A 115,343-nucleotide genomic window follows, 5' to 3' on the forward strand; every position below is an offset into this window, starting at 1 on the left:
TACCATACACAGAAAGCCGCCCGCGAAGACGGCCTGAAATTAATTCATTCCATCGAACGTCATATAGGAAAAACGGCAAGTGAATTATACATTTTAAATGACACTGTTGACCCGGCTTGCAGCCAGCAAGATAAACTCACTCTACGTGGCCATGTTTTCCATTCCACTTTCATTAAAGAGGTGGGGATATACCAAGATGGTTATGTCGTTTGTACCAGCAATGAAGGCAACGTTCATATCCCCTTGCCGAGTAGTATTACGCAACGAATTCAACATTCTCAGAACCACATAACCATTGAACTTGATCGTTCAAACAGCGAACAAACGACATTTTTTATCTATGCTTCGATTAAGAATAACTACGGACTAAACGCGCTCTTCCCTCCACAAAGATTACTGAATCTAATGGAGCGCTCGCTGAAACCGAAGCAATACCAATATCACCTCAGTATATTGGGAAGAGATCTCAATGGAGAGCCACTCGCTGGCAAGCCGGTAAAAGAACAATTTGTTTTTGATTCGACCATTTATCCTTTGCAACTCACATTGAGCCCAACGGTAGGTACCTATCAGTTCCATTACTTTAGTCATATATGGCAAACGATATTGGTCGCGTCTCTGTTTTCCATCGTGTATTTGATCGCTGGCTATCAACTCTTGGCCAAACGCTCAATTGAGTTCAATTTATTAAATGCCATTGAAGATGATCACATTGAGTTGTATCTACAGCCCATCGTCGATATCAACACCAATAGCATGGTTGGAAGTGAAGCATTAGTGCGCTGGAATCATCCTAAACAAGGGCAAATCTCACCGGAGATCTTCATTCCTTTGGCAGAAAAGCTTCTTGTCATTGATCTGCTGACCAAGAAAATACTCGACTCAGTGGCTAAATTTCTTAATGAGAATCCACACTATCAAACAGATAAATATATTAGCGTTAATCTCAGCCGTGTCTGTTTAATCGATGACAAATTCGTTGATTACTTACAAATATTTGCCAATCGTCAACCACATTTAGTGAATCGAATATTGCTCGAAGTCACCGAAAACTTGGATTTTGATCAATCGCAATTACAAAGGGCGTTACGTCATCTTGATAGTATTCAAAGGATGGGATTCGAATTAGCGGTTGATGATTTTGGGACGGGTTATTCTGGACTTAATTTTATCCGTCAGCATCGTTTCCATGTGATGAAAATTGATCAGGTCTTTATTAAGAGCCTGCATAGTGATTCAAGCATTATGCCGGTACTGGTTTCCATGCTGCAATTGGCTCGAGAGCTCAATATGAAGGTGATTGCCGAGGGCGTAGAAAACGAACAGCAAATGACCATACTCAAAGAGCTGGGCGTCAGCTATATTCAAGGGTTTTATTACTCTCCCCCCATTAAGCCTGAAGAGCTCCTTGCACTCGGCAATGATCGATACTTTGAACAATTAAATAAACAACCCACATAACAAAAAAAACCAACCGAAATCGGTTGGTTTTTTGCTATAACCTTGGCGTCAATTAAGCTACACCATGCCCTTTAGAAGCTACCCAAACACGGTACCACTGCTCGCGCGTTAACTCGAATGCTAGAGAAGCCACCGCACTTTCAACGCGCTCAATTTTACCTGAACCGATAATAGCTAATGGATTTGACGGTAATCGACGAACCCAAGCGTAAATCACCTGATCGATCGTTGCTGCACCAATTTCATCACGAATCGCTTCTAATTCAGCACGAACGCGTTTGGCTTGATCGGTTTGCCCTGCAAATATTTCACCACCAGCCAGACATGACCATGCCATTGGGCGAATACGCTTCATTTGCAAATGATCCAGTGTTCCATCATGCGCCACCTCAAAGTTAAGTGGGTTAATCTCAACTTGGTTCGTCACCAACGGTTTATGTACCCGTGATTGCAGTAACTCAAACTGACTCGGCGTAAAATTCGACACGCCAAAATGCTTCACCTTGCCAACCTTATGCAGATCGGCAAACACTTCTGCCACTTCATCAGCATCCATCAACAAATCAGGGCGATGAATCAACAACAGATCAATTTGATCAACACCAAGACGTGACAATGAATTATTCACTGATTCGATAATATGAGCAGAACTGGTGTCATAGTGGTTCACTTTGCGCTGTGGATTTTTTTCACCACACAAGTTGATGTCGCACTTGGTCACAATTTCAATCTGTTCACGCACTGAAGGATCAAGCTTTAGCGCTTCACCAAACAATTGCTCACATTCATACTGACCGTAGATATCAGCGTGGTCTACCGTTGTGATCCCTAAATCAATATGTTGCTTCAAAAACGAAAGGCGCTGCTGAGGCGTCATGCCCCATTCGGCTAATCGCCAATATCCCTGAACAAGCTCTGACAGCTCTGGACCTTGCGGACCAATTGCTACTTTAGACACCATGTGTAATCTCCTACTAAATTTGTTCTTAGGCTAAGCTGCTTTACTCAATTGCTCAATGTGAACTCACGCGCTCCACCCGCTATTTGCTATTTTTGGGCCAACCACCACATTTCTTTACTCAGTATTTCGTACCAAACCACTGAACATGATAAGCACACAAAAGTGGCTACGTAATAAGAGTCGAAGACTCATACGAACGCGCATAAAAAAAGCTCCTATTAAATAGAAGCTTTTAGCTCAGAGTAAATGATTACACGCTACGGCGTTGCTGTACCGCTTGCGCTAACTGGCGCAGTGTTGTTTCGGTATCGGCCCAATTGATGCAACCATCGGTAATAGATTGACCGTAAGTCGGTGCTTTACCATCCACCAAATCTTGGCGTCCTTCGACGAGGTGAGATTCGATCATCACACCAAAAATAGCGTCTTCGCCTGCCGCCAGTTGAGCGGCAACATCTTCTGCCACCACCATTTGGCGCTTATACTCTTTAGAGCTATTCGCGTGACTAAAATCAATCATCACTTTCTGTGGAAGACCCGATGCTTCGAGTTCTTGTTTAATCGCACCAACATGTTCGGCGCTGTAGTTTGGCTCTTTGCCGCCACGTAGAATGATATGGCAATCAGGATTACCCGCCGTCTCAATGATGGCAGAATGGCCGTACTTCGTCACAGACAGAAAATGGTGAGAAGCGCCCGCTGAGCGAATGGCGTCTGATGCGATTTTAATGTTGCCATCAGTACCATTTTTGAAGCCGACAGGGCAAGACAAACCAGAAGACAGTTCACGGTGTACTTGAGATTCTGTCGTACGAGCACCAATGGCGCCCCAGCTGATCAAATCACCGACATACTGAGGCGTGATCATATCAAGAAACTCACTGGCCGTAGGCACGCCCATATCGGTTAAATCAAGCAGGAGTTTGCGACCAATACGCAAACCATCATTGATTCTAAACGTGTCATTGAGGTAAGGGTCATTAATCAGTCCCTTCCAGCCAACCGTAGTACGCGGTTTTTCAAAGTAAACACGCATCACCACTTCGAGATCTTCGCTTAATTCATCACGCAATACTTTCAGTTTTTTGCCGTATTCTAAAGCGGCTTCTGTATCGTGAATCGAACAAGGCCCCACAATCACGAGTAAGCGATCGTCTTTACCGTTTAGAATGTTCGAAATCGACTCTCTCGAGCGAAATGTCGTGGAAGAAGCGGTTTCTGTCGCCGGAAATTTTTCTAACACGGCAACGGGTGGCAACAACTCTTTTACTTTACTAATTCGTACATCATCTGTCTGAAACATTACTACTTCTTCCTATTTATTGGGTTGAGCACTTTAAGCAAACGCTAATGGTTGCGGCTCCCCTTTTTACGTTCCTGTCCTTGTAACTTATCTATCAAAAACCGAGCTTGCAACCATTTTTTTATTTAAAAGGCAATAAAGTGGGGTTTTTATATCTTTACGACAGGTGTAAATAATTATATACACTCATTATCCTTACTCAAAAGAATGGCAAAGAAAACAAGAATAAGAACTAAAAATCAGAAGGTTAAATACGAAATCAAACAGAAAAAATCATGACGTGCCAACATTGAAGTAAACGGCTGAATTCATTTTTAGACAGGATGGTGGCGAAAACAGCGCTCAAATATCCGTATTCTCGCAACAATATTATTCAGCGGATAGCCGGAGTGACCTTAAAGACGTCTAAAGACCAAATACAATCGATAGACCGCACTACCAAATAAGATGCCGCAAATATTGATCAGTAAGTCTTCCCACGAGAATTGACGTAATGGGCTAAAATTCTGCATAACTTCGTCAGCGCTGACTAAAATCAGCATCAAAATCAGAAGAGGCGGTAATCGAAAGAAGGCGTTGCGATAGTAATATTTAGGCGTGGCCCAACTGGCTAGAAAACCAAGCCCGGTAGCAATAATCGCATGCAAGGCCCAATCGCCACCCAGCATATTTTCAATTTGAACGACCCAATGCCCATTCAGGTTAAACGTCTTCGCCATGGAAGCTAAGCCACCGACCAACACAATGCTAATCAGCAGTATCACTCGTGTGTTTAAGTATAAAGAACGTTTATTCATGATGGGATCTAGAGATAAAATCGGATTAAAGAACAACCAGCATACGTTAACCCTCATCCAGAATAAAGTGGTGCTTTTGGGTTTTTCGTCAAATAATCCGTCGTTTACGCGACTTTTCTGCCGTTAAGTAACATGACCAAACGACATCTTCTATACCTGCCCTACTTGACGTTGTTTGGGTATCGTCTTTAAATCCAAAATTGAATTCTTGAATCGAAATCGAAATCTACGTAGCCAACTTATGCAATGTAGTGATCCGCTAAAATGATCAAAAACAGCAGCATCAAGTGATAAATTGAAAACTTAAAAGTCTCCATCGCGGTCTTTTCATTGGCGTTGTACTTTAGTTTCCATGCATAACCGATAAAACCGAGGCTCAGTATGGTTGACCCTACCCAGTACACAACCCCACTCATTCCCACCAATACCGGAAGTAAACACACCAATGCGAGTAAAATGGTATAGAGTAAAATCGATGTTTTTGTATATTCAATGCCATGTGTCACGGGCAACATCGGAATATCTGCCTTGGCGTAGTCGTCACGACGATGGATCGCCAACGCCCAAAAATGAGGCGGTGTCCAAATAAAAATGATCATCACCAGCAGCCAAGCATGGCTATGTAACTCCCCCGTCACCGCAGTCCAACCAAGTAATGGCGGCATCGCGCCAGCAATCCCCGCAATCACAATATTTTGTGGCGTTGCCCGCTTTAAATACAAGGTATACACCACCGCGTAACCCAACAAACTCGCCAGTGTTAACCACGCGGTTAATGCGTTCACGCCAATAAAAAGAAGACTAAAACCGCTCACCCCAAGACAAAATGCAAATACCGCGACACGCCAAGGCACAATATCACCAGAAGGAAGAGGCCTGCGATGCGTCCGAGCCATAATCGCATCAATGCGGCGGTCAATGAGATGATTAAACGCCGCAGCCGATGAAGCCATCAAACCAATGCCAACCATACCCAAGATTGAATGTTGTACGGGAAGCGCCCCCGGAACGGCCAAGCACATGCCGACTAATGCGGTCAGCAACATCAGTGCCACCACTTTCGGTTTTGTTAAAGTCAGATAATGGCGCCATACCGATCTCGTTTGATCGCTTTCATAGCTGATGGATTTACTCATACTTTTACTCCTAACCTCACTCAAGCTACCGTATCAAACGGCGCATGGCATAGTGATTGGGGCTCAATCGCCACACAAGATGATTCACATAGAGAACGTTTAACAGAAGTAACGCCGCCCCTAAGTTGTGTGCGACCGCAATAACAAGCGGCAGGCTAAAAACGACATTGCTGATCCCCAGTAGAACCTGAACCACCAGCAAAAAACCGAGCCGAACGGCTTGTTGTCGATAGCGATATTGATTTTGTTTTAACAGTTGCCAAATCAATGCGAGAACCAGAACACTCACCACCATGGCCCCAAAACGATGCACGATATGGATCGTCATTCTGGCGCCGTAATCTAACGTACCAAACTCGTAGCTTGGTTGCGGAGCTTGCACCCACTGAAAGGCGGTTTGAAAATCCAGATAGTCACGCCACTGCCCTTCACAAATAGGCAATTCGGTACACATCAAAGCGGCATAATTAGACGAGGTCCATCCGCCAAGAGCGATTTGAACAATCACCGCAACGAAGGCAAACACCGCGGTCAATTTAAGCCCAGTAGTCGGCATGTCTGCGGTATGGATAGAGGCGCGTGTCGTTAAACGCCAATACATCAGTGCCAGTAAGCTAAAGAGAGTAAATCCCCCTAATAGATGGCCCATGACAACTAAAGGCATTAACTTCAAGGTCACCGTCCACATCCCCAATAAGGCTTGAAAGACCACTACGATGACAATCAACGAAGAGAGACTCCGTTCGGATTTAGTGATAAAAGCCACCACAGAAATCGCCAACACCAACACCCCTAAACTGCCAGCAAAATAACGGTGGATCATTTCTAACCACGCTTTGCCTTGCTCGATCTCCATGCCCGGAAACAACCTTTGAGCACTGGCCAATTCAGTATGATCACTCGGTACACTCAGTTGCCCATAACACCCCGGCCAGTCCGGACATCCTAATCCGGCGTCCGCCAAACGGGTATAAGCGCCCAACAAGATAACCAAAAAGGTCAAAACCAAACTCAATTTCAGCATTTGTTTTAAGACCATAAAGACTCCTTATCCAACACGCGATAATTTGAGTAACTTTCTAAGGTCTCCCAACACATCTTTGCTCTGAGCAACCAATTTATCTTCCGACTGGACATTGGGGTAACGCATGACCAGCTGACCAAGCGGGTCAACAATCACATATTCAGATCGGTCAACGACTTGTGAAAATGCCTCGTTTACTGAGATAACATCAAAAGAGAGCCCCTCGATGGCCGCCAGATCACTGTCTTCGCGTACAAACACAACAGGAGCGACTCGTTGCTGATATTTGCCTAATGCGATATGGCTTTGTTTGAGTAAGTGTAAGTGCTGCTGACAAATAGCATCACACTTTGCCGGGACGACATAACCTAGTTGCCATTGTTCGCCAAAATAGGGGTTCTTGATGCCAAGCGCTTCAAAATTTGCGCTCGGATCAATCAATTGGCCTTTGTTGGTGACGCCGGAATTATACCAATGCTGGCTTAACACCAATTTGGCGATCAATGCAGGCAAAGCGAACACAAAAATAAGGGCTAATAATGTAACTCGACTGCGCGTTATGGAAGGGGTCATAAGCTCTCCTTAGCTCAAGATCAATGCTTGTTGTATTCGTGTTCTATCCGTCTACTTGTCATCGTTTGACTATCTCGCCGTGATTGACTGAGACGCATCTTATCGGCATTCGTTTAAGGTTTTGGACCGTCTGTTCCCTATGTTTTGTCCTGCTTTTTAAGCGCAAGATAAAACCAAATAAAAGCCAATACCCCAAGAGCAAATGCCATACAAAACCATTGAACGGCGTAACCAATATGCTTGTTCGCCTTCATTGGAATCGGCTGCCAAGGTTGTACGTAGGGCCAAATTTCGCCCACTTTTTGAGGTTGAATAACAAACGCTTCAATGTTGATTTGCCAAAGGTCACTCAACTCATCAATGTTTAAATTTTGCACTCTCATCGGTTGCGTGTTTTCATGCATTAATTGCTGACTTAATGGATTAATTGAACGGAAATACACACGCCCCTCTCCGTTATATGCTTGGTTCAACCAATCGATGCTTGGCAAGATCGCGCGATTTTTGTCGCCTTCCACAAAGCCTCTTTCAAGCAACACAAAATGACCGCTCAACGTTTGCATCAACTGCAAGGCTAAATACCCCACTTTGCCATCCACAATCTGATTATCCAGTAACAAATACCTTCCTTTAACCGGCATTGAATGAAAATAAACGGGCCGTCCAGTCAATCCTTTATCCACCCCATTGGGGCTTTGCCTTACCGACTCAATAACGCTCGACAAAGCTATGGCCGTTTGGGTTTGATTGCGCTGTAAGAGATCCTGAATCGCTTGCTTTTGCTCAGCGCGACTTAACTGCCAAAAACCCAAGTTGACCAATATCGATATCGCAGCCACAGTTATGAAGAATCCCAACCAAAATGATGGTTGTTTAAGTAACCGGTTAAAGGACAACACCATGGTCTTTATCTTCAAATTACTGCTGATCTTGCTACTGCTTTTTATCATTGCCAACCTCGCCAAAGCACTCATCGAAATGGTTAAGTCACCTGATGAAGACGACGAAGAATCCGAACAACCTTCAATGAGCCACTACCTCGGAAAACGCGTTGTTCTTTCTGCGCTTGCCGTCATTTTGCTGATTTTGGCGCTGCTAACTGGGTTTATAGAGCCGAATATACGGCCTTATTAAATTCATCGCTTACAGCACGTAGACGAAAACAAATAGACACAACCAAACCACATCAACAAAGTGCCAGTACCAACTGCCCGCCTGAAAAGCAAAATGATCTTTTGGGGTAAAATGGTCTTTCGCCACCCGGGCTAACAAAATGATAAGAAAAATCGTCCCCATACAGACATGTAAACCATGGAAACCCGTCAATAGGAAGAATGTGTTGCCGTAAATCCCTGCATCTAAAGTCAGTCCCAGCTCTTCATAAGCGTGGATGTATTCCGCGGCCTGAAAATAAAGAAAGAAGAACGCCAGCACGATGGTAATTTCCAACCACACGATCAAAGCCATGCGCTTGTTTTTTTCCAAGCTGACATGCGCCATATGTAACGTGACCGAAGAGAGCAGCAAGATAATGGTATTTTTAAGGGGTATCCCACTCCAAGCCATCGCCATGGTTGAAGTGCCATCAGGGGTGGTTGTTAATGGCCAAATCGCTTCAAATGCCGGCCATAGAACCTCATGCGTCATGGCGTTATTGCTTGCCCCACCCAACCAAGGTACCGAGATCATTCGTGCATAAAATAGCGCGCCAAAAAATGCGCCAAAAAACATGAATTCCGAAAAGATAAACCAGCTCATGCCCTGTCGAAAAGATCGCGATAATTGTGGCGAGTAATAGCCGCTCATCGACTCCGTGATGACATTGCTAAACCAGCCAGACAACACGTAAAGTAAAAATAAGAAACCAAAACCCAGCACGATTTTAGAAAAGACACTCGCACTGCCCCCCTCCGCCATTGTCTGCACTGTTAACCCTGCGCCCACAGCAATTAGAAAGAGCGCGATCGCCGCGACAATCGGCCAACTACTTTGTGCGGGCACATAATAAGATTGAGGTTTGGAACTCATTGTATCGCTCCTTTTTGGCCAACATCTTCCAGCAAGGTCATTGACGGTGAGATCTGGGCGGTATCCTCTGGCCCATGATTACCTTCAGTGCCTTCTGGATCTTTTGGCGTAATGTCGTAAAGTGTGTAAGACAGCGTTAAGGTGTGAATGGAGGAAGGAATGTCTCGCTCGATGTAAAAAATCAGTGGCATGTCCACCGCGCTTTTGGCATCAAGTGGTTGCTTGTTAAAACAAAAACATTCCACTTTATTAAAGTAGCTCGCCCCCATTCCCGGCGACACCGAAGGGACGGCTTGCCCTATAACGGTCTTGTTCGCGCGGTTAAACGCATAGTATGAAGTTTGGATAACTTCCCCGGGATGCACATCCATACTCGTGACCTTGGGCTTAAACTCCCAGGGCATCGCTGGATTTGGATGAGCGATAAACTCCACTCGTACCGTGCGGGACGTGTCAGGACTTAAAGCCAAAGGCTGAGCCACGGCCTCACGATTGGTCTTACCGTTGATCCCTAGCGCATCGCACATAATGTCGTACAGCGGAACAAGAGCAAAACCAAACCCAAACATCGCTAGCGTCGCGATAAGCAATTTCGTCGTTAGAACCTTATTCGCCTTGCGCTGTGTACTCTTATCTCCACGCTTATGATCATCCATTGTTATGGCCTCAATCGATTTTCGGTGGTGTTGAGAAGGTGTGATGTGGTGCAGGGCTTGGCACCGTCCATTCCAATCCTTCCGCTCTTTCCCACGGCTTTGCGGGGGCTTTCTCTCCACCGCGTATGCACTTAATCACGACCCATAAGAACAGCAATTGCGATAAACCAAACGCAAAACCACCTATCGAAACAATCTGGTTCACATCCGCAAACTGAATCGCGTAGTCAGGGATCCGTCTTGGCATACCCGCAAGGCCAAGAAAATGCATTGGGAAAAACAGCACATTGACGGAAATAATGGAGGTCCAGAAATGCCATAAGCTCAGTCTTTGGTCATACATGTGCCCTGTCCACTTCGGCAGCCAGTAGTAAGCGGCCGCCATAATGGAGAATACGGCACCCGAGACCAAGACATAATGGAAATGCGCCACCACAAAATAGGTGTCATGGTATTGGAAATCAGCAGGCACTATCGCCAACATTAAGCCCGATAATCCCCCAATGGTGAATAACACAATGAAGGCGATGGCAAACAACATCGGCGTTTCAAATGTCATGGCTCCACGCCACATCGTCGCCACCCAGTTAAAGACTTTCACCCCTGTCGGCACCGCAATCAACATGGTGCAATACATAAAGAAGAGTTCGGCAAATACGGGCATCCCTGTTGTGAACATGTGATGGGCCCAAACCAAAAACGACAAGAGAGCGATACTGCACGTGGCGTACACCATCGAATGATAACCAAAGAGTTTTTTACCGCTAAATGCAGGGATAATCGCCGAAATGATACCAAATGACGGCAAAATCATAATGTACACTTCTGGGTGTCCGAAGAACCAGAAAATATGCTGGAACATCACGGGATCACCGCCCCCAGCCGCATCAAAAAATGACGTCCCAAAATACTTATCCGTCAACACCATTGTCACGGCACCCGCTAACACTGGCATTACTGCAATCAATAAGAATGCGGTGATAAGCCATGTCCATACAAACAATGGCATTTTGAACCAAGTCATTCCCGGCGCGCGCATGTTAACGATGGTCACAATGACATTGATCGCCCCCATGATGGAGCTGATCCCCATGATATGGACAGAAAAGACGAACAATGCGGTACTATCCGGTCCATAGGTTGTCGAAAGTGGCGCATAGAACGTCCAGCCAAAATCAGGACCACCGCCCGCCGTAAAGAGAGAACCAATCAAGATGGCGAAGGCAAAAGGAAGAATCCAAAAACTGAGGTTATTCATGCGGGGCAGCGCCATATCTGGCGCACCGATCATCAGCGGTATCATCCAGTTAGCTAATCCGGTAAAGGCTGGCATCACGGCCCCAAATACCATGATCAGCCCATGAACGGTCGTCATTTGGTTAAAAAACTGTGGTTCGACAAGCTGCAATCCCGGTTGAAAAAGCTCAGCGCGAATAATCATCGCCATGGCGCCACCGGTGAAGAACATGATCAAACTAAACCACAAATACAGGGTGCCAATATCTTTGTGGTTGGTAGAGTAAACCCAACGAGCGAAACCTTTTGGCGTATGATGATCGTCATGATCCAACGTCGCCGTCGAATTGGCACGACTCAGATCGGCATCGGCGACGGGGGAAGATTTAGTCGGATGAGGAGTCTTGGTTTTCATTCGGCCTCCTTGCCTTCAGCTTGTTTCTTAAAGGCATTGATATCTGCCGCTTGAACGACATCGCCCGTATTATTATCAAATCCATTGCGTTGATAGGTGAGCACGGCAGCAATCTCTTGCTCGGTCAATTGGTTGCTGAATGATTGCATCGCCGAACCGGCAACACCGTTCACAATGGTGCTAATGTGAATATCGAGATCGCCCGTTGCAACCGGGCTGCCTTTAATCGCAGGAAATGCGCCCGGAATACCTTCACCGTTGGCTTGATGGCACACTGCGCAACGTTCTACATAGATTTTTTCACCCATCGGCATCAGTTCTTCCAGTGTTAATGCACTGCCCAATGCCGCTGCGGCTTCTTCTTTGGCTTGCGCGATCTGTATTTTTTGTTCCGCTAACCAATTGTCGTAGTCGTCCTCTTCCATTGCATGTACAACGATGGGCATGAAGCCATGGGCACGACCACACAATTCTGCACATTGGCCACGATACACCCCAGGCTTGTCAATGCGCGTCCACGCCTCATTAATAAAGCCGGGGATGGTGTCTTTCTTAACCGCAAAATCGGGCACCCACCAAGAATGGATGACATCATCAGAAGTCATTAAAAAGCGGATCTTACGGTTGATGGGCAGCACGAGAGGGTTATCGACTTCCAATAGATAATGTGCGCCTTTTGCTTCAAGACCATCAATTTGTTTTTGACTGGTGGCAAGCAAACTAAAGAACTCGACCTCTTCACCAAAGTAGCTGTAATGCCACTTCCATTGGGAACCGGTAATTTTGACGGTCAGATCAGATTGGCTGGTGTCTTCCATTGCCACCAAGGTTTTGGTCGCCGGTATTGCCATGGCGATCAAGATAATGATCGGTATCACAGTCCAAATAATTTCTACTTTGGTACTTTCGTGAAAATGTGCGGCAACGGCACCCTTCGACTTACGATGCCTAAAAATCGAGTAGAACATGGCGCCAAACACCACCAAGGCGATCGCACAACAGATGTAGAAAATCAGCATATGCAGCTCATAAACCTGCCCACTGATTTGTGTCACACCCTGTGTCATATTGAGTGCTTGTTCTTCAGCGACGACTGAAGATGTCCAAACCATCGCACCCATTTTCATAGTCAGCGACAGCCATGCTGGTATTCTCTTCAAAAGAGCTCTCCTCTGCTTCTGCTCAGTTAAGCGCGAAGGCGAAAGGTTCAATCACTTTTACGTAGAACATCAGAAGATCTGCTCAACGTCCATTTGCGCTTTTTCTTGCTTTCCATGCGTGCTACTTAGACTTCCCCTACCAATAAACGAAGAAAATTTATTCGCTGGAATTCACCTAAAACCGACGCAATTTGTTATATTTATGTTAACCAATGCTAGTTATCGATTTATAAATGTGCAAGAAAGTGCAATAACAAAGTGATTTAGCGATTGCGCTCTCGCAAATGATAAGCAATATCACCTAAGATAAATTTAACGTCTCAAATAGGTAATCACGATGACAGAAAAAATGACGCAGTGGCTGGCGCTCGATCCAGACCCAAAAACACGTGAAGAATTGCAACGTTTAATCGCTGAAAATCAGCAAAACGAATTAGAAGATAGGTTTCGCAGCCGATTAGAATTTGGAACCGCGGGGCTGCGTGGAAAAGTCGGATGCGGCCCTAACAGAATGAATCGTCTCGTGATTCAGCAAACCGCTTGTGGACTGGGACACTACTTACAAAGCCAATTTAGCGATGCCAATGAGCGTGGTGTCGTGATTGGCTATGATGGCCGAACGGATTCCAAACAATTTGCTCATGATACGGCGGCAGTGTTAGCGCAATTGGGCATCAAGGTTTATTTAACCTATGATGTCGCCGCGACACCGATCGTCGCGTTTGGGGTGAATTACCTCAATACCGTCGCCGCTGTTGTCGTAACCGCAAGCCATAACCCACCGGAATATAACGGCTTTAAGGTGTACTGGGAAAATGGCGCACAAATTATTCCGCCTCATGATTCAGGTATCGCCGCTTGCATCGACGCCGTCGCTAGCCAACCCATTTCGTTGCTTTCGCTTGAAGATGCACAGCAACAAGGCAAACTAGAGTGGCTTAACGATGATTACTATCAAACTTATCGCCAAACCATGAACAGCAACACTTTGCTTACCAATCACACCCAGCCGGACGCCATTGGCATTGCTTATACCGCCATGCACGGCGTAGGGGCTCGAATGGCCGAAACACTGCTTGCTGATGCCGGATTTAGCAAAGTTTACAGTGTAAAAGAACAACGCGAACCCGATGGTTCATTCCCTACCGTCCATTTCCCTAACCCAGAAGAGGCAGGCGCAATGGATATGGTGATCGCGCTTGCCAAGCAACATAATGCTCAATTGGCGTGTGCCAATGATCCAGATGCCGATCGCTTTGCGGTCGCAGTACAAAAACCCGATGGCGAGTATCAAATGCTCACCGGAGATCAAGTGGGATCATTGTTTGGCCATTATCTACTCAGTAAAACGGATGCCGCTAAGCAATTAGTCGGTAACACCATCGTTTCCTCAAGCCTATTAAGCAAAATTGCGGCAGCACATGGCGCGGAATATTTCCAAACGCTGACTGGTTTTAAGTGGCTAACCAACATCGCAATGGAAAGGCAGTCCGAAGATCATCAATTCTTGTTCGCTTATGAAGAAGCGTTGGGCTATACCGTCGGCAGTAAAGTTTGGGATAAAGATGGTTTATCGGCACTCGTCGCTTTTGCTCAACTGAGTGCCGAGCTCTACAGCCAAGGAAAAACGATTTGGGATCAATTAGAAAGTCTCTATCGCCAACATGGCATTGTCGTCAATGCACAGCGAAGTATTGCGCTTGCACCCAATTCCCCACCTGTCGGAGATAAACTACGTTCATTGCCTCCAACGGCGATCGCTGGGCAAACAGTTGAGATCATTGAAGATCTTAAGAGCCAACGTCGTTACTTTACCGATGGTCGTATTGAAGAAATCAATTTACCCCGCAGCGACGTGTTGATTTACCACCTCTCTGCAGGCGCGCGGGTGATCGTCAGACCATCAGGCACTGAGCCAAAATTGAAATGTTACTATGAAGTCGTTGAGCCTTTTTCAGCGAGTGATGATTATGCTGTATCACTTGAAAAAGCCCAATTATCGATGGATATGCTCATTGCAGAGCATCAACATATGATTTAAATGAACGACAATGTCGTCAAAAAAAGCAGAAAAGCATGAACTTTGTGCCTTTCTGCTTTTTTGTTTGTTGCCCACAACAGACTAAGCTTGGAAAAAGCTTTTCAGCATCCATAAAGCCAGCACTAGAAAGATCCCGCCCATAAATTTATGTTGGTACGTTCTAAATTTTGCATTTTCAAGCAAGCCTTTACCCATTGTGCCAACTAAAGCCACCAGCAACAGATTAAAGATCAATCCCAGCACAGTCAGCACTAAGCCTAACGCCAGCATCTGTTCGCCAGAAGTCGCCGTAACTTTGGTGGAGACAAACTGAGGTAAAAACATGACAAAAAACACCAATGCTTTTGGATTGAGTAGGTTACTCACCAATGCTCGTTGGTAGAATTTGCTCGCCATTTTGTTTTGGATATCAAGCTCTGGTGCATCGACGCCTTGAGAGCGGATACAGTCCCAACCCATTTTGAGAAGGTACGCACCACCTAGCAGGTGCAGTGCTTTCAAAGCCATTGGACTCATCGCAATCAACGCCGAGACACCCAGTGCTGCAAGCATCGTTAAGATAATCCCCGATGTGGCATTACCCAAGCTGGCGAAAATCCCCACTCGGCGACCATAACTCATACTGGAACTGGCAATAAGTAACATATCTGGCCCAGGAAGAAGTAAAAGGGCTAAGACTGCGGTCAGATAAACCGGCAGAATAGAGATATCAATCATGATTATTAGTTGTAGTTCAACAAAAGGTCGTGGATTTTATATTGCTTCAAAATCAATATCTAGACTTTATCGCTGAAATAAAGAACATTTTAAGAAGGAACCACATCCAAAACCCACAACATCAATAACCTAGAGTTTAAGTGACTAAAAATTGCACTGATCGTATAGTGGATAACGAACAAATTTGCACAGCATTGTTGTTAGCGATCCTCTAGGCTAGCAACCACTCATACAGCAAGGAGCGCTGTTTGCCATGGCAGATGACCATTTTAAAGAGAGCGATAAGTGTCGAGTGGCCCAAGAGCGCGTTGGCTTAGAATCGACCAAGGCGCAATCGCGAAAAGCCAAGCTAAGCCAAGCCAAGCCAAGCCAAGCCAATAAGGATGTATGACATGGACGAACCTAACCACGGCCAAAACGAAAATAGTAAGTCAGACAGTAAAACAACCAATAACAGCGATACGCCCAATAACGTACTCGATCCGGGCTCATCAAATGAGCCATTAAACAATCGACAACGGTTTCTACAAGGATGCTTAGCCATGGTGCCACTCAGTGTCGCCGTGATTCCTTGGGGGCTATTGGCAGGATCGTACGCCATTGAGTCGGGACTCAACCCAATCGAGAGCCAAGCGTTATCCGCTATTTTATTCGCAGGATCCGCGCAGCTTGTTGCGACTGGAATGATCAAAGCGGGCGCCGGTATTACGACACTCTTGCTTACCACCCTATTTATCACCTCGAGACACTTTCTGTATAGCGTCTCAATGCGTGGCACCATCGGTAAACTGCCGCTGCGCTGGCGTCTATCATTAGGTTTTCTGCTCACCGATGAGCTATTCGCCATTTGCGGTAATCAGTCAGAAAAACGCTTTGAACCTTGGTATGCACTCGGCGCAGGGCTGAGCTTTTACCTTTGTTGGAATTTGGCGACCTTAATAGGCATTGTAGCCGGCAGCTATATCCCCGCGCTGAACGAGCTTGGGTTAGAGTTTGCCGTCGCAGCAACGTTTATTGCCTTAGTTGTACCTAATGTGAAAAATTCGCCAACCTTAGCAGCCGTAACAATGGCATTGCTGCTCTCTATCACACTGAATCTTTTCCAGGTTGAAGGGGCATTAATGCTCGCCAGCCTTGGGGGGATGTTAACTGGCTATTTGGTAGAAACTTTACGAGGAGAACCAGCATGATATTACTAGCCATTTTTGCTATGGCTGGATTGGTATTTTTCAGCCGTTATGTGTTTCTCGAACCTAAGTTACCGTTGCGTCTCGCGCCACAAGTGCAGCGTATTCTTAGCTATTCGGGTCCGGCCGTGCTAACCGCCATTCTTGCACCGATCGTGTTTTTACCTGAAGGTGAGTTGTGGCTAGCCCCAACGAATCCATACTTACTTTGTGCCGTGTTAGCAGCGATACTGATCTATAAAACCGCCAATGTGCTACTGACGACCGTTGTCAGCATGGTGGTTTTTTTACTGCTGAATAATCTGATTTTTTGACCGATGTGACTTAAAAGGTCACTTCACCTGTGAGCAACCAAAACAACGACAGCAGCATAAGCAGAAAAACATATCGCCAGCAAAAGCTGGCGATATGTTTTCAATTAAAACGGTACGGTTAGTTTGCCTGCCACTCGATTTCGATCAGTGTTTTCCCCGCATGGTTCAAGCGGCCAAGGAACACATCTCCTGCCTGCACTTCGCCAACCCCTTGTGGTGTACCGGTCATAATGACATCGCCATCACATAAGGTGGTGTAGCTTTTCAATTCAGACATTATCGTCAATGGCGAATAAATCATCTGCTTCACACTACCGCGCTGTACGCGCACACAGTTAATAAACAGCTCAATCTCAAGTTCATCGAGTGACAAACCCGCTAAAGGAATGAATCGGCTGAATACCGCAGAGCCATCAAACGCTTTCGCTCGCTCCCACGGTAAGCCTTTTTGTTTGAGTTCCGATTGAAGCTGACGCTTAGTCAAATCAAGACCAATCCCCACCGCAGACAACTGCCCTTTCTGCACGACGAAACAAATTTCACCTTCGTAGTGCAACGTTTCTTGGTGGTATGCATTGAGTTGAGTTGCAATCGCGGTTGACGGTTTGTTGAAGACCACCATTTGCTGAGGAATGACATTATTCAATTCTTTAATATGATCTAAGTAGTTTCGGCCAACACATAACACCTTCGTCGGTGATAGTGTCTTTCCGTCAACAATAATTGAGTGCATGCCTTCTTCCCTAAACCAATAGTGAGGGCATAGTTTAGCTAAACTAAATAAGTGGAAAACAAAATTTGCTTTTCATAATAAAAAACTCAGAGCTTGCGCCCATTATGAGGCAAACTCTGAGTCATTTTTATACTGCTAATTCAAGTTTTGCGGTCTTAGAAGAAGTAACGCACACCTGCAGTGTAGAAATCTTCTTCTTTAATATCCAGGTCATTACCTAGGTCGAACTGGTAGCCAGCGAATACCATCAAACCCGACGCAACCGTATATTCGGCTTGCAAAGCACTTTGGCTGTACTGTGTCTTGCTGTCCTTATCATCTTCTACCGATTCGTAGTTCACACTAAGGTTCAAACCATTAGCAAGACCAAATGCTAAGAGCGCTTCATATTGATAAGATTCTGCAAGCAGTTCTTTGTTCGCGTTCGTGAAAAAGTGTTCATTTTTACCCATAACACCCGCGAGGTATAGGCCTTTACCGTATGAACCGTAGTTGACAGAAACAAGGTGTGATTCCGCTTTACCGCTGTCGACATCACCACCATTGTACGTATAGCCAACACCAACACCGGCAAAATCACCACTTACCGCAATCTGGCCTCGCGTATCGTAGTTATTTTTTTGTTTACCCTGCCAACCCAAACCAATATTCAACGAAATATCGCTACTCACAACCAATGTATTTCTGTAGCTCACCATTTTTTCTGCACGAGCTGAACCTAAGTTATATTGGTCGGAATATAAAAAATCGTTGGCAAATGCAATCGGTAAATCGGCAACACCACCTACATCATAGTATGGTGACCACTGAGTACCAACAACCGCACGCCCCGCTTTTTCATGCGTGACGCCAATATAGCCGAGTCGAGTCGCAAACGAGTTATCACCACCATCTAAATAGTTGAGTGACCATTCACCTTTTGCATCGACAGTTACGCCATCGCCGATCTCTTTTTTGCCTTCCACATTCAAACGAGGTGAAACCTGATGAACTTGAGTTTCAGGATCATCACCATAAGAACCATACTTACCGACACCCACATCAACGTAACCACCGACGGCGAGTGAAGTTCCATCGCCGCTGTACACTTGCGCGGCAAAAGCACTGGTTGAAGCGATAAAGGTTGATGCCACTGCAATGGCTAAGCTTTTTATTTTCATCATTATGTCCCTATCTATGTGATAGTTGTTTTTATTCACGTATTGAATGCAACACGCAGCTACCCAATAAAAACTAGTAATAAAAATGCAACTTTCAAATAGACGAAATGAGCTTATTTTGCGAAGCGCAAGAATAAATAAGGATTGAGGGCATAGACACATTATTTAAGTCTATAAATTAAAAGGGAAAAATATTTACGATGAATTCAATGGGGGACTAAACAAGCAAACGAATGATTTTTGTTCTTCATTTCAATTACGTGACAGCTCGCACACAATGCTTAACCCAAATACTCGTTCATCCGCATGATTAACACTTCAATATGACGGTCATCCAACACCTAATGACCGTCCTTTAGATTTATTGCTCTCTTACATAAATTGAACGATAAACAGCGCTTGAAACTGGCCTTTTTTTCAGCAAAAAATTTGCTTAATACAAAGCTATTACTAAACTTAGAACGGAGTTGTGATGATGGCTTACTGACGAGTCAAATTCCTCTCCCTCAATTAATGAGAGCTATTAATGCAATACACAAGTACAGTTTTATCACAGTCACCTTTCGAACTTCTTCGTTTAAGCCCTGCGACAACTCTACCTTGATAAATCATCTAATAGCTTAAATTCACGCTTAGTTTTATATTATTGATAATGAACTCGAGGTATACATGTCTGGAAAAGTGACTGGTTCCGTAAAGTGGTTTAACGAAACAAAAGGTTTTGGTTTCATCTCTCAAGATGATGGTGGTGCCGATGTTTTTGTTCACTTCAGAGAGATTGTGTCAGATGGTTTCAAAACGCTGACGGAAGGACAAAAAGTGTCTTTTAACGTAGAGCAAGGTCCAAAGGGCCCTCAAGCGACACAAGTAACCCCAATTTGATGATTTCAATAGCGCGATGAAACCGTCGCGCTATTATTCTTTTTTGGAATGCGATCCCCCCACTCCCTGATTTTCATTCCATGATCACGACTTAAGCATGCTCCCTACGCAAGTATGAGCGCTACCTATGGATGATCGCTACCTAAGCATCCGTACTCCCCACGATCACAGCCTAAGAATGATCGTTACCTAAGTAAGCATTCAATGATCTGCTTTGTTGGCTCAGCATGATGGTAATCAATCGGTAATTCAGTGATCTCGCCTTGTCGTTCAAGAAACAGCGAAGGAAAACTGTTCCCTCCAATCATTCTGGCTTGATGAATTTCATCGAGTAATTGTTGGTTCAGCTGATCTGATTCCATGTCCGCTTTAAATTGGTCATGATCCAAATGCAGTTCTTTTGCCAACTGCAATAATATCGAAGTATCGCTGGGATTGAGTGCTCGTAAGTAATATGCCTGTTGAATCGCAGAAATCATTGTGCGCTCGGCGTTTTGATTTCGTGCCGCAATCACCGCTCGGCACGCCGGATAAGTCGACCGTCTCGGAATGTTCTCTCGCCAAAAGTCATAATTAAACGGCGTTTTTAATTCCTGTTCAATTTTATGCCAATACGATGCAATAACCCGCTGCTGCTCGAGTGGCATCGGCTCATCGCTGTCTGCAGCCAATCCACCAACAAGATAGCGAATGGTCAATTGTGTTGGCCACTGCTGCGCAAGCATTTGCTGCAATTGTTGCCATACCGGCTGATAACCCCAGCACCATGAGCACATGGGATCGTGCACATAATAGAGTGTACTTTGATTCATCCTCTCTCCTTATTGCCACTGCTTACGGTAAGCGATAGGCATTTTATCGGGATGCGGTGATTGCGAGGCGTCGGCAGAACAGAAAACCTCTATAACGAACAGACAGAACGCAATAGAGACTTCCTTAAAGGCATTGCCATCACAGCGCTAAATGTCGATTATCTCGAGTAAAGAAATCAATCCCTTCGTCGCGCGCAATGTGCATTTCACCTGCATTGATGCCCATTTGATATCCTTCATCCAAAATCGATTGATTCATGGTTAAACGCTTCACCGAAAACTCTTCTGGCGGTGCAATGATATGAATAGTGGCATCTTCTGGCGGGTTCCGAATAAACGCCAAGGATTGATTGTAGTTTTCTGCGCGAACAAGCATCGATTCGGCAATACGTGGGTATTGCGCGAGTAGACGCTTCATCAGCCAAGCTGCACGCATCGGTTTCATCTCGAAACTTAATGGATGGGACAAAACAACCGTGATCTCGCGCGCGCCACGTCGGTAGGCTTCTTTCACTGGGATTGAATCTGCGACCCCACCATCGGTGTAACAACCTCCCGAAAAACACGGCGGCGTTCGATAAGCAATGGGAAGAGCGGTGGTGGCTTCAATCACCGATTCGAGATTACAAGGCGTTAATTGAAAATAATCGGCGTGGCCGGTGTCCACATTGGTCGCGGCAGCAATCATTGGCGTTTGAAATAGCCGTGCGTGATCTAATGGATAGAGGCGATTTGACTCTTCTATTAGCCATTTTACGTCGACTAAATCTCCGCCACGGGCAAAACGTGAGCGGTTAAAAAATTGCTTATCGGTCGCCAGCTGTGTGATGACGTTATAACTGCGGCCCGGCGCGTGTGATAAATACCCTAACAAGTTAGAGGCGCCGGCAGAGACACCAATCGCAAAATCATACGGTTTGAATTCTTGCGCCATAAATGCATCTAAAACACCACATGCGAAGATACCTCGCATCGCCCCACCTTCCACCACTAAAGCTGTTTTACTCATCTTTTATCTCAATTGTCTCTATTGGGGATAGAATACTTGACTATGTGCAGCCACTCTAATCGCTTATTTTTATCAGTTTAATGCGTTAAATCTATCGTCTCTATAATCATAAGCCTATTTCGATAAAAAAATACCCGCACAAAGCGGGTATTAATATTTTACTAAACAGGTTTTCTAGCAGATTTGACCTGCGCCGATCGCGATATCTTGCGGGTTATCAATCGTCGCTTGAGCCACCAAACGTAATCCTTCGGCAATCACATCCAAAGACATGGTAGCTTGATTGCCTAGCGTATCCTGCTCTGGCAACAATGGAATGTGAACAAAACCATGGCCGATGTTCTTATCACGAAGATAGTGTTGTACGCCGTAGAACAAGTGGTTACATACAAACGTACCCGCTGTGTTTGAAACTTGACAAGGAATGCCATTCTCTTGCAACGTACGCGTAATCGCTTTAATTGGCAAGGTCGTAAAGTACGCATCTGGGCCATCAATAACGACTGGCTCATCAATCGGTTGATTACCACCATTATCCGGGATGCGGAAATCATCGATATTGATCGCGACTCGCTCGGGCGTGATCGCCGCTCGGCCACCAGCCTGGCCAACCGTAATAACATAATCCGGTTGATGTTTTTCAATTGCTGCAATGACGGTATCGACCGCTTCATAGCGGGTAACAGGCACATCACAGATAACAATTTCACCACCATTTAAGGTCGCATTTTCCAGTTTTTTTACGGCTTCCAACGCAGGGTTAATCGCTGCGCCGCCAAAAGGTTCAAAACCTGTAATTAGTACTTTTTTCATAAATGCTCTCAGAATGCGAAGGTGTACATAACAAAGATGTTAAAGGCTAGAATTGCTAAGCCCGGTACAATTTGAATTAGGATGACGTGGTGCTTGTTTTTAAGCTCAAGTAGCGCGGCAGGCACTATGTTGAAGTTTGCCGCCATTGGTGTCATCAGAGTACCACAGTAGCCCGACAACATACCCAACACACCGATGATCGCCGCATTACCGCCATTTTCTAAAATCAGCAGCGGGATACCAATACCCGTGGTGATTACCGCAAACGCTGCAAAGGCATTGCCCATCACAACCGTAAACAACATCATACCCACACAGTAAGCAATCACTTTCACTAACAGCATGTTCTCAGGAATCAGCATCTTAACCAATCCCGCGACGGTTTCGCCGACGCCTGCTTGGTTAAATAGGTAACCTAATGCCGCTAAGAATTGCGAAAGAATTGCCGCCCAGCCGATAGAGTCAATCAAACGACGACCTTCGCTTAAGCTGTGCATTGGGCGACTCTTAGTCACAATAAGCGCAACAACAATAGCGGCAATCGAGCTAACCCCTAAACCGACCAACGCACCTAATGACGTCAATTGACTGATCGCAACAGTACCGACAGGCACCACGATCGCTGGGAAAAACAGCCTATTTTTCAGTACTGATGCGCTTTCACGGCGCTCTTCATCTGATGTTGTGCCGTAGTTGCCAAGCCCCATAAAGCCACCTGCCGCCAAGCCGGTTAGCATCAGAACCATCACGCCGGTAATCCAATGCGGAATCATCGCACCAAAAATGAACGTCACGCCATAAATAAGCCAAAACAGACCACTACCAATACGTTTTGGATTCTGTTTATCTAAAAAAGTTTGTAGCGAGAATGCCAACAGTAAAAGACCGGTGGCTTGATATACATACTCAAGCATGTTTATTTCCCTTCTTTTGCTGGTTGTGAATCTGAATGCGTTCCAATATCGGATGCACTTGTTTTTTGGTTCAAACGCGTGCTGATAAACTTGGTATAAATCGCGAAGACGATAAACGACATAATGGCCGTTGGCAGTGCCCACAATGCCATAGTCTCGAGTTTTACCTCTAATTGGTTATCACCCATAACGCCTTTGATAAGGAGTAAACTACCCGTACCGATGAACAAGTTCTGGCTAAAGAAGTTACCGAAGTTTTCACTTGCCGCAGAAAGCGCTCGAATCGTTTGGCGTTTTTCATCGCTAAATTCTGGGGTAGATTTTTCTGCCGCCGCTTCTGACATTGGCGCAATAAGAGGACGAATCATCGCTGGATGGCCACCAATATTCAGCCCCATACCGTTGGTCAGTTTTCGCAGCGCTAAATAAGTCAGTAGGATTTTGCTGACGGATGCTTTTTTCATCGAGCCAATCAATGCTTCAGCACGTTGACGTAAGCCGTAACGCTCTAGCACACCAATCATTGGTAATACTAAAATGAACAAAGACATGTAGCGGTTTTGAGTAAAAGATTGACCAAGAGTCGATAGAATGTCCTTCACCGCGAGATCTGCTACCAAGCCAGTCGTCACACCAGCCACCAAAATCACTAATAGCGTATTTTGTTTTAACGCCAACCCCACTGTTATTATTACAATGCCAATCAATGGCCATAAATCGATCATATCGTTATCTCTTCTTCCTGTAATAGTTATACCCAAATGTCTAAAAGAGACGCAATTGTGATTTTTCTGCCTATTCCCACACCTGGCTAGCAATATAACGCCGCCGATTGGCACTCATGTACAAAGCAAAGGAATACACCAATGTCTGGCCCACAAAGAACGAATTTGTTGGCTCTTAAGATCATCGCTAAGTACAGGCAGTTATTTCATCGAATTTGGCCTCTAAAAGAACTTGGCGATCGTCTTCTCAACACGGTTTTAAACCTATATTGACAACTTGAGTATAAGGAACGAAAAAGCCGTGCTTCAATCAAAGTTTTTTGTGATTTCCACCACTTTTTGTTGTGGTAATGCGCAGTAAATGACCTCCAAACCAAGATTTGGAGACAAAATAGACAAAAAATTGCATTAACAGCAAATTGTCGAACAATAATTACACTGAGTGACAGTCTGCATGAATGATGGGATCGAAAATTGGGTGTGGAAAATACGCCTTTATCGCTAAAATTTTCTCGAATTAATAAAAAATCTCTATAAATTCCAAAGAAAAATTCGATTCATTGCGTATTTCAGGCGGTTGATATACCCAAACAACTTGAAGATGTTGATAGGCGACAAGCGAATAAAGCCTCTGAGCTTAGATACGCGATGCAATGCGGTTTGAGAGCGCCAATCGACACCTGTAACCCTCCCCAATAACCGCCTCCTTTAATATTGGCAACGTAATGCCGTGCTTTCTAGTTTGGGGGTAGAGATTCGCCCAAAAACCAAGCTGCATTGTTCATCTATATAAAACACTGAGACGTGTCGAATAGGGGTAAAGACTCCATTGCCACTTGAGATGTATTTGTTAGCGTCAATAATTTCGAATACATATTTAAAGTTTAAAGTGCCTGATCTGGAATCAGACATCGCGGCCAAACTTGCAAAATGATTTTGTGTTTCAATCAGATTACTTCGCTGTGTCGAGTGTGTTGTCCATGTGTGCCCGAGCGCTTCAATTGTGCCCACATATCTCGATTCAGCAAAATACTGCACGAGAAACATCATTGCGTTGAAGGCAATAATGCCGAATAGAATCGACATCTTACAACTTGATGCGATGCACTTCATTATCATGTTGTTCATTTAAATATTGTTTCCACGCATAAGATAGCGGCTTCTATACCCAAACAACTTGAAGATGCTGGTAGGCGACGCGAACAAAGCCTCTGAGCATAGATGCGATGAGGTTTGAGAGTGCCAGTCAACACCGCCGCAACTTCAAGTAAGACCGGTATAGGCTTATTAATACTGAATGATGAAAATACATCACGCATACAAAACGAATGATCTTAGTTTCGTTCAACAAAATGCGTTGATTTCGTACAATGCATAAAATATTTTTCTTTCTCATATACACATCGATACCCATCAATCGTGACGACGGATTTTCCATCATCTCGAGTTTCAATGTGGGGGTAAGGCGTTGAGTTAATCATCTGGTGGAAGGTGACTTTGTAGTAAAGCGCTTCAACCGCCCCCCATGTATTAAATAGCGTGAATACTGACGCTATCGCCAAAATAGTTAGCCATAAGATACTTCTCTTTGATTGAGGGACTACCGGTGATTCGGTGAGTTGTAATGGCGTCGAATCTAAATCATCACCAAGTGATAAAGTAAAATTTAGGTGGTAACCAACGCCCGGTTCATTCACTAAAATTTTTTTATCATCATCGCCAATCACTTGGCGAGTGCGGTTGATCAACTGAGGTAAACTTTCAGTTGATGTCGGCCTTGACTCCCACACATAATCAATGATTTGTTCTTTTTGTATGACTCTAGGATGCGCGTCGTATAAGCATCTAAGCAGGCGAAATTGCTTTGGCGTCAATAGTCGCAATTGAGCATTTTTAACGTTGAGATCAGGCAAAGTTGGCTTTAGATTTCGGCTGTCAACTTCCCATGCGAAAGTGCCGATAATTATAGATGTTTGAGTCGTTTCCATGGAAATAAAATCTAGAGTCAATGTATCGAGCGATCTTATACTATTGCATTAAAATTGTGAATTACATCTCGTTTTAATATTTCCATTTATGCATGTCATTAGATAGACATACGCCACTGACGATCAACTTTAGATGATGTCATACTTCAGCGGTTTGACGATCTCATCTAAGCCTTCCACTTTCAAGGCTAGGCATAACTGCATCAACGCGCCCAACTCACCTTCTGGGTAACCTTTTTTATCAAACCAAAGTAAATATTCTTCCGGTAGGTCGATCAACGCTCGACCCGCATACTTACCAAATGGCATTTGTTTGCGCGCCAACTTAATCAAATTTTCTTTATCCAACATAATCACGATAACCCGTAGCATAACGTAAACGTAAGATTACCAGAGAAGGCCACCACACCGCAGATAAATATCGAGATACCACGCTGCAAATTCACCCCCTCCTTACGCTCTTCCTTTGCCATATTAGTTTCATAAAAAGCCCATCGTAGATTCACATAAGCATCATATATTCACGTCATTAATGGTCTACCCCGCTTTATTCACATTCATCTCGTTTAACGTCATGATTGAACGAAGAGGGATTGACTGAATGGATACTTACTGACGCAACAAGGAACGGACATGACAACGCCATTAAAGGCTTTCAGTACTCTCGCACTTTCGACGCTTGCTATTGCATGCTCTAGCCAAAGCCATGCTCAAACCTTCACAACCCAATGCCAACCGCAGCCAGAGCCCATCGTTGGAAAGGCAAGCATTAGCGGACTCACTTATGTGGGTAGCGCGATCGCCGATGCCCCCTTTGATACCTCCGCCGCTGAAATCGTCAACTATGACCCTTGCACCGATAAGCTCTACGTCATCAACGCGCAAGCAAAACAGGTCGATGTGCTGAGCTTTAATGAACAAGGGCAACCGGCAAAAAGTGCCACAATCAATTTAGACAGTGCCGCAAAGCGAGCAAAGATGGCAATAGGCGCCGCGAACAGTGTGGCGATTCACAATGGTCTTGTCGCCGTGGCGATTGAAAATGCAAACAAGCAAGAAAATGGACTCATCGCGCTATACCAATCGCACGATCTTTCGTTGGTCACCACCTACCCTGCAGGTGCGTTGCCCGATATGGTGAGTTTTTCTAAGGATGGCCGCTACATTGCCAGTGCCAATGAAGGCGAACCCAGCGCTGACTATCGCGTTGACCCCAACGGCAGTGTCACCTTAATTGATCTTAAAGAAGGCCCACTCAATGCCACCGTCACACAAATTCAGTTTACTGACTTTGACAATGAACGACGCAGTGAATTCGATGACAAGGTCAGAATCTCTGGCCCTAATTCAACGGTTGCGCAAGATCTAGAACCTGAATACCTCACCTTTGCAGACAACGGGAAAATCTACGTTGCATTGCAAGAGAACAATGCAATGGCCATCATTGATGTCTCAACAGCGCGTGTCGATAAAGTCGTTGGATTGGGTGAAAAATCATGGGCAACCTCTAAACTCGATGCCTCAAACAAAGATGACATGGCTGGCCATTTCCAACACTACACACAACTGGTCGGGCTTTATATGCCTGATAGCATTGATAGCTATAGTGTTGATGGACAAACCTACCTTATTTCCGCTAACGAAGGTGATGGGCGCGAATATGGATTTGATACGACACAGGAACGTTGTGACCAGGCAGGCTTTACATGGGATGAAGACGATTACCGTGCGGACGATAAATACACCACGAAACAAGGTTTTTGTATCAGCCATACCGATGAAGTGAGAGGGAAAAAACTCAACGTGTCAGATCAACACCCTTTAGCTGAAGCCCTCAAAGATAAGAAGCAGCTCGGACGCTTAAAGGTGGTTAAGTCATCAACTAAGCTGGCCGCGCATGAGAATGTGCAAGCCTTTGGTGCGCGTTCATTTTCTATCTGGAACGAAAACGGCAAGTTGGTATTCGACAGTGGCGATCAAATCGCTCATATTGCCGCCCTGAGTGAGAAGCAACATTTTAATAGTTCAAATGACAGCAATCAAAGTGGCGACGACCGTAGTGATGATAAAGGCGCAGAGCCAGAAGCGATCGAAGTGGCTAACATTAATGGCCGCGACTATGCCTTTGTCGGTTTAGAGCGCCAAGGCGGTATTATGGTGTTTGACATTAGCCAACCCACCCAAGCTGAATTTCTGCATTATGTTAACCGCCGAGACTACACACAACCGGTATGCAGTGAGGTAGAAGACGGAGAGTGCGCGAATGGTGTCTACAATCCTTTAGCCGGTGATCTTGGCCCAGAGTCGATTCATTACTTTCATCGACATGGCCAACACTTTATTGCCGTTGGAAATGAGGTCAGTGGCACAACATCGATATTCCGCATCGAACTGTAGCCAACGTTCCCATGACTCAATAGTGGATTGCAACGCCCTCATCATGGGGGCGTGAATGCATCACTTATCCGCAATCACTTATCCGAAATCGATGCCGCTTGCATTGTCACACCTAAGCGGTCAACCCAATAATCCATCGCATCTTTCGCGTCATCCAATGAATCAATCATCGTGGAAAAGTCTTTGTTACCCGTTTGGCGATCAATCGCAGCAAAGAGTGGTTTGTTGTTCTTCGCATCACTGACTAATAACTCCACGCTCGCGCTTCCTACATTGGTATGTTCACCCGTCGTCACTTTAGACAATGTCGATATCGCTAAGCCAAAAGGGAGCACACTGCTGGTTACAGCAAGGATCGGGTTGGGCGTTTCAACATTACTTAGGGCGATACTAAGACGCAAAGATTGCCCTGTAGGCTGATCAACAACCGGTTTATAAGGTTTAACTTTCTGGGTAATTTGCGACACAAAGTAATCGGCGAGTTCTTGAGTCTCTGCTTTGCTCAAACGATCTTCTTCAGATAACACCACGATTTGATCAATCACAACAGAATCATACTGCGCGAGCTTCTTGTGCAATCGATCCGCATCTCGCAAACCTATTTTCGCCCAAACTAAATCAACGCCGCCCTCAGGCCCCTGGCTAAAATCCTCATAAGAGGTAAACGTTGTCGCACGAGTTAATGGACCTGACGCACATCCACTCAGAAATGCTAATACGGTAAAGATTAGGAAACATTGCTTTAGCGGCATGGCATTAGGCTCTCAGATTAATAATGGTACACCATACCATATATCCGAGTATTTTGTCGCCACCTCACCATGCTTTTACTGACGATCCGACTCTCACTTAATCGACTAACTATTGTTCAATCGACCAACTGTTGCTCAATCTACTACTGATGTCGACACAGGCCGCTCGTTAAGCGGGTTTGAATACCGTATGTAAGTATTCAACCACGACTTGATTACCTTCAATATAAGCGCGCTTAATTTCACCATCGACGGTCATGCGGCTCTCTAAGTAGACTTCTTTTATGTTTGGCTGAGTTCGCAATGAAGGCACAACGCGGTGAGATTCTAAGTTCAACAAATTACAAAAACGCGAAACAAAAGCCATAGACAACGGTCTTTCACCGCGAAGGATGCTAGAAAATTCCAATTGATTCATACCAAGTTTCTTGGCAAATTCCATCTGAGTTAAGCGCATTTTTGATTTTTGCGACATCCATACGTTATACAACGCGGTGCTGTCTTCTACATTAAATTCCATCATTCATTCCTACACTGCCTGAGTCCCATATTGGGATCGTCTATTTGCCGAGTATTTTGGCGTTTACAAAGGAAATAATGTCAGTGTCAGGTAAGCGCAGCTTAAGGATTTCGGTAAATCGACCAGAAAGTACTGCGAGTCGATGAAAAGAGAGCAAGTGCGAGGCATGCTTGATCAAAAAAACGAGCCATTCAGCTCGTTTTTCATTATCAAATTAATCGCGTTTCAGCGAAATTCTTACTAGAACCAGCTAGTGACTAAACGCTTCAGCCAATCGAAAATACGCTTAACAAACCCGCCCTCTTCGACTGGTTGCAGGGCCACTAAATCGGCACTCGCGACATCTTTATCACCAATGCTGTAAATAACGGTTCCGACCACTTGGTCACTTTGAATCGGAGCGACTAAATCGCCATCGTAAACCAATTCCGCTTTTACCTTACCCGACTCGGATTTTGGCAACGTAATAAACACATCATCTAAAACGCCAACACTGACCTCGTCTTGTTCACCCATCCAAAGACGAGCTTTAGCGATTTCTTTGCCTGCTTCCCCTGCCGAGACAGTATCAAAGAAGCGGAAACCATAGCTCAGCAATTGTTTGCTTTCAGATTCACGACTTCTCACGCTCTTAGAGCCCATCACGACGGAAATCAAACGCATCTCACCGCTTGTTGCCGACGTCGCCAAGCTATAACCCGCCCCGCTGGTGTAGCCGGTTTTCATACCATCAACATTTAGACTGCGGTCACGCAATAGGCCATTGCGGTTATACTGAGTAATGCCGTTGTACTCAAAATCCAATTCACTATAAAGCGGATAAATCGTCGGTAAATCACGAATGATGCCTTGGCTCAATAACGCAATATCATAAGGTGTTGAATATAATCCGTCACTGTCGAGCCCATGAGGGTTGGTATAAGCGGTATTGTTAAGGTTCAGTTTATCGGCCCAGCTGTTCATCAAACTAACAAAGGCGTCTTCGCTGCCTGCCACATGCTCCGCAATCGCGACACTGGCATCATTCCCTGACTGAACCACTAAACCACGATAAAGATCCATCATGGATACACTCGTGCCAACTTCGATGAACATTTTTGAAGAATCCGGAAAATTCTTCGCCCAGGCTTTTCGGCTAATCGTCACTTGATCATCTAAATTGATATTACCAGCGCTGACTTCTTGTCCGGCGACGTAGGCGGTCATCAACTTAGTTAAACTGGCAGGATTGAGTCGGTCATGGGCATTATGCTCCACCAGCACCTGACCAGTGTTGTAATCCATTAAAATATACCCTTTCGCGCCCAATACTGGCGGATCTGGGGTAATTGAAGGCGCAGCTATCGCTGACATTGAACTTAAGACACTGACAATAAAAACCGTTTTTACAAGACGTTTTGGGTTCATGGCACTCTACCAATTAGTAAACTTCATTCAGTATATTCAAAGCTTAGGCGGTTTCAGCCTAACTGTTACTCTTCGTTACGGTTATATAAGGTTTGAGGCAAATTAATGTGATTTTGCTTGGAAGCTACAAAAAAGCCAGCATTAAAGCTGGCTTTCTATACAAATAACGATGGGTTACGCAGTTTGTAGCGCCGCCTGTTTCACCAATCTTGCATCACGGTAACTAAACCACAGGTAAGTGACCACGATTGAGAAAAACAAATACGATAAGGCAAAGATCAGCGGCGAGGTAATCAGTTCTGCCGACATCCCTAAGCTGACGCCCACAACAGTCACGGTTAATTTGGCTAACATGCCACACATTAATAAGAATAAACCAAGCTGAGGAAATCGCGTTGAACGAAACGCAAGCCAGTAGCAACTGCCGACGGCGAGAGCGGCAATAGACAAGCCAAGCATAAATGAATGGAAATGATCAGCAGACGCTACGCCAGCTGAAAGTGATGCCATTAGAATTAGAACCAGTTTCATAGGATTAACCCCATCGATAAGTGATTAAAAGCATCCTTCCATAAATGCAAACTCATTTTTTGCCTATTTTCTCAGCAATTTTTTTTATTTCAAGCGACTTTTTGACTCGTTTTTAATGACACATCGCCTTTATTTGCATATGTAAAACAATGGTTAAAAACACAAAAACTCAAAACTGTTTGATTCAAGTAAGTTACGAATTAAACACGCACAACACCCATGAAAACAAACAATAATTTAACATTTTATTTATTTGTACTTATCGTTAAATTTGTGACCTTACAACCAGTCGCCACACCACCCTGCCATTTTATATCGGTTTCTGACCCGCGGCTGCCACTCATTCCATAGCAAATTACACGCGTATGAGCGACCAGTTAACACCATAAATGTGACACTAATACGATTGTAAATTTGACGAATAAATCTGAGCTAAAATGATGATATTTAGTTCAAAACATTGGTCAATGTCACTGGAAATGCGGTTGACTTCAATCGGTTAAACCTTAGACTACTTAGAGCTAGAAAACGGTTCTTGGCTAGATCGCCGTTACGTTAGATTGCTGGAATGTCTACCGTCACGTCGAGCGAAATAGCACTCTCCTTTTCCACGCTATCCGTGCCACTAAGGCTTAATAAAGAAAGACTAAGGAAAGACACATGTCAGATACAGTGACTGGTAAAGTAAAATGGTTCAACGAAACTAAAGGTTTCGGTTTCATCCAACAAGAAAATGGCCCAGACGTTTTCGCACACTTCAGCGCGATCACTGGTGACGGTTTCCGCACCCTAGCTGAAGGCCAGCCAGTTGAGTTCACTATCTCTCAAGGTCAAAAAGGTCCACAAGCTGAGAACATCAAAGTTCTTTAATTTGTTGCCAAAATAGATTTTAATAGCCAGCTCTTTTAGCTGGCTTTTTTATTTTTGGCGAACCACTACTCATGGCTCTAAAACCCACCATTTACAAGTTTCGTATTTCTCTTTCTGATACCAACCGTGATTATTACGATTCTCTTTCTTGCACCATCGCTCTGCATCCATCAGAAACGACCTCTCGTATGATGGCACGTGTGCTTGCTTACTGCCTCAATGCCAGCCCTGAATTACAATTCACTAAAGGTTTATCCTCGATTGAAGAACCCGATCTTTGGCAAAAAGAATTGGATGATACAATCCAACAATGGATTGAAGTGGGTGAGCCTGCATTTGACCGCGTAAAGAAAGCAACGCGCCTTGCCAAGCATGTACAAATTTATGCGTTCAACAGTAAAGCCGATGTTTGGTGGAAACAGTCGCAAGGCAAGCTACGTACACTTCCTGCAACCATCCACTGTTTTGATAGCGACGCCATTGACGCGCTGGCAGCTAATGTTGAACGTGGCATGGAACTTTCAGTGATGATCACCGGAAATAGCCTGTTTATTGATGGTAAAACCTCACACGAAGTGACTTGGGAAACCCTGCAGAATAATGAGTAACTTAACTCAAGTAGCGATTGAAATTGGCATCGAGAATCTCGATGTCTTTGATATTCACTCGCCACAATGGCAAACATTTTGTGATTCCAATGACGCATTATTCGAACGAGTCATCACGGCTAAACCGGATAAAGCGCACACTCACCATCTTCTGGGTGTACTGACCAAAGCGCATATTGAAGCGCTTAGCCGAGTGGAAAAACATCATGATGCCGTACAGGCCATGCATCAAGCATTAGAGCAAAACGTCGGATCGCACCATCAGAATAATTTTCACTATCAAGATGGTGAACAATTGGCTTTTGTGACCCACGCCTGGCTCTACGTACAAGGCTACTTGGGAATGGATTTTAGCCTAGCGAATGACCATGCGAACAGCAGTGCTCAAGCGCTTAAAGTCAATCAAGAAGTCGATGCACAAGCGCTACGTAGCCAGTTTATGGCCAGCTTCTATCAAGGAAAAGAGCAAGGTAACGCGCACTTAAGCCACAAAAAATCAAGCCATCCTATTCTTGAATGGTTTAAAAAACGATTTCATTAAACGCCTATCGTCTGGCGCAATCATGTCATCGTCATCAAATACTAAAAAAGCGCCTAAGGCGCTTTTTAGTATTGTTCGTCTATTCAAGCAACAGAATCGCCACTCACTTATAGGTAGCGATGCGGCCCAAAGACTTCGTAGTGAATCTGGTCTCGCGACACATTCAATGATTCAAGTTGTTGCACCGCATGCTCCATAAAGACCACAGGGCCACATAAATAGAATTCACCCTCTGCCACGGGCAGCGTATCCACGAGCGACGTCAAATCCATCACACCATGTTGATCGCGATACCATACCTGTTGTTGCCATTGATTCGCTTCAATCAGTGCAGCACTTTCACGGTTGAATGTGTGCTGCGCAACGCTGTCACACGCGTAGTAATAGCTCACATTTCGCTTACTGACTTCAGCTAAGGTCTGCGCCATCGCTTGAATTGGTGTCACGCCGACGCCAGCCGCAATCAATACCACCGGTTTTTCTGTCGCTTGGTAGAAAAAATCCCCCGCGGGTGGATACAAAATCACGGAATCGCCGACCTGAACCTCATCATGCAAATAATGAGAAACCACGCCTTTATGGGCATCACCTTCACGTTTAACGGAAATACGGTAACACTCGCCGTTTGAAGCTTGTGATAAAGAATATTGGCGAATTTCAGTATAAGCACTCTCACTGGGGGTCACTTCAATGCCTAAATATTGGCCCGCTTGATAGCTCATCACCGGTTTACCATCCGCAGGGCGAAGTACAAAGCTGGTCACTCGTTCAGATTCGACCGTTTTCATATCAATCACAAACTCGCGCCCTTCTCGCCAGCCGCCCGTGCCTTGGGCGTTTAACTGGTAGATCTGCTCTTCACGTTCAATAAAAACATTCGCTAAAAATAGATAGGCTTGTGTCCACGCTTGTTCGACTTCAGGCGTAAAAGCGTCTGGTGCTAATTCACGGAGCGTTTCGATAAGATGGTGACCGACAATTTGGTAGTGGTGTGGCTGGATATTAAAACTGGTGTGCTTTTGAGCGATTCGTTCCACCGCTTGCGTTAACGCCGCGAGATTATCAATATTTTTCGCATACGCAGCGATGGCTTCAAACAATGCCACGCTTTGATGCCCCGTACGCTGATGCGTCATATTAAAAATATCATTCAATTCAGGGTTATGGCGAAACATACGTTGATAGAAATATTGCGTTAACGCAGGGCCTGCATCTTCGAGTAGCGGAATGCTGCTTTTTACAACGGTGATATGGTGATCATTGAGCATGGGTGTTTCTCCTAATCATTTTTAAACATTTCGCATGTTTTTATATTGGTATATTGGTTTAGGAGCACGAACCATGCCAACCCCCACATCCCTTTAATTACTTGATTTTATTCCAATCTTAGCCCAAAAAATAAGTCATAATGACACGCTTGCATTGAGTCATATAGACACTAAACTAGTGTAAACACTCTTTTAAGGTTCATTGCATGCAAGAAATTTCCATGTCGACGTTATTGGATATGGCCGCAGGGCTTGCTAACGCACATCATACTCAAGACCGATTCAATCGCTTGCTCGACGCCGTAAGGCGAGTTATTCAATGTGATTGTGTTGCACTACTTGGCCTAAATGGGGACACGCTCACACCATTAGCGATCCAAGGTGTCACCAGAGACACACTTGGCCGCCGCTTCAAAGTGAGTGACCACCCACGTTTTTCGCAAATCTGCCAAGCACAAAGCGCGGTAAAGTTTGACGCCGATTCTCCCTTACCAGACCCTTTTGATGGTCTATTACTCGATTATGAGGGGGATTTGCCAATGCATGCTTGCATGGGGCTCCCTCTCTACTATAGCGACCAATTGTTGGGCATTCTCACCTTTGATAGCTTAACGCCAAATGTTTTTGATGACATACCGCAACGAAACTTGGAAGCATTGTCTGCGATTGTCGCGTCTCACTTAAAAGTGGCATTAACGGTTTCTCAACTAGAAAACCAAGCCAAAAAGACGCAGCAAAAATTAGAAGAGTTGAACCTTGAAGCATGGGAGCGTGATGGCGGCGAGATCATTGGGGAAAGCGCTCTGATTAATGGCCTAAAAGCGGACATATCCGTTGTTGCGCCCTCCGATTTTACCATTTTAATACACGGTGAAACGGGAGTTGGTAAAGAGTTGGTTGCACGCAGCTTGCATCACCAATCCAATCGCCGTCAGCAACCGCTTATCTACGTAAACTGTGCCGCGATTCCGGAAACCTTGTTAGAGAGTGAACTTTTTGGCCACGTCAAAGGGGCTTTTACTGGCGCCGATAAATCACGTTTGGGGAAATTTGCTTTAGCCGATGGAGGGACCCTCTTTCTCGATGAAATTGGCGAACTCAGCCTAAGCGCGCAAAGCAAACTACTGCGAGCACTGCAAAACAATGAGATTCAACCGGTTGGACAAGATCGCGTACACAGTATTGATGTTCGCGTGTTAGCCGCCACCAACCGAGAGCTTAAACACGAGGTTGAACAAGGTCGCTTTCGTGCCGATTTATATCATAGACTGAGCGTGTACCCGATCACCGTTCCTCCTCTGCGTCAAAGAGAAAAAGACGTCGAATTGCTGGCCGGTTTCTTTCTTGAACATGCCCGCAAGAAGCTCGGCATCGTCCAATTAAAACTCAATCAAGAAGCCCTCTCTCATCTCTCTCGTTATGAATGGCCAGGTAACGTTCGTGAATTAGAGCACGTCATCAACCGAGCAGCACTCAAAGCACGCGCAAAATCGAGCCAAGAGAAAACCGTCAGTGTCTCCTCCGCCGATCTCGCTTTAACCGATGTGGCTGCATCCTCGCTTATCAACTCTGACGAACAGGACGCAATGCCGACTCCCCGCATTGACGTTCCCCAAGGACTGCGCCAAGCGACGGATCAATATCAAACTCAATTGATTATTCAAGCATTAACCCAAACGAATTTTAATTGGGCAGAAGCGGCTCGCCAATTACAGATTGATCGGGCCAATTTGGTGCGACTCGCGAAGCGTCTGGGCATTAAGGTCACCAAACAGCACAAAATAGAGGTTTAACGCTTGTTGAGTATGGCTAAGTCGTTACAATAAAGACGCAATTTAGTTAAGTAAGGGTTACTATGAAGGTTATTCGTTGGCTGCTAGGCCGTCTCATATTGGTAGGTAATGCCGTGTTTTCGCCTCGTGGGGTTAAACGTTCTACTGAGCAACAACAGCAAGTCAATGACAAGGCGTCAAAACTCGCTTTGTATCAATTTGAAGCCTGTCCATTTTGTGTCAAAGTCCGCCGTGCAATGAAGCGTCAATCGGTTCAAATTGAGCTGCGCGATGCCAAAAACAACTCGCAACATAGACAAGAATTAGAAGCCGGGGGTGGCCGAGTAAAAGTCCCTTGCTTACGCATTGAAACCCCTGAAGGCGTGCAATGGATGTATGAATCATCCGATATTGTCGCTTATTTAGAAAAAGAATACGCTTAATGAACATCGCCCTTCATCAAACTGAAGGGCGATGTATTTTGGAGTAGGATTATGGATAATCGCCCTATCATTCCTTTTGAACCAAAACAATTACGCGCCATCGTGTTTGATTTAGACAATACGCTGGTCAGTTCAAAAATGGATTTTGAATGGTTAAGAACACAAATAGGCTGTCCTCCATCGCTTGATGTTCTTCACTACAGCAACACCATTGCATGCCCAACACAGCGGGCGTCAATACAGCAAAAAATCCTCGACCATGAAGTTGAAGATGCCCAAGCCTCTTATACCATGCCCGGTTGCACCGCTCTGCTGAAATATATCGAATCACAAGCGCTACATACCGCCATCATTACTCGCAACTGTTTACAAGCAGCTCAAGCCAAGGTCGACCATAACCAATTGGGTATCACCCGCATTATCAGCCGTGAACACTATCCGCCAAAACCGTCGCCCGATGCGCTTATCGCGCTCGCCAAAGAGTGGCAAATTGCGCCGGAAGCACTGCTTTATGTTGGGGATTATTTATACGACATTGAAGCGGCGACCAATGCAAACATGCCTTCATGCCTCGTTACCCATGGTAAAAATAGCCCTTTTGTTCAGCAGGCTTCCATCGTGGTAAACCACCTTCATGACCTTATAGGGTTGCTAGAACGCACGTAACGCGCAACAATAATTACCGACCCCAAACAACTTGAAGATGCAAGTACGCGACAAGCGAACACAATCTCAGAGCAACAAAGACGCTGAACATAAATGCGCTATGTGATGAGATTTGAGCATGCCAATCAACACCGCAGCAACTTCAAGTCGAACGGGCAGACTTCATTAATCAATAAAAGTATTCAACCGTTAACGCCAATAGGATGCCAATATGCCTAAAAATAAAGTGCTTGTCCTGTACGCTCATCCCTCCCAGCATCGTTCAGAAGTTAATCAGCCCATTTTCGCTGCCGCCCAACAAACCAAAGGGGTAACGTGTGTTGACCTGTACTATGAATATCCCAGTTACAGCATTAACATCGATCGAGAGCAAAAGCGCCTAATCGACCATGATGTGATCATTTTTCAATTCCCTCTTTATTGGTATTCCACACCCGCTATGCTCAAAGAATGGCAAGACTTGGTGCTTGAATACGGTTTTGCCTATGGAACTGACGGAACTGCCCTAAAAGGTAAGCGATTTATGTGCGCATTATCCGCGGGGGGGAAAGCTGATGCGTATCAAACGAAAGGATACAACCACTTTACCATTCGCGAACTGCTCTCCCCAATGGAGCAAATGGCCGCAATTACGGGAATGAAATATATCCCACCGCTGGCTCTGTTTGGTGCAAGAACAGCCAAAGAAGAAGGCCGTATCGATCTGCATCTCTCCCAGTGGCAACGTCTGCTGAATGCGCTTGTTGACGATAAATTTGACTACAAACGCGCTTATAAAGTCGAAAAGCTTAATCCTTATTTAGATCAACTGATCGCAGGAGAACAAGTATGACCGGTTATTTTCTCCAAGCTTTTATCTATCTTGCGGCTGCCGTCATTGCTGTGCCAATCGCCAAACGTCTTGGGCTAGGCTCGGTATTAGGCTATTTAATTGCCGGTGTGGTGATCGGCCCGATCATTGGCTTAGTCGGAGAAGAAACAACCACCATTCAGCACTTTGCTGAATTTGGCGTGGTGATGATGCTCTTCTTAGTCGGGTTGGAGTTAGAGCCCAAAATGCTTTGGGGGATGAGAAATCGATTGCTCGGCCTGGGGGGATTACAGGTGAGTGTCACGACAGCGGTCGTGATGGGCATCGCCATGTACTTCAATCAACCGTGGAGTATTGCCCTCGCCATCGGTTTGATTTTTGCCCTTTCTTCCACCGCTATCGTCTTACAAACGTTCAATGAAAAAGGCTTAAACCGAAGCGAAGGGGGAAAAAACGCCTTCTCCGTTTTGCTTTTCCAAGACATTGCCGTGATCCCAATGCTGGCGTTTATCCCACTGCTCGCCCTTCCGGAGTTAATTGAGAAAGCCGAGGCATTGGCGTCATCCGCCGCCGAACACCACGAAGAAATCAGTCTCGTCGCAGGCTTGCCAAGCTGGGCTTACGCCCTTGTCATCGTCGCGTCCATACTCGGCTTAGTCATCGGCGGGCATTATTTAAGCCGCCCTCTATTTCGCTTTGTTGCAAGTTCAGGGTTGCGTGAGATTTTTACTGCAACCGCTCTGATGCTGGTGATCGGCATTGCTGCATTAATGAGCCTCGTCGGCTTATCGCCCGCCTTGGGGGCGTTTCTCGCCGGTGTGGTATTGGCGAACAGTGAATTTCGTCATGAGTTAGAATCCAATATCGACCCGTTTAAAGGGCTCTTGCTTGGCTTATTCTTTATCACCGTCGGAGCAGGGATCAACTTTGGTATTCTATTTGACGACTTTTTCCTTATCATCGGCTTAACGCTTGGGGTTATGGGCATCAAAGCGCTCATCCTCTATGTGCTCGCCTTCTGCTTTAAAATTCGTCAAAGCAACCGCTGGCTATTTACTTTGAGCTTGGCGCAGGCGGGTGAATTTGGTTTTGTATTGCTCAGCTTTACCACTCAAAATCATGTAATCCCAACGGATATTGCGCAAATCCTCTCACTCGTTGTCGCGCTGTCGATGTTCTTAACGCCCGGGCTCTTTATCTTATTCGATAAAGTCATTTTGCCACGTTACGAGCAAGCCTCGAATCAAAATGAAGCGGATGAGATTGATGAAAAAGGCACGGTAATCATCGCGGGCATTGGGCGATTTGGCCAAATCGTCAACCGCTTGCTGGTTGCAAATGGGGTGAAAACCGTCATTCTTGACCACCAGGCGGATCAAATTCATACCGTTCGACAATTCAATACCAAAGCCTTTTTCGGTGATGCGACACGACCGGATTTACTTCATACCGCCGGAATTGAAGAAGCGTCGATGATCGTTATCGCGATCGATAACCGCGATGCCGCTTTAGAGCTGGTGAAGTATGTCAAACATACCTACCCAAATGTGATTATATTAGTGCGGGCGTTTGACCGAGGTGAAGGCTACCGCTTGCGCCAAGCCGGCGCGGATGTCATTGAATCTGAGACTTATCATTCCGCCTTAGAATTAGGTGCTCATGCCTTAAGACAATTAGGACAACATCCATTTTTGGTGGAACAGCAAAAGGCCAGTTACAAGCGTGTCGAAGATAAGAAATCCGACATGCTCTATCAAGCCTGGCTGGATGACGCATCAGATGAACGTTTCGATAACAACTATCGTCAATTGTTTATGCACCTTGAAGAGCAGATCAAACTTGCAGTCGCCACCGATCGTGCCGATAAACATAACAACGATGAACGCGGCTGGACACCACCACCCAAAGGCTACGATGACGACTTTAAAGAAAATGTTTAAAGTCTTTCAAGAAGCCTGCACTCGAATTCATCATATAATCGAGTAAACTGTAATGAGATATCCATAAAGCTGAGCCTGTCTCAGCTTTATTTTTACTTCCTATTTATCGATGGCGACACGATGCATTCTAAAGATCTTGGTAGACAATTATTTACAATGACATGGCCCATGCTATTTGGGGTATTGTCATTGATGAGCTTCCAGCTTGTGGACAGTGCATTTATTGGCCAACTGGGCATTCTCCCTTTAGCCGCTCAAGGTTTTACTCTGCCAATCCAGATGATCATTATTGGTCTTCAAGTGGGCCTTGGCATTGCGACTACCGCCGTGATAGCAAAAGCGATTGGCGCGAAACAAGAAAAATACGCACAACAACTGGGCGGCTTAGTCGTCGTGCTCGGTACGGTGGGCATGGCTTTTTTCTGCGTTGTTCTCTATCTCATTCGTGAGCCTATATTGCTCATGCTAGGCGCGCCAGAAAGTGTCTTTGCGATTATCGATAGCTATTGGCTCTATTGGCTTGTCAGTTCGTGGACAGGTGCGCTGCTCTACTTTTTTTACAGTGTCTGCCGAGCAAATGGCAACACGATGCTACCGGGTAGCATGATGGTCATCACCAGCTTGCTTAACTTAGCGCTCGATCCCCTATTCATTTTTACTTTTGATATGGGCATCAATGGGGCCGCCCTAGCGACGATTATTGCTTTTGGCTTAGGCATTGTGTTTGTCGCGCCTAAAGTGGTTCGCAAGCAATGGATGAGCTTCGATTGGCAAGATTTAAACCTCGCGAAAAGCCTAACGTCGATAGGCAATATTATGGGACCGGCAATGGTCAGCCAATTGTTGCCTCCACTTTCTTCTATGCTAGCAACCAAACTACTGGCGAGCTTTGGGACTGCCGCCGTCGCGGCATGGGCACTGGGTTCTCGCTTCGAGTTTTTTTCCATTGTCTCGGTACTCGCACTCACTATGTCGATGCCCCCTATGTTGGGCCGTATGCTTGGGGCGCACAAGCTAGAGGAAATTCGTCAACTGGTGCTCCTTGCTTGCAAGTACATCCTCGTATTCCAACTTGTGGTGGCCGCGGTAACCTGGTTAAGCAGCGACTTTCTCACAACCGTGATGACCAGTGATCAACAGGTAAAAGAGATCTTAAGCTGGCACCTTATGATCGTGCCTTTTAGCTTAGGGCCCCTCGGCATTTGCATGTTGATGGTTTCCGTCAATAACGCTCTGGGTAAGTCTTACACTGCACTCACCATTTCCGCGCTACGGCTGTTCGTCTTCTTCTTACCTTGTTTGTGGATCGGCTCCATGATTGCCGGTATTCAAGGCATATTTTGGGGCGCTTTAGTCGGCAACCTGGGGGCTGGCCTAAGCGCATGGCTAATGTACCGAAGAGCGTTTCAGCAAGTCGAACGCCAATTAAAAGTTGAAGAAGCCGCCTAAACGAACAAAGCCTCATCACATGGAGGCACTATGTGATGAGGTTTGAAAGTGGCCAGTCAACGCCACTGCAACGTCAAGTAGGACGGGGATAGACCAGTCATTGTCTATATTCGCTGTCGTCTTGTTCAATCGGTCAAAAAAGTAAGGTAAGACCACAAATAAAGTCGTATGATTCCGCCATCTTTTCCGAGTATCTATTTTTATGAGCCACAATCACCACCCTATTCAAGGCGCGAGTTGGATGCTAACCGCAGGTTTGTCTTTCGCGATCGTTAACAGCCTTGCCCAAGTCGCTAGTATTCAGTTTGGTCTGCCTTCAACCACCGTTGCATTGGTGCAATACGCCATTGCCTTAGTGGCCATCTTGCCTTATTTAAAAACGTTAGGTATTCGCCAATCACTTAGAACCAATAAGTTTGGTTTACACGTTTTCCGAGTCTTTTTATCGGTGATTGGTATCCAGTTGTGGCTGTGGGCTCTGGCTTACCCTGTGCCGATTTGGCAAGGCATTGCGCTATTAATGACCTCGCCTCTTTTTGCTACCATCGGATCAGGCTTACTGCTTAAAGAAAACGTTGGTACTGCGCGTTGGGTCGCCACCCTTTCGGGTTTTGTCGGCGCAATGATCATCTTAGAACCATGGGCTGATAATTTTAATTGGGCGACATTGTTACCCATTGGCGCTGCTTTCTTCTGGGCGTGTTATTCGCTAATGGTAAAAAAACTGTCTGCCGATGATTCACCGTCAACCATGGTGGTGTACTTACTTGTACTGATTACCCCATTTAACCTGCTACTCGCGCTACCTGATTGGCAAATGCCAACCGGACTGAATGTTTGGTTAGTGCTCATCGCCGCAGGCGCCGCAACCGCACTGGCGCAATGGGCTATCGTTAAAGCCTACGCCGTCGCTGATGCGTCATTCGTGCAACCATTCGATCACGCGAAACTACCATTAAATGTGTTAGCGGGTTGGGTCGTCTTTGGTTGGGCGCCACCAGGTCGTCTATGGCTTGGCGCGGCCATCATCATTATGTCGGTTGCCTTCATTACCCAGTGGGAAAGTAAGAAGTTTCGTAAAAAAAGTTAGTTTGTTGAAATTAATCGGCCATTTCACCGTTCTTAATAACTGAAATGGCTTGAATTTCTTCTATGATTAAGAAGAGATTTGTCCCAACCGCTTAGCTGAATTCGGGAGATACGCATGACACAACCTATCAAAATCACACTCTATCGCTGGGCGGGGAGTTGGGGGCCTTTTAAGGTTAATATTCCTTGTGGTGAATGCACACTGACGAAAGATATCTTACAAGATACCTTCTCGAATGAATTAGCAGGCATCCCGATTGAGTTAGAAGTAAAAGATTGGCTGTCTCACTGGTGGGAGCCCCTTAAACTCGGATCGTGGCATGCACCTATTCTGGTTGTAGAAGGAAAAGTGGTGAGCCAAGGCGAAGCATTGAATCGTGGCGTGTTGATTCAATCAGTCATTCAACAATGGGCACAGCGTGACGCGCTGAAAGGCAATATTGTCTACGGTAAAGCCACATGCCCTTACTGTGTTGAAGCCAAAAAGCGACTTGATGACGCAGGAATAGACTACCAGTATTTTGATGTCGTTAAAGATAGCGCGGCGCTCTACCGTATGATCCCTGAAGTAAAAGCGCACATTGGCATGAAGACCCCCGTGACCGTGCCGCAAATTTGGTTGGATGGTCAATACATTGGTGGGGCTGACAACTTAGCGACTTGGATTGACGAAAAAGGGTTGAATAATAGACCTGACAACGTCATCAATCTCGAGAGAAATCAAGGCTAGCGAAATCAAGCTAGCATTGACGCCTAATCGCAAAAAAAGAAACCCCAGCATGAGAGCCAGGGTTTCTTTTTTAATTCAAGCTGAGGCTTAATTAGCTGCGCTTTGCTTGCTGGTAAGTTTTACCCGCCGCTTGGTAGGTATCTTTGCGCTTAACTTCAAACATCGCATCAAAGAACCAAGCAACAAAACGAATAACGTCATCGCCTTCGTTCATCACATGCTCAACAAACTCTTGTTCTTCGCCTTGCTCATCCGCTTGCAGGGTAACGTGGTAAACACGCTTCTCACCATCAACTTCCGCTAACGCGAATTGGCCCGCTAACGACGCCGCCGCTTCTGCTACTTCTTGATCATCGCTCGCTTTTAAAATCTCTAATGCTTGCGGTAAGGCTTCTTGTTGACTGGCTAATTTTACAAGCTCTTCAAACTCTTTATGTTCCATAATGTCACCCTATGGTATTAATATCGCGATATGGCGCGCATTGTAACCTTATGCGCTCAATTTGGCGATATTCGCTCACGTGAAATACTCATGATAATGCGCCCTCACCCTATCTAGTTCGCTTGCATCGACAAAAAACAGCGTTTAAATTAATCGGTAAAAATAGCCTCACCTACATGGGAAACATCGCTTTCCTTTGGGACAACACGTAAAGGTATACAATGGATTGGTTACAAAACGTCAAGAGCTACATACTCGTCGTGGATGAAGGCAGTTTTAATGGTGCTGCGCGGCGTTTAAATACCACCAGCTCAGCAATCAGCAAACGCATTCATTGGCTAGAAGAACGCATTGGCGTGCAATTACTCAAGCGCACAACCCGTTCCGTCTCTCAAACCGAAGCTGGCGCACTGTTTTACACGCGAGCAAAAGTACAGATCGATGGCTGGCAATCTATTGTCGATGAAACACGATCAATCGACCAATCCCCAGCAGGACTACTAAAGATTGGCGCAACGCTCGCGGTAGGCTCAAAGTTCCTGGTGCAATATCTGGACGATTTCTTATCGCTCTACCCAGATATTCAAATTCAACTCACCACGACCACACCTGGCCAATTGCCTGCCTTGAGCTTGGATTTGTATATCAGCCGTGAGATCGAACAGCTCAACTCATTAAGCTTTAAAGCGACGCGATTATTTGAACATAAAGCCGGCTTTTACGCTTCGCCGCTCTATTTAGAACGCCATGGCGAACCCACCATCGTTCAAGACCTCAGCGCACACAACATACTCATTTGGGGCGAGCATCCACAACGCGAAGTTAAATTGTCAAAAGGTCAACGTGTCCTGCTCTCGGGGAATTTTTCCACCACGAATCCTGAAGCGCTTTTTTATGCTGCAAAAGCGGGAATGGGCGTTCTGCTCACCAACGATGTCATGATCAAAGAAGAATTAAAATTGGGGACGTTAATCCGGATTCTTCCCGATATCACGGCCGATGAAGCAACGGTTTATGCCTATCACCCCAAATTGGATTACCAAAATACCCGCACGCAATTATTTCTCGATTACTTGAAATCGCGCTTACTGTAAACACCTTTTACATTTGCAAAATAATGCAACTTGCTTCATATTTAATTTAAAGCGCTTTATCGGCAAGTAAACAGCGTAACCGTAGATAAGGAGAATTCGTTATGGCTAGGATTGCTAAAACGCATTCAATCGGTATGGATGAACTGAATCGCATTGTCGCCCTTGATGGCCCAGAGTTGCTTCATCAGATTACCTTAACATTACATAACATGTTTGATAGCCAGTGCTGCAGCATCATCGAGATCGACAAAGTTAACTATAGCGCACAAACGCTTTCCTTTGCATGTTCTCATCAAATTGCGCAGCCTTTTTCCTATTCGTTATCGGGAACGCCTTGCGATATTGTGAGTAAATCAGACAGTGTGTTCTGCTTATTTGAAAAAGACGTAAGACAACAGTTTCCGCAAGATACGTATCTCGTTGATAACGACGTTGAGTCGTATTTAGGAGTGCCACTGCGCAACCGTTCAGGGGATATTTTAGGCATATTGCTGTCTACATTCACGGCTGAAACCAAGCAGACATCCTCTTTAATCTATTACCACACCCTGTTTGCCAACATCGTCATTCATAGCTTACGATCGAAATGGCTGGCCGCTCGCTCAGATACCTTAGTCCATCAACTCAGTCACGAAGTCTCTCACGATAACTTGACTGGGTTGCTCAATCGCAGTTATTTATCCAACTCGCTAGAACGGTTCACTCAAACAAAATCCGAACCTTTTACCCTCGCTTACATTGATATCGACAACTTTAAATCCATCAATGATCTCTATGGCAATTATATTGGTGATCAGGTACTTAAATTCGTTGGCAGAGCGATTGAGGAAGCATTACAAGAAGAAAACCAAGCGTATCGAATTGCTGGAGATGAGTTTGCTTTTATTACGTTTTCAAGCGATCCACTGGCCATTTGCCAAACGCTAATTTCACGCCTCAATAAAGGGTACACCGACCCATCACATAGGATAAAAATCAGCATCAGCATTGGGTTGGCACGCAAAACCGAACAGCGCCTCACCCCCGATCAATTGATCCTCAATGCCTCACTGGCTTTGAAAGATTGTAAGCAGACTCGCAATAGCAAAGTACAAAGTTACGACACGCATTTGAGTGCGCAATACTATCGTCGAGCCATGGTTATTGACGCGCTGCGGAATGAGTTAGACAGAACATCAGACGCTGGTAGTGAAATTTATGTGGTCGCACAACCGATCGTTTCGCTTGATTCTGAGCGCTGGGATTATTTTGAAATTCTGACTCGCTGGAATAGCGACACGTTAGGGGCGGTTTCGCCGGCAGAATTTATCGAAGCGGCCGAACAATCGGGATTAATCATAGAGTTGGGCGAACGCATCGTTGAGTTAGCGTGCGTGGCAAAACAAGAGTTAGAAGCTGGTCTTGGCTATAAGATTCGCCTCAGCTTAAATTGCTCAGCGCATGAATTAAGTGACTCATCACGTTATATGCGCCACCTGACAAAAACGATTACCCGCATGAACTTTGAACCACGCGAATTTACGATTGAGTTAACCGAAACCGTGTTACTTTCGCAAACCAATAACGTGCGTTATATCCTAGATAAACTGCGTAATCAGGGTTTTACGATCGCTCTTGATGATTTTGGCACGGGTTACTCTAGTCTAAATTACATTCACAGCTACCCGATCGACACGATTAAGATCGACGCAACCTTCATTAAGAATATGCTGAGCAATGAAACCTCTGAGCGCGTCGTGTCATTAATTATTCAGTTGGCGAAGCAGTTGGATGTTAATTTGGTAGCGGAAGGCGTTGAAAGTGAGGAGGCACTGCAAAAACTAAAAGGCATGGGCTGCAATCAGATCCAAGGCTACTTTTTCTCTAAGCCAGAGATCCCAATCAACATCATTACCCACTATGCAAATGTCAGTTCAACCAGACAAAAAGGAATGGGTCAGGCAAACTAAAAAAAGTGCCGTTAAAACGGCACTTCAACTTGCATCATGAGATTATCTTGGTGCTCATCATGCCATAAGTAATCCAACCTAAATCTCGGCTTCCCGTCTTGCTTATCACCAAACCCGACGCTAAACATCAAGCCGTGATCCATAAGCCACTCTTCCGCCGTCCGTTCTTCTTCCGTCGAATTCGCCCCGTCAGGCTGCCACCAGCCAACACCAAAATAATTATCGGAAAAATTTTTCGTAAGTACCGGATTTGTTTCCGTTTTCAATACCCATTCTGACCAATAATCAGTTTCACTCGTGCTTTCTTCTTCCAACAAAATCGGAATCGATGATTGCTCATACGTGTACAAACTGTCATCGAGAAACGTAAAGCATAAATCGTCTTCTTGATACGTTAATTGTCCGTCCACTTCCGTTGTGTAATTTTGATCGCAAGCAATAGTAAAAGCTGAAAATAGGCCAAAAATAAGCAGCGCGCTTTTCTTCGCCATAAACACCTCAATGCCCTGATTGATACATAGCGGTCGTATTAACCAAGGTTATTGATATTTGAGTTAATAATAGTTATTTTTGGTTAAAATAGCGCAAACGTTTGAGGTTGTTAAGTGATTAATTTCGATTCCTTGCGCGAGCGCATTTCGTATGTCAGTACTGCGAATCGCCACTTTCTCTGGGCATGCCATCACCGACCATCGGCGGACAATTTCTTGGGCATTATAAAACTGAGCAAAACTAAAAAAATTATCCGGTCCAATCACGAAAGTAAGCTCAGCGGCATGATCTTCCTCTTGCAGCGCATTCAGCACAGCGTAGGTAGTGACGGGTTGCTGTGAGACGTTAAACAACTGCTCTTCAATCGTACAACGCGCCACATTCGCCATCTTTAAGTCATCAATAAACGCATCCACCAACTGTGTACGTAAAGTATAGTCCAACATTTCTTTACCCCAAGCATGTGCAATGCTGGGAAGCAACAAAATACGGTCAAAATGAGCAAGTGATTCAATTACGCTCTTATGGCCTAAACTCGGCGGATTAAAGGCGCTGCCAAATACGGCAATTTTCATAATTTCTTACCTTGAATGGGCGGAAATCCGTGTTCTCGGTTTTCTATTTATTGGTTTTAGGTATGATACTACGATACACAATATAGCTGCAGGAAGAAAACTAATGGAACAGTTGATTCGCGATGAAATGCGCGTCTTACCGTCGATTGACCCTCATTTTGAAATCACTCGTCGCGTGGATTTTATCAAACGTAAGTTAACCGATTCAGGCTGCAAAGCGCTGGTTCTTGGCATCAGTGGCGGTGTGGATTCAACCACCTGCGGTCGCCTTGCACAAATTGCCGTTAATGAACTTAATGAGCAAAATGATCACGGCTACCAGTTTATCGCGGTGAGATTGCCCTACGGCGAGCAACAAGATGAAGATGAAGCTCAGCTCGCCCTGCAATTTATTCAACCAACACATTCCGTTTCCGTTAACATCAAAGATGGTGCTGACGGACTGCATGCCGCCGCGTTAGTTGGGCTTGAAAACACAGGCTTAATTCCACAAGATCCGGCAAAAGTTGATTTCATCAAAGGCAACGTGAAAGCGCGAGCGCGTATGATCGCTCAATATGAAATTGCAGGGTTTGTCGGCGGCCTAGTACTAGGGACCGATCACTCCGCAGAGAACATTACCGGTTTTTATACCAAGTTTGGTGATGGTGCTTGTGATTTAGCGCCACTGTTTGGCCTTAATAAGCGACAAGTACGCGAAGTGGCGGCCACGTTAGGCGCACCCGAGCAACTGGTTAAAAAAGTCCCGACGGCCGATCTAGAAGAACTGGCGCCGCAAAAAGCCGATGAAGATGCACTTGAACTGACTTACGACGAAATCGACGACTTCTTGGAAGGCAAACCGGTCTCTCAAAGAGCCTCTGAACGATTGGTGCACATTTACCGCATCACACAGCACAAACGTCAACCGATTCCAACGATTTACGACTGATCGGCAGACGCGGCGAATCAAGCCCATAAAAATGCTAAAAGGGAACCTAGGTTCCCTTTTAAAAATAACGTTTCGCAATACCATTCCATCGTCGCGATATTTTCGCCTTTACGACACGATCAAAATAGCATGATCAAATCATCGCGTTAAACACGCTCTTCTAAGGCAATATTATTATTGGCCCATAGCAGCGCCTGTAAGCGATTCTTAGCGTTGATCTTCTTAAATATATTGTGCAGGTGCGTTTTCACCGTATTTTCACTGACAAAGAGGTCATCTGCGATTTGAAGATTGGATGCGCCATGCCCCAGTAAACGCATGATTTCTTTTTCACGCTTGGTCAAGTTCGCGTAGACCTGAGAAGTCGTCACTGAATTCGCGCAACGGAAATGTTCGATATAGTCTTGAGCGACCTTACGAGATAACCACATTTCATCTTGCATGATCTTATCCATGCCCTTCAACAGAAGCGTAATATCATCTTCCACATAAAAGACACCCACTAAATTTCGCCACTTGAACAGTTGAGAAGAAGGCACATCTTTAGGACAATTTATAACGATCTCTTTGGCATTGGTATTCGCCGCCAATTTCACTTGGTTATACAGTTCAAAGTTCGTTTCATTAAAGTAATTGAAATCAATCAGCACGTAATGACTCAGTCGTGTTTCGTCTGCGCTTTCATCTAAGTCATCAAGAGAAACGAGCTCAACGTCCATCTTGATGCCCCTCTCTAATGAATCTTTGAACAACTTCGATTGCATACTCACGTCAGATAGTAAAGTAATGTTGTGGGTGTTCGTCGCACTCATAGTGATTTCTCCAAAATCTGCTTCGTTAGATCGAGTTGATTATTACAACAGTATTACCTAAAACTATCGTTTAGTCACAAATAGTCAACACGATGCTAGATCACACTTTCCAGCTTGACGATAATAATTTTAATAATATTAAATAGTTACGACTTACTTCTTAATTTTGAGAACAGGCAAGATTACTGAGATATCTATTGCGCAACCTTTTGCTATGTCGCAAATGGAATACAATCAAAAGTCCTAAAAGGGCCGCAATGGAAAGATTAGCCCCAGATCCCCCGCTTTCTGCTGGCACGATGTCTTCTGAATTATTGCTGCGTCGATCAATGACCACGCGCTCACCGTCCTCTAATACCACTTGATAAACCGGCGTGACTTCGCCGTTTAACACCGTAGTAATCCACTCTTCATACGCGGCGACATTGGTGAATCCTGACGTAACTTCTGTGCTTAGGGCGGGATCACCGCATTGCGCTAAGCCAAAACTGGTGATACCGATTTGTACATACCCGCTTGCCGTAAACTGATAAACCGGCCCGCCTGAATCGCCATCACACGGCGAATTTTGCAAAATGCCATTTGGTAATGTGCCATCAAAACAGTACTGTTTCGCCGTAAAATTATCGCCCCAAGCGGTTTTGCATTGGCTGAGCGTTAACGGGGTTAACGTCGCCTCTAGTAGGTTGTTTTCATTGATGTATTGGCCACTACTGGCATCGTAAATCAACCCGTGCCCAACAATTTTATAGGTGTCATTACTGGCTAAATCACCGGAGGAATCCAGATTCAGTTGCCCGATGAGGTCCCCTGTACCTAGATCACTTTCGAGTTTTAAAATAGCAATATCATCGGGCCACAAAGCGCTGGCAGAATTGACAAATGTTGAGGGGAAAAAATACTCACTGACCCGTTGCGGTGCAACCGAGGCATAATCCGTTTCGTCCACCAGCTGCGAGACAACCGTTATCTTATCGAGATCTTCGTTCTCGGCAATACAATGCGCCGCCGTTAATACGTAACGATCATTAATCACCGTTGCCCCGCAAAAACTCCGGGTATAGTTGCCATTTTCGTCTTCATAAAACAAGCTGGCAACGTTAGGGTAATCGGCAATAACCACGTCCGTGCCATTAATAATGTAAGGTGAGACCTCTAGACTATGAGCACAAACACTCATCAATAGAGAACCACTCAATATTAACTTTCGCATTAACACCCTCCTTGTTAAACGATGTATCCATTACCGTGTACAAATCATACTTTATGCACATGCTTTAAATATAAGACACACAGATCAAAACCTCGCCTTATCAATAAAAAACCTCTCAAAGAGAGGCTTTATAATGGTCATATACTAAACGGCTAGGCAAACGACTTGGCGATGCCGGTAGGCGGCAAGCGAACAAAGCCTTTGAGCATAGATACGCGATGTGATGAGGTTTGAGAGTGCCAGTCAAACACCGCTGCAACGTCTAGTAGGACGAGGATACGTATCCAAGCGCATTATTTGCCACGATAATATCTTTGCGGAACAAATGGCATTTTTTCAATCGTCATTGCAAGCCTCTTGCCGCGCACTTCAGCAAATATTTGATTCCCTATTAAGGCAGACTCAGCGTTGACGTACCCCATGGATACGGGCTTACCCGCAGATGGCCCCGCTGTACCACTGGTGACCACCCCGATTTTTGTGCCTTGCGCATCAAAAAGTTCACAACCTTCGCGCACCGGTGCTTTGGTTTCACCCACCAATCCAACACGTTTACGCGCCACTTGCTTTGTTTCAATTTGAGTCAAAATGATATCAGCACCGGGAAAGCCGCCCGCACGAGCTTCGCCAGAGCGACGTACCTTTTGAATCCCCCACAACAAACTCGCTTCAACTGGCGTCGTGGTAGTATCGAGATCATGGCCGTATAAACACAAACCACACTCTAGGCGTAATGAATCACGCGCCCCAAGGCCAATCCATTCGACTTCATCTTCCGCTAATAATGTTTGTGCTAGTGCTTCAGCTTGCGCAGCGGGCACGGAGATCTCATAACCATCTTCTCCGGTATAGCCACTGCGTGAGATAATGCATTCAACCCCCATCACCTCAAATACACCGACATCCATAAAGATCATGTCCGCGACGGAAGGTTGCAGCCGCTTGAGCACATCAACCGCCTTCGGCCCTTGTAGCGCTAATAGAGCTCTGTCTTCAATCACCTCTAACTCAACATGCTGGGGAAGGTGTGCTTGCAAATGCGCAATATCTTGCGTCTTACACGCGGCATTCACCACCACGAACAAATGGTCACCTAAGTTCGCCACCATCAAGTCGTCCATGATGCCGCCTTGAGGGTTCGTAAAAAAAGCATAGCGCTGATTGCCCGCGGGTAAATCGATAATATCCACTGGAACAAGTGTCTCAAGAAACGCCGCAGCATCGTCGCCTTTTAACCTTAATTGCCCCATGTGCGAAACATCAAACAGTCCGGCATGCGCTCGAGTGTGTAAGTGCTCTTTCTTGACACCCAACTTGTACTGCACGGGCATATCGTAGCCAGCAAAAGGCACCATTTTGGCTCCGGCTTCGATATGTAAGGCGTGTAATGGCGTAGTCAATAGTGCTTGAGTCATGAGGCTCTCCAAATGTCCGTTTGGTTCTACGGGTAATCTCACTTTGCTATTCAAATAATCGAATAACACGGTTAAGAAAGGTCGAATAAATCTTGTTTCCGATAATAAACACGAAGGTCAACGCTTTGCACGGTTAAACGTGGGTCACTGATGCAAAGTGTGACATTTAACATTTAAAACACATTCTTAAACACAGAACAAGCGCCCCTAAGGAGGATGAGGCTAACACTCGCACTCCCCACGAACCCGTATCCCATAATGCATTTCACATCATAAATCTAACGCTTATTTTGCCGTCACCCACAAAATCAATGCATCTTCACCACTCACAGAAACCAGCATGTGGCCCATGTTGGCATCATAGTAAACGCTATCGCCTTCGCTTAATTGCACCGGTTCATAGAACTCAGAAAAGAAGGTCACGACCCCAGAGAGAATCAATAAAAACTCTTCCCCTTCATGCCTTACCCAATCACCGTACTCCTCAAACGAGCGTGCTCGTACGCGGCTTTTAAACGGCATCATTTTCTTGTTTAGTAGTTGGGTTGCGAGTAATTCATGCTCATAGGTTTGGGTTGGATGTGGCTTTCCATCGCCCTGCAAAGTAATATCCCGACGCCCTGTTGCCACTTTTTTATTTGGTTTTTCAAACAGTTGTGGCATATCAATTTGCAAACCATGGGCGAGCTTTTGCATCGCTTGAAAGGTGGGCGATATTTGCTCGTTTTCAATTTTGCTTAGCGTTGAGCGAGCCAATCCCGTTCGCTGACTGGCTTCTTCTAAGGTGATCCCAAGACGAGTACGGATCGCTTTAATGCGCTCACCCAACTTAAGTGGAGCAATGGTCTGCTCGTGGCTTTCTTTGGCTAATGTGAGTGATGGATACTCATCATAGATCTCTTCTGCCATGCATCCCCCTGCGTTTTGTACTTCCTGTATAACGTGTCATTGTGCAGTAAGCCCCCAGAATAAAAAAGGACAAAAGTTCGCCAATCGTGGGGTCGTTAACAGATTTAGAAACTATGTTTCCTATAGGAAACTTTGGGGTTGATTGTTTTTACATCAACCGCTATGTTACCAAGATGTTAGCCTGAAAATATTTTAATCGCGGCGATGGCATACCTCCAATAGCGCACAAAAACGATTTATTGAGGGCTTCACTCGTCGCACTAGCATTCGTGATGATCACAACATACGCATCGTCGTTTTGGTGTGATAATTAGCCTAGGCACACTAGCCTAGCAAGATTTAGACTCACCGGAATTAAGACAAGTGCGCAGCGAAAGGGACTTAAACCCAATACGCATAGAAGATGAAACAGATGGTAGAGACATCTGCCCAGCACTCACTCTTGACCTAAAAATTAAATGTGGAGATTAAGCAATGGACAAAACCCTCAAGTTTACAGAAAGCCACGAATGGGTACGTGACAACGGTGATGGCACCGTCACAATCGGTATCTCAGAGCATGCACAAGAAATGCTCGGTGATGTCGTTTTCGTAGACTTACCTGAAGTCGAAGCAGAAATCGATGCCGGTGAAAACTTCTCATTGGTCGAATCAGTGAAAGCCGCATCAGACATCTATGCGCCAGTCACCGGTGAGATTATCGAAGTCAACGAGGAGTTAGAAGACAGTCCAGAGCTCATCAACGAAGAACCTTACGATGGTGGTTGGATTGTGAAGGTGAAGTTGGCTGACCCAGCAGAACTGGATGATCTCAAAGACGCCGAAGAATACTTAAACTCTATCGAAGAAGAGTAATCAAATATCACTAAAAGCTGTCCATGAAAGTGGGCGGCTTTTTTTAAAGGCTCGTATTAATGGATACCGGCCCACTTCGTCCCCACGGGACAGGAGTGAGCTTCGCCATCTGAGCCAGAAGGTAAAGGACAATGACAACACTACTTCAAAGCCTCAGCACCCAACATGAGTTCGTCGCTCGCCACAATGGGCCAAATAAAGCCGACCAACAATCGATGCTTGATGCGATTAACGCAAAAAGTCTCGATGAACTCATTATCCAAACCGTTCCGGCGCAAATTCGCCTAGAAAAACCACTCGCGCTGACCGAAGCCAAAAGCGAAGCGGACATGCTTGGGGAAATGAAAGAGTTTGCCAAGCTCAACCAAATCAAACGCACTTATATCGGTCAGGGTTATTACAACACCTTCACGCCTAACGTCATTCTGCGCAATGTTTTTGAAAATCCAGGCTGGTATACCGCTTATACCCCTTACCAACCCGAAATCTCTCAAGGCCGTTTAGAAGCGCTGCTCAACTTCCAACAGATGGTGATGGATCTTACCGGAATGGAAATCGCCAACGCCTCGTTGCTCGATGAAGCCACCGCCGCCGCTGAAGCCATGACCTTATGCAAACGTGCCGGTAAAAGTAAGAGTAACTGCTTCTTCGTTGCATCCAATGTGCATCCACAAACCATCGAAGTCGTCAAAACTCGCGCGAAATTCATCGGCTTTGACGTCATCGTTGATGATCTTGATTCTCTAACCAATCACGAAGCCTTTGGTGCGTTAATACAATACCCATCCACCACGGGCGAAGTGCGTGACCTAACGGATTTAATTCACGCAGCTCAAGCCAACAAAATCCTCGTCACCGTCGCGACCGATCTGCTGGCAAGCACCCTATTAAAACCGGCAGGAGAAATGGGCGCAGACGTGGTCATCGGTTCCGCGCAACGCTTTGGCGTACCGATGGGATATGGCGGCCCACATGCAGCTTTCATGGCCACCAAAGACAAACATAAACGCACCATGCCAGGCCGTGTGATTGGCGTTTCAATTGATGCCAATGGCAACCAAGCACTGCGCATGGCAATGCAAACGCGTGAACAGCATATCCGCCGCGAGAAAGCGACCTCAAACATTTGTACTGCGCAAGCATTACTGGCCAATATGGCGTCTTTCTACGCGGTGTACCATGGCGCAGAAGGCTTGCGTACGATTGCACGTCGCACACACCACATGACGGCCATTCTTGCCGCTGGTTTAACCAAGTCGGGCTTTGAACTGGCGCATAACAGCTTCTTTGACACACTAACGATTAATAGCGGCGCAAAGACTGACGAGCTGTATCAAAAAGCACAAGCAAACGACATCAACCTACGTCTATTCAGATCAGCCCAGCAACTTGGGGTGAGCCTGGATGAAACCACCACCGTGGCGGATATCGAAGCCTTATTTGCAATATTCGGCATCGAACAAAATGCAGCCACACTCGCCTCGGATATTGAGAATAACGAGTTTGCCGCGATCCCAGAATCTTGTCGTCGCACCAGCGCCTTCTTAACCCACCCAGTGTTTAACACCCATCACAGTGAAACACAGATGATGCGTTATCTAAAACAGCTGGAAAACAAAGACTTCTCGTTGACTCACGGCATGATCCCACTCGGCAGCTGCACCATGAAACTCAATGCGGCCGCAGAGATGATTCCTGTCACTTGGCCAGAATTTGGCGCGCTGCACCCATTCGTCCCTCTTGAACAAGCAGCAGGTTACACCGCGCTGGCGAAAGATCTTAAACAGAAATTGTGTGAGATCACTGGCTACGATGACTTCTCGCTCCAACCAAACTCGGGCGCCTCGGGGGAATACGCTGGCTTAATCGCAATTCAGCGTTACCACGAAAGCCGTGGTGATACGCACCGCAATGTCTGTTTGATCCCAAGCTCCGCGCACGGCACTAACCCAGCGACAGCCTCAATGGTCTCGATGAAAGTTGTCGTCGTGAAATGCGATCAAGAAGGCAACATCGATATTAGCGACCTGGCGGATAAAATCGAAAAGCACCGCGATAACCTCTCCAGCATCATGATTACCTACCCTTCAACACATGGCGTGTATGAAGAGCAAGTGAAGCTGGTATGCGAAATGGTGCACGAAGCCGGTGGCCAAGTGTACCTCGATGGTGCCAACATGAATGCTCAGGTGGGCCTAACCACTCCGGGCTTTATTGGCTCCGATGTGTCACACCTCAATTTGCATAAAACGTTCTGTATTCCGCATGGTGGCGGTGGTCCAGGCATGGGGCCAATTGGTGTTAAATCACACCTTGCGCCTTTCCTACCCGGCCATATTGAAAATGGCGTTGAAGGCGAAGCCTTTGCCGTTTCAGCCGCCGATCTGGGTAGCGCCTCTATCTTGCCAATCTCGTGGGCCTATATTGCAATGATGGGCGAAGTGGGTTTAACCGAAGCAACCAAAGTGGCGATTCTAAATGCGAATTATGTCATGGAGATGCTACGCCCTTACTACCCTGTTCTTTACCGCGGCACTCATGGCCGAGTAGCCCACGAATGCATCATTGATATTCGCCCACTCAAAGAAGAAACAGGAATTAGTGAAGAAGACATTGCGAAACGCTTAATGGATTACGGCTTTCATGCCCCAACCATGTCGTTCCCAGTGGCAGGCACGCTGATGGTTGAGCCAACCGAATCAGAAGATTTAGAAGAGTTGGATCGCTTCTGTGAAGCCATGGTGGCGATTCGTTTAGAGATGGATAAAGTGAAAAATGGCGAATGGCCATTAGATAACAACCCGCTCGTCAATGCGCCGCACACTCAAGTGGATTTATCTGCCGAGCAATGGGACCGCCCATACTCACGTGAGGTCGCTTGCTTCCCATCTTATGCCACGAAACAATCGAAATATTGGCCGACAGTCAATCGCGTAGACAATGTTTATGGCGATCGTAACTTGATCTGTTCATGCCCAAGTGTGGACCATTATCAGTAACGTATATGGTCGCTGATTTGGATTGAATTGGATTGAATTATTAAGCGAACCGATTGGTTCGCTTTTTTTGTGCATTGTATTCAAAGGTCGTGATGTTGCCTTGCCAAAGAGTGATCAGAATACAAACGCATTTTGGTGACGTCAGATTTCACTCGAATGCGTAACGATTATTCGCGCTCACACTGGTTACTCATGAAAACTGGCTCTTTAGTAACAATCAAAAAAACGACATTTCCCAACTTACGTTAATTGCGCTTTGGGCCAATTTTAAAGTGAGCCAAGGTTAAATAAATACACATAATGCTTTTGTAAATCACCTATCGTTATCCACTATATTGTTTAATTTCCGACGATAGCCTATTTATAGGCCTGACCCATTTTGTTACCAAAATAAATAGCTTACCTCTTAAAGTTTTGTCTATAATTGCGTCTTCGGAAATCGATTAAGAACGAGTATTTCTATCAACAACTGACCATCTTCATGATGCGGTCTTTCTGTAACTTTAATATTTAAACCATCTTTGAGATTACAATGAGTTCGTCAAAAGGAAACAAAGATAGCCTCTTACTTAGTGGCTTGCGTACCGCACTCGATCATGTGCCATCTTTTGTTTATGTGAAAAATCGTAAGCTTGAATATGTATACGCCAACATACAAACATTAAAACTGTTTGAGTGCACAATGGAAGAGCTTTATTTGGCTTCCGATGGCCAATTTTTCCCGCCTGAAACCGCACAAAAGATAAAAGAAAATGATTTAAAAGCGCTATCGGGCGAGTCTACCGAAATTGAACTAATCGTAAATGACGGCTCTGCGAATAAGCGAATTTATCTTAGTGTCAACACACCCGTCTATTCTGATACTAACCATATTATTGGTGTTCTTGGTATTTCTACTGATATCACAACTCAAAAAGAACTTGCCGAAAAAGCAATAAAATTGGCAAAAACAGATGTACTGACAGGCCTAGTCAACCGACTTGAACTTGATAGTAAACTGAATCAAGAAATTCAACGTTACAAGCGTGACCAAGAACCGCTGAGCATTATTTTAGCGGATCTCGACCATTTCAAAACAGTGAACGATGATTTTGGTCACCTTGCGGGCGATAAATGCTTAGTGCAAGTTGCTAAAATTTTCGGCAGCCATTCTCGAATTGTTGATACCGCAGGCCGTTGGGGTGGCGAAGAATTCCTAATCTTATGCCCTCAAGCAGACTTAAAAAGTGCGATAGCTCAAGCAGAAACATATCGATCTCTTATTCATGACCATATTTTCCCGGAAGTGAAACATGTCACGGCAAGTTTAGGCGTTACCACGTTTCAGCCAAACGACACGCTTGAAACGTTCGTTGATCGAGCAGATCAAGCGCTATATAAAGCCAAAAGTCTGGGTAGAAACCGAGTTGAAGCTCTTTAAGAGAATAATATTGAGATCAAAAAAGCGCCTAAATATCAGGCGCTTTTTCTAAATCGAATTGAATTGGGATTAGTTGATGTCTTGAACCTTCATCACTAAGTCTTCCCAGTTACGCTGGTTTTCCATATCGTGCTCTAGGCCTTGATCATCAGCAATTTGGAAACGCTTAACAGCCGCTGTTTTGCTTGTCGCTTGATAAAGCCAGTACGCTTCCGCTTTTAGCGCTTCGTCAATGGGTTTATCAATGGACTCATACACCATCTGCTTACAAGCATTAATCGATTCCGCAGGAAACTTAGAAATGCGCTGTGCAAGTGCATCAACATATGGACCAATCTCATCCGGTTCTAACGCTTTGTTGATTGTACCGTAAGCTTCTGCTTCATCGGCATCAAAGTCACGTGCACTCAACACAATTTCTAGGGCACGGCCAAGACCAACCTGACGGGCCATACGCGATGCACCGCCACCACATGGCAAAATACCCATACCGACTTCCATTTGCATGAACTTGAATTTGCCACGAGCAGCGAAACGCATATCTAGCGCTAATGCGAGCTCATGGGCGCCCCCACGGGCAAAACCTTCAAGCTTAGCAATCGTTGCCTGAGGAACTTTACTGATTCGCTCACATACCACTTGCAAGTCTAGAAGCTGTGCGTCTTCACGAGAAACGGCCTCAGTCGACATGTCTTTCAATAGCTCAGTATCATAGTGACAAACCCAAACTTCAGGATTTGCTGATTGGAATACAACCACTTTAGTCTCGCGGTCACGCTCGAGCCTCATTGCCAGACTGTTTAAGTCTGCGAGCATTTCTTGCCCTTGAACATTCACTGTACCAAAGTCAAATGTAACGGTAAGAATTCCATTTTTCTGTTCTGTTGTAAACGTCTGAAAACCTGCATATTTCATAATAAACTCTCCGTGAGTTCTTTGAGAAGAATATGTAAACGGTATATTGTCGTAAATATAGATATACCATTACACCAATCCATACAATTAACGAAAATCACAAACTGAATTAGCAATAAATAACTAGTTTATTTGTGAGTTTGTGCTACCAAAATTAATTAACTCGAACGAAATAGATCTCACACTACCAAGCATAAGTTTCGATCACGTTTTTCTTTGCCATCGGGTTATGATTGATGTGTTTGTTAATATTTTCTAAAAATGGCTGACGAGCCTCCGGCCACACTCCTCGCATTGTCGCGATGTTATTACCGTGATCGCCCCAATAAAAGCATGGGAAATCATCCATATTTTCAAGAAGATATTTTTCTTCGTGGAGTATTTGTAGCGGGGTTGGTAAGACAAATTCGCCGTTGGCAACCTCGCGCTCCAATTGGCTACCGGGTTGTATCGCTAATGCCATCGGGGCTATCGCGTCAGGGTGCATGATATTAAGAAGACTGGTGGTGTTCTCAGCGTGTTCTTTTGAACGCTCACGACCGCCTAAACCAAAAATAAAAGAAGCAAGCACCTGAATGTTAGCCTCACGCGCCATCTCCATACCTTGGATGGCATGCTCTCGTGTCATGCCCTTTTTGATACGCTCTAACACAATAGGATCACCAGACTCAAGGCCTGAATATGCGGTGGTTAACCCAGCAGAGCGTAATTCTTTTAGCTCTGAAATGCTTTTGCGACGAAAATCATTAAAACCTGAATATAGGGCTAGGTGCTTTAATTCTGGAAACGTCATTTTGATACGATCAAGAATGGCGAGTAGCTTCTCTGTACGCATCGCCATGACGTTACCATCGATCAAAAAAATGGACTCGACCTTTGGATAAGTGGCACGAACCTCGGCGATATCTTTAAAGATATCGTCTATTTCACGAACTTTGAATCGCTTATCATCGAACATGGTACAAAAAGTACATTGATTGTTACTGCACCCTAACGTGGTTTGGATCAGTACACTCTCTGCTTCCATCCAAGGGCGATAAATTTTACCTTCGTAATGCATGTTAAGCTCCTAAGTCTGCGAAATTTCAACTTAGCCAAGCTTAAACACAAAAGGTTTTGTTTATAATACGCCGCAAAAAGAAATCAGAATTTACCTTTTGTTAATAATCAAAAAAGAGCTTGGAAATTCCAAGCTCTTCCGAGAATACGGAAAATAATAGGCTAGCTTGCCAACTTTTCTGTTAGCAGGGATTCAATGGACTCAACGAGTTTGTCGTTCTTCGCTTTATTCATTGCATCTACATGAGGAGCCGTGAAACAACCTGAATCATTATCAAAGTACTTACCTATTACGTTGGCAAAGGCTTCGACATCGGCAAGACTTGATAAGTCAGCGACATACCCGTCACCAAAATCGTTTTTTCATTATTTGTTCTCCATTGATCCTGCACCCATAGAGTATTCATAAATACTAAACAATCTCGCGACGCCATTATTAATAAAAACTTAATACTGATTCAGTCTCAAGCCATATTATCAAATCAAATCCGAGGTCTATACTAGGCTCATAACAACACATAACCGAGGTTACATCCCATGAAAGCTACAGTAATTCGCGCATTTGGTGGTACAGACGTATTTGAAACAGCAGAACTTCCTAAGCCAGAAGTCAAGCCAGGACACGTTGTTGTTAAGGTTGCAGCATCGAGTGTCAATACTATTGACATGATGATTCGTGATATGGGTGAAGCACTGCCCTTTCACCCACCACTTCCAGGTGTTCTTGGTATGGACTTCGCGGGTACTGTAGAAGCGGTTGGCGATGGCGTGACTGAATATTCAGTTGGTGATGAAGTGTATGGTTGTGCAGGTGGCCTTGGCGATCTTCAAGGTTCACTGGCTGAATATATGCTGGCAGACGTAGACTTGATTGCTCACAAACCTGCCAATATCTCGATGCGTGAAGCGGCAGCGCTACCACTGGTTGGCATCACGGCTTATGAAGGCTTGATTCGTGCTGGTATTACGGCAGATCAAAAGGTTCTGGTACACGGTGGCGCAGGCGGTGTCGGCCACGTAGCATTACAACTGGCTCGTCATTTTGGTGCGGAGGTTTATGCTACCGGTGCTGCGGGTGAGCAAACTGATTTAATCAGCCAACTTGGTGCAACAGCGATTGATTTTAAATCAGAATCTGTCGCTGACTACGTGGAAAAACACACATCAGGTGCGGGGTTTGACGTCATTTTTGACACGGTGGGCGGCGCAAACCTAAACAACTCTATTGAAGCGGCCAAGCTTAATGGCCAAATTACAACGACACTAGCGATGCATGAACAAGATCTAACAATGGTGCACATGAAAGGGCTATCATTACACGTTGTTTTCATGCTGCTGCCGATGATTTACAATGTTGGTCGCGCTGAGCACGGTAAGATCCTAAAAGCAATGGCAAAAATTGTTGAGGCTGGTGAACTAAAACCTGTACTTGATGCGAGCGAATTTACCCTTGAGCAAGCAAGTCAAGCACACGACCGTTTAGCGAGTGGTCAAGCGATGGGTAAGGTTGTTGTAAACATCTAATAACCACGACTCTGTTATTAGGCCCGCATATTATTGTGGGCCTTTTTGTTACTGCGATGGATTAACGGCACCCTATATCCGATTTTCTCAAGGCGCTATGCCCACGATATGGTTTGGAGTATCGACTGAAGGCATAATCAATGTGGTTGATTTGCAGAGATTGCGAAGACTTTGGCTGGAGCTTATGCTTGGTACACACGAAACACCATGATGAACACACCAGCTTCCCCCCGCACAACGTATTGAAGCATAAGGATTATCATTAATGAATATTGAGCACCTACGCCTGTTTGTGCGCATTGCCACCACACACAATATCAGCCAAGCCGGTAAAGAGTTAGGCTTATCTGCCCCGGTCGCTAGCATGCACATCAACAAACTTGAAGACAGTATGGGTGCTAGGCTTATTCACCGCACCACGCGAAAGGTTTCGCTCACAGAAGAGGGAGAAACGCTTCTCCCGTATGCTGAAGAGATCATTAGCAGTGTTGACGCAGCCCAAGCGACCGTTGGCACGGGGAAAGCTTGCCCTAAAGGAACATTAAGGATCACCGCGCCAGCCTCGTTTGGGCGAATGCACTTAATGCCCGCCCTGAAAGGTTTCTTGGCCCAATACCCAGAGCTATTTGTCGATATTCGGCTGACTGATTCTATGGTGGATTTGGTTGAGGGTGGTTTTGATGTTGCCATCCGTAATGCGGATTTAAAAGATTCGACCTTAATTGCAAAGAAACTCGCCACAGACAAACGCATTATGGTCGCATCACCTGACTACATCGCCACGCATGGTAAGCCTGCACACCCAACTGAACTTAAGAGCCACCTTTGTATCAATCAAACGGGTCTTGAGTCTTGGGCGTTCGATACACTTGAGGGTGTGCTGCACATCAAAGTGAAAGGAAAGATAAAAGTCGATCACGGTGAAGCCGTGCGTGATGCTGCCGTGGATGGTATGGGCATCGCCATGTGCGCCACTTGGATTGCCTACCAGCACTTACGTGATGGACGTCTTGTCGAAGTACTTGAAAACTATACCTTGATTGATAACTCAGACATTTGGGCGGTCTATCCAAGTTCAAGATTACTTGCGCCAAAGGTTCGAGCCTTTATTGACTACTTTTCTGAATACTACGGCACACCACCTTATTGGGATTGACCTCGATGGCTTAAGCCAATCGAACACCTGAACGACATAAATGCAGATAGCATTTTAATTTACCTAAGCACTGCCAGCGATTTCGCTAAATTAGAAAGTAACGACTTTCATCGCCGTTACTTTCTTTTGCTCGTGATTAAGAGTCACTTAATCAGTCATTAAGGATTTACTCTCAACGTTGCAACGTATCTGCCAATACTCGTTGGAAGTACAAACTGCTCTCGCATACATCGGCACCATGAGCATGGTTATGCCCCACATGGCTTTGCTCTTGCGAAATATGCCCTTCGTATTGACTGAGTTGGTTTAGTACCAACAGGTTACGTTTGCTACTCTTAATTCCCGCATTGCCTACCGCGATTTCGGCTGGCACACCGCGATAAACGGTTGCATGGACATCAATCTGGTTAATGGTTTCTGGCGCTACTTTATATGGGTTCGCTTCTAGCACCGTAAAATCCGCATATTTTCCTGGTTCGATGCTGCCAACATTGTCTTCAAGACGAGCGGTGTATGCCGCATCAATAGTGATCGCTTTCATCGCTTCGTCTACCGTAATACGCTCTTCTGGTCCCATCACGGTATCACCGGATAAACCAATGCGGTTAACGGCGGCCCAGACGAGTGATAATGGCTGAGCCGGAGCCATTGGCGCATCAGAATGCAGAGAAAAATGCCCACCAGCGTCGATAAATGAACGTCCACGAGACATCACCGAAGCTCGCTCTTCCCCCACCCCGTCTTCACTGTAAAGTTCAGAAAGAATGTGCGTGTAATACGGATTCACACTGAAGTTCGCGCCCAATTCGACTGCGCGTGGAATATCATCTTTGTCGGTAATACCTAAATGATGGAAACCCATTCGGTGGTCTTCACGTGGTGTCTCTTTCTGCATTTTCTCAACGATATCGATCGCCGTCTCAAACCCTAAGTCGCCATTTGCATGAATAATGATCGTGTAATCATCTTCCCAGTAAGGTCGCATGCTATCTTCAAGCTGAGCAGGCGTTTGCAACCACTCGCCTTCATGACCATCGATATAACCGTCTTTCATCATCATAAGTTGGCTATACATGGCGCCATCGGAGAACAATTTCACAAAATTAGGTAGCCACTGGATTTGTGCTTCGCCCGCCATAACCTTGGTTTGGGCTTCAGCCATCGCCTTGCCTTTCTCTGAATCGTAACCTGCCATCGCATAAGACATATTACCGGCAGGAATTAACCAATAGTCCATCGGAAAATTATCATCAAGCAGAATACTCACCATTTGTTCGTACAATGCAGGGGTCGCGATGACACCTGGGTCAACGGCTGTGGTAATACCACCAGAATGGACATAGTCACGGGTTCTTTCCATGCCTGTAACAAAACGACCTGACTCAATAAAGTATTGCATCACGGTTGGAGCAAGCACCTTCATGCCATTTTCAAAAGCATGGCCTTTTTCCCAATCCAGCTGTTCAAACGCCGGCCCGTCACCGTGCCAATCTGACTTATCCCAACCCAACATATTGATCGCGGCGTCATTAACGAAGAACTCATGTGCGCTACGATGCCAAACAAGAATAGGACGTTCTTTTGAGATCCCATTTAATATTTCACGGCTCATATCGCTGCCATGGAAGTAATGGTGATAGCCCCACGTAATGATTGGCTCGCCTTCCGGTAAATCCGCATGCAGTTGGTTAAGCCTTGCAAAATAAGCGTCACTCCCAACAACGCCTTTGCTTTCTCCCCAAGGGAAATTCCAATCAGCTGGGGTAATGAAATCCATGCCTAAAAACATCGCACTCATCCAAAGGTGAATATGAGGCTCCACAAAACCCGGTGTGACAACTTTATCGGCAAAATCACGGTTGATGCTAAAACCTTCCAACTCAGAGTATTTAGCGATAAGTGTCGCCTTCAGCCCCACCTCTAGTATCTTTCCATCCTGAACCGCAACGGCATTCGCCCCTTCAGGGGTATGTTCAGCCATAGTGATGAGATCCCCAGTTGCAAATAATGTCACTGGGCTATCGGAAGCGAGGTCAGTCACCGGTTTAACATCGTTTGCAGGAGAGCAGCCAACAATCAGTGCCACACTTGACGCGATTAGAGATAATTTAAAATGAGAATACATAACGTTCACCAATACTATTATTGAGGTTTCTCTTCCATGAGCTTGAGCTGAATATAAAGAAAATCAACTCCCGTGACTCGGATCTAATAAATCCATGCATGGTATCGACAAATAAACAATATCACTCTGAGCTTGACCCGAATATATTGACAACAAACTCCCGTGACTCGGCTCTAATAAACCCATCCTTGGTATCGATAAATCAACAATATCACTCTATATTCGTTCTAAATAATGCATTACGAAGGGTAAAACCCATCATTTGGAGTCTCTATGTTTTCTTATGAACACCTTGCCGCTTTCTGTGCGACGGTTGAAGAAGGCAGTTATAGTCAAGCTGCTAAGAAACTAGGTAAAGATAGAACGACCGTTCGCGAGCAAGTGAAAGCGCTTGAAGATAGTTATGCCGTATCTCTGTTTGATATCCAAGGCAAAAAAGCAGTGCCATCTGAAGAAGGCGGTGCTATTTATCGACATGCGAAATTACTGGTCAATAACAGTGAGCGCCTTAACGCTAGAATGATGGATAGCTACAAAACGGAATTCACCTCGTTTGATATCTACCACGATATTCTCGTTCCTAATGCGCTTATTGTTCATGTCGATCAATACATAAAAGAAGCCTTCCCTCACATCAAAGTGAACTGGCTGCATAGAAACAGACAAGACATTCTCCACGAAGTCTCTTCTAAGCCGAATGCGCTTGCGCTCATGCAATATCGACTGCACACCAAGACGGAACAGAACTACGAGTACATACATTTAGGATCTGACGAGCTCTCCGTGTTCTGCAATCCTAATCACCCTTTGACGAAAGTAAAACCTCTTGGTGTCAATGATTTAGAGATAGCCAAACAATACGTTAGTGAAAACCACATCCACTCTTTGAACGAAGTATTCTCCGTTTCGATTGATCAACATATCGTGAGCAACAACGATGTCCTTCTGGCGCTGCTACAACATGACGGTTGGGCATTCAGCAGCCGTGCGTTAGTCGCCCCACTGGTCAAAACAGGTCAGTTAGTGGAATTACAAACCGAAGAAATTGTCACTTCTTTCAAAATCGGGCTTTCATTTTATTTCCCAATATCAATGAAACGTTCGCCAGAATTGGAAGGGTTACAAAAAGCATTACGGGCGTATGCGAAAGCGAATATGAGTTAGCCAATCCAACTCGTCGAGCATAGAGATAGGTATTAGGGTTAGGAAGCGCCCATCCTTGGGCAAGCTTCCTTAAGGTGACATTAAAAGAACCACTTCACGCCAATCTCAGCTTTCAGTTCGACATCACCATCAATCGACCAGCCATCCGGTGTGGTGATGTCGGTACTGCCGTATTCCAGTTTCGTCATCAACCATTGCGTTCTGTCTGACTTAATCGGCGCATTAAACATCACATTAAACGACTTTGACTCCATCTCGACGGTGTCACCTTCAACATTGAAATACTCTGGCCACGCTTGGACGAAGGCACCGCTATCACCAATAGGCTGGGTCACAAACAAGTTCAACATGTAGCCATCCGCAGACTCGCCAAACACTTTACCTGTGGTGTATGCGGCGTTAGGAAATACCATCGCTCCTCCGGTGTAAGCAGGGTTAATCAACCCGATCGCCCCCACAGACAGTAACGTTGTATCTTTGTAACCTAACCCTTTCATGGCTCCTGCCGTGCCGTTTTGGTGGATAAGATCCGTAGAGAGACCGACTCTTGGCATGAACTCATTGTCCATCGCATGCACTTGGAAATATTGCGCGCGGCTCTTTTGATAATCCAAACCAAATTTATCTTTGCCTTGCCGCTTCGCACTGTCGTTACCGAAGTTACCTTCCACAAAACCCGCAAACTGGATATCTTCGGTCCAAGCGCCAGTAAACATTGACGACACTCGAATATCGGCGTCCGATGTAACAAAAAATGCTGCTTGTGTATAAACGCGGGTAAGATCCGATGGGTCAATCACTTCACGCTCTTCAGCATAAACAGCGCCCGACGTGAGAGTAGTAAGAAGTGCTAAGTGAATCGTTGTTCTATTCATATTGGTTTACCTTGTAATCGTTCATCACCTCTCTGAATCCTTCCGGCTGTGACGTTGAGTAAATTAACGTGGATAGTGGCGGTTACGAGTCACTTTAATTGGGAGTTTGCATTCATAAAAACACATATTGATGGGCATATCCCATCATTAGCATTCTCATCAAATCTATCCAGTCTCTTACTTTTGAACGAATTTACCCATCATATGTGATTTTTGGCATTTTCTGGCGACTGCTAAGATACGTCTATGACTGAGGAGGCGCATATGACCAAACAGACTTTTCTAGCACTTATTTTTATTGGGTTGCTCATTCTGTCACCCATGATATTCGCTCACCTTGTAGCGAATTTTGCTGCCCTCCCCAACGACCGTTTCGAGCCTGACGCCGCTTCCCTCACCCATGTCTATGATTTGTTGCTGATGAGTAGGTAACCCTTGCCTTTGCTCCGAACAATAGCCATCAAGACAGTTGTAACGGCATAGCACATTGAGTCACTTAGGTAGAGTTCTGACATAAGAAAAGGTCAGTCAACGATCGCGTTGGAGAAGCGTGTGCCAAATCAGTTGAAACAAGGAAAGGAGCACTTTCATGCTTGAAAGTGCCAACTGTAACGTTTCTTGGAAACAATGAGCGAAAGTAAAGGATCTAAAGCGAAAGCTCTGAAGTAAAGGCACTAAAGCATAGGTCCTAAAGCATAGGCCCTAAAGCAAAAGGGTTAGAGGTAAGCCGTGGCATTGGTCAATGGATGGTCATCAAAAACCTTACACCTACCCTATTCTTTCAAACGTGTATTCAATTTTTCTGCGCGCGAAAATGCTCAGCAAGAAAATCAATAAATGCGCAAATACGCTTAGGCTGGTAATCACTGTCTTTAAAGACCATATACATGGGTAGCTTAATCGGTTCATATTGCGTTAAAACCGGCGTTAATATCCCTTGATGTAGCTCATCTTCAATCATCCATTTGGGCATCGCCGCAATCCCCAGCCCCAACTTTGCCATCTGTACTAACATCTCTGGACTATCACAACGAAATTGCTCTTTTACTTTGGCTTTAATGACGACTTGATTATCCATAAATCGCCACAAATTTGAGGGCGTAGACAAGCTATAGCACAGGCATTTATGCCACTGTAGATCTTGGGCTGTCTCAATAGGAGGCTGACTTGTTAAGTACGTTGGTGAGGCAAAATAGACAAGTTCATTATCCATAAGCCACTTCGCTTTTAATCCCGAGTCTTTAAGGTATGAAGCGCGAATGGCAATATCGATATCGCTTTCAACTAAATCCGCTAACTTGTCAGACACTGATACATCAACGCTCAGATCGGGGTGCAATCTCATAAAGTCATTCAACGGCTCGGCCAATAATCGAACGCTAAACGCACTGGGAACGGATAAGGTTAAGGTGCCGAAGACTTCAGCTTGCTGTTGCCTTAATTGCGATTCAAACGCACTCATCTCTTCGATAAGCTTTAACGCTAAACCCAAATATTGCTTGCCACTCGTCGTCAGGCTAACCGCACGCGCATGGCGATGAAACAAGGTGATACCAACATCTTGCTCCAGCCATTGGATCTTTTTACTTACCGCACTTTGAGTGGTATTCAATTCTTTGGCAGCGGCGGTAAACGAACCTAGTGCGGCAACACGAGTAAAGACTTTTAAACAGGTAAACTTGTCCATGACATTCCTATTTGGAATGGTAATAAGGTAAATATTAGTCTGTTTAGCAGACTATAGGAATGGTTTAATAGGCCTATCGTTTACTTAAGGAGCTCAAGCCATGTTGTTTATACAAGGGTTATTAATCGCCTTTTTCCTATTTGCCAGTTTTGTTAAAACGGTTGGCATGCCGAAGAAAATATTTACCCTTCAACTCGAGTTTTTCCACAATTATGGCCTTAACCGCATCGCTATGTTTTTGGTGGGAATAATTGAAGCGATAGGCGCTATCACCATGTTACTTGGGATATCATTGGCAAATCCAAAACTCAGCGCAATCGGCGCGAGTCTAACGGCATTTACCTCAATTGGGGCGATATTCTTTCATTTGCGATTTGATACATGGAAGGATGCTGTGCCATCAATGGTGACGTTAACTCTGTCATTTATGGTGGTGTTCGCGATGGTTCGACTTTGATGGGGAAGTGCTGAAAACCTTCAAGTGATGTGTTCTACGTTGATTTTGGATAATTATTTGTCAGTGGCTTTGCTAAATTAGCGATCTATGGATTATCTCAAGTATAGGAAACCTTGACAGGAAAAATGCAAAACGCGCCCCCCCCTTACATCTTAATAATCAATAAATGTATAAACAAAAAATAGTAACAGACGAATTTATTGTAATAAATTACGGCTAATTACAACTTTATCGTAATGAAACACCTCGGAATTATTGCTACCTTATTCGAAAATGATTAACAAGGAGCAAATAATGGCTGGAATTGAAAAATATGAGTCAGTCCTATTGATTGAACATGCGATCAGTGCGTTTAAAAATCGAGGCAAGTCACAAGCTGACTTAGCTGAATTTTTGGGGATTGAGCCTAGTAGACTATCTGAAGGAAAAAAAGGAAACTGGCGGCTTATGTCGTCTCAAAAGGTGTCGATAGTTCGTGAATTTGGATACCCTAGACAAGGAAGAGGTGTTTATATAAAAGCAGAGCATTATACAACGGTTGATAAACTTATTGATTCTTTTCATGACATTGGAAATCAACGGTACTATCAGAGGCTATCAAAAATCTTAAGGAGTAAGGACTATCTTAGCAAGATATTAAAATCTGTGTTTCTTAAGGATAATCAATGTAAATCAGAAGACACGACGCGTACGAAATTAAATGATTACATCAGTAGTGATGATTTTTATCGATGGTTTAATAGTAAAGATACGCCCTATAATCTTACTACTACCGATGCATGGGATAAGTGTGGGTTGAGCGCTATTGATGGTTATGAATATAAAATCATCTCAAATTATTTATACAGAGTTGGGCTTTTAAAATTTAGTCATGATTCAAGTTACATGATTGGGAATGAGCTCAATGAAAACCTGATTGAAGTCGAGATAGTCCTATCTGGTGATATTATTTTAGATGTTAATATTCCCATCCGAAAAAATGAGCAACTAGAGTCGCCAATATCAATCCCCTCATATTATAACGACTCGACTGGGTATACAGGTTATGAAGAAATATTACCGGACTCTTGGAATATGGTTCACTTCAAGCTTTTCCTATCAGAATCAATGCGCTATAACGCACTAATCTCATTTAAACCTTATGAAAATTCGGTGAGTTACTTGACCAATAGACGCAACATCATTATCGAAGACTTAGATCAGGTTGAATTATTTCAAGAGATTGAAACGATAAGAAAGTTTCTTGGTGAATCGTTCTCATTTGAGGAAAAAATAAAATACAATATTGCAGAGAATGGTGGTTATGTTCCAGGAGTAAGACGGTTGTAGTCGTAAAAACACCACAATCCAATCTACAACCCTGAGACGCAGGGTTGTAGTGGCACGCTGAATTTGTTACTCAGATAGAAGTACCATCTAACTTTACTTCCGTATTTTCTAGCTTACTAAATATCGGTCAAATTATACTTCAGTGGACTAATTTGCTAATAGCTCGTACGGAACATACGTGCTAGCGGTGATCGTGCCAGCACGTATCTGGACATAAATGACTTAGGGTGAAAAACCTAGGTCTAGCATTTCAGATAAGCTGAACTTGTTTAAATCTAGTTAACGAACGACTATCAACTGGGTGGCGACTCCAGAGGTTTGAAGTCTGTAAGATTGATTTTAACGGAGTATTGCGGAAGGACACTTGTGAAAACACCTCATTTTATTCAAGTATCTGATTAAAAACATTATAGTACCCTACTAAGTAACCATTCTTTTTGTGAGGACACTGATGCCCGCTGATTTAGTAAAAGAGCAAATACAGAAATTCTTAGCCACAGATAAGCCAGAAGTGCTTGCTATTAAAGGTGGTTGGGGGGTTGGTAAGACTTTCAGTTGGGAGCAGTATGTGAAAGAGTTTAAAGGAGATTGTGCTTTGAAGCACTACTCCTATGTATCTTTGTTTGGTGCCAAATCTCTTGATGATATCAAAAAGGCTACGTTTCTGAATACTATTGATACTCGTAACATCGGTCAGCCATTAAATATCAAGTCTCGTTCTAAATCTTGGACTGAGTCACTGCAAGGTCTCAAAATTAAAGGCGTTAGTGTTGGTGATATGCTTGGTGCTGTTTCACAATTGGCTATGGATAAGACGATTATTTGTTTTGATGACCTAGAGCGGCATAGTAAAGGTATAACTATCAAAGACTTCATGGGGCTGGTTTCGTATTACAAAGAGCAAAAGGGCTGTAAGGTTGTTTTGTTGCTAAACGAAGAGGTGGGAGATGAAACTTTTAATGATTATCAAAAATACAAAGAGAAAGTAGTTGATAAACAACTTCATTTTGAGCCAACAGCAGAAGAAAGCTTTGACACTATGTACAGTAAAGACGATGAAATCAAGGATTACGTTCGTCATTGCTGCGTCTCACTAAATATTAAAAACAAACGAATCATCACTAAGATAGAAGGACATATCCAAGACTCTTTAGGGCAACTTGCTAATGCAGGTTTTGACCTAAGCATACAGCAACAGATTATTCGTTCAGTTGTGCTACTAAGTTTTAGCTATTACGGTTCTGGATCAGAACATAAATATATCCCTAGTTTTAAGTACTTGACCTACACTAAAAGTGCTTTTGCTCATGATTATGATGAAGAACTTAAAAAAGAAGCCGATGAGAACAATTGGGAGACCTTTTTAACGCAATACGGCTCAGGGTGGCTTGATGAGTTAGACTTGGCACTAGCTTCAGGCATTAAACAAGGTTTCTTTGATGGAGAGAAGTTATCAACTTTGTGCTCTTCTAAGCAGAGTGCGATTAACATACAAAACAAGAGTAAAAAGCTAGATGAAGCTTGGGATGTTTTTCATGGTTCATTTGAAGCGGATGAAGTTGATGTTATCCGATATATGGAGGCTGGCCTCAAAGATGTTATAGGGAGTGCTTCGCCTTCTCAGTTTAGTTCAGGTTTGTCTGTGTTACGTGAAATTGGGGGAAATGGCGTAACTAAGGCTGATGAGCTGATTGCATTGTTTATTGATACAAGAAAGGAAAACTACGAGGTTTTTGATCTTGATAGCTTTGAGGCTAACCCATTTGGCGTTCGTGATAAAGAGTTTGCTCGAAGTTTAAGAGAAGCGCATAGAATTCATGCGCCAGTCATTACCATTGAAAGTATCTTAGAAAAAAGAAAAGGAACTAACTCATACAATGCAGGAGAACCCGAGATACTAGACCGAATGAGCAAAGACGAGATTAAAGCGATGTTTTTGAGCTTTAAGGGAAAAGAACTGTATGAAAATATCAAGGTATTCATTTTATTATCAGGGAACAACGCCTCACTGAAGGAAAAAGTTGATACTGCTTTAGATGAAATTGCAGCTATGAGTCCTCTAAATAAGTCTCGAATGGGTAAATTTCAGCGTTAATCTAATGACTAAATAACCATAATTGCTAGGAAAGGGGGCTATGCCCCTTTTTTATACTTTAGCATCAGAGAGAAGTGGGAAAGATCTCATCGATTAGCCTTTGCTCGGTGTGACACTGGTGTACAATGATATTATAAAAAATAAGTGAAAAAACGCTCGAGTTTCGAAGATGAAGTTTGGTCGAAACTCACTTTGGGGCAAAAACGATTTAGAGTTGCTGTTCTAAATCGTTGTTGGACACTTCTGAGTTACGAAATGCCACCGGTGAAAGTTCTGGACAGTTCCGTGCTATATGCATCGCTAAATTAGCATTTAACGGATTACTTGAGATATAGCAAAACCTCTAAAGTAGTGGCTTAATTCACTTAACCACTACATTTATGTTGGACCACCAAGTACTTGGATAACTACATTGGGCTGTAACTTAAATCATCAAATCAAATAATGCACTCTAGAAGAGAAATTTTTGCTTCCTAGAGGTGCTCTATTTTTGGTCTTTCATTGGAATTAAGTAATTTGATTATGGCTTGTAGCTTTACATGATTGGCTATAATAGCTTGATCTAAAACGACAGTTGCCCAATGGGGTACTGCGGAGGAAATGGAGTAATAAACCCAAAGACCTTGTCGTCGATCTTGAAGCAAACCACTTTTACGAAACTGTGCTAGCGCTCTTGAAATCGTTGGTTGAGGTTCTTGAAGCGCATTCGCTAATTCGCTTACGCTCAGTTCTTTCTCTATATACAGCAACGCCAAAATCATCATTCTTGTTTTGTCCGCCAAAGATTTAAAAAACGCAACGGAGTCGAATTCACTTTCAGGATGGTCACTATGGACGATCGAAAAGAGGTGGATGCGTTTTTCTATTTCAGTAAAAGTAAGTTCGAAACTATCATTTACCGCTTTGAGTTTTGGCTGAGAAATATCCCAAGATATCGTTTCTGTCACCCCAGGAATAGTGGCACATTCAGTATAAGCTGATGCACAAAGTGTAATCAAATAATCAAACTCACTCCCACTAAAAGCATCTAAAGGCTTAGACTTCATGTTTTCAATAGAGTAGCCATGCTCTTGAAGAGTCTTTATCGTTCTTGGATCGATATCTTTTGGCGAACTCCCTGCACTGAAAGCTTCAAATTCGTCACTATAATCACGATTAACAATGGCCTCAGCTAATTGCGAGCGCGCTGAATTACCCGTACACACAAAAAGAATGCGTTTTTTCATGGAGTCTCCCTATTTGTCAGAGCGATAGTACAAGATGCTTCATAGGGGTTCAATTTTTAGTAAATCCAGAATAAGCATCCTTGCTCTTTTTAGTACTGGCCCGCAGAGTAGGTTTTACCCAAAGTTACCGGAAATATATTGGCGCGTTTTTTCGTGCTTGGAGTGATTAAAGACTTGATCAGTCTGACCAAACTCAATCATTTCACCAAGATACATAAAACCTGTGTAGTCTGAGATTCTGCGTGCTTGTTGCATGTTATGAGTCACAATTACGATAGTGTATTTTTCACGTAGTTCAGTAATCAACTCTTCAATAGCCGCAGTCGCAATAGGGTCAAGTGCCGAAGTTGGTTCATCCATTAGGATCACTTCAGGCTCTAGTGCAATTGTTCTGGCAATACACAGGCGCTGTTGTTGCCCACCTGAGAGTGCCGACGCATCACTACTGAGTTTGTCCTTCACTTCTTCCCAAAGGTGCGAGCGGCGTAGAGCCTTTTCGATACGTTGATCCATTTCACCTTTAGTTAAACTCGAATTTAACTTCAGCCCAAAAGCCATGTTGTCATAGATGCTCATTGGGAAAGGCGTTGGTTTTTGAAATACCATGCCAATCTTTGAACGCAACTCGCTAAGATCGAGTTTGTTGCTCAAAATACTCTCCCCATCGAGTAATATTTCCCCTTCAACTTGCTGGCCTCGATACAGCTCATAAATTCGGTTCATTGTGCGTAGTAAGGTGGATTTACCGCAACCAGAAGGACCAATCAGCGCCGTCACTTTGTTAATGTGGACCGGTAGTGATACATGTTTAAGCGCAGGCTTCGAGCCTTTTTCGTAAAAGAAGTTAAGCCCTTGAACATCCATGCGAAGTGCTTGGGCAGTTTGAGTTTTTTGTGATGTCATCATGCTTTAGTCGCCTGAGTAAATTTAGAAACAAGGGTTGCGAGAACATTCAAAATAAGAATGAATGTAGTGATCAATAGAGCCCCCGCCCACGCAAGATCAATCCAGCTTTCGTAAGGACTCATAGCAAACTGATAGATGGTGACGGGTAAGTTTGCCATTGGTTGGGATAGGTCAACCGTCATGTAGTTACTATTTAGAGCAGTAAATAGCAAAGGTGCAGTTTCACCAGACATACGTGCAATAGACAGTAAGATTGCGGTAATAATGCCAGGAGCTACAGCGCGATAGCATAGTTTGGTAAGCACAATCCATTGTGGAGCACCCAGACCTGCGCCCGCCTCTTTTAATGTTGTAGGGACTAAACGCAGCATTTCTTCGGTTGATGAAATGATCACAGGTAGAGCCAACACAGCTAAAGCGATTGCCCCTGCAATACCTGAGTATGTACCCATAGTCACGACCATCGCTCCGTAGATAAACAAACCGACTAAAATGGATGGCGTACTCACCAACAACAAATTCATGAAGCGAATAACGTCGGCAAACTTATCACCTTTTGAGGTTTGCGATAGCCATGTTCCTGCAAGAACGCCAACGGGTGCAGCAATGGCAATCCCGATGGATGTCATGATTAAGCTGCCGACAATGGCATTTTTTAGTCCGCCTTCACTTCCTGGGCCAGGGGTGATTTCGGTGAAAACAGCGAGACTAATACCTGAGATACCGTTACTGATTAAGGTATATAGAATACTAATGAGAACCACGAGACCAAAGCCTGTTGCGGCGGTGCATGCACCTTTAAATAGATACTCTTTTACGCGACGAAAATTCATGATTTTTGGCCCAAAAACAAACGGCAAAGACAGAAAATAACCAAAGTGGCTGCTAATGCCAGTAATCCAAAGCTCGTTAGAATCGAATGTAATGTTGGATTAACGATATTGGCCCAATGCTGTGCCATGGTGCTAAAGAGTCCAATTAACACAACCAGAACTAAGTCCAATATGGTCATCGATGTCTCTTTGAAAAAACGTGTTTTTAAATGGCTAATTTTCATTATTTTTCCCCTAGTAATAGACGACTTAGGCCAATAATGACTAAGGTGATAGTCAGCAAAACTAAACCTAAGCTAATCAATGCCGAGATATGGGTTGGGTCACTAGCCTCATTAAATTGCTGGGAAATTGTGGCTGATATGGAACTTGCAGGCATAAATAGTGATGCATTTATTGAGTTAGAACCACCAATAACAAAAGCAACAGCCATTGTTTCACCCAGCGCTCGACCTGTGCCTAATAGACTTGCCGCAACCACAGTGCTACGAATCTTTGGTAATAAAACTTTCAAGATCACTTCGTTGGATGTTGCACCAAGCCCGTACCCAGCTTCACGCACAACGTTTGGAATTGAAGCAAGAGCATCACGCGTCAATGCGATCATGATAGGCAAAATCATAAAAGATAAAATGATGCCAGCGGTTAGCAAACCAATACCAATCGGTGGGCCATCAAATAGAAGACCTATGACAGGTACTTCAACCAAATTCATCAGTGCCCACATTTGAAAGCCATCTGCAAACCATGGTGCAAAAACAAACAGTCCCCACATGCCGTAAATAATGCTAGGAATTGCCGCCAGCAATTCAATAGCTTTGCCAACAGGAACACTAAACCATTTTGGAGTGAGTTCATTTAGGAAAATTGCACAGCCAATAGCCACTGGAATCGCAATAATGATCGCAATGAGTGACGAAACAAGCGTGCCAAATATCGCAGGCAGTGCGCCAAAGCTTTTGCTGACAGGGTTCCATTCCGTGCTGGCAACAAAAGAAAATCCAAGTTGGCTAAATGCTAATTCACTGCCAATAATCAGTTCTAGCAGCAAGCCTGTAACTAGGATCAAAACCAAAAATGCACAGGCGAAACTTATTTTGCTAAATGCAAAGTCAGCCGTCAGTATTTTGGTTGTTGTCTTAATATGCATAACGAATTCTCAATTAATGAGGATACATTCAAGCATCCTCAAATTTTTCGTATAACTTAGTAGATTGCCTTTCCGTTTTACTGGAAGCGTTCACCCCAAGCGTTTTCGATGATTTCAACCACTTCTTCCGGCATTGGGATATAGTCCAATGACGTTGCGATCTCAGCGCCGCGGTCACTGTAGCTCCAATGGAAAAAATCGAAGATAGCTTTGGCTGTTGCTGCATCAGATTGCTCTTTATGCATTAAAACAAAAGTTGCTGCGGTCATTGGCCAAGACTCTGCTCCTGGTTGATCGTTCAGCAAAATATCGAGAGTCGGAGTATTAACCCAATCGGCATTAGCTGCTGCTTTTGAAAAACTGTTGATATCAGGAGAGACAAACTCACCTGCTTTATTTTGTAACGTAGTGTGGGTCATGTTGTTTTGCTTAGCGTAAGCAAATTCTACATAACCAATTGAGCCACGAGTGCGTGAAACGAAATTGGCGACCCCTGCGTTACCTTTACCACCAATAGTTGTTGCTTGTTTTGGCCATGCGACATCGGTATTTACCCCAACACTCTCAGACCACTCATTGCTCACTAATGCGAGGTAGTGAGTAAAGTTAAAGGTGGTGCCGGATCCATCCGAACGATGAATAACGATAATTGGGAAAGGAGGAAGATTCAGATCTGGGTTGAGATCCTTTATGGCCTCGTCATTCCACTTTTTGATTTTTCCTAGGTAAATATCAGCCAGCAGTGCTCCGGTTAGCTTAAGCTCATCACTCTTAATTCCTGGGATGTTTACAACAGGAACGATACCGCCAATGACGATCGGGAATTGAATGAGTCCTTGCCTATCGAGCCTTGCAGGATCGAGCGGAGCATCAGAGGCTCCAAAGTCGACGGTTTTCTCTTCAATTTGACGGATACCACCACCGGAACCAATAGCTTGATAATTAAGCTTTACACCAGTCATTTTGTTGTAGTTTTCAGACCAACTAGAAATGATTGGATGGGCAAAAGTAGACCCTGCACCGTTAACTGTCATGTCAGCGAAAGCTGCGGCAGAAATCATCCCTGCAGCAGCCGTTAGTAATAGTTGCTTGGCGAAGCTCTTCACGGTCTTATCCTCAACAATAGATTCAATAATTGATTTGCTTAGTCTTCTTGCTGATTTATATCAGGCAAGCGTTACCCGGCAAACAATATGGCACTTTTGATATATTGTCAATTCGACATATATGAAATGGTGCAATTAAATTTGATCAAGACTTGAAGTGGAAACTTTTTTTCTAACTAGATAATGTGCTCACGAGAGATTTATAACCGAGTTTTTTACAACAGTATTTTGGATTAGCGCAACTAAGGCAAACTAGTCTTGATGCAAGCTTACTAACACCTAATCGTAAGAAAGTTTTGGGGCACTTCGGTGTTATGAAGTGCCAACTGTGAAGGTTCTGGGCACAACTTCGTTCAAATTCCCCCATTTAAAGAAGATTTCAATCCGCCCAAGATAAATACTACTGTAGGTAAAAATGCAGGACGCATTTTTAGGTTTTCGGCGTCGGGAACGCCTAAAACCGACCGAACAACGACTACCGAACCAAAGCGCCTTTCTGATGACTCTTTGGCAAAGCAAAGAGTCATTGGGCCGCTGATGAATAAGCTAGTGACAGGTACATAAGTAATAAGCGGAACATACTTCGGGGCAGAAATGTGGCGCTTCCTGATCGAGAAACAACAACTCTATTCAGCCAGTGAAGTAGCACGGTGACAATCGTTCGATAGAGAAAACAAAGGCCTTGCGATTGCGAGGCCTTGTTGTATTCCAACCAAAATATAATGACAAAAACGGTTTAGCACCACTGCACTAAACCGTTTCTATTAGATTAACGAAAACTTGGGATGATTGCCGGAATCCCTGGCAAAAGACCAACCAACGCCATCACACCACTTAGCACAATAAACATCGCTCCAGGCAGCACCCAACGGCTCATTTTACTCAGTTCACTGCTACGTTCTTTACAGCCGACTAAGCCTAAGTTATCCAACAGCATGGTGAGCGACCAGCCAAATGCTGGGTTAACGAGCGCTGAAGCAAAGACAACAATCGCCGCCGATTGGGTGGTTTTCCCTTCACGCGTCATTTCCATTCCAGCTTCTAGCAATGGAACAAATACCCCAACAATCAGCGCGACACAGAGTACAGGTTGCCATATCGCTAAATCCATCGGGTAGCCCCAAATTGCCGCGATGATACAGAACAGAGCTGTCAACAAAGCGCCAGCAGGAATAGGACGTTTAGCAATCGCCGCCGGTATGATGTAAGTCCCCCATGAAGAAGTAAAATTAGTCCCACCAAGCAGAGAACCGAACGTTTGACGAATGGAAGCCGTGGTCATGGTATCGTCAATGTTCATATGAACTTTTTCTGTACGTTCTGGGTAGCTGATTTTTTGAAACACCTGATGGCCTAAAAAATCTGGCGACCACATCGCCACGGCTAAAATAGCAAACGGCAACACCACCATGAAATGTTCAAGCGTCGGTAAGCCTAGCATCCAGCCTGTATTTTCTCCCCACCAATACATCGGGTTCATATTGGGCAAACCAGGCTCGGTTTGAAAAGAAAATGGAGCACCCATGGCAAAAGCGATAGAACCACCCAGCAAGCAGCTTAGAGGTACGGCTAGCCAACGCTTACGAAAATGTTCCAATAACGCATATAAAATAATGGTGCAAAAGATCACGACAAAAGCAATATGACTCATGCCGATGCCCTCAGCCCAAGCGAACAGTTTTTTCACTTGAGAGACGGTTCCTACAAAGCCAAGGTAGAGTAATAAGCCGCCACACACGCCTTTACTGGTGAGATTGGCCAACATACTGCCACCTTTACTGATGGCTAAGAGTAAGCCAAACGTGCCAATCAGCAACCCAAAAGCCATAGGATGCCCACCCGCGGCAACGACAATCGGAATTAAAGGAATGAGTGGGCCGTGTGTCCCAGCAAGGTTCGCGGTCGGTAGTAGAAAACCAGAGAAAAGAATAATGAAAACAGAGGCGATGAGGAGTTCATAACGCACATTTTCTAAAATAAAGCCTTCATTTAGCCCTAGCGCTCCGGCAAAGGTTGCGGCAATAGCGCCTACCATCACCACTTTACCAATGGTCGCCGCCATCGCTGGGATAGTATCTTCTATCTCAAATCGATAATCTTTAAACGGCAAATTGGGACGCCAGCGTTTCGGCGCCATGATCTGTAATTCGTGCTCTAAATATTGTTCTCGGGAATCAAATTCTGAACTTGGTTTGTGTTGTTGCTCATAAGTGAGTTCGCCCTCGTTGGCTTGAGGTTTATCTGGTCGTATTTGTTCGGACTCTAAAGTACTGCTCATGTTGATTCCTTTCGCTCGCACTCTATACCCAAACAACGTTAATAACTCATGGCACGAGTACGCTATATATTCCCTGCCATCAATAACTCGATGACTCTATATTTTTAATCAGTTAATTTGTTATTAATAAATGAAGTTAACTCACTATTAAATAAAAAGAACAAATCAACTCACTGCTTAAAACAACCACTAAATTTCAGCTGCTAGTACCTTATACCAAACGAAAAAAAACAAACAGTCTCAGTCAGTTAGACATTAGTCGTAGAGTAAGACGAAGAGTATGAGAAAGCGCTGGCAGTCCGTATCGTTCGCATTTATATACCCTTAATTTCATTGGTAATAATGTAAGGCGATAAACAGAATCAGGTCTTATCTTTTTCAGTTATTATTTTTGCAATACAAACGTTATACCCGTCCTACTTGAAGTTGCAGCGGTGTTGACTGGCACTCTCAAACCTCATCACATAGCGCACCTATGCTCAGAGGCTTTGTTCGCTTGTCGCCTACCTGCATCTTCAAGTTGTTTGGGTATAGGTGATTATTTGAATTCAGATTGCAGGGCGTAATGCATTTTGGGGCTTCGATGAGTGGCTCCTACCCCAAAAAACGCCACCACAAACACAACGCACTAAAAAAGCCTTCAACACAGGTTGAAGGCTTGAATCGTTACCCTAATTTATTGTCTTGGTCACCTAGATGACGATCTCAGATCGAACGATTAAGTGGCTCACTCCACTCTTTCGATAATCGTCGCAATACCTTGTCCCATACCAATACACATAGTTGCTAGCCCGTATCGACCACCACGCTGTTCCATAATATTGATAAGGCTACCGACGATGCGAGCACCCGAACACCCTAAAGGATGACCCAGTGAAATCGCTCCACCATGCAGATTCACTTTGTCTTCACGCTGCTCCCACAAGCCTAAGTCTTTTAAACACGGGATAGCTTGCGCTGCAAACGCTTCATTCACTTCTGCAAAATCGATATCGGCGATCGTGAGATCCGTCTTCGCTAACGCTTTTTTGGTTGCCGGTACGGGTCCATAACCCATAAGTGCGGCAGGCACTCCCGCAGAGGCAGACGAGATAACCCTAGCTCTCGGTTTAATGCCGAGCTCGATGGCTTTATCTTCACTCATCACCAGCAAACAAGATGCGCCGTCAGATAAGGCCGAAGACGTACCCGCCGTTACCGTTCCTCGCGGATCAAATGCAGGACGAAGCTTAGATAAAGACTCAACCGTCGTTTCAGGGCGAATCACCTCGTCATGCTTAACCAAGATGGGAGCACCGCTTTCGTCATGACCCATGGTTGGGACAATCTCTTTATCAAAGCGACCTTCAAGTGTCGCTTCGTGCGCAAGTCGGTGCGAGCGAGCGCCCAGCTCATCTTGCTCTTCACGCGACACGTTATGCAGTTGCCCAAGGGCTTCCGCCGTTAACCCCATCATCGCAGATGCTTGTGCCATATTGCGGTTGTATGGGTTTAGGTTGATGCCTTTTGTCATCGGGATATGCCCCATATGCTCAACACCACCAACGAGGACAACATCGGCATCACCCGCTTTTATCGAACGCGTCGCCATGTGCAAAGCGTCCATCGACGATCCACACAAACGGTTCACCGTGGTTGCTGGTACTTCTTCAGACAACCCAGCTTGAAGTGCTGCGACCTTCGCAAGGTTAACACCCTGCTCTTCTGTTTGCTGCACACAACCCCAGATCACATCATCAATCAGAGTGGATTCAACCTTTGGCTGACGCTTCAGCATTGCACTCATTAAGTGAGACGAAAGATCATCGGCTCGTACATGTCGAAATACACCATTTTTTGAACGCCCCATTGGAGTTCGAATCGCATCTACAATCACTACGTTTTTCATATTTCTTACTCCAGGTTACGCGTAAAAATTACGGTTCAGTTCAACACGGTCACTAAGACCTTGAGGGATAGCATATAAAGAACCTAAGTCTTCATATTGTTGGGCAATCTCTAGCAGCTTATCGAGACCCATGCTATCCATGTAGTAGAAGATTCCGCCACGGAATGCCGGGAATCCAGTGCCGTAGATAAACGCAATATCACCCTCAGCCGCTGAAGAAATAATGCCGTCATCTAAACAGCGAATCGCTTCATACATCATCGGCAACATCATTCGCAGTGTGATGTCTTGAGGCTCCATTGAGGTTGGTGCACCACAAAGGCGTTCAATAAGCGCAGTGGTTTCCAAATGGCTTTCTGGTTGTAAGCGACCTTTGCGATCCGCTTTGTACAGATAGAAACCCTCTTTTGTTTTTTGTCCTAAACGTCCTTTCGCCACAGATTCCGCGATCAGATTAGTCTCTGGTTTAGCTAAACGCGTTGGGAAGGCTTCGCTCATCACATCAATGCAGTGGTCTGCGGTATCGAGTCCAATCACATCAAGCAGATGCGCTGGCCCCATTGGCCAACCAAACCCTTTGCTCATCACTTTGTCGATTTGAGCAATATCACCGCCCGCAACCAACAGTTGGTTGAAAGCCAAGAAGTAAGGCGTTAGGCAGCGATTAACCAAGAAGCCAGCACAGTCGTTCACTACGATAGGCGTCTTGCCAAGTGCCAGAACGTAATTAACTGCGGTTGCAATGGTTTCTGGTGATGTTTGCTCACCTTTGATCACTTCAACCAACGGCATGCGATGCACTGGGTTAAAGAAGTGAATGCCACAGAAGTTCTCTGGGTTCTTTAATGAGTGCGCTAAGCCACTGATCATCAAAGTAGATGTGTTTGATGCAATCATTGCATTTGGCGCAACCTGTTCAAGCTCAGCTAACACCTTTTCTTTAACGATTGGATTCTCAACGACCGCTTCTATCACCAAATCACAGCTGTCTAACGCTGCGTTGTGCAAAGTCGGCACGATACGGTTGAGCACTTGACCCATCGCCTCTGGGCTCTTACGACCGCGAGTGACTTGCTTTGAAAGCAGTTGATTGGCTTCATTGAGCCCTAACGCTAAGCCCTGTTTGTTGATGTCTTTGAGTACTACATCCAACTTTTTATCCGCAGTAACATAAGCGATACCGCCGCCCATAATGCCCGCGCCGACCACACCCACTTCTTCAGTTTTCTTGCCGCCTTTAGCGTGTTTCTTTGCTGTCGCTTTTACTGCCATGTCGCTCAGGAAAACATTCACTAAAGCGTCTGCTACACCACTTGCGACACATTTAATGATTCCCGCTTGCTCAAGCTTTAAGGCTTCATCGCGAGAACAACGAGCGCTTTGAGAAATCGTGTTCAGAATAATGTCCGGTGCCGGATAATGCGGACCAGCGGCTTTCGCGACCATGCCTTTAGCCACATTAATCGACATCGCCAGTTCCGCGTCATTCAGAGTCAGTGGCGCTTGTTTTTCTGCATAACGCTGCTGCCAATCAAAGTCACCAGAGATGCACGACTCAAGCATGGTTAACGCGCTTTCGATTGGGTTTGTCTTACTCGCATCGATCACACCGTCAACAACGTGATGTTCTAACGCTTGCTGCGCCTTAAAAGTTTTACCCGTGGTTAGCCATTGCAGTGCCGTATCCACACCTGTGATGCGCGGTAATCGAGTCACCCCACCCCATGCTGGCATAATGCCAAGCTTAACTTCAGGCAGGCTCATTTTTAGGTCGGTCGTGGCAAGACGATAATCCGCAAGCAGTGAAAGCTCTACCCCACCACCAACCGCGACACCATTAACGATGGCGACTTTAGGAAGGTTCAGGTCTTCAATTCGGTTATAAATGGAATGCGCCCATGATAAGTAATCGGTAATAGCCGCATCACCGTCACTAAACAGAGAGCGAAAGGCTTTTACATCCGCACCCGCGCTAAATAACGCTTTGCCTGAACGGATGATCAGACCGGCAGCATCACTGTTTTCAAGTTGCTCGACACAGCTTTCAAGTTCAATTAACGCCGACTTAGTGAGTGTATTAACCGAATCTGATTCTGCGTTGAAAACCAATTCAACAATACGATCAGAATCTTCGATAAATGCGAGTTTGAAAAATTGTCCTGTAAACATAATTACCTCCTACTTCACTAAGCCATGTTGTTTTGCTTCCGCCAGTAACGACTCACGAAAATCTGGGTGTGCGATGTTCGCTAACGCATGAACGCGTTCAGAGACCGTCATACCGCGCAGGTTCACCGAGCCGTATTCCGTCGCCACAATATGCACATCGTTACGAGGCGTGGTAATCGGCGTGCCCACTGGCAATGACAAACGAATATTCGACTCTAAGCCGTCTTTGCCTTCACGCGTTGCTGCCAAGGCTAAGATGCTGACGCCGTTTTTCGCCATGTTCGCTGCGCGTACGAAATCTAACTGACCACCCGATCCCGAAATCTGGCTAAAGCCTGCCCCTTCAGATGCCACTTGACCCACAAGGTCGATCATCAAACACGTATTAATAGAGACAAAATTATCGTTCTTAGCGACTTCATACGGGTTAACGACTTCGCTCATTGAGCCCATCTCGATGTCTGGGTTGTTGTGCAGAAAGTCCATGACTTCTTGAGGGCCCGCCGCGAAAGCCGCGACGATTTTGTTCGGCATGTGATTCTTTTTAGTGCCAGACACCGCACCGGCTTTACACATCTCCATGAGAGATTCCGTAAACATCTCTGTATGAACACCCAGATCTTTACGGTCACGAAGCGCCATGCCCATCGCATTGGAGATGGTACCAATACCAATTTGCACCGTCATTCCATCCTTAACATACGGGCTGACGTGTTTTGCTATTTCGGTCTCCAGCTCTGAAGGCTGGCCAGCTTTAGGTGATGCAATACTATGATGGCCTTCGACTAATGCGTCGGCACAATCGACATGCACGATGTTGTCTTGATTGCCGATAAAAGGTTGCTGTTCATTAACAACAAAAATCACTTTAGAGGCATGTTTCAGTGCCACCTTCGTTGCGACGCCACCACACGCGCCTAAGCTGACAAAACCGTCTTCATTCGGTGGTGTTACTTCAACAACCACGGTATTCGGCTGCAGTTTTTCAAAAATATCTTCGAAATTAGAGAAATGAAAATTCGTGATTTCAATGTTGCCATTGCCTTGCAGCTTTCTTTCAATTGGCCCCATGAACAGGCTGATATGCTTGAAGTTATTTTGGTATTGAGGCTTCAAAAACTCGAAGGGCGTGGTCATCAAACCTGTGTAGATTTCACAATCACTGAATAGGTCGAGGTGTTTATCTAACTCCTTTAGAAAAACAACTGGAATGGACAGTAAGCCACCTGCCCAGATTTTGTCACCGGAAGCGAGTTTGCCGACTGCAGACTCTAACGAGAGTAGTTTTTCGCGATGGATCTCTTGCCAATTATTCATAATGTAGTTCTCATTATACTTTGCATAACAGGCAAAATTTTGAATATTACTTTTCCATTAAAACCAAAACTTGTATGTTATGCATGAACGTAGGGTACAGGTAAATATCCTTTTCACGGTATTCAGAATACAATTTCCCTAGGCTTTAACTTTGCAATTCAGGACAAGAAATTCACTATTCTGGACAATTAATCACTTTGTGTTTTTGATCACATATCCGGTTTATAAGGGCATAAAATGGCATTGGAACAACAACGCTTTCATAACTCCCTTTCGGTTCACGCTGGCTGGCAAGCCTTGCTCGCTTTAACAGCAAAAGAGCATCAAGTGGAGAACCAGTTTTTTCCGCCGAAGCGTAAGAATTCAGATGGACGATTGCACTTCCACGACCTTCGGGAAGAGTTAGTAAAACTGTGTGAATATACCGATGATGAGCTGATCCCTGTAAGAGCCGCGAAGCACGTTAATCCGTTAACCTTTGGCAGTTATTCCCTAGCACTATGGACCGCTCCCAACCTCGAGGCGATGCTAAAAACCGCAGCCGAATTTTCGTTCATTATTGCGTCGCCTATCCGGCTCCAATATCGAGAAAATAAACAAGGTAGCGCCGAGTTATGGGTGCTCAACAGCGAGCCTTTAAGCCAAGAAAGCCATGTCACCTACCTTGGTGTAACGATGCTGATCGCCACGCTCATTTACATCATCAAGCATGTGATCCTCAGCGAAGACATCGATGTGAGCGTCAAATTGATTGAGCATAAATTCTCTCCCAAGCGCACCGAACAGCTTGAGCGGTTAACGGGAACAAAAATCACCGCCGGACACCCAATAAGAAAGATCGCGATCGATAAAAAGCATCTGCATAAGCCTTTAGATAATTACGATGAAGGGATCTATTTTTCGGCACTGAATCTGCTGAGAAAAGACGCGGAGTCCTTAAAGAAAGGTGACCTGATTCTTCAGATTTACAATGCGCTCAATCAAGCGAATAACTTAGAGAATGTTTCGGGTGAGAGCCTTGCTCAGTCGCTCAACATGAACATCCGAACGTTGAATAGAAGGCTTGCTGAACTCAACACAAACTATCGAGGCGTAGTCGAAAAATACAAGCTAGAAAAGGCCCTGCACTTACTAGAAGACCAACACATCAACATGACCGAGATTGCCTACCAACTCGGCTTTGCTGATTTGAGCACTTTCTCACGCGCCTTTAAGAGATGGACAGGGCTAAGTCCAATAAAATTAAGGCGAAGTCAGAATATCGCCTAGGTAAAGACTGATCTAAATCAACGTTACTTTCGATGGCATATTCGGCAAAACTTTTGTCCTAAAATGCAAAGTTAGCGGGTTAATCTCTTGCTTTAATATCACCAGTACTTGCTTGGTTGACACCCAATGCATTCAATTATTGGAGATTAGATTATGTTAAAACAAGAGCATAACGTGCTTTTTGAACCGATGACGATCGGATCGTTAAAGCTAAAGAATCGCTACTCAATGGCCCCGATGGGCACCCTAGGCTGTGTCGATGGTGATGGTGCGTACAATAGCCGTGGCGTTGAGTATTACGTCGCTCGCGCACGTGGTGGTGTAGGCCTGATCATTACCGGTGTGCAAATGGTCGAAAATGAACTTGAACAGTTCCCGATGCCTTCTCTTCCATGCCCAACCAACCACCCAACCGCTTATATCCGCAGCGCCAAAGAGATGACCGAACGAGTTCATACCTACGGCACTAAAATTTTCGCACAGCTCACCGCGGGTTGGGGCCGCTCTTGCATTCCGGGCTTCACTCCTGAAGACAAATCCATTGCGCCTTCTGAAGCGCCGAACCGCTTCGACCCTTCAATCACACACCGTGAACTGACCACTGAAGAAGTAAAATACTTCATCTCTAAGTTTGTTGAGTCGGCGGCTATTGCCCAAAAAGCAGGCTTTGACGGTGTAGAAATACACGCGGTTCATGAAGGCTACTTACTTGACCAATTCACAATGGAATTTTTCAACCAACGTACAGACCAATACGGTGGCAGCTTCGAAAATCGTTATCGCTTTGCGGTAGAGATTGTTGAAGGTATCAAAGCTGTTTGTGGCAAAGACTTCCCGGTATCACTGCGCTACTCCGTTAAAGGCAATATGAAAGGGTTCGGCCAAGGTATCCTTCCGGGCGAGCGCTCCGAAGAAGTGGGGCGAGATATGGAAGAAGGCCTCAAAGCGGCTGAATATCTGGAAAGCGCAGGGTTCGATGCCTTGAACGTTGATGCCGGCACCTATGACTCATGGTACTGGAATCACCCGCCAAACTACTTCCAACCGGGCATGTACAAACCCTACTGCAAAGCCGTTTCAGAAGTGGTCGATATTCCCGTATTAATGGCTGGCCGTATGGAAAACCCAGACCTCGCTTCGCATGCGGTTCAAAATGGTATTTGTGATGGTGTGTCACTGGGTAGACCTCTGCTCGCTGATCCAGACACGGTCAATAAGATCCGACGAGGTCGTTTTGAAGAAGTTCGTCCTTGCTTATCTTGTCACCTTGGTTGTCTAGGTCGTATGGCTGAAGTGGGTAACCTATCTTGCGCGGTTAACCCAAGCTGTGGACGAGAAGACGAGTTCAGATTACTACCAACGCACAAAACCAAAAAGGTCGTCGTTGTCGGTGGTGGTGTTGCGGGTATGGAAGCCGCTAGAATTGCTTCTGAGCGCGGACATGACGTAGTCCTTTTCGAAAAAGGCGGCCAACTGGGTGGCAATGTCATCCCAGGTAGCCAACCTCCATTCAAGCATGATGATAAAACCTTGATTGAGTGGTTCAGCGGTGAAATGACTCGACATAATGTAGACGTAAAACTCAACACAGCGGCAGACAAAGCATCGATTGAAAGCGAAAAGCCAGACAGTGTTATTTTCGCTACAGGCTCTCGCCCAACTCAACCTAACTGGTTGGAAGGAAAAGATAAGCCGCACGTTTTAGTTGCCGAGAACATGTTGATGAACCCTGAGCTAATCACTGGCGACAAAGTCTGTGTGATTGGTGCCGGTTTAGTTGGCGCAGAAGCCGCTCTATGGATGGCTCAACAAGGTAAAGCGGTCACATTAGTTGAAGCATCAGACGATATCATTGGAGGCCCTCACGGCACCTGTTTTGCTAACTACCAGATGTTGAAAGAGCTTCTAGCCAAAGAACAAGTGAACGTTCTTACTTCAACACGATTAGAGCGAATCACCGATACGGGCGTTTGTCTAAACATTGAAAACAGCAGTGTCGAAATGCTTTCTGATCACGTCGTACTCGCGCTTGGCTACAAAGCGGAAGATCACTTGCATGAAGAACTGGCGAATCAACTGGACGTTGATGAGGTATTCAATATCGGTGACAGCCAAAAAGCGAGAACGATCATGGCCGCAATCTGGGATGGCTTTGAAGTGGGTCGTACGCTTTAATTTAGTCCCGCTCAGTCAAAACGCTGAAACCAGACATGGATGTTTGGTTCCCGTTTATGTTCAATTTTCCTCTCATTATCTCTCTGTTTATCTCTCTTTTTTCTCTCTTTACCTCTATCGCTAGGTCGCTTATATAGAGCTGTCCGCAGGCGATATTGAATCTTTATGCCGTGAAAATCCCTGCTACGTTTGGCCCCTGATAGTGTTAGAATCTGCGCATCAGAACTATCGAGAACTAGGTATTTATAAACAATGTTTATCCATCACGTAAACGGCATCGACTGGCTGGTGATTACAGCTTTTGAAGAACTGAAACCGATGTTTATCGAAGATGCTGGCCCAATCCTATCTTACTTCTCTACCGCCAGTGAATTGAGCCTGATTGATCAAGCCAAGCGCCGCTATGGATTTTTACCGACACTCCGCGGCGTGATCACCGATACCGGCACGTATCAAAGTAAAGATCTTGAAGAAGATTTGAACCCACAGCTTGCGTGTCTCGTTGAAGGGCGTGGTCGGGTGTTTATTTATTACGGCGGTTTCGTGGCTTTTGTGGATGACGAGCAAACCTTTATAACTCGAATGGATTGAAGATTATTCCGTCGGTTGAAATCGGCGAGCGGTCTTCAGGTTGTATCCCTAGCAAGGAATGGCACAAACGTAAGACAGCCATAATGCAGCGCATAAACGATGCCGTGCTTTTACGCTCGCTACGATGAAATAAAAAAAGACAAACCTCGGTTTGTCTTTTTTATCCAACGGCGGTCTATCGCATTGAGACTAATTACTTTCTTTCATTGCGGATACGACAGAAGGATCATTCAGTAGATTGAACAACAGGCTCTTCGCTGATGAGCGTTGTGCGTCTGACAGTGCTTTTTGAGGGTTGTCTCTTGATTGGGTCAGGATGTTTTTCACAAATCGACTATTCGTACCTGAAATTTCATAGACAAATCTTAGCGTATCAAGAAGCTCCGACTGCGATAAGCTATAAACCGCCATCTCACAACTCAGACCATCCATTGCAAGGAAGTTGTTAACGACGACCTTACGTTCCGCGTTAAATTTTTCTTTGGCTATATGAGCCTCAACCAATGCCTGCACTCTGTCCGCGATCGCGACGGGAACTTCCATTGTTATTGTTTTTTGAGTCATTATTGATTCTCCTGCTCAAGCTTGGATTTAATCTCTGACTTTAGTCTACGCTGTCATACACCTATCGGCATTAACTTTAACGCGTATATTGGGTATTGAATGTCACATAGCGTGATGTTGGTTTTTACATGGCGAAAAAAGCGGCAATCCAAAACGAAAAATGTCGATAGTACGGTCGTCACTTTCGTCTGCGCCTGTTTTCTTTTATGCCATTGTCGTCCGGCAGAACAATCACCAAGGCAAGACAGGTTCGTAGTACTCTTCAACGTCAGTCAATGTTAAACTGCCTGTCGATTTTATTTGGTATTGAATAGGTAATGTAATGAATCCAATTATTGCACTGTTGAAAGAGAACAACATCAGTGATCAACAGATCAATGATATTTTCCAAACTCTGACTCAAAATCCTTTCGCAGCAATGGCAACAATCAGCCAATTAGGTTTGCCACAAGACAAACTGCAATTGCTTATGGGCCAAGTAATGCAAAACCCTGCGCTCATTAAAGAAGCGGTTGAAGAGTTAGGCTTAGACTTTTCAAAAGTCGAAGCAGCAAAAGAGCAACTGAACACGCAAGAGCTTAATAAATAAGCGCCGAAGACATACGTTCGACGCTTCTACCCTAATCAAAAGGCCGCAATGTCTGCGTGACAATATGCGGCCTTTTTGTTTGTTGCACGGTGCAATGCCAATAAAAAAGCCGACCTATTTGGGCCGACTCTTTATGGATGCTGTTAAGCATCATCATTCGCGAACAATGGTTAGTACTTGATGATTAACGGACAATCATTTGCTCACGGCCAGGGCCGACTGAAACCATCTTCACTGGCACGCCCATTAGCTCTTCAATGCGCAACACGTATTTTTGTGCCGCGACAGGAAGCTCTTCAAACTGACGACAACCGGTAATGTCTTCGCTCCAGCTTTCCATTTTCTCGTAGATTGGTGCTAGCGCGGCCGTTTGAGGCCAAATTGGGTTCTCACTGTGATCGCCTTGGTAAGCCACACAAATCTTAAGATCGTTAAGACCGGTTAGGCAGTCCACTTTTGTTAGTGCGATTTCTGTCGCCGCTTGTAGCTCTACACCGTTTTTAGTCGCAACGGCATCAAAGTATCCCATATCACGCGGGCGACCCGTTGTGGCACCAAACTCACCGGCAAGTTCACGGAATGCATCTTGCTCTTCCATGGCGGTGATAAGCGTACCCGTACCAACCGATGAACTGAATGCTTTCGCGACGGCAATCACACGCTCTGGACGAAGCGCAGGCAAACCACTACCGATACCCGCGTACATTGACACAACATTCGATGAGGTCGTCCATGGGTATTCACCGTAAACTAAATCACGGCCAGCGCCTAATTGCGCTTCAAACAACAGCGTTTTGTCTTTTGCTTGTAATTCTTTAAGAGGCAAAGTGACGTTGCAAATCGCATCGCGCCAAGGCGCTGAAACGTCAAGGAGCCAATCGGCCATCTCTTGTGCCGTTTGTTCAAACTCAAATGTTGGGTAAAGCGCGCGAAGCTGTGGCAGTTTCCAATCCATCATGAATTGAATACGCTCAACCAACACTTCTGGCTGTTTTAGCCACCCCACAAGAATGCCTTTTTTCATAACACGGTCGCCGTACGCTGGCGCAATGCCTTGACGTGTTGAACCGTAAGCTTTATCACCTAAGCGTAACTCTTCAAGCGTGTCTTCTAGTGCGTGTAGCGGCAAACATAGCGTTGCACGATCAGAAATACACAGTTTTACGTTCACACCTGACTCTGCAACTTCCGCGATCTCTTGCGACAGCGATGCAGGGCTAATCACCATGCCCGGGCCAAGAACGGCGATACAGTCTGGGTTAAAAACGCCGCTTGGCAGTTGGTGTAATTTAAAGGTTCCAAAGTCATTCACAACCGTATGACCGGCGTTATTACCGCCTTGGAAACGGATACTTGCAGAAGCTTGGTCTGCCAAATAATCCACGATTCGGCCTTTACCTTCATCACCCCAGTTAGCACCAACAACAACAATAGACGACATAATTAACTCTCCTCAAAAGCGATAGACTTATCCTAAACATTCACTCAAAATAAGAAAAATTAATTATCATTATAACCCTGATAAGAATTTCATATGGGCAATAGTGATCTCTGTGATGAAACCGCGCCTCATTAAAGGACAAATATGTTAGATCTCAACTGGCTCAATACGTTTGTGGTGTTAGCACGATTGGAACACTTTGGTAAAACCGCCAATGCGCTGCATATGACCCAGCCCAATGTGAGCTTGCACCTCAAACAGCTTGAACAAAGCACTCGAGTTAAGTTGATTGAACGCAATCCGTTTCGGCTCACACAAGCGGGGGAACGGTTATTAGAGAGCGCACAAAACACCTTGATGGAGCTGCAAGTATGCCAAGCCGATCTCAATGCGATCAACGATTTGTGCCAAGGAACACTGACAATTGCCGCTAGCGATATTATCTCGCGCTTACTGCTGATTTCGCCCTTTCAATCGTTTAAGAAAATGTTCCCTGGTATCGATTTGTCGCTACTCAACACCACCTCTTCACAAGCGGCTGAGCTGGTCAAAAGTGCAAAAGCGGATTTAGGGTTTGTGATGGCGCAAAAAGAGAGTCAGCCGCTGCATTTTACCGAGTTACAGCAGGTTAGATGGTGTGCTTTAGGTGATGGTTTGCAAGCATGGCAGCAAGGTTTAGCCACAAACCAAGAAGAGCCAACATTGATATTGCTTGGCCACGATACTCGAACTCGCGATCTTCTTGATCTTGCTTTACCCACATTAAACCTACCCACTTATCGAATCATGGAAGTCGGCAGTGTTGATGCACAAATTGACTGGGCTGAGGCCGGGTTTGGTGTGGCTATTGTTCCTGAGTTTTCTTTACACCCTAAACTGAACTTAAAAACCACGATCACACCTTTGCCTCAATTTCCAACGACGAGCCTTGGCTATATCGTGAGGCAAAATCAAGTCTTATCAAGAGCGATCAAACAGTTGCTCCATTGGGTAAGCGAAGAAATTGTACAAGCACAAAAATAGAATTAAGGGGATGGAATCCCAATCGAAGGGGTGTTCAAACGGGTAGAATCTAAACCTTCGCTGGCATCAAACGGAATCGTTCAGCGACGCGCGCGAGGAGAAACAAGAGAAGAGAAGCTAAAGCGGTGACGATATCTATGGAGCAGACACAAAAAAGGCCGCCGAGGCGACCTTCTATTTATTCTTACGTAAGCGCTAAATTATAGAGCGATAACGTTAGTAGCTTGAAGACCTTTTTGGCCTTGCTCTACTTCGAAAGACACTTTTTGGCCTTCGTTAAGAGTTTTGAAACCTTCAGAAGCGATAGCACGGAAATGTACGAATACGTCTGCGCCGCCGTTATCTTGAGTTAGGAAACCGAAACCTTTAGTTTCGTTGAACCATTTTACTGTACCAGTGATTGAGTTAGACATTTTATGCCCCTTATTTATTTAATTTAAGAAGAGTTCATCGTTAACAGAATGTTAACTTCTTGAATTATATCATGTTACGCTAAAATAAAAGGGAAACGCCTAGCTACAAAAACTATGTTTTGGTACTCGAGGTTTTACTTGTACTTGATGCTGCATTTAATAACTCTTTGAACAACTGAGCGGTATGATAACCACTGCTCGTTTTTTGTATAGTCTTTTTTTTACTTTTTTAAGGGCTTTCTGTTCAATAATGTTATGAATGTCTAAGTTTCAACCTCCTAGCTGCATATTTCCTCTATCCGATCGAAAATTAACCGGACTTTTTTGCTCACTCTTCATGCTCAATCGCAATAATTGCCCTTTTTTTATAAATTCCCGTCGTGAGCAATAAGCGGATTACCCATGCACGAGTCTCTTTTCTGTTGCGCTACCGCACTTTTCTCATCATTTCTTTTTCTAAAATCACAACACGACGAAGCCGATAGAAATAGAACAGGGTCTAAAAAGCTAGGATTGAGGTAAAAAGTCCCCACTTTTCATCAATTAGCCGCATCGCGGTTCTGCTAAGTGACTCATAACAATCCCACATATATTGAAAACTTAGCTTTCTTAGGGCAATTGTTTATTGTCTTTCCTATCAATCAGGATTAAATTTCGCCTCATTATTCATTTTCGATGTATCACCTGTGTTGCGTGTTCGCCCCCAATTAGATTTCCCACTCCTTGCTGCCATCTGTTTTTTGATCGCCGCAGGTAGCATTAGTGTTTGGACTGCCAGTGGTTTTAGCGAACCAATCTTGCAACGTCATTTAGCGCGAGCATTCATTGCTATTGGCGCATTGGTGGTGCTTTCTGCCGTGCCCGCCAAAAAACTATGTGACATCGCCCCACCCTTGTTCATATTCACGGTGCTACTACTTTTAGCCGTGATTGTGGCGGGTGATGCGACAAATGGTTCAAAACGCTGGCTAGCGCTCGGACCGATTCGCTTCCAGCCATCAGAGCTCGTCAAGGTTGCAGTGCCGATGATGACCGCATGGATGATCGCGAAAGACCCAGGCGCGCCGACATTTAAAAAGATTGGCCTGTGTTTAGCGCTAACCGCGATCCCTGCGGGACTGATTGTGATTCAGCCAGATTTAGATGGTGCGATTTTTACCGTGATCTATTCATTGTTTGCCCTCTTTCTGGGCGGCATGAGCTGGAAAATTATTGCTTCGGTCATTGGTATCGTCGCGACGGCCATTCCCGTTTTGTGGATGTTCTTTATGGAGAGCTACCAAAAAATGCGCGTGACTCAGTTTCTAAATCCTGAGTCCGACCCATTAGGATCGGGTTACCAAATCATTCAGTCACTCGTTGCCATCGGTTCTGGCGGTATTCGTGGAAAAGGCTATATGAATGCCACTCAAGGGCAACTTGGTTTCATTCCTGAAAGCCATACTGACTTTATTTTCTCTACCTTCGCTGAAGAATGGGGTTACATTGGCAGTGTTGCGCTGATTTGTACCTATCTGTTTATTGCTGGTCGTACGCTTTGGATTGCTAGCCAAAGTGATTCTGCCTATGGCCGCCTCGTGATTGGTGCGTTGTCGATGAGCTTTATGCTGTATGCCTTTATCAATATGGGCATGGTGAGTGGCTTGCTACCCGTAATGGGAAGCCCACTGCCGTTTATCAGCTACGGTGGTACCGCCATGATCACCCAAGGCGCATGCTTTGGTATTATCATGGCACTCGCGCCAAGAAAACGTAAAGCGGGCACCCCTTTCTCTGCCATGGGGCATGCCACTTAAACGCCTTTCAAGTGCACTTGTTGAGTATTAAGTATGACCACAGCGGCTCTGCTTAATACTCGATTAGCTTCTACGGTTTTATTCTCTGCCCCTCGAATCCCAAGCCCCCTGTCCCTGCCTTTTCTTCTTGCTTCTTGCTTCTTGCTTCTCGCTTCTTGGTTTGTCATAACAAAAAATTATCAACATTATAATTAGTGATAATTTCAAACCGCATCAATAAACCTTTATCTTAGTCACATCGCAACGCTCAGAGCGTTTCCCAGACTCATTTATACGCAGGTGAATAATGAAATTTCTCCATACGATGATCCGTGTCGCTGATCTAGAAAAATCGATCGCGTTTTATACCAACGTTTTAGGCATGACCGTGTTAGATCGAATGGAAAACACCGAGTACCGCTACACGCTGGTGTTTGTTGGCTTTGAAGATCAACCCGATAGCACCACGATTGAATTGACCTATAACTGGGATACCCACCAATACGATTTAGGTACCGCCTTTGGCCACCTCGCTCTCGGTTGCGAAGATATCTACGCCACATGCGATCACATTCGCCAACTTGGCGGGCATATTTCGCGTGAACCAGGCCCACTAAAAGGGGGCGAAACACACATCGCATTCATTAAAGATCCTGACGGCTACGCCATCGAACTGATTCAAACCAGCAAATAAGGTGTCATCATGAAAACTGCATTATTCCAACCTATTCAGCTAGGTTCGTTAACACTTAAAAACCGTATTGTTATGCCGCCAATGACGCGCTCTCGCGCAAGCCAACCGGGCAATGTTGCTAACGATATGATGGCAACTTATTACGCACAGCGTGCATCAGCGGGCCTCATTGTGGCAGAAGGCACCCAAATTTCAGCAATGGGACAAGGTTACGCTTGGACACCGGGTATTTACTCAGCCGAGCAAATCGCAGGCTGGAAAAAGGTGACCGATGCCGTTCATGCAGAAGGTGGCGCGATTTTCGCTCAACTTTGGCACGTTGGCCGCGTGACGCATCCCGACAATATTGGCGGTGAGCAGCCTATTTCATCATCCGCACTAAAAGCAGAAAATGTGAAAGTGTTCATTGATAATGGCAGCGACGCACCGGGTTTTGTTGATGTTGTTGAACCACGCGAAATGGATAAAAACGATATTGAACAAGTGATCGAACAATATCGCCAAGCAGCGCTCAATGCGATTGAAGCAGGTTTTGATGGCATCGAATTACACGCTGCAAATGGTTATTTGATCAACCAATTCATCGACTCAGAAGCCAATAATCGCACTGATGAATACGGTGGTTCAATTGACAACCGCCTACGTTTCTTAGGTGAGGTTGTGCAGGCAATGACTGCCGCTATCGGTGCCGATCGCGTCGGTGTGCGCCTTGCGCCGTTCACCTCATTAAATGGCACCGTTGATAAAACGCCGGTAGAAACTTACACCGCAGCCGCAGCACTACTGAATAAACTGAATGTGGTTTATATGCACATTGCAGAAGTCGATTGGGATGACGCACCGGATACCCCGGCACATTTCAAACACGCGGTACGTGAGGCTTATCAGGGTACGATTATCTATGCTGGCCGCTACAATACTGAGAAAGCGGCTCTCGCTTTAGAATCAGGATTATCAGACATGGTTGGCTTTGGTCGTCCATTTATTGCTAACCCGGATTTACCAAGTCGTATCAAGCACGACTACCCTCTTGCCGCGCATGATCCGGCGACACTGTTCGGAGGCGCAGAGCAAGGCTTACTTGACTACCCTGAGTATCAAGCAAGCTAATCCGCTCTAATCAATATTGATTGAATATTGACTGAACGATAAATAAAAAGGCGAACGCTGCCCCCAAGTGTTCGCCTTTTCTTCGTTTGTATTTCCGTATACCCAAACACTTGAAGATGCCGATAAGCAAACAGACTCTTTGAGCTCGATACGCTGTTGGGCATAGATTCGCTATGTGATGAGGTTTAAGAACGTCCGTCAGCACCGCTGCACCATCAAGGAAGGATGGGGATAAACGGTACGATGTCTTTATTTCGTCCTAGGTAGAAGGCATTCGCCTCTAAATTCCACCAGTATTTACCAAAAAACTCAAAAAGACTAAAATAAGTAAAACAATGAGTTTTTAGGTAATCATTTTTCCTGAATTTATTTCTATGATTAGTCCTGTAGCCGAAACAAAAAAGGAACTAAGATGAAATTTATCAAACTCGCACCAGTATTGCTTCTTGCATCATTTGCTAGCTCAGCAATGACATTAACCAGCCAAGATATTCAGGAAGGCTCTCGCATCGCCGATACCTTTGCTTTCAATAGCTTTGGCTGTAGCGGTGATAACTTATCACCACAACTGAGCTGGAAAGAAATTCCAGAAGGAACGAAGAGCTTCGCGATTACCGCTTATGACCCAGATGCACCAACAGGCAGCGGTTGGTGGCACTGGGTGGCGATAGATATTCCGGCAAACGTTACGACGCTAGAGCGAGGCGTTTCAGGCAAATCCATCAAAGCTGATGAAATGAAAAATGACTACGGCTTGAAAGGCTTTGGCGGCGTTTGTCCTCCAAAAGGTGCGGGGATGCACCGCTACGAATTTACGGTCTTCGCTTTACCAACAGAGAAACTTGAAATTCCACAAGGTGCATCGAATGCGCTGATCGGCTTCATGTTAAATTCAACGGCGCTGGATAAAGCCAAAATCACGGCCACTTACGTCAACGAGTAAAGCGACCAAGGTGAGAGAATAGGACTAAAGGCATGAATAAATCACTCCTGCACATCACACACTTCCAAGGTAAGCGAGAGCAGCCTTTGCGCAACGTGTTCATTCATGCCCCCACTCTTTATTGGGTAGAACAAGGCCACAAACAACTGTGGTGGCAAGATCAATCCTATGAGTTCAATCGTGCTAACTGGCTTGTTGTACCCGCAGGCCAGTATCTCACTTTCGTTAATACCCCAAAGCAAAATGCTTTCAACGCCCGAGCGGTCACCTTTTTCCAACCGCCTCCGGCAGAATGGCTAAACCAAGAGGAAGCGGTTAGCCACTCAGTGCCGATGGTGAAAGTGAGTGAGTCACTGCGCTATTGCTTTGATATAATTTGCGACATGCAGACGAAAGCGCTTTCCACGCAGACTCAGCAACAGTTGTTGCTCGCATTCTATACCGAACTTCGCCACATCGGCGCGTTGCATCTACTGTTCCCCAGTGATAATCAGCAAGTCCGCGATAAGCTCGCAACCTATTTAAGCGCCGCACCCGGGGATGACCATAAAATCGACGTCGCCGCTCAGCATTTGGCGATGAGTCGCGCCACCTTAACCCGTAAGCTCGCAGCAGAAGAAACCAGCTTTCGTCATATCTTGACCGAAATTCGGATGTCTCATGCGCTGGGTTTACTGCAGCGAAAATTTAGTCAGATGGATACGGCACTTGCCTGCGGCTATCAATCTGAAGTGCGCTTCACCCAGCGATTCAAAGAACAATTTGGCTTAACCCCGCGCCAGTATCAGATGACATTATAATCATTAGCAATGACGCATTATCCGTGTCAACCGAACGCTCCGTTCGCGTTTATTTGCATACGGTATGACGAAAAAAAGAGCCCATCATGGGCTCTTCGTCTGTTTAGCCAGAGGTGCTGTCTTCGCTTTGCTTCGCTAATTGCATCTCTTTTTGTTTCATCATGTTATCGAGTTCATCACGTCGAGCAACAAAAGCGGGCATCTCTTTTTTCGAGACGGAGCTCGCCATCGGAATGTTCGCGGTCATCGCATTCACCGCGCGGCCACGTGCAATCAACTCATAATGAATATGAGGACCAGTAACACGACCTGACTGACCAGATAATCCAATCTTTTGCCCACGCGTTATTTTCTGACCTTTACGCACTAATATTTTGCTCAAATGCAGATAACGCGTTTTATAGGTACTACCATGCTGGATCACCACGTAATTACCCGCATAAGGGTGCTTACGGGTCATGATGACCACGCCGTCACCAGTAGAAACGATCGGCGTACCGACTGGTGTTGCCCAATCCGTACCATTGTGAGGCGTTACGCGCCCCGTGACCGGATGCTTACGGTGCGGGTTAAAATTCGAGCTTAAACGATATTGCCCATTCACAGGTTTTCGTTGAAATGCACGTTGCAAGCTTTCGCCATTTTTATCGTAATACTGGCCATCTTCATGCAAGTACGCGGTGTATTCGCCACCACGGTTCAAAATCTTAATGGCTTGAATCTCGCGATTTCCTGTCAATTTGTAATCAACATACTGACGCGATTGCACCACTTCAAATTTATCTCCTGCACGTAAATCACGAGAGAAGTTAATCTTATCTTTTAGCAACGTGACAACTTGTTCAATTTCACTGTTGCCCAAACCTAAACGGTTTACCGATTGAGAGAAGCTGCCGTCAATTTCACCCACTAAGGCGAATTCTTTCCACACCCCAGGAATTTTAACATCGGTAAAGTCATAATCGCCCTCAGCCGTTCGCGTGTAAACTGCGCGCTCAACGAGGTTAAATTCTAACTCCATCTTGCTAAGGTGGGTGGTTTCAGTCTCACGCCAAAAACGTAAGATATCGCCCGGCTTTAAGGTATCAAGTGCGAGGAAGTTGAGATCCGTTTCCATGATGCGCATCATGTCACCGTAGCGTAAATCCAATTTTTCAAAAATCGAACTTAGATTATCACCAGGCTGAATATGGTATTCAAAATCGGGCATGTTCACCTCCTCAATCGTCTCATTGAGAAAGCTATTGACCAATTCTGTGTCGGTTAGAGAAAGATCAATCGTGCGAATTTTATTCGATGTGCCATCTAACGTCGTTAATGCAAAAATCGCGACGACAGGTAAGCTCAAAAGCATCATTCTCTTGCGCTTCGAAAGCTCGAAAACGCGCGCTTTTATTGTTCTTGCTTGCACAGTTTGACCTTATAACAGTTTAATTATTCATTAATGCATAAAATACATGCTAAAAATCCACATAAATATGTGGAAAAAAATCGTTATAAGATTACGGATTTCTAATGCTTTTGTCACCCTGTGATACTAAGAATGCGATCAAAAAAGGCGCCGTAAAGCGCCTATTGATGTCTAACTTACCGAGTGGCTCTATGCCAACATATTGAATTTATTATTGATAAGTCGTCAGTAAACCGTTGTCTTCACCAAAACCATTTGGGGTATAGCGATCAGCACTTGGATCGTTGACCCATTGGCTCTCATCAACCAGATAACGAAACTCAAACTGTTGATTTTTAGGCAAACGTGTCTTGAATTTATACGATTGGCTTTTCGCGACTTTTTTCATCGCGATTGGCTGCCAATTAGAAAAATCGGCAACGACACACGCTGACTGCCCCACCTGATCGCTCGGTAACTCAAACGTTACTTCCACTTCGTCCTTAGTTTTAAAGAAACGTTTATTAATCATGCTTTACTCCATTAACAACAAGAAAATTCTGTATTTAATATAAGCAATTAATGGATTATAAACAACCAGCAGCTCAAGGAATCGTCACAATCTCTTGCTCGTTGTTTAAACGATATTGTTGCTTCATCACCTTGGCGGGGATGTCAGCAAAAGATTGATCGATCCCATGCTGACGGTAGTCGATTTGTACTTTTGCATCACTATAGCGAACGTTCTCAATATCTATTCGATCACCAAGCAATATCGCATTGTTCAACAACAAACGCTGACGCGTATTGTCATATTCAAAACTGGCAAGATAGTAAAATACGCCACTACCTTGATTGGAAACCGTCATTACCGAGAGATAGTGTTGCTGAGCACTTTCGATAAGCCATTGTTTGACATTCACACTCACTTGGCCACGATCTGAGCCGGAGTCATACGACCCACTCGCCCATTCCTGTTTATCATCGACTTGCTTAATTAACGCAAAGACATGGCTTTCAGGCACGCTGATCGTCCACGGATTGGGCGTATTAATATCAAACACTTGCTGCATGACACTATCTGGACTTGGTGCCTGCTTTTTTTCTTGCTGGGAGAACTTCGCTAAAATGGTTTCATCTGCCAAACTAAAACGATAGATACCAGCAACAATGACGATCACAAGTAAGACGATTGGGGTTAACAAAATCAAAGGGATGGGTAATCGACGTTTCTTCATTTCAATGCCCTGATCTCAAACAGCCAGCGATAAGGTAAACTTTAACAGTCACTATTTGTTATCTCAAGGATTGACCATGGCGCAACTCGCTTCACATCACACTCTCACTCAGCCAATCACACGCATTGCACAGTGCCGTTGTGGGCAAGTAAATCTCATCTGTCACGGAGAGCCATTGCAGACCGCCATTTGCCACTGCTTCGAATATCAAAAAAGAACCGGTAGTGTGTTTGGGGTGCAAGCTCAGTTTGACAAATCTCAAGTAAGCCACAGTGGTGAGTTAACGGAGTACACACGTTTAAGCGACTCGGGAAATCACGTTTGCTATTCTTTTTGTCCGCGTTGCGGCACAACGCTATTGCTGACGTCTTCTCTCACACCAGACAACATCATTATTCCTGCCGGGGTCTTCCAACAACACGATCTTCCTCAGCCAAGCTTCTCTATTTATGAGCAGCATAAAAAAGGTTGGGTAAAATTTGATCACCAAATAGACGCAATCCAATAGTCGCGTTATAAATCCAATTTTCACTATCGAACTGCTCTTACCAGCGCTATAATTCACGCCTAGTTTTTCGGAGTAAATTTGTGATTTCTCGACTACCACGCTGGGTGGAATACGGAGCATTCCTACTTGCCCTTCTTGCAGGAATAGTCAACGCGATTGGCTTACTTGGTTTTCAACACCAAGCCGTTTCGCATATCTCTGGCACCGTCACCTTGCTGGGCACCAGTATAGAATCCCTTGATGGCATGAGTAGCCATCTCTTTATGATTCTGTTGAGTTTCTTATTAGGCGCAGCGCTCAGCGGTGTCTTTATTGAAAATACTGCGCTCAAGTTGGGACGTCGATATGGCGTCGCTCTGTGTATTGAAGCCGGTTTACTCTTTGCCGCTTATCTGCTGCTAGAGCAGAACATGAAATCGGGTCAGTATTTAGCTTCCGCAGCTTGTGGCTTGCAAAATGCGATGATTACGACCTTTAGCGGCGCGGTTGTTCGCACGACGCATATGACCGGTATTATTACGGATCTCGGTATTATGATTGGCGCTCGTTTACGTGGTGAGCGTTTTGACTATCGTAAAGCCAAACTCTTTCTCTTTATCTTTGCTGGATTCCTTTTGGGCGGCATTGCTGGCGCGAAACTGTTCAACCTTTATGCGATCGCCTCGTTAATGGCTCCAATTGCACTCGCACTTATTTTGGCCGTTGCCTATTGGTTCTACCTTTTTCAAACACGCTCCGATTAGCGTTGCCTCTTTTATCTTCTCACCAAGAGTGATGACGCAGAGCGCAAGCATGGCCCTTTAAGCATCGTGCAATAACGATAACGACACACAGCCCCCTTCAAATAAGACACAAAACGCCTTGTGTCTTTTCGGCCATCCTCGGCAAGTAATTGAAAAATAAATAGTCACTACTGGCGGTATACCAACACCACTCGTCCGTCACGTTATCTTCGTCTACATTCAACCTATCACGCGTGCCACTCTATGCGACTAAAAACACGGCAACGCCCAACGCTACCATAGCGCGACTGCAACACATAAGACCTTGATTGCGGAATAAATAAAGATTTAATCGTGAATAGTTAGCGAAGATTATTGAATAGTCTTGCGATAGCCAGAGAAAACCAGTAATCTTGCTGCCAATGACTGAATACGGATGTTTAGTGAATATATATGCCAAGGAGTCGGTGTATATTGACGAGTTGTAACACGAGATTTTTAATGAAAAACAGTACTCAAACCACCGAAAAGCATACAAAAGGCAACTTTTGGGTTTTCTTCATCCCATCGCTCATTGGTGTCTTCCTTTTCATGGCTCCTGTGAGCTACAACGGTGATATCACCATTCCTGTCGCGATCTTAGCGAAATCTATCCAAGCTTTGTTTGGTGATTTTCTGATTGAGATTGTTACCGCCATCGTGGCGTTTATGGCGGCAGCCTCGTTACTTTGTCGTGTAAAAAACCCAACATTTATTGCTAACAGCGCATTTTTAAATGGATTGTTTAATCCATCTCCTCTTTGGTTAGCCGTTCGTGTTCTTGGTGGTTTGGCGATCGTAATGACATATTTCCAAGTCGGTCCAGAAGCGGTTTGGGAACAAAATACAGGCGGCATGGTATTAGAAGGCCTATTACCGACGCTATTTTCAGTGTTTATCTTTGCCGGCTTGCTCTTGCCACTGCTGCTTAACTTCGGTTTGCTTGAGCTTTTTGGTACGTTGCTAAGTAAAGTAATGCGCCCTGTTTTCAACCTTCCAGGTCGTAGTGCGATTGACTGTATGGCATCTTGGCTTGGTGATGGCAGTGTGGGTATTCTTCTCACCAGCAAACAATACGAAAACAAATTCTACACTCAGCGTGAAGCTGCTGTCGTGGGTACCACATTCTCTGCGGTTTCCATTACTTTCAGCTTAGTGGTGATTGCTCAAGTTGAGCTAGAACACATGTTCTTGCCTTTCTATGCGGCTATTTGTTTAGCGGGCTTTGTGGCTGCGATCATCATTCCTCGCTTACCACCGCTATGCTACAAGAAAGACACGTTTATTGATGGTACTAAGCCTGCGCACGATGCCGATGCGATTCCTGAAGGCCACTCTAGCTTTACTTGGGGCATGGAGTTAGCACTACTGAAAGCGGGCCGAGTTAAATCTTGGAAAACCATTCTTACCGAAGGTGTACATAACGCCGTCGATATGGTGTTTGGTGTACTGCCTGTTGTGATGGGTTTGGGTACCTTGGCGCTGATCGTGGCTGAATATACGCCAGTCTTCACGTTCTTAGGTCAACCGTTTGTACCTTATCTAGAACTATTGGGCGTACCAGAAGCGGCGGCAGCCTCTAAGACTATCGTGATTGGCTTCGCTGATATGTTTATCCCATCAATCCTAGCGGCGTCTATCGACAGTGAAATGACTCGTTTTGTGATTGCGGCGATGTCAGTGACTCAGCTGATTTACATGTCTGAAGTGGGTGCTCTACTGCTTGGTAGCCGAATCCCAGTCAACATTTTTGAATTGTTTGCGATCTTTATTTTGCGTACGTTAATCACTCTACCGGTTATCGCGGGTGTTGCGCATCTGATTTTCTAAGCGATTCATAGACCGCCATTACACCGATAATGGCCAGTCGATAGAAACACAAAGGGCAGTCCATTGGACTGCCCTTTCTATTTTGTGCCGCTCGTTCGTTTAGCCTGAGAACCAGCAACGTAGACTTACTTGCGCGGTTTGATACTGCGATAAGCGACGTCAGTAAGATAATCATTCAACCGATGCGAAGCCGCGACAGCTTCTTCCGCATCCGTATGGCTTACTGCCCGTAAAACACTCGCATGAAGAGAAGAGGCTTTAACCAAATCTTGCCCTTCATCTTTATAAGCAAACCAAAAACGGCGCGATAGACCTTGCAATGGGGCCATGGCTAACTCGAGATATTCATTATCAGCCGCTTTGACCAATAAGATATGAATCTCTTTCAGTAATTCTGCGTATTCCAAATCATTTCGATTCTGTGCGCAAATTTCAAGATCATCCGCCAGTTGCAACATTTGCTGCTTCTCTTCGACACTGGCACGCGATGCGGCATAACGAACACACAACGCTTCGATGTCTCGGCGCACTTCTAATATTTTCAATTGGCTTTCCACAGAAATCGGTGGAATTTGAATGCCTCGACGCGGGTGGATTTCCGCCATTCGCTCATAAGACAAGCGCTGCAGCGCTTCACGAACAGGCGTTCTTCCTAAACCAAGATTTTCCGCTAATTGCTTTTCACTCACCATACTTCCCGGTTCTAACTCGCGGAAAATGATCATTTTTTCTAGCTGATGATAAGCAACTTCATTCTTATTTACGGGGTTAATTGTCATTCCCTTTTGTTCCCTCGATAAATTGTTTAGTGAGCAATCTCACAATAAAGACCAAATTAATTGTACCACAAAAAATACCAGCATATATTAAAAACATACAACTGATATATCAGATGAACATCAGTCATCTATTAGTGAGGAAGCAATGAAATCTTGGAATATTATCCGTCGTTATGAGTCTCTACCTGAGCTGCCAATCTTGGCTGAAACCGAGGTATTGGTCATTGGTGGTGGCCCTGCAGGTGTAGCCGCAGCGGAAACAGCTGGTCGTATGGGTAAAGACACATGGCTGATTGAAAAATATGGATTTTGCGGTGGTGCAGCGGTTGCAGGCCTATCTGGCACCATTTGTGGCATGTACATGGCGACAGAAGATGAAAATGCCCAACCAGAGCAGGTTGTGTTCGGTTTTACTGAACGTTTTCGTCAAGAATTAGAAAAACGTGGTGGCGTAACGCCTCCGCAAGTTTACGGCAAAACATTTACGGTCACGCACGATCCATTGGTATGGCGTGAAGTTGCCGATGATCTTCTAGAGCAAGCGGGTGTGACGACGTTATTCCACACCGCAGTAACTGGCGTGATCATGGATGGCGATGCATTTAAAGGTGTTGTGATCGAATCTAACGCTGGCCAAAGCATCATCCTAAGCAAACAAATCATCGACGCATCAGGTGATGCTGCCGTGATTGCTCGTGCAGGTATGGATTACTACTTCGGTGATAATGGCCGTATTCAAAACCCAACCATGTTCTTCCGCTATGCGGGTGTAGATATGGATAAGTACCTGGCGTACTACGGTGAAGATACCATCTGTCCGCCAAAAGTAACCGAGAACATCCTCGCGGCGAATGCAACCGGTAACTACGATCTTCCACGTCATAAAATCTGGATTTTCCCTACCACTCGTCCTAACGAGCTTATGGTGAACGCTACACGTCTAGCGGGTCAAGATGGTCGCACATTGAACGTTATCGATCCGAAAGATTTCACTGAAGCGGAAATTTTTGGTCGTCGTCAAGTTCGTGACTACGCACGATTCCTTAATGACTATGTTCCAGGCTGTGAAGATGCTTACGTGGTTGATACCGGCGTGGAAGTCGGTATTCGTCAAACTCGTTCGATTGTTGGTGTAGAAACGCTGACTAACGATGATGTGGTCAACTGCCGCAAACGTGAAGATGGTATTTGTCGTACCCCTTGGCCAATCGAATTGCACTCTGGTGACAAACCTAAGCTGCACTGGTTACTGAACGATTACTACGACATCCCATTCCACACTCTTGTTCCTATCATCGGTGAGAACATTATTGTCGCAGGCCGCTGCCTAAGTGCCGAGCACGAAGCTCTCGCATCAGCACGCGTGACCGCACAATGCTTTGAACTTGGCCACGCAGCAGGGGTTGCTGCGGTACAAGCCATTAATACAAATACCGCTATTCGAGATCTCGATGTGTCTGCTATCCGCGCCACAATGATCGAAAACGGCAGCACATTATAATAAGCAAGGAATTGCAATGAATTTCAATAACTTAGATCACAAACTGTTCTGGCCCGCCATAAGTTTTACTTTTTTGGCACTCGGGCTCGCTGTATTCTTCCCTGAACAATCAGGCGCAGCTGCAAACGCTGGTATGAAATGGGTAACGAACGATATTGGTTGGTTTATTCAGCTTGCTGGTTTCTCATCTTTGGTGTTCCTACTTTACCTTGCATTCAGCCGTTTTGGTAACATCAAACTGGGTACAGATTCAGACACGCCTGAATTTAGCTATTCAAGCTATGCATTTATGATTTTCTCTGCTGGCGTTGGCGCCGCACTGATTTTCTGGGCCGTCGGCGAGCCGATGTACTATATGCAAAGTCCTCCGATGTTCGCAGAACAAGGCTCACCGGAAGCGGCGCAATAGCTTATCACCTACACGCTATTCCATTGGGGACCAACAGGTTGGGCGATTTTCTGCTTACCAGCAGTACCCTTCGCTTACTACTTGCATAAGATGAAACGTCGTAACCTTCGTCTTAGCCAGCTACTTGTCGATATCATCGGTGAAAAGCATGCTAAGGGTGTCGTCGGTTATATCATCGATATCGTCGCTATTTTCGGTACACTCGGCGCATTTTCTACTTCAATGGGTCTCGCTGTTGACCTAATTGGTGCTGGTATTGAAAACTTAACAGGCATCCAAAATGGTATCGAAGTACAAGTTGGTATCATTGTTCTGTTCATCGCTTTCTATGCGCTAGTTATGTTCGCAGGTATGAAAAAAGGCGTTTCAAAACTTGCTAATGCCTGCGTTTACGCCGCTTTCGCACTAGGTTTGATCATCTTAATTTCAGGCCCAACTGCGTTTATCTTCTCTTACTTCTTTGACAGCTTAGGCGTGATGTTTAACAACTACATCCGTATGAGTTTCTGGACAGATCCAGTACAAAAATCCGGCTTCCCACAAGCATGGACAATGTATTACTGGGCTTGGTATTTTGCGTACTTGGTCATGATGGGCGTTTTCCTTGCTCGTATCTCTAAAGGCCGTACTATCAAGCAATTGGTACTAACAACGATTACCTTTGGTTCTGCTGGCTGTTCGTTCTTTATCGCCATTTTTGGTAGCTACTCAGTATTCAACGAAATCACTGGCGCACTGCCAATTCTGCAATGGATGACTGAATCAGGTGTCTCTAGCGCGATTATTCAAACCATTAAGTCTCTACCTTTTGGCGGAATCATTCTGGTTACATTCCTAATCGTAGAGTTCTTCCTAATGTCGACAACAATGACATCAGCAGCAATGGCCGTATCAATGATGACGACCAAAGAACTAGACCACGATGCGGATCCTGATGTTTCAGTACGTATGATTTGGGCAATTGGCATTGGTGCAGTATCAATGGCAGCATTCTTTATGGGCGGAAGTATCGATACCATCAAGTCAATGTGTGTCGTCGTAGGCCTACCAATGATCGTTCTTTACTTCATGCTAGTGGTTTGTTTGATGAAGTGGATTCGTCGCGACCACCCTGAGCTATTTACCCAGACAGTCGCCTCTCCAGCACAAGCAAAAGAGCAAACTGTTGAACTAAACCGAGTTGAGGCATAACAATGTCTGTAGCAAAAATTACCTCTGTTGAATTTATCCCAGTCAATGTCGAAGCGACAAACTGGAGTGAAAATACCGTCATCGTAAAAGTCACTGATGAAAACGGTATCTATGGTATCGGCGAAGCTGATGGTTCTCCTGAAGTTATGAAAGCTTTTGCTGAATTAGAAACTGAGCATAAATGGCTAAAAAATATCAAAGAAGCCGTAATTGGCCGTGAACCTATGGCGTTCCGTTCAATCTGGGAAAACATGTACGACACCACTCGATGGGTTGGCATGCGCGGTCTGGGTATGTTTGCTATTTCTGGTATCGACATGGCGCTGTATGACCTTGCTGGTAAACAGCTTGGCGTACCAGCCTACCAACTGATGGGTGGTAAGAATCGCGATAAAATTACGCCATACTTTACTCTGTACCCTAGCGTATCATCTGATGCCACTCTACAAGAGATCATCGATGCTTATGCCGCCTTATTCGACAAGGCAAAAGCGGTTGGCGCTAAAGCAGTCAAAGTGTGCATCATGCCTAGCTGTCCCGCGACCGATAGAGAGATCGTCTGGTATCTTCGCGAACTGCGCAATCTACTTGGCTATGATATTGATATGATGGTCGATTGCTTATACCGCTGGCACGATTGGCAAGCGGCACGCTGGACATTTGATCAGCTCAAAGATATCGATCTTTATTTTGTTGAGGCGGCACTCCAACATGATGACCTGATTGGTCATAAGAAGCTTGCGGCATGTCTTTCAACTCGTCTATGTGGCGCAGAAATGTCAACCACACGTTTTGAAGCACAAGAGTGGTTAAATACGACTGGCATTTCCGTGGTTCAATCCGATTACAATCGTTGCGGTGGCCTTACGGAGCTACTCCGTATTGAAGAGCTATGTGAATATCACAATGCGATTTTGATGCCGCACAACTGGAAAACAGGGATTACATCAGCAGCAGCCCGCCACTTTGGCGCCGCGATGAAAACCGATCACTACATTGAATATTTACATCAAGAATTCTGGCAAGGTGAACTAACACAAAACCTAACCCTGAATGAGCCGCCAATCATTGACGGCATGATTGCAGTGAGCAATGCTCCGGGTTTAGGTATTGAACTGAATATGGATTACCTAAATCAAATCAGCCAATAATTTCAAACTCGTTTGGATACAGTAATAAGTCATAAGTCAAAGGCACCCTCGGGTGCCTTTTTATTGCTTGTTATGACCTATCACAAACCCTATTTAAGAAAGTCGTCCGCATTCACGGCTGCTCGTGCTTGTTCTTGCGCTTCAAATAGTGCCATCGCTTGTACACCAATAAGACTGGCAACGACTGACATTGGGAAGATTTGTACCACATTGTTTAAATCAACCACCGAGGTGTTATAAAAACGACGGCTTGCACTAATATGGGACTCAACATCATTGTAGGTATGTATCGCCTCTACTATCGCTTTATCCGATCGGAGTTCTGGGTAGTTTTCCACATTGATCATCAACTTACCAAACTTATCACTCAGTGATTGCACGGCTTGAACGTGGTCATTGACTTCCACTGGTTTGGATTTATCGTACCCTTCCATTACCTTTGTTCGCAGCTCAGTCACTTCAAGAAACAACCCTTTTTCATGCTCCATAAAACGACGCGCGACTTTCAATACGTTGGGCACTAAGTCAAAACGCTTTTGCATTTGAACATTAATCCCCGATAAGGCTTCAAGGGCTTGATTACGCAATTTGATTAACTTAACGTAAGTAATATAAACCGTTGCTAAAACGGCAATAACGATAACAACGAACCATTCCATTACACCATCTCCTTGGTTTGCTCTTGACGTTCCAATTCCTCGCCACTCGACCTATTTTTCAATTTAAGCGTGTCGATCATTTGATGAATGAGTGTGATGTCTCTAAACATGTCATAAACAGGTTGATCAAAAACGATCGGTTTCATTATGTTTGCGCGAAATTTGAAAAAGGGATGCGTCGTTGGAATGAGTAATAGCAACTTACCTTGATAAAAAGACGCTTGAATGTGCGACCCGTATTTTTTTGTTAGGTCTAAGAATAATTCCATGGTCGCGACCGACAAAAGATAACGAGCTTCGACTTGATCGGTGCCATACACCTCAAATGCCGACTCAAAGGTCGGGTCTTCAAGTCTCACGCGTTCAAGCCCTTTTTTACGCGAGGTAAAATTGCCGAACATTCCTTTGTCGGTCGCAACAACGGTCAGTCCATGAAACGTTTTAGGGTGATCGATTTCAATTCCTATCCCAGAAAAGATGGTTTTGTATCGCGGCTTATCGTTCTTATCAGTGCCATCCCTCACATACAACGCCAGTTGCTGCACAGAAAAATCTAAGGACCGATGTTCGCCAGAGAGATACGCCCCCATTCCGGCTTTATCAAATGACGGAAGCAGGCGGTAATCTGCGTAATGCTCAATATCCTGCTTGTTGATCTCACTGTATTCATATTTATCGCCAAAATAGCGCAAAGCGATTTTATACAGCGTATCGCCAATCTTATTCTGAAAATTATGTCTTGGGCCTGAACAATAAAAAATGCATCCCACAATCGGGACTAAATAAGCAAAGATGGTGAGCAATATTTCCAATACTATTTCATTAGGGACATTGATCACGATGAGGTAATGAAGCAGCATTGACAACGCAACGGCAGGAATGAGGAAATAACGATAGCGCGTCTTGGTTTCGAGCAACGCTTTTATACGCTCTGATTCACATTGCTCACAGATAGGTTCGATGTTTTTGGCGTAGTACTCGGTAAATGCTTGGGTATGTTCGCCCAATTCGTCAAATTTCGGGGTTATTTTCCTTTGATCAATGGGTTTACCACAAAATAGTTGCCAATCACTTTCAGCGTAATCCTTGCTCTCCATAACCTCAGTCCTTGATTCAATATACTTCTGATTTTTAACGTTTATTTTCAACATTGATAGGCAAATCACGCCTCAAGACGTCGAACGCTATCAACTCTAATCTGTGTGTTTTTTAATCTGAAAATTGTATATTTAAAATCGTTCGGGATTGACGCTCATCCAAATAACATGCGATCAGCCTCAACTTGTTTTGTTTCAAAGCCGATGAATACCGCGCGGAAATACAAAAAGGCCTGGTCGCAAAGCGGCCAGGCCTTAAAACAATACATAAAATCGTCAGCATTAAATCGTAGAAATGGTTAAACCAATCAATGATTATGGCTTGACGATATTATCGATTTACTCGTCGTCCACTTTTGGTGCGACTTTCTTCTTCGGAATGAATACCGTATCACCCACAGCCACATGCTGGTAGAAGCTCTTATCGCGCTTAACCGGCTTCTTAGCGGTTTTCTTAACTTGGGTATTACCTTTCTTACGGTAATCCGTCTTGCCTTTTTCGACTGCCGGTTTTGGTGGTTTAATCCCTTTAAACTTACCTTTCAGTCCTTCAAAGATTGAGAACGTAAGATCTTGATGCAAGTAAGCTTCAACGCGCTTAAAGCTATCCCAGTCTTTCGGGCCAACCAATGATACTGCATCACCTTTATTACCCGCACGACCTGTACGGCCTACGCGGTGTACGTATTCTTCAGTATGCTTAGGCATATCGAAGTTCACCACGTGCGTAACGTTAGCAATATCAAGACCACGAGAAGCGATATCGGTCGTCACAAGAATCTTGAATACCGCACGCTCAAACTGGCTCATAATCGTATTACGTTGCGTTTGAGTTAAGCCACCACTTAGCGCAACCGCTTTCAGCTTTTGCTCATTCAGCTTAATCGTTAGACGTTCAGTATCCGCACGAGTCGCCGTAAAGATGATCAGCTGACGGTAGTTCGCTTCTTCTAATACGCGATCAAGAATCGCTTCTTTGTGGTCAAGGTGATCACAAAGGTAGAATTTTTGCGTGATGTCTTGGTGTTCTTGGTTAGACACACCAATCGCAATGCGTTTTGGTGAATCTTGCATCTCTGCCGCGATTTCGTTCATCTCTGCGTGATCAAGCGTTGCTGAGAACATCAACGTTTGACGACGACGGTGTTTCGCCGCTTTATGAATACGACGTAGCTCAGGCGCAAAGCCCAAATCAAGCATACGGTCCGCTTCATCTAGAATCAGCGTTTCCAAGCCATCAAGGAAAAGAGACTTGTGCTCAAGGTGATCCGCCAAACGTCCTGGCGTCGCCACGATGAATTTAGGGTAACGACGTAGCGCTTTTTGCTGGTCGTTAAAGTTTTCACCACCAACGACTAACGTCGCATCGTAGCTCAAGCCTGCAAGCATAGAGCGCAATTCACCGTATACCTGCTTTGCCAACTCACGAGTTGGAGCCAAGATCAAACCACGAGGGTCTTTTGCCGAAAAGGCTTTGCTCTTTAGCGATTTATGCAGCATTGGCATAACAAACGCTAAGGTCTTACCCGAACCTGTTTTTGATGACGCCAACAAATCTTTACCCGCGATCGCAACAGGGATCGCTTGTTTTTGAATGTCGGTCGGCTTCTTAAAGGCGTAGTGGTTCAAGGTCTTTAATAAGCGATTATCTAAGCCTAAATCTTTAAACTGCAAAGTCTTCTCCAGGGCAGGTGTTATTTGGCAGCGATCGTGTTGCTGCCATCAATCAAAAATTAACATGTAATGATACATCGAAGCGGACAATAGGGATAGAGATCACAGAAAATTTTCATTTAACAAAAATGAACATTTTTTAAGCGAGAAAAGGAAATCTGCGCAGTTTATTTCATCATTCTAGTGAAATAGCGCTAAATTCTTGGAATATTTTGACTTTTCCCTAGTGTGTAAACTATATAATTCAGGCTACACTTAGTTTGGCGCTATACAAAGCAAGGTATAGTGCATTTATGATACTAACAAATGCAAGGAGTTCATCCATGAACAAAATCATTATCGCAGCTGCAGCATCTTCAGTACTTCTACTAGCTGGCTGTGCATCAGGTCCAGATGAAGCAACAACAGCAAAACTTGACGAACTAAGCAACCAAGTAAGTCAACTAAGCCAAGACGTAAATGCACTAGCTGGTGGCGTTCAAGCTTCTGGCGATGCAGCAATGGCAGCTCAAGAAGAAGCAGCACGCGCTAACGAACGTATCGACAACATCGCTCAGTCTTACACTAAGTAAGACCCGATAGAAAAGTACGGCCAATTTGAATCGTCTATGATTCAAATAATGGAGAGGTCACTTGTGGCTTCTCTTGAAAAAATCCGATGCCTCGTGGTATCGGGTTTTTTATTTCTGCTTGACCAAAATCCCACCCCCAACTCTCTGAACGCTCCATTTATTTTTCTAATAAACAAAAAACCGCCTAGTTTCCTCGACGGCTGTTTCGTGATGTTTTGATTCGTCTTACTTATTGAGTGCTTTTATCAACACAGAAGTATCCATACGGCCAAGTCCTTGTGCTTGCAACTCGGCATAGCGTTGGTCTACTTGTTGAGTCAAAGGCAAATCCAAACCGACTCGCTGCGCTTCCTCTAAACAAAAACCTAAATCTTTGCGCATCCAATCAATTGCAAAGCCAAAATCAAACTTATCTTGCGCCATCGTCGTCGCACGGTTCTCCATCTGCCAAGAACCCGCCGCGCCATGTTTTAGCGTATTCACGACTTGCTCGATATCCAGCCCTGATTGCTGAGCCAGTTGAATCGCTTCGCTTAGCCCTTGCAATACTCCAGCGATACAAATTTGATTGACCATCTTGCAACGTTGGCCTTGGCCATTCTCGCCCAACAATGTCGCTTGCTTCGCGTAGACATCCATCACCGGCGCCACTTGGTCAAAGATCGCCGAGTCGCCGCCACACATGATCGTTAGCACACCGTTTTCAGCGCCCGCTTGACCGCCAGAGACAGGCGCATCAATAAATTCGTTACCTGCTTTTTGTGCTGCTTCTGCCAACTCAACCGCTAGGTTTGCCGATGTCGTGGTGTGATCAACCAAAATAGCACCAGGCTTCATACCCGCTAAGATGCCCTCTTCGCCATAAACGACACTGCGAACGTCGTTGTCGTTACCCACACAAACAAAAACAATATCGCACTCTTGTGCGGCTTGTTTTGGTGTCTCACACGCGATGCCTTGGTATTCATCTTGCCATTTTTGTGCTTTTGAAT

107 protein-coding genes and 1 pseudogene (2 of these 108 cut by a window edge) are annotated in these 115,343 nt (G+C 44.9%); 49 read left to right on the forward strand and 59 right to left on the reverse strand.

The annotated features are described in order from the left end of the window. Nucleotides 1–1,461, forward strand: partial view of an EAL domain-containing protein gene (locus OJ16_RS15145; RefSeq protein ID WP_040992082.1) — the 3' portion only. 132 nt of this gene lie to the left of the window's left edge; only the last 1,461 of its 1,593 coding nucleotides appear in the window; its start codon lies beyond the left edge, outside the window; it ends in the stop codon at nucleotides 1,459–1,461. Nucleotides 1,462–1,513: 52 nt separating this feature from the next. On the opposite strand, the gene OJ16_RS15150 is transcribed toward OJ16_RS15145, so the two are convergent. The 7 genes from OJ16_RS15150 to OJ16_RS15180 form a co-directional block, all read right to left on the reverse strand. Continuing rightward, entirely contained in the window at nucleotides 1,514–2,422 is a 909-nt protein-coding gene (locus tag OJ16_RS15150) for an aldo/keto reductase (protein ID WP_040992083.1), read from the reverse strand. Nucleotides 2,423–2,672: 250 nt separating this feature from the next. After that, nucleotides 2,673–3,725, reverse strand: coding sequence for a 3-deoxy-7-phosphoheptulonate synthase AroG (gene aroG / locus OJ16_RS15155; RefSeq protein ID WP_040992084.1), 1,053 nt, complete (start codon nucleotides 3,723–3,725; stop codon nucleotides 2,673–2,675). Nucleotides 3,726–4,120: 395 nt separating this feature from the next. After that, a complete protein-coding gene (locus OJ16_RS15160) occupies nucleotides 4,121–4,522 on the reverse strand; it encodes a VanZ family protein (RefSeq protein WP_040992085.1) in 402 nt (133 codons plus the stop codon). Between the two features lie 239 nt (nucleotides 4,523–4,761). Further along, a complete protein-coding gene (gene cyoE, locus OJ16_RS15165; protein WP_040992086.1) occupies nucleotides 4,762–5,658 on the reverse strand; it encodes a heme o synthase in 897 nt (298 codons plus the stop codon). A 25-nt stretch (nucleotides 5,659–5,683) separates the two neighbouring features. After that, complete coding sequence (locus tag OJ16_RS15170; RefSeq protein ID WP_040992087.1) at nucleotides 5,684–6,697, reverse strand: COX15/CtaA family protein; 1,014 nt, start codon at nucleotides 6,695–6,697, stop codon at nucleotides 5,684–5,686. 9 nt (nucleotides 6,698–6,706) lie between these two features. Beyond that, complete coding sequence (locus OJ16_RS15175) at nucleotides 6,707–7,255, reverse strand: hypothetical protein (protein ID WP_040992088.1); 549 nt, start codon at nucleotides 7,253–7,255, stop codon at nucleotides 6,707–6,709. A gap of 137 nt (nucleotides 7,256–7,392) precedes the next feature. Then, a complete protein-coding gene (locus tag OJ16_RS15180) occupies nucleotides 7,393–8,094 on the reverse strand; it encodes an SURF1 family protein (protein WP_236688452.1) in 702 nt (233 codons plus the stop codon). 61 nt (nucleotides 8,095–8,155) lie between these two features. Here OJ16_RS15180 and OJ16_RS15185 point away from each other — a divergent pair, with 61 nt between their 5' ends. After that, nucleotides 8,156–8,389: a DUF2909 family protein gene (locus OJ16_RS15185; RefSeq protein WP_040992090.1), complete on the forward strand. Its 234-nt coding sequence runs from the start codon at nucleotides 8,156–8,158 to the stop codon at nucleotides 8,387–8,389. Between the two features lie 9 nt (nucleotides 8,390–8,398). Here OJ16_RS15185 and OJ16_RS15190 read toward each other — a convergent pair whose 3' ends face one another. From OJ16_RS15190 to coxB, 4 genes are read right to left on the reverse strand one after another with little or no spacing between them, the layout of a single operon-like run. After that, the gene (locus OJ16_RS15190; RefSeq protein ID WP_040992091.1) at nucleotides 8,399–9,283 is read right to left on the reverse strand and encodes a cytochrome c oxidase subunit 3; all 885 of its coding nucleotides are present in this window, start codon (nucleotides 9,281–9,283) and stop codon (nucleotides 8,399–8,401) included. Continuing rightward, nucleotides 9,280–9,939: a cytochrome c oxidase assembly protein gene (locus OJ16_RS15195; RefSeq protein WP_040992092.1), complete on the reverse strand. Its 660-nt coding sequence runs from the start codon at nucleotides 9,937–9,939 to the stop codon at nucleotides 9,280–9,282. Before OJ16_RS15195 ends, OJ16_RS15190 begins: the two co-directional genes overlap by 4 nt. 10 nt (nucleotides 9,940–9,949) lie before the next feature. Then, nucleotides 9,950–11,590: a cytochrome c oxidase subunit I gene (ctaD, locus tag OJ16_RS15200; protein WP_040992093.1), complete on the reverse strand. Its 1,641-nt coding sequence runs from the start codon at nucleotides 11,588–11,590 to the stop codon at nucleotides 9,950–9,952. After that, nucleotides 11,587–12,717 (reverse strand): cytochrome c oxidase subunit II, encoded by a 1,131-nt coding sequence (coxB, locus tag OJ16_RS15205; RefSeq protein ID WP_052810391.1) that lies wholly within the window; start codon nucleotides 12,715–12,717, stop codon nucleotides 11,587–11,589. Before coxB ends, ctaD begins: the two co-directional genes overlap by 4 nt. A 370-nt stretch (nucleotides 12,718–13,087) precedes the next feature. On the opposite strand from coxB, the gene OJ16_RS15210 reads away from it, so the two are divergent. Further along, nucleotides 13,088–14,791 carry a phospho-sugar mutase gene (locus OJ16_RS15210; RefSeq protein ID WP_040992095.1) on the forward strand — a complete coding sequence of 568 codons (1,704 nt, stop codon included), beginning with the start codon at nucleotides 13,088–13,090 and terminating at the stop codon, nucleotides 14,789–14,791. Between the two features lie 81 nt (nucleotides 14,792–14,872). On the opposite strand, the gene OJ16_RS15215 is transcribed toward OJ16_RS15210, so the two are convergent. Further along, a complete protein-coding gene (locus OJ16_RS15215; RefSeq protein ID WP_040992096.1) occupies nucleotides 14,873–15,508 on the reverse strand; it encodes a LysE family translocator in 636 nt (211 codons plus the stop codon). A 253-nt stretch (nucleotides 15,509–15,761) separates the two neighbouring features. On the opposite strand from OJ16_RS15215, the gene OJ16_RS20065 reads away from it, so the two are divergent. Genes OJ16_RS20065 through OJ16_RS15225 form a run of 3 tightly spaced genes read left to right on the forward strand, consistent with a single transcriptional unit; the run spans nucleotide 15,762 to nucleotide 17,009 of the window. Further along, complete coding sequence (locus OJ16_RS20065; protein WP_160289869.1) at nucleotides 15,762–15,899, forward strand: hypothetical protein; 138 nt, start codon at nucleotides 15,762–15,764, stop codon at nucleotides 15,897–15,899. A 1-nt stretch (nucleotide 15,900) separates the two neighbouring features. Next, the gene (locus OJ16_RS15220; RefSeq protein ID WP_040992097.1) at nucleotides 15,901–16,698 is read left to right on the forward strand and encodes an AzlC family ABC transporter permease; all 798 of its coding nucleotides are present in this window, start codon (nucleotides 15,901–15,903) and stop codon (nucleotides 16,696–16,698) included. Next, nucleotides 16,695–17,009: an AzlD domain-containing protein gene (locus tag OJ16_RS15225; protein ID WP_040992098.1), complete on the forward strand. Its 315-nt coding sequence runs from the start codon at nucleotides 16,695–16,697 to the stop codon at nucleotides 17,007–17,009. Before OJ16_RS15220 ends, OJ16_RS15225 begins: the two co-directional genes overlap by 4 nt. Nucleotides 17,010–17,127: 118 nt before the next feature. Here OJ16_RS15225 and OJ16_RS15230 read toward each other — a convergent pair whose 3' ends face one another. Continuing rightward, entirely contained in the window at nucleotides 17,128–17,742 is a 615-nt protein-coding gene (locus OJ16_RS15230; protein ID WP_040992099.1) for a fumarylacetoacetate hydrolase family protein, read from the reverse strand. Nucleotides 17,743–17,897: 155 nt separating this feature from the next. Beyond that, nucleotides 17,898–18,902, reverse strand: coding sequence for a porin (locus tag OJ16_RS15235; RefSeq protein WP_040992100.1), 1,005 nt, complete (start codon nucleotides 18,900–18,902; stop codon nucleotides 17,898–17,900). A 669-nt stretch (nucleotides 18,903–19,571) separates the two neighbouring features. On the opposite strand from OJ16_RS15235, the gene cspE (OJ16_RS15240) reads away from it, so the two are divergent. After that, nucleotides 19,572–19,784: a transcription antiterminator/RNA stability regulator CspE gene (gene cspE / locus OJ16_RS15240; protein WP_040992101.1), complete on the forward strand. Its 213-nt coding sequence runs from the start codon at nucleotides 19,572–19,574 to the stop codon at nucleotides 19,782–19,784. A 185-nt stretch (nucleotides 19,785–19,969) separates the two neighbouring features. Here cspE (OJ16_RS15240) and OJ16_RS15245 read toward each other — a convergent pair whose 3' ends face one another. From OJ16_RS15245 to OJ16_RS15280, 8 genes are all read right to left on the reverse strand, one after another. After that, nucleotides 19,970–20,596 carry a DsbA family protein gene (locus OJ16_RS15245; protein ID WP_040992102.1) on the reverse strand — a complete coding sequence of 209 codons (627 nt, stop codon included), beginning with the start codon at nucleotides 20,594–20,596 and terminating at the stop codon, nucleotides 19,970–19,972. 139 nt (nucleotides 20,597–20,735) lie between these two features. Continuing rightward, entirely contained in the window at nucleotides 20,736–21,605 is an 870-nt protein-coding gene (locus tag OJ16_RS15250) for a patatin-like phospholipase family protein (protein ID WP_040992103.1), read from the reverse strand. Nucleotides 21,606–21,779: 174 nt separating this feature from the next. Continuing rightward, the gene (gene pcp / locus OJ16_RS15255) at nucleotides 21,780–22,418 is read right to left on the reverse strand and encodes a pyroglutamyl-peptidase I (RefSeq protein ID WP_040992104.1); all 639 of its coding nucleotides are present in this window, start codon (nucleotides 22,416–22,418) and stop codon (nucleotides 21,780–21,782) included. Nucleotides 22,419–22,426: 8 nt separating this feature from the next. Then, nucleotides 22,427–23,332: a DUF979 domain-containing protein gene (locus OJ16_RS15260; RefSeq protein WP_040992105.1), complete on the reverse strand. Its 906-nt coding sequence runs from the start codon at nucleotides 23,330–23,332 to the stop codon at nucleotides 22,427–22,429. Nucleotides 23,333–23,334: 2 nt separating this feature from the next. Further along, the gene (locus tag OJ16_RS15265; RefSeq protein ID WP_040992106.1) at nucleotides 23,335–24,057 is read right to left on the reverse strand and encodes a DUF969 domain-containing protein; all 723 of its coding nucleotides are present in this window, start codon (nucleotides 24,055–24,057) and stop codon (nucleotides 23,335–23,337) included. Nucleotides 24,058–24,765: 708 nt separating this feature from the next. Beyond that, nucleotides 24,766–25,185: a hypothetical protein gene (locus tag OJ16_RS15270; RefSeq protein ID WP_152613859.1), complete on the reverse strand. Its 420-nt coding sequence runs from the start codon at nucleotides 25,183–25,185 to the stop codon at nucleotides 24,766–24,768. A gap of 206 nt (nucleotides 25,186–25,391) precedes the next feature. Then, nucleotides 25,392–26,045, reverse strand: a complete 654-nt coding sequence (locus OJ16_RS15275; protein ID WP_052810390.1) for a winged helix-turn-helix domain-containing protein — start codon at nucleotides 26,043–26,045, stop codon at nucleotides 25,392–25,394. A gap of 129 nt (nucleotides 26,046–26,174) precedes the next feature. Further along, entirely contained in the window at nucleotides 26,175–26,396 is a 222-nt protein-coding gene (locus OJ16_RS15280; RefSeq protein WP_040992723.1) for a DUF3820 family protein, read from the reverse strand. A gap of 282 nt (nucleotides 26,397–26,678) precedes the next feature. Here OJ16_RS15280 and OJ16_RS15285 point away from each other — a divergent pair, with 282 nt between their 5' ends. Then, nucleotides 26,679–28,442: a choice-of-anchor I family protein gene (locus tag OJ16_RS15285; RefSeq protein ID WP_040992108.1), complete on the forward strand. Its 1,764-nt coding sequence runs from the start codon at nucleotides 26,679–26,681 to the stop codon at nucleotides 28,440–28,442. A 74-nt stretch (nucleotides 28,443–28,516) separates the two neighbouring features. On the opposite strand, the gene OJ16_RS15290 is transcribed toward OJ16_RS15285, so the two are convergent. From OJ16_RS15290 to OJ16_RS15305, 4 genes are all read right to left on the reverse strand, one after another. Next, nucleotides 28,517–29,194, reverse strand: coding sequence for a DUF3313 domain-containing protein (locus tag OJ16_RS15290; protein WP_040992109.1), 678 nt, complete (start codon nucleotides 29,192–29,194; stop codon nucleotides 28,517–28,519). Nucleotides 29,195–29,363: 169 nt separating this feature from the next. Next, nucleotides 29,364–29,714 (reverse strand): helix-turn-helix domain-containing protein, encoded by a 351-nt coding sequence (locus OJ16_RS15295; protein ID WP_040992111.1) that lies wholly within the window; start codon nucleotides 29,712–29,714, stop codon nucleotides 29,364–29,366. A gap of 240 nt (nucleotides 29,715–29,954) precedes the next feature. Further along, nucleotides 29,955–31,121 (reverse strand): D-alanyl-D-alanine carboxypeptidase family protein, encoded by a 1,167-nt coding sequence (locus OJ16_RS15300; RefSeq protein ID WP_040992112.1) that lies wholly within the window; start codon nucleotides 31,119–31,121, stop codon nucleotides 29,955–29,957. Between the two features lie 174 nt (nucleotides 31,122–31,295). Continuing rightward, nucleotides 31,296–31,652, reverse strand: coding sequence for a hypothetical protein (locus OJ16_RS15305; RefSeq protein WP_040992113.1), 357 nt, complete (start codon nucleotides 31,650–31,652; stop codon nucleotides 31,296–31,298). 660 nt (nucleotides 31,653–32,312) lie between these two features. Between OJ16_RS15305 and OJ16_RS15310 the strand changes: the two genes are divergently transcribed. The 3 genes from OJ16_RS15310 (at nucleotide 32,313) to OJ16_RS15320 (ending at nucleotide 33,671) form a co-directional block, all read left to right on the forward strand. Beyond that, entirely contained in the window at nucleotides 32,313–32,522 is a 210-nt protein-coding gene (locus OJ16_RS15310) for a cold-shock protein (RefSeq protein ID WP_040992114.1), read from the forward strand. Nucleotides 32,523–32,593: 71 nt separating this feature from the next. After that, a complete protein-coding gene (locus tag OJ16_RS15315) occupies nucleotides 32,594–33,130 on the forward strand; it encodes a YaeQ family protein (protein WP_040992115.1) in 537 nt (178 codons plus the stop codon). Then, nucleotides 33,123–33,671, forward strand: a complete 549-nt coding sequence (locus OJ16_RS15320; protein ID WP_040992116.1) for a hypothetical protein — start codon at nucleotides 33,123–33,125, stop codon at nucleotides 33,669–33,671. The genes OJ16_RS15315 and OJ16_RS15320 overlap by 8 nt, the downstream gene beginning before the upstream one ends. Nucleotides 33,672–33,778: 107 nt before the next feature. On the opposite strand, the gene hmpA is transcribed toward OJ16_RS15320, so the two are convergent. Next, on the reverse strand, nucleotides 33,779–34,939 hold the full coding sequence (hmpA, locus tag OJ16_RS15325; protein WP_040992118.1) for an NO-inducible flavohemoprotein: 1,161 nt from the start codon (nucleotides 34,937–34,939) through the stop codon (nucleotides 33,779–33,781). 206 nt (nucleotides 34,940–35,145) lie between these two features. Between hmpA and norR the strand changes: the two genes are divergently transcribed. The 8 genes from norR (at nucleotide 35,146) to OJ16_RS15365 (ending at nucleotide 43,839) form a co-directional block, all read left to right on the forward strand. Continuing rightward, nucleotides 35,146–36,732 carry a nitric oxide reductase transcriptional regulator NorR gene (gene norR / locus OJ16_RS15330; RefSeq protein ID WP_040992120.1) on the forward strand — a complete coding sequence of 529 codons (1,587 nt, stop codon included), beginning with the start codon at nucleotides 35,146–35,148 and terminating at the stop codon, nucleotides 36,730–36,732. Between the two features lie 62 nt (nucleotides 36,733–36,794). Beyond that, nucleotides 36,795–37,154: a glutathione S-transferase N-terminal domain-containing protein gene (locus OJ16_RS15335; RefSeq protein ID WP_040992121.1), complete on the forward strand. Its 360-nt coding sequence runs from the start codon at nucleotides 36,795–36,797 to the stop codon at nucleotides 37,152–37,154. A gap of 51 nt (nucleotides 37,155–37,205) precedes the next feature. Further along, nucleotides 37,206–37,820 (forward strand): HAD family hydrolase, encoded by a 615-nt coding sequence (locus tag OJ16_RS15340; RefSeq protein ID WP_040992122.1) that lies wholly within the window; start codon nucleotides 37,206–37,208, stop codon nucleotides 37,818–37,820. A 211-nt stretch (nucleotides 37,821–38,031) separates the two neighbouring features. Continuing rightward, nucleotides 38,032–38,652: an NAD(P)H-dependent oxidoreductase gene (locus OJ16_RS15345; protein WP_040992123.1), complete on the forward strand. Its 621-nt coding sequence runs from the start codon at nucleotides 38,032–38,034 to the stop codon at nucleotides 38,650–38,652. Beyond that, nucleotides 38,649–40,571 (forward strand): monovalent cation:proton antiporter-2 (CPA2) family protein, encoded by a 1,923-nt coding sequence (locus OJ16_RS15350; RefSeq protein WP_040992124.1) that lies wholly within the window; start codon nucleotides 38,649–38,651, stop codon nucleotides 40,569–40,571. Before OJ16_RS15345 ends, OJ16_RS15350 begins: the two co-directional genes overlap by 4 nt. A 120-nt stretch (nucleotides 40,572–40,691) precedes the next feature. Further along, the gene (locus tag OJ16_RS15355; RefSeq protein ID WP_040992126.1) at nucleotides 40,692–42,020 is read left to right on the forward strand and encodes an MATE family efflux transporter; all 1,329 of its coding nucleotides are present in this window, start codon (nucleotides 40,692–40,694) and stop codon (nucleotides 42,018–42,020) included. 202 nt (nucleotides 42,021–42,222) lie between these two features. After that, a complete protein-coding gene (locus OJ16_RS15360) occupies nucleotides 42,223–43,110 on the forward strand; it encodes a DMT family transporter (protein WP_040992127.1) in 888 nt (295 codons plus the stop codon). Between the two features lie 114 nt (nucleotides 43,111–43,224). Next, complete coding sequence (locus OJ16_RS15365; protein WP_040992128.1) at nucleotides 43,225–43,839, forward strand: glutaredoxin domain-containing protein; 615 nt, start codon at nucleotides 43,225–43,227, stop codon at nucleotides 43,837–43,839. 91 nt (nucleotides 43,840–43,930) lie between these two features. Here OJ16_RS15365 and OJ16_RS15370 read toward each other — a convergent pair whose 3' ends face one another. After that, nucleotides 43,931–44,281, reverse strand: a complete 351-nt coding sequence (locus OJ16_RS15370; RefSeq protein WP_040992129.1) for a hypothetical protein — start codon at nucleotides 44,279–44,281, stop codon at nucleotides 43,931–43,933. Nucleotides 44,282–44,502: 221 nt separating this feature from the next. On the opposite strand from OJ16_RS15370, the gene OJ16_RS15375 reads away from it, so the two are divergent. Both OJ16_RS15375 and OJ16_RS15380 read left to right on the forward strand, forming a co-directional pair. Beyond that, nucleotides 44,503–45,375, forward strand: a complete 873-nt coding sequence (locus tag OJ16_RS15375; protein WP_040992130.1) for a LysR family transcriptional regulator — start codon at nucleotides 44,503–44,505, stop codon at nucleotides 45,373–45,375. 101 nt (nucleotides 45,376–45,476) lie between these two features. Beyond that, entirely contained in the window at nucleotides 45,477–47,324 is a 1,848-nt protein-coding gene (locus OJ16_RS15380) for a putative bifunctional diguanylate cyclase/phosphodiesterase (RefSeq protein ID WP_040992131.1), read from the forward strand. 11 nt (nucleotides 47,325–47,335) lie between these two features. Here the strand turns inward: OJ16_RS15380 and OJ16_RS15385 are convergent, their stop codons facing one another. Then, the gene (locus OJ16_RS15385) at nucleotides 47,336–47,815 is read right to left on the reverse strand and encodes a hypothetical protein (protein ID WP_040992132.1); all 480 of its coding nucleotides are present in this window, start codon (nucleotides 47,813–47,815) and stop codon (nucleotides 47,336–47,338) included. Nucleotides 47,816–47,878: 63 nt separating this feature from the next. Beyond that, the gene (locus OJ16_RS15390) at nucleotides 47,879–48,391 is read right to left on the reverse strand and encodes a nicotinate-nicotinamide nucleotide adenylyltransferase (protein WP_040992133.1); all 513 of its coding nucleotides are present in this window, start codon (nucleotides 48,389–48,391) and stop codon (nucleotides 47,879–47,881) included. Between the two features lie 103 nt (nucleotides 48,392–48,494). Between OJ16_RS15390 and nadE the strand changes: the two genes are divergently transcribed. Beyond that, complete coding sequence (gene nadE / locus OJ16_RS15395) at nucleotides 48,495–49,322, forward strand: ammonia-dependent NAD(+) synthetase (RefSeq protein WP_040992134.1); 828 nt, start codon at nucleotides 48,495–48,497, stop codon at nucleotides 49,320–49,322. A gap of 146 nt (nucleotides 49,323–49,468) precedes the next feature. On the opposite strand, the gene OJ16_RS15400 is transcribed toward nadE, so the two are convergent. From OJ16_RS15400 to OJ16_RS15415, 4 genes are all read right to left on the reverse strand, one after another. Further along, nucleotides 49,469–50,134, reverse strand: coding sequence for a LuxR C-terminal-related transcriptional regulator (locus tag OJ16_RS15400; protein ID WP_040992135.1), 666 nt, complete (start codon nucleotides 50,132–50,134; stop codon nucleotides 49,469–49,471). A gap of 160 nt (nucleotides 50,135–50,294) precedes the next feature. Then, a complete protein-coding gene (locus OJ16_RS15405; protein WP_040992136.1) occupies nucleotides 50,295–51,347 on the reverse strand; it encodes a S1 family peptidase in 1,053 nt (350 codons plus the stop codon). 293 nt (nucleotides 51,348–51,640) lie between these two features. Beyond that, the gene (gene gcvT, locus OJ16_RS15410) at nucleotides 51,641–52,762 is read right to left on the reverse strand and encodes a glycine cleavage system aminomethyltransferase GcvT (RefSeq protein WP_040992137.1); all 1,122 of its coding nucleotides are present in this window, start codon (nucleotides 52,760–52,762) and stop codon (nucleotides 51,641–51,643) included. 285 nt (nucleotides 52,763–53,047) lie between these two features. Next, nucleotides 53,048–53,671 (reverse strand): helix-turn-helix domain-containing protein, encoded by a 624-nt coding sequence (locus OJ16_RS15415; protein ID WP_040992138.1) that lies wholly within the window; start codon nucleotides 53,669–53,671, stop codon nucleotides 53,048–53,050. Between the two features lie 474 nt (nucleotides 53,672–54,145). Between OJ16_RS15415 and gcvH the strand changes: the two genes are divergently transcribed. The 3 genes from gcvH (at nucleotide 54,146) to OJ16_RS15430 (ending at nucleotide 58,945) form a co-directional block, all read left to right on the forward strand. Further along, a complete protein-coding gene (gene gcvH / locus OJ16_RS15420) occupies nucleotides 54,146–54,526 on the forward strand; it encodes a glycine cleavage system protein GcvH (protein ID WP_040992139.1) in 381 nt (126 codons plus the stop codon). A gap of 131 nt (nucleotides 54,527–54,657) precedes the next feature. Beyond that, complete coding sequence (gene gcvP, locus OJ16_RS15425) at nucleotides 54,658–57,525, forward strand: aminomethyl-transferring glycine dehydrogenase (protein WP_040992140.1); 2,868 nt, start codon at nucleotides 54,658–54,660, stop codon at nucleotides 57,523–57,525. Between the two features lie 532 nt (nucleotides 57,526–58,057). Then, nucleotides 58,058–58,945, forward strand: coding sequence for a sensor domain-containing diguanylate cyclase (locus tag OJ16_RS15430; protein ID WP_052810389.1), 888 nt, complete (start codon nucleotides 58,058–58,060; stop codon nucleotides 58,943–58,945). 69 nt (nucleotides 58,946–59,014) lie between these two features. Here OJ16_RS15430 and OJ16_RS15435 read toward each other — a convergent pair whose 3' ends face one another. Together OJ16_RS15435 and OJ16_RS15440 are read right to left on the reverse strand one after the other, a co-directional pair. Next, the gene (locus OJ16_RS15435) at nucleotides 59,015–59,860 is read right to left on the reverse strand and encodes an enoyl-CoA hydratase/isomerase family protein (protein WP_040992141.1); all 846 of its coding nucleotides are present in this window, start codon (nucleotides 59,858–59,860) and stop codon (nucleotides 59,015–59,017) included. Between the two features lie 184 nt (nucleotides 59,861–60,044). Then, on the reverse strand, nucleotides 60,045–60,920 hold the full coding sequence (locus OJ16_RS15440) for a radical SAM protein (RefSeq protein WP_040992142.1): 876 nt from the start codon (nucleotides 60,918–60,920) through the stop codon (nucleotides 60,045–60,047). Between the two features lie 536 nt (nucleotides 60,921–61,456). On the opposite strand from OJ16_RS15440, the gene OJ16_RS15445 reads away from it, so the two are divergent. Both OJ16_RS15445 and OJ16_RS15450 read left to right on the forward strand, forming a co-directional pair. Then, a complete protein-coding gene (locus OJ16_RS15445) occupies nucleotides 61,457–62,443 on the forward strand; it encodes a zinc-dependent alcohol dehydrogenase family protein (RefSeq protein ID WP_040992143.1) in 987 nt (328 codons plus the stop codon). Between the two features lie 265 nt (nucleotides 62,444–62,708). Next, nucleotides 62,709–63,599 (forward strand): LysR family transcriptional regulator, encoded by an 891-nt coding sequence (locus tag OJ16_RS15450; RefSeq protein WP_040992144.1) that lies wholly within the window; start codon nucleotides 62,709–62,711, stop codon nucleotides 63,597–63,599. A gap of 172 nt (nucleotides 63,600–63,771) precedes the next feature. Here OJ16_RS15450 and OJ16_RS15455 read toward each other — a convergent pair whose 3' ends face one another. Continuing rightward, entirely contained in the window at nucleotides 63,772–65,724 is a 1,953-nt protein-coding gene (locus OJ16_RS15455; protein ID WP_040992145.1) for an amidohydrolase, read from the reverse strand. Between the two features lie 273 nt (nucleotides 65,725–65,997). Here OJ16_RS15455 and OJ16_RS15460 point away from each other — a divergent pair, with 273 nt between their 5' ends. Then, nucleotides 65,998–66,888, forward strand: coding sequence for a LysR family transcriptional regulator (locus OJ16_RS15460; RefSeq protein WP_040992146.1), 891 nt, complete (start codon nucleotides 65,998–66,000; stop codon nucleotides 66,886–66,888). Between the two features lie 80 nt (nucleotides 66,889–66,968). Here OJ16_RS15460 and OJ16_RS15465 read toward each other — a convergent pair whose 3' ends face one another. Beyond that, nucleotides 66,969–67,763 carry a hypothetical protein gene (locus OJ16_RS15465; RefSeq protein WP_040992147.1) on the reverse strand — a complete coding sequence of 265 codons (795 nt, stop codon included), beginning with the start codon at nucleotides 67,761–67,763 and terminating at the stop codon, nucleotides 66,969–66,971. A gap of 264 nt (nucleotides 67,764–68,027) precedes the next feature. Here OJ16_RS15465 and OJ16_RS20070 point away from each other — a divergent pair, with 264 nt between their 5' ends. Beyond that, the gene (locus OJ16_RS20070) at nucleotides 68,028–68,195 is read left to right on the forward strand and encodes a hypothetical protein (RefSeq protein WP_160289870.1); all 168 of its coding nucleotides are present in this window, start codon (nucleotides 68,028–68,030) and stop codon (nucleotides 68,193–68,195) included. Nucleotides 68,196–68,556: 361 nt separating this feature from the next. Here OJ16_RS20070 and OJ16_RS15475 read toward each other — a convergent pair whose 3' ends face one another. After that, a complete protein-coding gene (locus OJ16_RS15475) occupies nucleotides 68,557–69,450 on the reverse strand; it encodes a LysR family transcriptional regulator (RefSeq protein ID WP_040992149.1) in 894 nt (297 codons plus the stop codon). 100 nt (nucleotides 69,451–69,550) lie between these two features. On the opposite strand from OJ16_RS15475, the gene OJ16_RS15480 reads away from it, so the two are divergent. The 3 genes from OJ16_RS15480 (at nucleotide 69,551) to OJ16_RS15490 (ending at nucleotide 73,331) form a co-directional block, all read left to right on the forward strand. Then, nucleotides 69,551–69,907: a DoxX family protein gene (locus OJ16_RS15480; protein WP_040992150.1), complete on the forward strand. Its 357-nt coding sequence runs from the start codon at nucleotides 69,551–69,553 to the stop codon at nucleotides 69,905–69,907. A 294-nt stretch (nucleotides 69,908–70,201) separates the two neighbouring features. Then, nucleotides 70,202–71,236, forward strand: a complete 1,035-nt coding sequence (locus OJ16_RS15485; protein ID WP_040992151.1) for a hypothetical protein — start codon at nucleotides 70,202–70,204, stop codon at nucleotides 71,234–71,236. Nucleotides 71,237–71,687: 451 nt separating this feature from the next. Next, a complete protein-coding gene (locus OJ16_RS15490) occupies nucleotides 71,688–73,331 on the forward strand; it encodes a P-loop NTPase family protein (RefSeq protein WP_040992152.1) in 1,644 nt (547 codons plus the stop codon). 473 nt (nucleotides 73,332–73,804) lie between these two features. On the opposite strand, the gene OJ16_RS15495 is transcribed toward OJ16_RS15490, so the two are convergent. The 9 genes from OJ16_RS15495 to OJ16_RS15540 form a co-directional block, all read right to left on the reverse strand. Beyond that, nucleotides 73,805–74,557 carry a metalloregulator ArsR/SmtB family transcription factor gene (locus tag OJ16_RS15495; protein ID WP_040992153.1) on the reverse strand — a complete coding sequence of 251 codons (753 nt, stop codon included), beginning with the start codon at nucleotides 74,555–74,557 and terminating at the stop codon, nucleotides 73,805–73,807. A gap of 114 nt (nucleotides 74,558–74,671) precedes the next feature. Further along, nucleotides 74,672–75,463: a phosphate ABC transporter ATP-binding protein PstB gene (pstB, locus tag OJ16_RS15500; RefSeq protein ID WP_040992154.1), complete on the reverse strand. Its 792-nt coding sequence runs from the start codon at nucleotides 75,461–75,463 to the stop codon at nucleotides 74,672–74,674. After that, nucleotides 75,460–76,296 carry a phosphate ABC transporter permease PstA gene (gene pstA / locus OJ16_RS15505; protein ID WP_040992155.1) on the reverse strand — a complete coding sequence of 279 codons (837 nt, stop codon included), beginning with the start codon at nucleotides 76,294–76,296 and terminating at the stop codon, nucleotides 75,460–75,462. Before pstA ends, pstB begins: the two co-directional genes overlap by 4 nt. 223 nt (nucleotides 76,297–76,519) lie before the next feature. Then, nucleotides 76,520–77,446 carry a phosphate ABC transporter permease subunit PstC gene (gene pstC / locus OJ16_RS15515; RefSeq protein ID WP_052810388.1) on the reverse strand — a complete coding sequence of 309 codons (927 nt, stop codon included), beginning with the start codon at nucleotides 77,444–77,446 and terminating at the stop codon, nucleotides 76,520–76,522. Between the two features lie 77 nt (nucleotides 77,447–77,523). Continuing rightward, entirely contained in the window at nucleotides 77,524–78,552 is a 1,029-nt protein-coding gene (pstS, locus tag OJ16_RS15520; RefSeq protein WP_268871265.1) for a phosphate ABC transporter substrate-binding protein PstS, read from the reverse strand. 769 nt (nucleotides 78,553–79,321) lie between these two features. Then, nucleotides 79,322–80,830: a DUF3360 domain-containing protein gene (locus OJ16_RS15525; RefSeq protein WP_040992157.1), complete on the reverse strand. Its 1,509-nt coding sequence runs from the start codon at nucleotides 80,828–80,830 to the stop codon at nucleotides 79,322–79,324. Between the two features lie 727 nt (nucleotides 80,831–81,557). Continuing rightward, nucleotides 81,558–82,718 (reverse strand): acetyl-CoA C-acyltransferase FadA, encoded by a 1,161-nt coding sequence (gene fadA, locus OJ16_RS15530; protein ID WP_040992158.1) that lies wholly within the window; start codon nucleotides 82,716–82,718, stop codon nucleotides 81,558–81,560. 15 nt (nucleotides 82,719–82,733) lie between these two features. Then, nucleotides 82,734–84,887, reverse strand: a complete 2,154-nt coding sequence (fadB, locus tag OJ16_RS15535; RefSeq protein WP_040992159.1) for a fatty acid oxidation complex subunit alpha FadB — start codon at nucleotides 84,885–84,887, stop codon at nucleotides 82,734–82,736. Nucleotides 84,888–84,896: 9 nt separating this feature from the next. Next, complete coding sequence (locus tag OJ16_RS15540) at nucleotides 84,897–86,204, reverse strand: acetyl-CoA hydrolase/transferase family protein (RefSeq protein WP_040992160.1); 1,308 nt, start codon at nucleotides 86,202–86,204, stop codon at nucleotides 84,897–84,899. 237 nt (nucleotides 86,205–86,441) lie between these two features. Here OJ16_RS15540 and OJ16_RS15545 point away from each other — a divergent pair, with 237 nt between their 5' ends. The 3 genes from OJ16_RS15545 to OJ16_RS15555 all read left to right on the forward strand — a co-directional run bounded on the left by OJ16_RS15545 (nucleotide 86,442) and on the right by OJ16_RS15555 (nucleotide 90,239). After that, a complete protein-coding gene (locus tag OJ16_RS15545; protein ID WP_040992161.1) occupies nucleotides 86,442–87,473 on the forward strand; it encodes an AraC family transcriptional regulator in 1,032 nt (343 codons plus the stop codon). A 153-nt stretch (nucleotides 87,474–87,626) separates the two neighbouring features. Then, nucleotides 87,627–89,648 (forward strand): oxidoreductase, encoded by a 2,022-nt coding sequence (locus OJ16_RS15550; protein ID WP_040992162.1) that lies wholly within the window; start codon nucleotides 87,627–87,629, stop codon nucleotides 89,646–89,648. A 252-nt stretch (nucleotides 89,649–89,900) separates the two neighbouring features. Next, nucleotides 89,901–90,239 carry a hypothetical protein gene (locus OJ16_RS15555; protein WP_040992163.1) on the forward strand — a complete coding sequence of 113 codons (339 nt, stop codon included), beginning with the start codon at nucleotides 89,901–89,903 and terminating at the stop codon, nucleotides 90,237–90,239. A 189-nt stretch (nucleotides 90,240–90,428) separates the two neighbouring features. Here the strand turns inward: OJ16_RS15555 and OJ16_RS15560 are convergent, their stop codons facing one another. Then, nucleotides 90,429–90,803, reverse strand: coding sequence for a hypothetical protein (locus OJ16_RS15560; RefSeq protein ID WP_040992164.1), 375 nt, complete (start codon nucleotides 90,801–90,803; stop codon nucleotides 90,429–90,431). Between the two features lie 322 nt (nucleotides 90,804–91,125). On the opposite strand from OJ16_RS15560, the gene OJ16_RS15565 reads away from it, so the two are divergent. Beyond that, nucleotides 91,126–91,392, forward strand: a complete 267-nt coding sequence (locus OJ16_RS15565; protein WP_040992165.1) for a DUF2999 family protein — start codon at nucleotides 91,126–91,128, stop codon at nucleotides 91,390–91,392. 184 nt (nucleotides 91,393–91,576) lie between these two features. Here OJ16_RS15565 and OJ16_RS15570 read toward each other — a convergent pair whose 3' ends face one another. Next, the gene (locus OJ16_RS15570) at nucleotides 91,577–92,833 is read right to left on the reverse strand and encodes an adenylosuccinate synthetase (protein WP_040992166.1); all 1,257 of its coding nucleotides are present in this window, start codon (nucleotides 92,831–92,833) and stop codon (nucleotides 91,577–91,579) included. Nucleotides 92,834–92,977: 144 nt separating this feature from the next. On the opposite strand from OJ16_RS15570, the gene OJ16_RS15575 reads away from it, so the two are divergent. Further along, on the forward strand, nucleotides 92,978–93,856 hold the full coding sequence (locus tag OJ16_RS15575) for a LysR family transcriptional regulator (RefSeq protein WP_040992167.1): 879 nt from the start codon (nucleotides 92,978–92,980) through the stop codon (nucleotides 93,854–93,856). Nucleotides 93,857–94,056: 200 nt separating this feature from the next. On the opposite strand, the gene cspE (OJ16_RS15580) is transcribed toward OJ16_RS15575, so the two are convergent. After that, nucleotides 94,057–94,269, reverse strand: a complete 213-nt coding sequence (cspE, locus tag OJ16_RS15580) for a transcription antiterminator/RNA stability regulator CspE (protein WP_040992168.1) — start codon at nucleotides 94,267–94,269, stop codon at nucleotides 94,057–94,059. A gap of 686 nt (nucleotides 94,270–94,955) precedes the next feature. Between cspE (OJ16_RS15580) and rodA the strand changes: the two genes are divergently transcribed. From rodA to OJ16_RS15605, 5 genes are all read left to right on the forward strand, one after another. Continuing rightward, nucleotides 94,956–96,065, forward strand: a complete 1,110-nt coding sequence (gene rodA / locus OJ16_RS15585) for a rod shape-determining protein RodA (RefSeq protein ID WP_040992169.1) — start codon at nucleotides 94,956–94,958, stop codon at nucleotides 96,063–96,065. Nucleotides 96,066–96,351: 286 nt separating this feature from the next. Next, nucleotides 96,352–96,738: a lactoylglutathione lyase gene (gene gloA, locus OJ16_RS15590; RefSeq protein WP_040992170.1), complete on the forward strand. Its 387-nt coding sequence runs from the start codon at nucleotides 96,352–96,354 to the stop codon at nucleotides 96,736–96,738. 9 nt (nucleotides 96,739–96,747) lie between these two features. Continuing rightward, nucleotides 96,748–97,848 carry an alkene reductase gene (locus tag OJ16_RS15595; RefSeq protein ID WP_040992171.1) on the forward strand — a complete coding sequence of 367 codons (1,101 nt, stop codon included), beginning with the start codon at nucleotides 96,748–96,750 and terminating at the stop codon, nucleotides 97,846–97,848. A gap of 412 nt (nucleotides 97,849–98,260) precedes the next feature. Beyond that, nucleotides 98,261–98,791, forward strand: coding sequence for a YbhB/YbcL family Raf kinase inhibitor-like protein (locus OJ16_RS15600; protein WP_040992172.1), 531 nt, complete (start codon nucleotides 98,261–98,263; stop codon nucleotides 98,789–98,791). A 32-nt stretch (nucleotides 98,792–98,823) separates the two neighbouring features. Further along, nucleotides 98,824–99,591, forward strand: a complete 768-nt coding sequence (locus OJ16_RS15605; RefSeq protein WP_040992173.1) for a helix-turn-helix transcriptional regulator — start codon at nucleotides 98,824–98,826, stop codon at nucleotides 99,589–99,591. Between the two features lie 103 nt (nucleotides 99,592–99,694). Here the strand turns inward: OJ16_RS15605 and OJ16_RS15610 are convergent, their stop codons facing one another. The 3 genes from OJ16_RS15610 to OJ16_RS15620 form a co-directional block, all read right to left on the reverse strand. Then, nucleotides 99,695–100,948: a peptidoglycan DD-metalloendopeptidase family protein gene (locus tag OJ16_RS15610; protein ID WP_040992174.1), complete on the reverse strand. Its 1,254-nt coding sequence runs from the start codon at nucleotides 100,946–100,948 to the stop codon at nucleotides 99,695–99,697. A gap of 265 nt (nucleotides 100,949–101,213) precedes the next feature. Then, complete coding sequence (locus tag OJ16_RS15615) at nucleotides 101,214–101,513, reverse strand: isoamylase early set domain-containing protein (protein ID WP_040992175.1); 300 nt, start codon at nucleotides 101,511–101,513, stop codon at nucleotides 101,214–101,216. A 73-nt stretch (nucleotides 101,514–101,586) separates the two neighbouring features. Further along, entirely contained in the window at nucleotides 101,587–102,219 is a 633-nt protein-coding gene (locus OJ16_RS15620) for a hypothetical protein (protein WP_040992176.1), read from the reverse strand. A gap of 76 nt (nucleotides 102,220–102,295) precedes the next feature. On the opposite strand from OJ16_RS15620, the gene OJ16_RS15625 reads away from it, so the two are divergent. From OJ16_RS15625 to OJ16_RS15635, 3 genes are all read left to right on the forward strand, one after another. Next, entirely contained in the window at nucleotides 102,296–102,727 is a 432-nt protein-coding gene (locus OJ16_RS15625) for a GFA family protein (protein WP_040992177.1), read from the forward strand. 80 nt (nucleotides 102,728–102,807) lie between these two features. Next, the gene (locus OJ16_RS15630) at nucleotides 102,808–103,470 is read left to right on the forward strand and encodes a YoaK family protein (protein WP_040992178.1); all 663 of its coding nucleotides are present in this window, start codon (nucleotides 102,808–102,810) and stop codon (nucleotides 103,468–103,470) included. 480 nt (nucleotides 103,471–103,950) lie between these two features. Then, nucleotides 103,951–105,318, forward strand: coding sequence for a YjiH family protein (locus tag OJ16_RS15635; RefSeq protein WP_040992179.1), 1,368 nt, complete (start codon nucleotides 103,951–103,953; stop codon nucleotides 105,316–105,318). Between the two features lie 125 nt (nucleotides 105,319–105,443). Here the strand turns inward: OJ16_RS15635 and OJ16_RS15640 are convergent, their stop codons facing one another. Then, the gene (locus OJ16_RS15640) at nucleotides 105,444–106,097 is read right to left on the reverse strand and encodes a GntR family transcriptional regulator (protein WP_040992180.1); all 654 of its coding nucleotides are present in this window, start codon (nucleotides 106,095–106,097) and stop codon (nucleotides 105,444–105,446) included. Between the two features lie 145 nt (nucleotides 106,098–106,242). Between OJ16_RS15640 and OJ16_RS15645 the strand changes: the two genes are divergently transcribed. The 3 genes and pseudogenes from OJ16_RS15645 to OJ16_RS15655 all read left to right on the forward strand — a co-directional run bounded on the left by OJ16_RS15645 (nucleotide 106,243) and on the right by OJ16_RS15655 (nucleotide 110,349). Further along, nucleotides 106,243–107,598 carry an FAD-dependent oxidoreductase gene (locus OJ16_RS15645; protein ID WP_040992181.1) on the forward strand — a complete coding sequence of 452 codons (1,356 nt, stop codon included), beginning with the start codon at nucleotides 106,243–106,245 and terminating at the stop codon, nucleotides 107,596–107,598. Nucleotides 107,599–107,614: 16 nt separating this feature from the next. Then, nucleotides 107,615–109,198 (forward strand): annotated as a pseudogene (locus tag OJ16_RS15650) (BCCT family transporter). 2 nt (nucleotides 109,199–109,200) lie between these two features. Then, complete coding sequence (locus OJ16_RS15655) at nucleotides 109,201–110,349, forward strand: mandelate racemase/muconate lactonizing enzyme family protein (RefSeq protein ID WP_040992182.1); 1,149 nt, start codon at nucleotides 109,201–109,203, stop codon at nucleotides 110,347–110,349. Between the two features lie 89 nt (nucleotides 110,350–110,438). Here the strand turns inward: OJ16_RS15655 and OJ16_RS15660 are convergent, their stop codons facing one another. The 3 genes from OJ16_RS15660 to OJ16_RS15670 all read right to left on the reverse strand — a co-directional run bounded on the left by OJ16_RS15660 (nucleotide 110,439) and on the right by OJ16_RS15670 (nucleotide 113,779). Continuing rightward, nucleotides 110,439–111,008, reverse strand: coding sequence for a LemA family protein (locus OJ16_RS15660; protein WP_040992183.1), 570 nt, complete (start codon nucleotides 111,006–111,008; stop codon nucleotides 110,439–110,441). Continuing rightward, nucleotides 111,008–112,105 (reverse strand): DUF3137 domain-containing protein, encoded by a 1,098-nt coding sequence (locus OJ16_RS15665; protein ID WP_040992184.1) that lies wholly within the window; start codon nucleotides 112,103–112,105, stop codon nucleotides 111,008–111,010. The genes OJ16_RS15660 and OJ16_RS15665 overlap by 1 nt, the downstream gene beginning before the upstream one ends. 339 nt (nucleotides 112,106–112,444) lie before the next feature. Further along, nucleotides 112,445–113,779: a DEAD/DEAH box helicase gene (locus tag OJ16_RS15670; protein ID WP_040992185.1), complete on the reverse strand. Its 1,335-nt coding sequence runs from the start codon at nucleotides 113,777–113,779 to the stop codon at nucleotides 112,445–112,447. Between the two features lie 323 nt (nucleotides 113,780–114,102). Here OJ16_RS15670 and OJ16_RS15675 point away from each other — a divergent pair, with 323 nt between their 5' ends. Continuing rightward, the gene (locus OJ16_RS15675) at nucleotides 114,103–114,351 is read left to right on the forward strand and encodes an Lpp/OprI family alanine-zipper lipoprotein (RefSeq protein WP_040992186.1); all 249 of its coding nucleotides are present in this window, start codon (nucleotides 114,103–114,105) and stop codon (nucleotides 114,349–114,351) included. Between the two features lie 225 nt (nucleotides 114,352–114,576). Here OJ16_RS15675 and OJ16_RS15680 read toward each other — a convergent pair whose 3' ends face one another. Beyond that, a protein-coding gene (locus OJ16_RS15680; protein WP_040992187.1) for an NAD(P)-dependent oxidoreductase crosses the window boundary here: on the reverse strand, nucleotides 114,577–115,343 show its 3' portion. 106 nt of this gene lie beyond the right edge of the window; only the last 767 of its 873 coding nucleotides appear in the window; the start codon falls outside the window, past its right edge — the gene reads right to left on this strand; it ends in the stop codon at nucleotides 114,577–114,579.

The sequence above is a fragment of the Vibrio renipiscarius genome, from assembly GCF_000827885.1.
GTDB lineage: Bacteria > Pseudomonadota > Gammaproteobacteria > Enterobacterales > Vibrionaceae > Vibrio > Vibrio renipiscarius.

Bases quoted from the DNA above. Each gene is read 5' to 3' on its own strand.
- OJ16_RS15345 (WP_040992123.1), top strand. From the start codon at position 38,032: ATGCCTAAAAATAAAGTGCTTGTCCTGTACGCTCATCCCTCCCAGCAT.
- OJ16_RS15565 (WP_040992165.1), top strand. From the start codon at position 91,126: ATGAATCCAATTATTGCACTGTTGAAAGAGAACAACATCAGTGATCAA.
- OJ16_RS15620 (WP_040992176.1), bottom strand. From the start codon at position 102,219: ATGAAGAAACGTCGATTACCCATCCCTTTGATTTTGTTAACCCCAATC.
- OJ16_RS15295 (WP_040992111.1), bottom strand. From the start codon at position 29,714: ATGGAATTTAATGTAGAAGACAGCACCGCGTTGTATAACGTATGGATG.
- fadB (WP_040992159.1), bottom strand. From the start codon at position 84,887: ATGTTTACAGGACAATTTTTCAAACTCGCATTTATCGAAGATTCTGAT.
- pstC (WP_052810388.1), bottom strand. From the start codon at position 77,446: ATGCATATTAAGACAACAACCAAAATACTGACGGCTGACTTTGCATTT.
- OJ16_RS15390 (WP_040992133.1), bottom strand. From the start codon at position 48,391: ATGAAAATTGCCGTATTTGGCAGCGCCTTTAATCCGCCGAGTTTAGGC.
- gcvH (WP_040992139.1), top strand. From the start codon at position 54,146: ATGGACAAAACCCTCAAGTTTACAGAAAGCCACGAATGGGTACGTGAC.
- cspE (WP_040992101.1), top strand. From the start codon at position 19,572: ATGTCTGGAAAAGTGACTGGTTCCGTAAAGTGGTTTAACGAAACAAAA.
- ctaD (WP_040992093.1), bottom strand. From the start codon at position 11,590: ATGAAAACCAAGACTCCTCATCCGACTAAATCTTCCCCCGTCGCCGAT.
- OJ16_RS15605 (WP_040992173.1), top strand. From the start codon at position 98,824: ATGAATAAATCACTCCTGCACATCACACACTTCCAAGGTAAGCGAGAG.
- OJ16_RS15350 (WP_040992124.1), top strand. From the start codon at position 38,649: ATGACCGGTTATTTTCTCCAAGCTTTTATCTATCTTGCGGCTGCCGTC.
- OJ16_RS15315 (WP_040992115.1), top strand. From the start codon at position 32,594: ATGGCTCTAAAACCCACCATTTACAAGTTTCGTATTTCTCTTTCTGAT.
- OJ16_RS15495 (WP_040992153.1), bottom strand. From the start codon at position 74,557: ATGAAAAAACGCATTCTTTTTGTGTGTACGGGTAATTCAGCGCGCTCG.
- OJ16_RS15485 (WP_040992151.1), top strand. From the start codon at position 70,202: ATGGCTGGAATTGAAAAATATGAGTCAGTCCTATTGATTGAACATGCG.
- OJ16_RS15455 (WP_040992145.1), bottom strand. From the start codon at position 65,724: ATGTATTCTCATTTTAAATTATCTCTAATCGCGTCAAGTGTGGCACTG.
- OJ16_RS15480 (WP_040992150.1), top strand. From the start codon at position 69,551: ATGTTGTTTATACAAGGGTTATTAATCGCCTTTTTCCTATTTGCCAGT.
- OJ16_RS15430 (WP_052810389.1), top strand. From the start codon at position 58,058: ATGAGTTCGTCAAAAGGAAACAAAGATAGCCTCTTACTTAGTGGCTTG.
- coxB (WP_052810391.1), bottom strand. From the start codon at position 12,717: ATGAAAATGGGTGCGATGGTTTGGACATCTTCAGTCGTCGCTGAAGAA.
- OJ16_RS15675 (WP_040992186.1), top strand. From the start codon at position 114,103: ATGAACAAAATCATTATCGCAGCTGCAGCATCTTCAGTACTTCTACTA.
- OJ16_RS15220 (WP_040992097.1), top strand. From the start codon at position 15,901: ATGGACGAACCTAACCACGGCCAAAACGAAAATAGTAAGTCAGACAGT.
- OJ16_RS15225 (WP_040992098.1), top strand. From the start codon at position 16,695: ATGATATTACTAGCCATTTTTGCTATGGCTGGATTGGTATTTTTCAGC.
- OJ16_RS15245 (WP_040992102.1), bottom strand. From the start codon at position 20,596: ATGAATCAAAGTACACTCTATTATGTGCACGATCCCATGTGCTCATGG.
- gcvP (WP_040992140.1), top strand. From the start codon at position 54,658: ATGACAACACTACTTCAAAGCCTCAGCACCCAACATGAGTTCGTCGCT.
- OJ16_RS15635 (WP_040992179.1), top strand. From the start codon at position 103,951: ATGAAAAACAGTACTCAAACCACCGAAAAGCATACAAAAGGCAACTTT.
- OJ16_RS15375 (WP_040992130.1), top strand. From the start codon at position 44,503: ATGGATTGGTTACAAAACGTCAAGAGCTACATACTCGTCGTGGATGAA.
- OJ16_RS15525 (WP_040992157.1), bottom strand. From the start codon at position 80,830: ATGAGCAGTACTTTAGAGTCCGAACAAATACGACCAGATAAACCTCAA.
- OJ16_RS15550 (WP_040992162.1), top strand. From the start codon at position 87,627: ATGTTAAAACAAGAGCATAACGTGCTTTTTGAACCGATGACGATCGGA.
- OJ16_RS15310 (WP_040992114.1), top strand. From the start codon at position 32,313: ATGTCAGATACAGTGACTGGTAAAGTAAAATGGTTCAACGAAACTAAA.
- OJ16_RS15235 (WP_040992100.1), bottom strand. From the start codon at position 18,902: ATGAAAATAAAAAGCTTAGCCATTGCAGTGGCATCAACCTTTATCGCT.
- pstB (WP_040992154.1), bottom strand. From the start codon at position 75,463: ATGATGACATCACAAAAAACTCAAACTGCCCAAGCACTTCGCATGGAT.
- OJ16_RS15560 (WP_040992164.1), bottom strand. From the start codon at position 90,803: ATGACTCAAAAAACAATAACAATGGAAGTTCCCGTCGCGATCGCGGAC.
- OJ16_RS15575 (WP_040992167.1), top strand. From the start codon at position 92,978: ATGTTAGATCTCAACTGGCTCAATACGTTTGTGGTGTTAGCACGATTG.
- OJ16_RS15570 (WP_040992166.1), bottom strand. From the start codon at position 92,833: ATGTCGTCTATTGTTGTTGTTGGTGCTAACTGGGGTGATGAAGGTAAA.
- OJ16_RS15265 (WP_040992106.1), bottom strand. From the start codon at position 24,057: ATGATCGATTTATGGCCATTGATTGGCATTGTAATAATAACAGTGGGG.
- OJ16_RS15370 (WP_040992129.1), bottom strand. From the start codon at position 44,281: ATGGAACATAAAGAGTTTGAAGAGCTTGTAAAATTAGCCAGTCAACAA.
- OJ16_RS15400 (WP_040992135.1), bottom strand. From the start codon at position 50,134: ATGAGTGCGACGAACACCCACAACATTACTTTACTATCTGACGTGAGT.
- nadE (WP_040992134.1), top strand. From the start codon at position 48,495: ATGGAACAGTTGATTCGCGATGAAATGCGCGTCTTACCGTCGATTGAC.
- OJ16_RS20065 (WP_160289869.1), top strand. From the start codon at position 15,762: ATGGCAGATGACCATTTTAAAGAGAGCGATAAGTGTCGAGTGGCCCAA.
- OJ16_RS15555 (WP_040992163.1), top strand. From the start codon at position 89,901: ATGTTTATCCATCACGTAAACGGCATCGACTGGCTGGTGATTACAGCT.
- gloA (WP_040992170.1), top strand. From the start codon at position 96,352: ATGAAATTTCTCCATACGATGATCCGTGTCGCTGATCTAGAAAAATCG.
- OJ16_RS15230 (WP_040992099.1), bottom strand. From the start codon at position 17,742: ATGCACTCAATTATTGTTGACGGAAAGACACTATCACCGACGAAGGTG.
- OJ16_RS15380 (WP_040992131.1), top strand. From the start codon at position 45,477: ATGGCTAGGATTGCTAAAACGCATTCAATCGGTATGGATGAACTGAAT.
- OJ16_RS15365 (WP_040992128.1), top strand. From the start codon at position 43,225: ATGACACAACCTATCAAAATCACACTCTATCGCTGGGCGGGGAGTTGG.
- OJ16_RS15540 (WP_040992160.1), bottom strand. From the start codon at position 86,204: ATGAATAATTGGCAAGAGATCCATCGCGAAAAACTACTCTCGTTAGAG.
- hmpA (WP_040992118.1), bottom strand. From the start codon at position 34,939: ATGCTCAATGATCACCATATCACCGTTGTAAAAAGCAGCATTCCGCTA.
- pcp (WP_040992104.1), bottom strand. From the start codon at position 22,418: ATGAAAAAAGTACTAATTACAGGTTTTGAACCTTTTGGCGGCGCAGCG.
- OJ16_RS20070 (WP_160289870.1), top strand. From the start codon at position 68,028: ATGACCAAACAGACTTTTCTAGCACTTATTTTTATTGGGTTGCTCATT.
- OJ16_RS15615 (WP_040992175.1), bottom strand. From the start codon at position 101,513: ATGATTAATAAACGTTTCTTTAAAACTAAGGACGAAGTGGAAGTAACG.
- OJ16_RS15215 (WP_040992096.1), bottom strand. From the start codon at position 15,508: ATGATTGATATCTCTATTCTGCCGGTTTATCTGACCGCAGTCTTAGCC.
- OJ16_RS15660 (WP_040992183.1), bottom strand. From the start codon at position 111,008: ATGGAATGGTTCGTTGTTATCGTTATTGCCGTTTTAGCAACGGTTTAT.
- OJ16_RS15450 (WP_040992144.1), top strand. From the start codon at position 62,709: ATGAATATTGAGCACCTACGCCTGTTTGTGCGCATTGCCACCACACAC.
- OJ16_RS15445 (WP_040992143.1), top strand. From the start codon at position 61,457: ATGAAAGCTACAGTAATTCGCGCATTTGGTGGTACAGACGTATTTGAA.
- OJ16_RS15275 (WP_052810390.1), bottom strand. From the start codon at position 26,045: ATGGAAACGACTCAAACATCTATAATTATCGGCACTTTCGCATGGGAA.
- OJ16_RS15640 (WP_040992180.1), bottom strand. From the start codon at position 106,097: ATGACAATTAACCCCGTAAATAAGAATGAAGTTGCTTATCATCAGCTA.
- OJ16_RS15260 (WP_040992105.1), bottom strand. From the start codon at position 23,332: ATGCTTGAGTATGTATATCAAGCCACCGGTCTTTTACTGTTGGCATTC.
- OJ16_RS15300 (WP_040992112.1), bottom strand. From the start codon at position 31,121: ATGAACCCAAAACGTCTTGTAAAAACGGTTTTTATTGTCAGTGTCTTA.
- OJ16_RS15475 (WP_040992149.1), bottom strand. From the start codon at position 69,450: ATGGACAAGTTTACCTGTTTAAAAGTCTTTACTCGTGTTGCCGCACTA.
- OJ16_RS15320 (WP_040992116.1), top strand. From the start codon at position 33,123: ATGAGTAACTTAACTCAAGTAGCGATTGAAATTGGCATCGAGAATCTC.
- OJ16_RS15490 (WP_040992152.1), top strand. From the start codon at position 71,688: ATGCCCGCTGATTTAGTAAAAGAGCAAATACAGAAATTCTTAGCCACA.
- OJ16_RS15665 (WP_040992184.1), bottom strand. From the start codon at position 112,105: ATGGAGAGCAAGGATTACGCTGAAAGTGATTGGCAACTATTTTGTGGT.
- OJ16_RS15385 (WP_040992132.1), bottom strand. From the start codon at position 47,815: ATGGCGAAGAAAAGCGCGCTGCTTATTTTTGGCCTATTTTCAGCTTTT.
- OJ16_RS15285 (WP_040992108.1), top strand. From the start codon at position 26,679: ATGACAACGCCATTAAAGGCTTTCAGTACTCTCGCACTTTCGACGCTT.
- fadA (WP_040992158.1), bottom strand. From the start codon at position 82,718: ATGAAAAACGTAGTGATTGTAGATGCGATTCGAACTCCAATGGGGCGT.
- OJ16_RS15595 (WP_040992171.1), top strand. From the start codon at position 96,748: ATGAAAACTGCATTATTCCAACCTATTCAGCTAGGTTCGTTAACACTT.
- OJ16_RS15305 (WP_040992113.1), bottom strand. From the start codon at position 31,652: ATGAAACTGGTTCTAATTCTAATGGCATCACTTTCAGCTGGCGTAGCG.
- OJ16_RS15185 (WP_040992090.1), top strand. From the start codon at position 8,156: ATGGTCTTTATCTTCAAATTACTGCTGATCTTGCTACTGCTTTTTATC.
- gcvT (WP_040992137.1), bottom strand. From the start codon at position 52,762: ATGACTCAAGCACTATTGACTACGCCATTACACGCCTTACATATCGAA.
- OJ16_RS15360 (WP_040992127.1), top strand. From the start codon at position 42,223: ATGAGCCACAATCACCACCCTATTCAAGGCGCGAGTTGGATGCTAACC.
- OJ16_RS15415 (WP_040992138.1), bottom strand. From the start codon at position 53,671: ATGGCAGAAGAGATCTATGATGAGTATCCATCACTCACATTAGCCAAA.
- OJ16_RS15150 (WP_040992083.1), bottom strand. From the start codon at position 2,422: ATGGTGTCTAAAGTAGCAATTGGTCCGCAAGGTCCAGAGCTGTCAGAG.
- OJ16_RS15160 (WP_040992085.1), bottom strand. From the start codon at position 4,522: ATGAATAAACGTTCTTTATACTTAAACACACGAGTGATACTGCTGATT.
- OJ16_RS15335 (WP_040992121.1), top strand. From the start codon at position 36,795: ATGAAGGTTATTCGTTGGCTGCTAGGCCGTCTCATATTGGTAGGTAAT.
- norR (WP_040992120.1), top strand. From the start codon at position 35,146: ATGCAAGAAATTTCCATGTCGACGTTATTGGATATGGCCGCAGGGCTT.
- OJ16_RS15405 (WP_040992136.1), bottom strand. From the start codon at position 51,347: ATGCGAAAGTTAATATTGAGTGGTTCTCTATTGATGAGTGTTTGTGCT.
- OJ16_RS15250 (WP_040992103.1), bottom strand. From the start codon at position 21,605: ATGAGTAAAACAGCTTTAGTGGTGGAAGGTGGGGCGATGCGAGGTATC.
- OJ16_RS15170 (WP_040992087.1), bottom strand. From the start codon at position 6,697: ATGGTCTTAAAACAAATGCTGAAATTGAGTTTGGTTTTGACCTTTTTG.
- OJ16_RS15600 (WP_040992172.1), top strand. From the start codon at position 98,261: ATGAAATTTATCAAACTCGCACCAGTATTGCTTCTTGCATCATTTGCT.
- OJ16_RS15655 (WP_040992182.1), top strand. From the start codon at position 109,201: ATGTCTGTAGCAAAAATTACCTCTGTTGAATTTATCCCAGTCAATGTC.
- OJ16_RS15270 (WP_152613859.1), bottom strand. From the start codon at position 25,185: ATGAACAACATGATAATGAAGTGCATCGCATCAAGTTGTAAGATGTCG.
- pstA (WP_040992155.1), bottom strand. From the start codon at position 76,296: ATGAATTTTCGTCGCGTAAAAGAGTATCTATTTAAAGGTGCATGCACC.
- OJ16_RS15340 (WP_040992122.1), top strand. From the start codon at position 37,206: ATGGATAATCGCCCTATCATTCCTTTTGAACCAAAACAATTACGCGCC.
- OJ16_RS15355 (WP_040992126.1), top strand. From the start codon at position 40,692: ATGCATTCTAAAGATCTTGGTAGACAATTATTTACAATGACATGGCCC.
- OJ16_RS15545 (WP_040992161.1), top strand. From the start codon at position 86,442: ATGGCATTGGAACAACAACGCTTTCATAACTCCCTTTCGGTTCACGCT.
- cyoE (WP_040992086.1), bottom strand. From the start codon at position 5,658: ATGAGTAAATCCATCAGCTATGAAAGCGATCAAACGAGATCGGTATGG.
- OJ16_RS15625 (WP_040992177.1), top strand. From the start codon at position 102,296: ATGGCGCAACTCGCTTCACATCACACTCTCACTCAGCCAATCACACGC.
- aroG (WP_040992084.1), bottom strand. From the start codon at position 3,725: ATGTTTCAGACAGATGATGTACGAATTAGTAAAGTAAAAGAGTTGTTG.
- OJ16_RS15465 (WP_040992147.1), bottom strand. From the start codon at position 67,763: ATGAATAGAACAACGATTCACTTAGCACTTCTTACTACTCTCACGTCG.
- OJ16_RS15435 (WP_040992141.1), bottom strand. From the start codon at position 59,860: ATGAAATATGCAGGTTTTCAGACGTTTACAACAGAACAGAAAAATGGA.
- cspE (WP_040992168.1), bottom strand. From the start codon at position 94,269: ATGTCTAACTCAATCACTGGTACAGTAAAATGGTTCAACGAAACTAAA.
- OJ16_RS15610 (WP_040992174.1), bottom strand. From the start codon at position 100,948: ATGATGCTTTTGAGCTTACCTGTCGTCGCGATTTTTGCATTAACGACG.
- OJ16_RS15175 (WP_040992088.1), bottom strand. From the start codon at position 7,255: ATGACCCCTTCCATAACGCGCAGTCGAGTTACATTATTAGCCCTTATT.
- OJ16_RS15290 (WP_040992109.1), bottom strand. From the start codon at position 29,194: ATGCCGCTAAAGCAATGTTTCCTAATCTTTACCGTATTAGCATTTCTG.
- OJ16_RS15210 (WP_040992095.1), top strand. From the start codon at position 13,088: ATGACAGAAAAAATGACGCAGTGGCTGGCGCTCGATCCAGACCCAAAA.
- OJ16_RS15195 (WP_040992092.1), bottom strand. From the start codon at position 9,939: ATGGATGATCATAAGCGTGGAGATAAGAGTACACAGCGCAAGGCGAAT.
- OJ16_RS15440 (WP_040992142.1), bottom strand. From the start codon at position 60,920: ATGCATTACGAAGGTAAAATTTATCGCCCTTGGATGGAAGCAGAGAGT.
- OJ16_RS15280 (WP_040992723.1), bottom strand. From the start codon at position 26,396: ATGTTGGATAAAGAAAATTTGATTAAGTTGGCGCGCAAACAAATGCCA.
- OJ16_RS15190 (WP_040992091.1), bottom strand. From the start codon at position 9,283: ATGAGTTCCAAACCTCAATCTTATTATGTGCCCGCACAAAGTAGTTGG.
- OJ16_RS15460 (WP_040992146.1), top strand. From the start codon at position 65,998: ATGTTTTCTTATGAACACCTTGCCGCTTTCTGTGCGACGGTTGAAGAA.
- OJ16_RS15645 (WP_040992181.1), top strand. From the start codon at position 106,243: ATGAAATCTTGGAATATTATCCGTCGTTATGAGTCTCTACCTGAGCTG.